Source organism: Nocardia sp. NPDC047038, from assembly GCF_040644075.1.
Lineage (GTDB): Bacteria > Actinomycetota > Actinomycetes > Mycobacteriales > Mycobacteriaceae > Nocardia > Nocardia sichangensis.
On the sequence record NZ_JBEYVQ010000002.1, the window covers coordinates 357,705 to 473,047 of the forward strand.

Below are 115,343 nucleotides of genomic sequence, written 5' to 3' on the forward strand. Positions count from 1 at the left end.
TTCCAGACCACTCGACAGACCCGCACCCGCGCTGCCCGCAGCGCCGAGACCGGTCGACAAGCCGGTCTCCAAGCCCGAACCAGCCGCACCCTCGATCCCCGTGGAGAGACCGGAAGCCGCGTGCGAACCGGCGCCGATACCGCTGTCCAGACTCGACCCGAGATGCGCTCCCGCGCTGGACGCGCCTTCCAGACCACTCGACAGACCCGCACCCGCGCTGCCCGCAGCGCCGAGACCGGTCGACAAGCCGGTCTCCAAGCCCGAACCAGCCGCACCCTCGAACCCGGTGGAAAGTCCGGAGCCGAGTCCCGCACCGGCTTCAGCGGCCGTGCCAAGTCCGGCCGACAAACCCGAAGCGAGTCCGGCACCCGCCTGAGCTCCCGCATCGAGCCCAGCCGAAAGCCCCGAACCCAGCGCCGCACCTGCCTGCGCACCGCCGTCGATGGCACCGGTCAGCCCGGCTCCAAGGCCGGTACCGGCGTGTGCCCCACCGCCCACGCCGGTGGACAGGGCCCCACCGAGGCCGGTGGACAAGCCCGTCTCCAGGCCGCTCGCCCCGTGGACTCCGGCGTCGAGTGCCCCGCCCAGGCCGGTCCCGAGGCCCGCACCGGCCTGCCCGCCGGTGTGCAGGGAGCTGTCCAGTCCGCCGCCGAGCTCCGTTCCGGTGTTCACGGCCGCGCCGAGACCCGTCGCGAGCCCGGTCTCCAGGCCAGCCGTCGCCTGCGTTCCGAGGCTGCCGGCACCACCGATGGCGGAGGAGAAGTTGCTTCCGAGTCCGGCGGCCAGGTTGCCGGAACCCTGCGCGGCGGTGTCGATTCCGCCGGTGAGCCCGGTCGTCGCCTGCCCGGTGGCATCGAGCGCGCCTCCAAGCCCGGTCTCCAGACCCGACCCGATCTGCGCACCCGCGTCGGCCGCCCCGTGCAACCCGGTGGACACCCCGGCGCCGAGACCGGCACCCGCCTGCGCACCGCTGCCGAGAGCCGCGTCCAAACCGGTGGTCACCCCACCGGCTCCGTTCACCGCGCCCTCCAGACCCGCACCCGCGGCGCCCCCGAGATTCGCACCAAGACCGTTCGACGCATCGACAGCACCGTTCAGACCCGCACCAAGACCCGTCGCGGCGCCAGCGGAACCATCCACAGCGCCTCCAAGATTCGCGCCCAAGCCGGTCGTCGCATCAACAGCACCGCCGAGACCCGCACCAAGCCCCGTGGCGGCACCCGCAGCACCCTCCAGACCCGCACCGACACCAGCGGTCAAATCCGTAGCAGCGCCGGCGGAACCACCCACAGCACCGCCGAGACCCGCACCAAGCCCCGTGGCGGCACCCGCAGCACCCTCCAGACCCGCACCGATACCGGCGGTCAAATCCGTAGCGGCACCGACCGAACCATCCACAGCACCTCCCAGGCTCGCGCCGAAGCCGGTTGTCGCGTCGAGAGCGCCCCCGAGACCCGCATCGAGATCCGTGGCGGCACCCGCAGCGCCCTCCAGACCCGCACCGAGCCCCGTCGTGGCATCGACCGCACCCCCAATGCCCGCACTGAGACCAGTCGTCGTATCAACGGCCCCTTCGAGGCCTGTACCCACGCCGGTACCGAGATCCGCCACCCCGCCGATCGCGCTCTCGAGGCCCGCGGTCAGATCGGTCGCCGCACCCGCAGCTCCGCCGATGCCCGCCCCCAGACCCGCGCTGACATCAGCCACACCACCCAAGCCCGCGCCGAGGCCGGTCGTCGCATCGACGGCACCGTTCAGCCCAGCGCCCAGACCTGCACCCGCCTCTGCGCCGGCACCCAGCGCCGCATCCACACCCGTAGCCAAGCCACCCGCCGCATCGACAGCTCCCCCCACACCCGCACCGAGACCGGTCGTCGCATCAACGGCACCCTCCAGGCCCGCGCCGACACCGGCACCGAGCCCCGTGGTCAGATCAGTCGCTGCACCCGCAGCTCCCTCGAGACCTGCGGCGACATCAGCCGCACCACCGACGGCGCCACCCAAGCCCGCGCCGAGACCGGTCGTCGCATCGACAGCTCCCCCGACACCCGCACCGAGCCCCGCGGTTACGTCGGTCGCCGCGCCCAGACCACCCTCCAGGCCCGCGCCCACACCGGCGGTGAGGTCCACCGCACCACCGACCGCGCTGTCCAGACCCGCGCCGAGGCCCGTCGTCGCGTCGACAGCACCCCCAAGACCGGCACCCAGGCCCGAGGTCACATCGGTCGCCGCGCCCAGACCACCTTCCAGGCCCGCGTTCAATCCCGCGGAGATGTCCGTGGCACCCTGCACAGCGCCTTCCAGACCGGCGCCGACACCCGTCGTGATGTCCGCCGCGCCACCGATGGCGGTTTCCAGGCCCGCGCCGAGCCCGGTCGTCGCGTCGACAGCACCCCCGATACCCGCACCGAGATCAGCACCCGTCTGCACACTGCCGCCGATACCCGCGGTCAGGCCGGTTGCCGCGTCCACCGCGCCTCCCAGGCCCGCGCCGAGCCCGGTCGTCAAACCGGTCGTCGCGTCGATCACACCGCCGAGGCCCGCGCCCGCCTGCGCACCCGTGCCCAAAGCGGCGTCCAGGCCCGTGGTCAGACCGGCTGCGGCGTCCACCGCGCCTTGCAGCCCCGCACCGAGTCCGGCACCCAGGTCCGCTGCCCCGTTCACCGCGCCTTCCAGCCCGGCGCCCAAGCCCACCGCCGCGTCCGCCGCGCCTTCCAGGCCCGCGCCGAGGCCGGCGCCCGCGTCGATGCCGGTGGAGAGGCCGGTCTCCAGTCCGGCGGCGATGTCGCCCAGCCCTTGGGCGTCGGCGTTCAGGTCGAGGCCCGAGCCGATACCGCTGATCACCTGAGCGCCCGCGCCGAGCAGGCCGCCCACGGCGGCGGACAGGTCGGCGCCCGCGTTCACCACGGTCTCGAGGCCCGCCGCCAGCCCCGCGCCCAGACCTGCGCCGAGCTCCAGGCCGGTTTCGATCGCGGTGTTCAGTCCGGCACCCACGTCCACGCCCGTACCGACACCGAGGTCGACGTCGAGCCCGCCCCCCGCACCGGCACCCAGATCCACGCCGAGATCGGTGCCGAGGTCGACTCCGGCATCCGCCACCGCCGCCACGCCCACGGTGCTCGCCGCACCGATCGCGGCGGCCGTGCCGGTCTGCGCGCCCGCGGCCACGATGGACTGCAACTGGGAACCGCCGGTGACCAGAGCCGACTCGGCGACCATCGGGGCGCAGAGGGCGATGTCCTCCGGCGTCACCGCGCTCAGGCCTGCGGCGGCCAGCGCCTGGGTCGGGTTGGCGCAGTAGGCGACCGCGGCCTCTTGGTTCCGCAGCAGACCGAGGATGAACTCCAGAATCGCGTTGGGTGTCATGAGAATCTTCTCCTGAGTCCCGGCGGACCTCGCTGATCCGCAGTCGTTGGAATGCAAATCACGCTAGGAGCGCATCGCGTTACGCCGAAACGGGGCGGACCCCTACGACCGGCCGGGGCCGCCGGATAGGGGTGGGAGCGGAATTAGGGGAATTTCCCTAAACGTCCCCCTAACGAAGTAACGGCGGATGGCCAGCAACCGACAGAACGGTTGCGTCGGCAACCACAACGCCCAGCGCACGATCTCGGACATGCAGCAGCGACACCGGAACAGACAGCTTCTCGAACGGGGTTCTCGAATGACACAGCGCCTGGCGCTCGGCATCACTGTCGGAGCGTCGAATTCGGTCGCCGTGGCGGCAACGGAGGATGGCGACGACGGCCTCGGCCGGTCCGGCGGCGGCTACCTACGCTCGCATCCGAGCGTGCTGCGGCTGTCGCCGGACATGGCGCCCACGCTCGGCGCGGGCGCCGGCTCCACCGGCCGCCATTCCAGCGACGTTCTGCTGGAGGGCTTCCTCGCCAGGGTCGGCGACCCGGTCGGCATCCTCGCCGAGGACGGCTCATCTTATTCCGCCCCCGACCTGGTGGCGACCTCGATCGGCTGCCTGGTCGACGAGATCGCCGCCGAGAGCGGCCCGAGCGGCGTTCAGGCGACGGTCGCCTGCCACCCGGCCTGGTGGTCGCGGCACACCGTCGACATCCAGCGCGACGCCCTCGAGCGGGCCGGGCTCGGCGAGGTGACGCTGGTGCCGGAGCCCACCGCCGCGATCCGCTGGCTCGACGCCGCGCACGGCAGGGCCGACGACGGCGCGGTGATCGTCTTCGATCTCGGCGCGACCGGCTCGACCGTCTCGGTGGTCCGTACCGGCGAGCACGCCAGCCTGCTCGGCACACCGTTGCGCAGCACCGACGTCGCCGGCGCGGAATTCGATCTGCTGACCATGCGCTATGTCCTGGCTAATGCGGTGCTCGCCGCGGATTTCGATCCGTTCGATCCAATGGTGGAACGCGGATTATCGGCATTGCGCGAGCACTGCAGGAAAGCGAAAGAAGAGCTTTCCATAAATACCGCGACCGTTGTTCCGGTGCGCGTTGACCCCGCGGACCCGCAGGGCAGCACCGTGCGTCTGGTGCGCGGTGAACTGGAAGACCTGCTGCGCGGACCGCTGCTGAGTGCGATGGACCTGATCCGCGACGCCGTGCACCGCGCCCGGCTCGATATCGGCGACGTCGGCCGCGTCCTGCTCACCGGAGGCGGAGGCGCCATACCGCTGGTCGCCGAACTCGTCTCCTCCGAGTTCGGATTGCCGGTCGTGGCGGCCCCGGATCCCGAGCACACCACGGCACGCGGCGCGGCGCTGCTGGCCGCCGACCTGCTCGCCGCCGAGACCGACCAACTCCCCATGGTCGATCCGGTGGTCGAGGACGAGACCGTGCCGCAGCCCCGAGCGCTGCCCTCGGCGGGACTGGCGGCGCTGCCCGAGGAGCCGCCTGCGCGCAGGCGCGCACTGATCAGCAGGCAGCGCATCGCGGTGGTAGCCGGTATCGCGGCCGCCATCGGCCTGCTGGCGACCGGCACGCTCGCGATCGGCACCAGCATCCAGTCCGGCCAGGACAACCCCGCCTCGACCGAGCAGTCCGGCACCGGCGCCGTCCAGGTCGCCGCGACGACGGGCGCGCAGACGGGCACGGAATCCGCATCTTCCGGTGTCGCCACCACGGACTCGGCGAGCGCCACCGGCCGACCGCGGGCAAGGAACGAGGCGCCGCAGGCCGGTTCGCCTTCGTCCGCAGCTCAGGGCACGACCGCGGCCGTGGTGAAGAGCGAACAGAATCCCGATCAACCTGCCCCCGCGCCCGCCGTGGACTCCCCGGCGCAGCAACCCGCGCCGCAGCCGCAATCCCAACAGCCGTCTCCTGCTCCCGCGCCCGCACCGGCGCCGACCATCCCACCCGCGCCGACCCAGCAACAGCCCCGGCCTACACCGCCGACCGCCCCGAGCCTGCCGACCGGCGGGCTGGGCGACACCCTCGGCACGGTGCTGCGCGCTCCCGGAGAGATCCTGGGAGGCTCCGGTGGCTGATACCGCCTTCGACACCCTCCCCTGCGCCCGCGACATCTTCCGCGATCTGGATTCCGCCGACGACCAACCGGTGGTCTACCTGATCCGCGGCCGGTCCCAGACCGGCAAGTCGACGCTGCTCGCGGAGATCCGGGCTCGTCTGCGCGCCCGCGGCGTCCCGTTGCAGGACGACATCGCCGCGCTCCAGCACGCGCATGCGCGCAACGGCGCGCACCCCGTGCACCACACGACGAGCACCGCGGGCGTGACGACCGACATAGCCCGCCCAGCGCTGATCATCGACAATGCCCACACGCTTGGCCGACTCGATCTCGAATACCTCTGCGCCGCAGTGGAATCCGGACATCGAACGATGGTGATCGCCGCGCAGCCGCGCCCGCACGACCCGCGGCTGCGGATGCTCGCCGACGCCGTCGCCCGGCGTGGTCGCGTGGTCGACCTGCGCCCGCTGGGCGTCGCGGACATGGCGCCGTTCGCCCGAGAACTGGGCATGATGGTGCCGCGTCAGGTCGCGCAGCACATTCATGTGCAGACCGCGGGTATCCGCGGCGGCGTGGTGGCCGCGCTGACAGCCGCCTGCTCGGCGCGTCTGGACGCGGGCATCACCGCCGTCGACACGGCCGTCGCCGCGTGGGCGCGCGGGTTGCTGGACAACCTCGCGCCCGACCTGCTGGAGACCCTGGTCGTCGCCACGACGGGCACCGGCCTGGATTCCAGCGAGCTCACCGAGGTGCTCGGCGTGGAGCAGGCCGTCGCGCAGGATCTCATCGACCGAGCCAGGGCCAGCGCCCTGGTGACCGACGCCGATCTGCTGTTGGAACCCGCCGTTGCCCCACTGCGCACGCTGCTCGGCGACCGCAGGTTCGTCGCGGTCGAGCGCCGGTTGCTCGGCGCCCGGCTGGAGGCGGGCCTGCTGCGCGACCGCACCGCCTTGCAATTGGCCGAGTCCGGCGTCCGCGATCCGCGGCTCGCCTCTTTCCTCGTCGACGCCGCCGAGCAAGCCGGTCGCGACGCGGTTCGCTATTACGCCGCGGCGGCGGCCGTGGGTGCGGAACTGGATCTGATCGCGCTGCGCTGGGCCGAGGCGGCCGCGAGGACCGGCGACGGCGAGACCGCCATGCGCCTGGCCGAGCCGATGCTGGCGCGGTCGGGCAGCACGGGCGCGGAACTCGCCACGGCGGTGCGGATCTGCGCGGCGGTGCTCACCCGCCGGGGCCTGGTCGGTCGCGCGGCGCAGCTGTACACCTGGCTCGGGGGGCACCGGGTCGGCCCGGACTGGGCCGTCGGCGCCACGGTGTTGTGCCTGGCGGGCGACGTGACAGGCGCGCGGGAGATGTCCTCCTCGGCGACGAAGTGGCCGCCTACCGAAGCGGGCGCGCACGCGCGGCTGATCGCGACCGCGCTCGCGGACACCATCGAACCGGGCAACAACACCGCCGCCGCGGTATCGGCGCTGGTCCAGGCCGCCCACGCGGACGCTGGCGTGGACCGCTTCCTGCCTTGCACGGCGGCCTCCATCGCCACGCTGCTCTCGCTCGGCACCGGCGAGCCTCGCCGCGCCCAGGACGCGTTGCGGCGAGCCACGGCGAGCGGCCTGCGCTGCCATCAACTCGACGTGCTCGCGGCTTGGACGGCGATGCTCGGCGGCGACGAGCGCGCCGCCGCGGCCACCGTGGCCGCGCTCGACCACGATCGGCTCGACGTCCGCGACCGCCTGCTCGCGCACGGCGTCGCGGTCGGTCTCGCCCGGCGCAGCGGCGACCACACCGCGCTGGCCCGTGCGTGGCAGGCGGCGTATCCGTTGTTCGACGACGTGCAGACCGACCTGCTGGCGCTGCTGCCGATCGGCGAACTATGGCTGGCCGCCATCCGGATGCGCGACGAACGACGGATCGCGCCCCTGGTGGACGCCGCGCTGGCGCTGCTGCGTCGCTTGGACGATCCGCCCGCGTGGTCCAACGCCTTCCACTGGTACGGCGTGCAGGCCGCGATCGCCCACGAGAGCCCCGAGGAGCTGCTGCCGCACGCGCGCGCGTTGAAAGCCGCGGCCGAGGCCGGTGACCGGCACGCCGCCGTACTCGCCGACGCGGGCCGTACCTGGGTGCTGGTGCTGCGCGGCCAGGTGGTCAGCGCGCCGGTCCACGCGGCGGTCGCCGCCCTCACCGAAATCGGCATGACCTGGGACGGCGCCCGGCTGGCCAGCGAGGCGGCGCTCGCGGCGCCCGACTCGGCGACGGCCACGGCGCTGCTCAAACTGGCCCGCACGGTTCGCGCCGACGCCCGTCCGCAGGAGCCGCAGGCTCGGCAGGCGGCCCCGGCCGCGCACAACGGCGACACCCCGCCGCCCGTGCCGCCGCAGGCCGCGATTCTCAGCGAACGAGAACGCGAAGTGGCCGAGCTGGTTCTGCTCGGGCTCACCTATCGGGAGATCGGTGCGCGCCTGTACATTTCGGCGAAGACGGTCGAGCACCACGTCGCGCGCATCCGACGCCGGGTCGGTGCCCGTTCCCGTTCGGAGTTATTGTCGATGCTCCGCGCCATGGGACACGGTTCGCTTCTGGTGTGACCGGGTGCGGTTCCGTCAGCGGGAACGCCGAAGCGAGGTAGGTGAGGATGGCCACTGGGGTTGGCCTGCGCGTCGCCGACGACGAGTGCACGGCGGTCATCGTCACCGACGGTGACGAGCAGCCGGAGTACATCGTCCGGGAGTCGGTACTGCACATGTCCGAGGACGGTGACGCCGAATTGGGCGGTCCCCCGCCCACGGAGGAGTCCCACTCGATCAGCGGCTTCGTGGCCGCCGTCGGCAACCCGGCGGGTATACCCGTCGACGACGGTGAGGCGTACCGCGCCGAAGACCTCGTCGCGACCGCCCTGTTCTGCCTGATCAACCTGGCCGCCGAACATCTCAGCGGAGCGGCCGAGTTCTACGCGACGCATCCGGCGGACTGGCCCGCCGAGCAGGTGCGTTCGCTGCGTGACGCGCTGGACTACCTCGGTCTGCGCTCGGTGCTGCTGGTCAGCGAGGGTGAATTGCCCAGCGCCCAAACCGGAGCCGACGGAAGATCGTTCGCCCACGACGCGGCCAGAGGGGCGCTGGCGGCGGTGCTCGCCACTCCGGCAGGGGCCACCCCGCCGGACCCGTCCACCGCGGAGAACTCGACGGTGGACACCATCGTCATCCCGGCCGTGCCCGCCGCCGACGCGCAGCCGCAGGCGTACTCGGCGGCCATGCCGATCGCCGAGCCGATCGCGGCCACCGAAACGAAGCAGGTCGAGCAACAACCACAGCCGGCGGTTCCAGCGCGGCAACCGAAACGCACGCCGCTGGTGATCGCGGGCGCCGCGGCGATCGGCCTGGTGCTCGGCGGCATCGTGGTGGCCATGCTGCTGCGCGACGGCAGCGAGACGCCGGTGCCGCCGCTGCCCGACGCCAAGTCCGAGCCGACGTCGGTGCTCCCGGCCCCGCCGCCGGTCGTGACCACCACGGCGACCACCACCACCGAGGCGCCCGAGCCACCGGTGGTGACCGAGACCACGACGCCGGAACCGACCACGACGCCGCCGGAACCGACGACCACGACGCCGCCCACCACCACGCCGACCACCGCCCCCACTCGGACTTCGACGACGCGGACCATCACGCCCACGACCAATCCGTTCGGTCAGCAGCTGCCGCAGATCCCGACCATCCCCGGAATGGGAATACCGGGTAGTCGGTGATTAGTAGCGTCCTTCTCGGGTTTGTGGCTTAGAGTGTTGCGCTGACCGGGTTGTCGGATGATTTTCCACACACCGGTCGATTGCTGGACGAAGACTGTGTGCCAACGGATTCTGCCCGTGGCCACGGATTTAGCTGGCACGTGCGTGCCGACGAAGGGACTTCATGCGCAAGTTGGTGGCGCGTCGCGCCGCGGTCAAAGCTGTCGCCATCGCATCGACCGTTCTCCTGACTCCCTTGTTCGGCACGACCACCGCCTCGGCGGTACCCGAAGCACCGGCGCAGCTGGCCACGGACAATCTCCCTCCGGAACTCGTGCAGGCCATCGCGCGGGATCTGAAGATGACCCCGACGGAATACCTGGACCGCGCCGCGCGCGCCCAGCAGCTGCGTGACTACGCGCGCGGATTCCGTTCGGAGCGGCCGGATTCCTACGCGGGCGCCTGGATCGGCGCCGACGGCAAGCCCGTCATGGCGGTCACCTCGCTGGACGCCGCCAAGATCGCCGCGGCCGACGGATACCAGACCCGGCTGGCCCCCGTGTCGGCGGACAGCCTGGAAGGCTCGCTGGTGCAGCTCAACCAGTGGATCACCGGCCTGCCGCGCGAGATCTCGCAGGCGATCAACTCCGTGGCCATCGACTTCCTGAACAGTCAGCTGGTGCTCAGCGTCGCCAACACGCCCGCGGGTCACATGCTCAACCTGCCGACGCTCCTGGCCAACATCAAGGTCATCCTGTCGCCGAACAGCGGCGGACCGGTCGAGCGCAGGCCGATGGGCGGCGACACCTACATCAGTGCACCCGGTTCGCTCCAGGACTCGTCGCTGCGCGCCGTCGACGTGTGCTCGTTCGGGTTCAACAGCGTCGACGCCTCCGGCAACGCGCTGAACATCAGTGCGGGCCACTGTGATCCGAACCTGGGCAAGGGTAACCAGGAGGCGGGCGTCTACCTGCCGAACGTCCGGGACATCCCGGCCAGCCCCGAACTGGGCACCTTCGTGCGCGCCTCGCTGGGCGGACAGTCCGCGCTGGACTATTCGGTGATCAAGCTGAACGAGCGCGCGGTGCGGGCGGGCATGGACCAGCCCTCGGTGCGCGGCGCCAACGGCACGACGCTGGCGATCACCGGCACCGCCGACCCGATCACCGGCGCCCCGGTCTGCAAGTCCGGTCAGTCGTCCACGTTCACCTGCGGCTTCGTCGTCGCCGACCGGGTGGAGACCCAGCTCTACACCGCCGAGGGAGAGAGCAAGACCGTGCGCGGCTTCGCCAGCTCGGCCTGCACGCTCGGCGGCGACAGCGGCGGCGCGATCGTGTCCGGCACGCTGGCGCTCGGCATCACCAGTGGCTCCAACGCCGCGGACGCGCCCAACTGCAACGAGGCCAACGTCGCGCTCGCGCAGTACGGCGGCACCGCGTCCCTCGGCATCCCGATCCGGGCGATCCTGGCCGACATCGACGCCTCCTCCGGCGGCGGAATCGGCAGCGGAATCAGCGTGCGCACCCGGCCGAACGCGAGCTGAGCGCGCACCCGCGTGGTGTGGCGATCGGCATACTCCCGGTCGGAGGGCTATGAGCGAGTCGGGAACCACAAGATGAGTAGGCATCCCGCGTCAAACCCCATATAGTCTGCTCATGCTCCTGCCACGTATAGGACCTCCCCGATCGACTGCGCGACAGACCGTAATCCGAAAGACAGTGATCGCCGCCTCGGCGGCGATACTGCTGTTCGGGCCCACGGCGGCAGTAGCGACGGCTCAACCCGACCATGCTCCCGGTCTGCCCGCCGAGCTGGTCGCCGCGGTGACCCGCGATCTGAAGATCTCGCCCGACGAGTACCTGCACCGCGCGGAGCTGGCGCAGCAGGTCGCCGCGTTCGCCACCACCGCCCAGCGGCAGTACCCGGCCGTGTTCGGCGGCTCCTGGCTGGATGACGCGGGCAAGGCGGTCGTGGCGCTGGCGCAGGGCCCCGGCGTCGACGAGGCGAAGAAGGCCGCGGAGTCGGCCGGTTTCGAGGTCCGCAACGTCGCCAAGAGCGAAGCGGCCCTGCGTGGCGAGAAGAGCGCGTTCGAGCGCTGGCTGGAGGGCCAGCCGGAGTCGGTGCGGTCGCTGGTGCGCGGCGCGGTGGTGGACACCGTGAACAACGCGATCGCCGTCCGCGTGGACCAGGTGGGTCTGCCGATGCCGAACTTCATCGACCCGGCGCGCGTCATCGTGATGGCTCCGCCGGTGGCGGGCGAGCAGGGCACTCTCCAGGCCGGCGACATCGCGGGCGACGCGCGCGGCGCGCTCGCGGGCGGCGACGGCTACGCCTCGGTCGCCGGACGCAGCTCGCTGCGCTGCTCGCTCGGCTTCAACGGCACCGACCGCAACGGCAACACGGTGAACATCACCGCGGGCCACTGCAATCCGGACATCCCGTCCGCGGGCAGCGGCAACGCCGCGGGCGTCTACGAGATGAACGGCGACCGCCTCGGCGCGCAGCTCGGCGTCTTCCAGAAGTCGGTGCTCGGCGAGCAGGACTACTCGATCATCCGGATCAACGACCAGGCCAAGGACCGCTTCGCCAACAACGGCGTTCGTGCGCCCGGCGCGGCTCCGATTCCGGTCGACGGCGTGGCGACCCCGGTGGTCGGCGCTCCGGTGTGCAAGTCCGGTGCGCGCACCGGCTTCAGCTGTGGCGTGGTCAACGCCGTCGACCAGACCGTGCAGGTCGGCGACCGGGAGCTCACCCAGAGCTTCTCGGCCAACATCTGCGCGCTGCCCGGCGACAGCGGCGGCCCGATCGTGACCGGCCGGTTGGCGCTCGGCATCTCCAGCGCGTCGTCGGTGGCCGACTACCCGATCTGCGAGATCCCGAACCTGATCGGCGCGCTCACCGGTAACGTGCCGCAGCTGTTCGCGCAGCCGGTGCACGTGGTGCTCTCCGACAACCCGGGACTGCGCGTCCGCACCAACTGACCGCGGGAACGCGCGAAAGGCCGGCAGCGTCGAGCTGTCGGCCTTTCGCCGTCTCAGGGGCTTTCCACTGCCCTTACGCGGCCCGCAGGGGGAAACGCCGCATGGCATGCGGTAGCGGTCCGGCATCCTGGACCGCATGTGTTTGGTGTTGATCGGCTGGCGCGCGCACCCGGAATACCGGTTGATCGTGGCCGCCAACCGGGACGAGTTCTATACCCGGCCGACCGAGTCCATGCGTTGGTGGCCGGAAGCGCCCGGTCTGCTCGCCGGACGCGACACCGGGGCGATCGGCCGGGCGGAGGGCGAACCGCCCGGCACCTGGCTCGGCCTGAGCACCCATCCGCACGCCGACAATCGCTTCGCGGCCGTCACGAACGTGCGAAATCCCGCCGATCAACGTCTCGATGCCCGTTCCCGTGGCGCGCTGCTGATGGATTTCCTGCGCGGCGCGTCCGACCGCGGTCCGGCGGGCGAGTTCCCCGGGCCGGAGAAGTACGTGCTCGACGTCGCCGCGGGACCCGACGACTACAACGGCTACAACTTGGTGGTCTCCGACCTGCGCACGCTGTGGTGGCACTCCAATCGCAGCGCCGCGGAACCGCGCGAACTCGCCGCGGGCTTCCACGGGCTCTCCAACGGCACATTCGTCACGTCGGCTGGTCCGAGCCCGGCGGAAACCGATCTGATCGCTCCACAGCCCATCTGGCCCAAGATCCGGGCGGGTGTGTGCGGACTGCGCGAGGTCGTGCGCACCGAGCCCGGTGCGGTGGACCGCTACTTCGAAGTGCTGGCCGACCGCACCGAAGCCGCTGACGACGAACTTCCGCGCACCGGCGTCCCGTATGAGATGGAGCGGGCGCTGTCGGCCAGGTTCGTCGCGCACACCGTGCACGGGACAAGGGCGAGCACGGTGCTGGTCGTCCGCGAGGACGGGACGTTCGAAATGGTGGAGCGCTCGTTCGGCACGCTGGGCGAGGAACTGGGCGAGAACGTCGTCCGCGGCCTGCTGGATCTGAGCGGGTAAACGACCGGCGGCCCGCCCTCCGAAGGAGAGCGGGCCGCCGAGAATCTGACGAGCGGGTGAGACCGAGGGCTTACTTCGGTTCGCTCGGCTTGTCCGCCCACTTGGTGGTGCCTTCCGGCGCCTGCAGCGTGTTGATCAGGTCGATACCCGCGACAGCGAGCATCGGTCCGCCGACCGCAACGGTGCCGAGGATGCCGCCGATGCCCGCGCCCGCGATCGCGGCCGGGATGCAGCCGACGCCGAGGAACGGCAGGCCGAGGATGCAGCCGATCACCGCACCGCCGATGACGCCGACGGCGGTGCCGAGGAAGCCACCGACGGCGGTCGCGATGCCGAACTGGCTGGCGAACTCGTTCTGCGCGCGCTGGTTCTCGATCGGCGAGGCGATCGGCTGCGCCACGACGTTGACCGCGTTGGCCGGCTTGTCCTTGGGCACGGTGACACCCTGCTCAGGCGTCAGCTCGAGCACCGTGTTGTCTTCCTTCACGATCGGCTTCACCGGGACGACGGTGTCGGCGACCTTGAAGGCGATCGGCAGTGTGAGGACTGCGTTGCCCTGCGAATCCTTGATCCGGTAGACGTCGTCTTCCTTGACGTCCTCGGACGACTTGGCCAGCTCGAATGTTCCCCCCTTGAGCGTCGTCACGACGGTCTTCTCCACCAGCTTGACCGAGTACCGGATCGGGTCGGGCGTAGCAGCGGCCGGCTCGGCATGGGCGGTCCCCAGTCCGATGGTCATCGCACCGATGACCATCGCGGCCGCCGCGGTGGTTCTGCGGAGTTTCAATTCAGTTTCCAATCCATCATCAGGTCGTGCGTTACCGCTGGTCTTCAGCACGCGAGAGCTCTGTACAGCAAATCCGGGTGGTCGGCTCCGGATCCTCCCCGAGCGGTGTGAAGACGGTCGTGGCAATCAGAACGTCGTGAGCCTAATAGAACGCCGCGTTTTAAGCGAGATCCCTTATCAGGCATGGGGACTAAGCCAATCCTTACCGACTGGACGGAATGCTTCGCCGTTTACGGTGGTGGTCGACCACTCGCCAGCGCGATCTGGGCAATTTACTGTGACATTCATCACAGGTAAATAGAGGGTCAAGCCCCAGCATATGGGGCTATAGCCCAAAAGCCCGATCGTACGATGGACATGGTTGTTACTGGCGGGTAACTTGCTGCCGGTTAGGATACGAGCCAACCGAGGCGGTAGCAGAACCAGCCGCGCTCGTTGTGCCTCTAAAGAAAGGTCGCACATGAATGCCCTGACAGTGACGCTGGGCACGATTGGGGCGGCGCTCAGCCTCCTGTGTTGGGCGTCGTTCATCGGCGGCGTCCGCAATATCGCGCGCGCCATCATGATCGGACAGCCCGCGCCGGACCGTTGGCGGCCCTTCTTTCCGCGCTTCAAGCAGATGCTCGTGGAGTTCATCGCGCACACGCGGATGAACAAATTCCGCACCGTCGGCTGGGCGCACTGGCTGGTGATGATCGGCTTCATCGGTGGAGCCATGCTGTGGTTCGAGGCCTACGGGCAGACGTTCGACCCCGCGTTCCACTGGCCGATCATCGGCAACCTGGCGATCTACCACCTGTGGGACGAGATCCTGGGTATCGGCACCGTAGTCGGCATCCTCACGCTGATCATCCTGCGGCAGCTCAACCACCCGCGTCTGCCGGAGCGCCTTTCCCGGTTCAGCGGTTCCAAGTTCGGCCCGGCCTACGTCATCGAGGCGATCGTGCTGCTCGAGGGCCTCGGCATGATCTTCGTGAAGGCGGGCAAGATCGCCGCCTACGGCCACTCCGACCCGGCCACCGACTTCTTCACCATGCAGGTGGCGAAGCTGCTGCCCGCGAACACCACGATGGTGGCGCTGTTCGCTTTCGTGAAGCTGATGTCCGGCATGGCGTTCCTGTACTACGTCGGCCGCAACGTCACCTGGGGCGTGGCCTGGCACCGGTTCTCCGCGTTCTTCAACATCTACTTCAAGCGTGAGGACGACGGCGGCGTCGCGCTCGGCGCGGCCAAGCCGATGATGTCGAAGGGCAAGCCGGTCGACATGGAGACCGCCGACCCCGACACCGACACCTTCGGCGCGGGCCGGATCGAGGACTTCTCCTGGAAGGGCTGGCTGGACTTCACCACCTGCACCGAGTGCGGTCGCTGCCAGTCGCAGTGCCCCGCCTGGAACACCGGCAAGCCGCTGTCGCCGAAGCTGCTGATCATGTCGCTGCGCGACCACGGGTACGCCAAGGCCCCCTACCTGCTGGCCGGTGGCCGCAAGGACATGGGTGGCGACGAGGTCGGCCTGGTCGACGCCGAGGGCAACCCGAACGAAGCGAAGCTCGCCAAGATCTCGGAGGCCGCCAAGGCCGAGGCCGAGCGGCCGCTGGTCGGCGGCGAGGACGTGGGCGGCATCATCGATCCCGAGGTGCTGTGGAGCTGCACCACCTGCGGCGCGTGCGTCGAGCAGTGCCCGGTGGACATCGAGCACGTCGACCACATCATCGACATGCGCCGCTACCAGGTGCTGATCGAGTCCGAGTTCCCGTCCGAGCTCGCGGGCCTGTTCAAGAACCTGGAGAACAAGGGCAACCCCTGGGGCCAGAACGCCAAGGACCGGCTCAACTGGATCAACGAGCTCGATTTCCAGATCCCGGTCTTCGGCCAGGACGCCGACAGCTTCGACGGCTACGAGTACCTGTTCTGGGTCGGCTGCGCGGGCGCCTACGAGGACCGCGCCAAGAAGACCACCAAGGCGGTCGCCGAACTGCTGGCCACCGCGGGCGTGAAATTCATGGTGCTCGGCGCGGAGGAGACCTGCACCGGCGACTCCGCTCGCCGCGCGGGTAACGAGTTCCTGTTCCAGCAGCTGGCCCAGCAGAACATCGAGCTGCTGAACTCGGTGTTCGAGGGCGTCGAGGATCGCAAGAAGAAGATCGTCGTCACCTGTGCGCACTGCTTCAACGCGCTGAACAACGAGTACCCGCAGGTCGGCGGCAACTACGAGGTCGTGCACCACACGCAGCTGCTCAACCGCCTGGTGCGGCAGAAGCAGCTGGTCCCGGTGGCCTCGGTGTCGCAGAACGTCACCTACCACGACCCTTGCTACCTGGGTCGGCACAACAAGATCTACAACGCGCCGCGTGAGCTGATGGCGGCGTCCGGCTCCAACCTGGTCGAGATGCCCCGGCACGGCGAGCGATCCATGTGCTGTGGCGCCGGTGGCGCCCGGATGTGGATGGAGGAGCAGCTCGGCAAGCGCGTCAACATCGACCGCGTGGACGAGGCGCTGACCACCTCGCCCGCGAAGATCGCGACCGGCTGCCCGTTCTGCCGCGTGATGCTGACCGACGGCGTCACCGCGCGCCAGGAGAAGGGTGAGGGCGAAGGCGTCGAGGTGGTGGACGTCGCCCAGCTGATGCTGGACGCCATCGAGCGCGTCGAGCCCGCGGTGCTGACCGAGAACCTGTCTGTCATCCAGGAGCCGAAGGCGCCCGAGGTGGAGCCCGAACCGGAGCCGGAGCCCGAACCCGCCCCGGCCGCCGAAGCTCCCGCCAAGGCCGCGCCGACCGGCGGCGGTCTGGCCATGAAGGGCCCGGCGAAAGCGCCCGGTGGCGGCGGTCTCGCCATGAAGGGCCCGGCCAAGGCACCCGGTGGCGGACTCGGCATGAAGGGTGCGGCCAAGGCGCCCGGCGCCAAGGCCCCCGCCGCGGAAACGGCGGAGGCCGAGGCCACGTCGGCGCCTGCCGCTCCGGTCAAGGGTCTGGCCATGAAGGGCCCCGCGAAGGCGCCCGGTGGTCTGGGGATGAAGGGCGGAGCCAAGGCACCCGGCGCCAAGGCCGCTGGGGCGCCCGCCGCCGAAGCCCCGGCCGACGCTCCCGCGACCGAAGCCCCCGCGGCCAAGCCGGCCAAGGGATTGGGCATGAAGGGCGGCGCCAAGGCGCCCGGTGGTGGTCTGGCCATGAAGGGCGCGGCCAAGGCTCCCGGCGCGAAGGCCCCGGCAGCCGAGGCAACGGCCGTCGAGACGGCTACGGAACCGGCCGAAGCCACGACCGCAGCCGCGCCGACCGAGACCAAGCCCACGGTGCCCGCCAAGGGTCTGGCCATGAAGTCGGGCTTCAAGCGGCCCGGCCCCAAGGCCCCCGGCAAGGCGACCCCGGCACCGGCCCCGAAGGATGCGGCTCCCACCGAGCCGGCTCCGGTGGAGCAGGCCCCCGCCGCGGAAGCCCCTGCGGCAAAGCCCGAACCCGCTGCCGAGCCGGAGCAGACCAACGGTGCGAGCGGCAACGGCGCACCCGAAGTCGCGCCGCCCAGCGCCAAGCCCGGCGGTCTCGGCTTCAAGGCCGGTGCGAAAGCGCCGGGCCGCAAGAGCTGAGCACCTAGGACAACTCGATAACGCACTCGGCCGGGTCCAGAAATGGACCCGGCCGAGTCATATCCGAGCCGCTTCTATCTTCCAGGTGGGCTCAGATGGTATCCGACAGCACAAATCCTCCGATATCATGATTGGTAAGCTTTTGATATCGGGAGGTTCAAGATGTCACGAACGCTGATCGACATCGATGACGACGCTCTCTCGCTTGCCGCCGAAGAACTGGGCACGAAAACCAAGGTTGCCACGGTCAACGCAGCGTTGCGAGAGGTCGCAAACAGACGCGCGGTCGCGAAGATGCTGCAACAGCTCCGCGCTAGCGAGACGGATCTTTCAGCGGAGGCGATGAAGGGGGCATGGCACTGAGAACGCTGTTCATGTTGGCGGACAAGTCGGCACTGGAATGGGTCCTTCGCGACGAGGTCGCCGCCGCCGACTTCGCCGAAGTGACCAGCGCACCGGGTGCGCTAGTAGCGGGTTGTCATCTAACCGCACTCGAGATCGGCTATTCGGCCCGATCTCATGCCGACTACATCGCCAAAACCACGGGGCAGAAGGCTTTGGTCTGGCTTCCAGTCACGGAAGAAGCGATGGACCGGGCGTTGGAGGTGCAGGGTCTTCTCGCTGCCCGAGGCGCGCATCGCCTGCCGATCCCCGATCTGATCCTCGCCGCAACCGCCGAGGTACACGGCGCAACTGTCCTGCATGTCGACAGTGATTATCGGACGATTGCGGAGATCACCAGTCAGCCGCATCGGCGACTCAAGACGAGCACGTAGTCGGGCGATGCAGCTACCGCGGACGAAAACAGCCCCAGAATGCGCCGAACGGGATCTGGCCGGGGACGCGTGTCCCGGCCAGATTTCGAAGAACTACGGCCTGGTCAGTGCCGCGTAACGAGCGAGATGTTCATCGGTGGAGCCGAATTCGTGCTCGATCACGGTGAGGCGCTTGAAGTAGTGGCCGATGGCCAGCTCTTCGGTCATGCCCATCGCGCCGTGCAGTTGCACGGCGTTCTGCCCGATGAACCGCGCCGCCCTGGCGACGGTGACCTTCGCCGCCGAGACGGCGCGGGCCCGGTCGCCTGCGGAGGCGCGCAGGGAATGGACGAGCAGGTGGACCGCCGCGATGGCCTGCTCGAGTTCGATGTACATGTCGACCATGCGATGTTGCAGCACCTGGAAGCTGCCGATCGGCTGGCCGAACTGCTCGCGCTGCTTGGCGTAGTCGATGGTGTCGGCGAGCACTTTGCGCATGCAGCCGACCGCCTCGGCGCAGATGGCCGCGGTCGCTTCCGCGATGGTCGGCTCGATGACCGTCCAGCCGTCGGACTCCGTGCCGAGCAGCGCGTCGGAGGGCAGACGCAAGCCGGTGAACACGAGATCGGCGGCGGTCCGGTCGTCGATGGTGCGGTAGGCGTGCACCTCGACTCCGGCGGGCGGAGCGCTCGCGTCGAATTCGAGCCGGAACAGCGAGATACCTGCCTTGTCGCGCCGTTCGCCGGATGTGCGCGCGGTGATCACCAGGTCGGTGGCCAGCGGTGCGCTGGTCACCACGGTCTTCGCGCCGTCGAGCACCCAGGTGTCGCCGTCGCGGCGGGCGGTGGTCGACACGTCGTGCAAAGCGTGGCCCGATGACGGTTCCAGCGCGGCGAACGCGATGCACGCGTCACCGGACACGATCCGGCGCAGCACGGCGTCGGCCTGCTCGCCACCGGAACGCTCGAGCAGACCGGCGCCGAGCACGACCGTGTCCACGAACGGCTCGACCACCAGTGCACGGCCGAGTTCCTCGGCGATCACCATGAGTTCGACGGGGCCGCCGCCGGTGCCGTCCACCCGCTCGGGCAGGGTCGCGCCGAGGATGCCGAGTTCGTCGGCGAATCCGCGCCAGATCGCGGGCTGCCAGCCCGTCTCCGATTTCGCCGCCGCGCGGCTCTTCTCCAGGTCGTAGCGGGCGCCGAGATATCCGGCGATCGCGGAGCGGAGCATTTCCTGCTCGTCGGTAAGCGTGAAGTCCATCAGAGTCCCAATGCTGCTTTGGCGAGGATGTTTCGCTGAATCTCGTTGCTGCCCGCGTAGATCGAGCCCGCTCGGTCGTTGAAGTACTTCAGCGGCGCGACGGCCTGCCAGTCCGCGCCGCTGCGGTAGCCGTCGGCGGGCGGCGTGAACTGGGCGATCGGGCCACCCGGCTTGGTGGCGTGCGGCTGGTAGACGCGACCGCGCGGGCCCGCGGCCTCCAGCGCCAGCTCGGTGAGCTTCTGGCTGAGTTCGGTGCCGAGGATCTTCAGGATGGAGGACGCCGGGCCCGGGTTCTTCCCCTGCGCCATCGCGGAAATCGTGCGGTATTCCAGGATTTCGAGCACCTCGGTGCGGATCCGCAAGTCCGCCAGCTTCGCCGCGAACGCGCGGTCGTCGATCAGCGGGTTGCCGTCCGGGCCGGGCTGCCGCGCCGCTTCGGCGGCGATGTCCTGGGCCATGACCTGCAGCCACGGCGCGGCCGCTCCGCCCCGCTCGTGCACCAGCAGGTACTTCGCGACGGTCCACCCGTCATCGATCCGGCCGAGCACATTGGTCTTCGGCACTCGCACGTTGTCGAAGAAGACCTGGTTCTGCACCTGCTCGCCCGAGGTCATCACCAGCGGCCGGATCTCGATGCCCGGCGCGGTCATGTCGATCAGCAGGAACGTGATGCCCTGTTGTTTCTTACCCGTGCGCGAGGTGCGCACGAGGCAGAAAATCCAGTTCGCCTCGGTGGCGTGGGTGGTCCAGATCTTGCTGCCGGTGCATACGAAGTCCTCGCCGTCGTCGACGGCGGCCATGGCCAGCGCGGCCAGGTCCGATCCGGCCTCGGGCTCGGAGTAGCCCTGGCAGAAGAAGACCTCGCCGGTGAGGATGCGCGGCAGATAGAACGCCTTCTGTTCCGGGGTGCCGAACGCGATGATGGCCGGGGCCACCATCCTGATGCCCATCGGCGACAGCGCGGGTGCGCCGGCCAGCGCCGATTCCCGCTGGAAGATGTAGTGCTGGGTCAGGCTCCAGTCGCATCCGCCGTGCTCGACCGGCCACGCGGGCGCCGCCCAGCCGCGCTCGTGCAGGATGCGCTGCCATTCCATGCTCGCCTCATGGTCGGGATACACGCTCGTCGCCAAGCGCCCGGCCCGCCGCAACTCCGGCGTCAGCTTCGCGTCGAGGAACGCGCGCACCTCGTCCCGAAACGCCAGATCCTCCGCTGACCAGTCGTAATCCATCTGCCCTCCCGGAGGGTGTGCACCGTTGCTTCCCTGGCGACCGTCCCGCCACCACGCGAGAGAATGTACGGCTGTCTCTTTCACCGAGTCAAACTGAAGTCATATGCCCGCACATACCCGGCCGACGACGACCGACCCCTCCGATCGCCGGACCCACAGCACCGGTCCGGCAACCGTTCCATCCGCCTCGATCGGTCGCCGCCGACCTCAGCCGCAGGAGTTGGGTTCGCCGATCTTGACCACCGACAGCACGGCCTCACCCTCGCCGATCAGCGTTCCCGGCGCGGGCGACTGCGCCACCACGATCCAGTTCCGGTCGATCACCTGCATCCGGCCCTTTCCGGTCGCATCTTTGGAGCGCGAGAAGAAGACACCGGCCGCCTGGATCGCGTCCTGCGCGTCTTGCAGGTTCATGCACACGACATGAGGCATAGAAGCGCGGGGAGCCGCCGGTTGCGATGCGGGCTCAGGCCGGGGAGTCACCGAAGCCGCGGGAGCGGCAGGCGCCGCGGGAGCAGGCGCCGCGGGAGCGGGCACCGCTGCGACGGAAGTAGTCGTGGCGGTTACAGCATTCCGGGCGGTCGACGTCGAGGAGGCCGACTTCGACGCCGAACTGTCTTTGGCCGTGCCTCCGACCGCGCTCCCGATCACACCCACTACCAATAGCCCGCCGAGGGCAACCGCCACCCATACCCACAGCGGCGGCCGGTTCTTAGGAGGCTGCCGCCCAGCAGGCGGACCGTACGGATTCGGTTGTGGCTGATAGGTCATCGGCAGTTTTCCCTTGCTCTCATCCGTATTCACGCACCGCGGGTCGATGCGCACGGGCATCAGATCGAGAGTTGGATCACATTTGTTACGCCGAATGAATGAATAGCCGCTGGCGGCGGAACCGTTCAGCAGTCCTCGAAGAAGGCCTTCAGGTAGCCCACCGATTGGTAGACGTAGTCGTAGGCCCAGCGGGGGATGGAGAGGGCGGGTTCGCTGTCGATGAAGAGGAGTTCTCCGTCCCAGCACCTTTGCAAGACGTAGCGGGCTCGAGAGATATGGGGGGTGAAGGTGACGACGATGACCCGGTGCCAATTGTGGTCGCGGGCGAGCCGGGCCAGTTCGCGGCCCTCGCCGCGGGTGGTGCGGGGAGACGGGTCGAAGCACTGCACCTCGAAGCTGTAGCCGCCGTGACAGATGCGGTTCAGCATGGCGCTGTTCTCATAGGGATTGGAGAACACCACCCGTGGCGCGAATCCCTCACGCGCCAAGCGCAGGCCCAGCTGTTCGCGTCCGTCGTGCGCACCGCCGAGCACGAGAACGGCGTCCGCCCGCGCGGGCGGATCGATCCGCGGACGCACGTAGACCGGCCACAGCGCCACCGCGGCGACCACTACCACCAGACCGGCACAGAGCCCGGTCCAGGCCAACCGACGACGTCGCACAGGCCGATGCTAGCCGGGTGCCGCGCGAGCATCACGCCAGGTCACGGCGTCCGGATCAGCGATGTCGCCGCATGTACATCTGCTGTTGCCCGGACCCTTGCCTCGCTGACGTGGCGTGGCCATCGGCGGGGCTTACCAATCGATCATGCGATGCACAGTCTTCGGAACCGGGTATCTCGGGGCCACGCACGCGGCGTGCATGGCCGAACTCGGGCACGACGTCATCGGAGTGGACGTGGACCCGGGCAAGGTCGCGAAGCTGTCCGACGGAGTGGTGCCGTTCTACGAACCGGGCCTGGAGGATGTGCTTCGTCGCAACCTCGATGCGGGCCGACTGCGGTTCACCACCTCCTACGCCGAGGCGGCCACGCACGCCGATGTGCATTTCCTCGGTGTGGGCACGCCGCAGAAGAAGGGTGAGTACGCCGCCGACTTGAAATACGTGCACGCGGTGGTGGATACCCTCGCCCCGCTGCTGGAACGTCCCTCGGTGATCATCGGCAAGTCGACGGTTCCGGTCGGCACGGCGGACGCGCTGGGAGCCCGCGCTCGCGCGCTGACTTCCACCGACGTCGAGGTGGCGTGGAATCCGGAATTCCTCCGAGAAGGCTTCGCGGTCAGGGACACCCTGCGGCCGGACCGATTGGTCCTCGGAGTCGACCGGGAGCGCGCCGCCGCCGGGTGGGTCGAGGATCTGGTGCGCGAGATCTACGCCGACCTCATCGCCGCCGAGGTCCCGTTCCTGCTCACCGACCTGGCCACAGCGGAATTGGTGAAGGTCTCGGCGAACGCCTTTCTGGCGACGAAGATCTCGTTCATCAACGCGGTGTCGGAGGTCTGCGAAGCGACCGGCGCCGACGTGACCATGCTGGCCGACGCCCTCGGCTACGACGCGCGCATCGGCCGTCGATTCCTCAACGCCGGACTGGGTTTCGGCGGCGGATGTCTGCCGAAGGACATCCGGGCGTTCATGGCCCGCTCCGGCGAACTCGGCGCCGACCACGCCGTCGCCTTCCTGCGCGAGGTGGACAACATCAATATGCGCCGCCGGACCAAGGTGGTCGACATGGCCGCCCGCGCCTGCGGCGGCTCACTGCTCGGGGCCAACGTGGCGGTACTCGGCGCGGCGTTCAAACCGGAATCCGACGACGTCCGCGACTCGCCCGCGTTGAACGTGGCGGGCATGATCCAGCTGCACGGTGCCGTGGTGACCGTCTACGATCCCAAGGCGCTGGAGAATTCGCGCCGGGTGTTCCCCACCCTGAACTACGCGACCTCGGTCACCGAGGCGTGCGAACGCGCCGACGTGGTGCTCGTGCTGACCGAGTGGGACGAATTCACCGCGCTGCGCCCGCAAGACCTGGACCGGGTGGTGCGTGCCCGCTCGATCATCGACGGCCGGAACTGTCTCAATCGTGCCACCTGGAGAGCAGCCGGATGGGTGTACGCGGGACTCGGTACACCGTAGAGTTGCGGAGCGAGGCGGGCTACTGCCAGACAGACGACCAGTCCTGCCTTAAGCACAGCTGATCGCCGACGGTAGGGTCCGTCCAGCGGGTCTCCGCCGACGGACGGCGCAGGCTCGCATGTCGTGAAGTGTGAAACGAGATGGGCAGCTGATGAGTTCGGTACTGGGAGTTTCGGTGGGGGCCGGCGCTGTCCGTATGGCGCGACCACACGCCGGAAACCCCCACGGGCATGTCTCCCCGCATTCCTTCGATCTGCAGACAATTCCGGTCGTCGACCAAAGCGTGGAAGAGTTGGCGGCAGAGGCCATCGGAGTCACCCTGGAGGCCACGCCGGGTATCGGCGCCACCGCCATCGCCTACCGCAGTGAGCAGCACGCCCGCGCCATTCGCGCCGCCATGGCGCGTCAGCAGCTGACCAATTACGAACTCGTGCCCGAGATCGCGGCCGCACTCGAGTTCGCCCAGGCCACCGGCGATATCCGGGGCATCTCCTCGCTGGTCGTCTACGACCTGGGCAGTTCGGGCCTGACGGTGAGCGTGGTCGACACGCAGACCCGTGAGGTCCGGCACAGCGAGCGCACCAGCGACATCAGCGGCGACTATCTCGACTCGTTGATCCGGGAGCAGCAGATCGCCTCGGGGCGGATCGCGCACCCGCCGAACGCCGCGGGCCTGGCCGCGCTGGACGCGCTGTGCCGCGAGGCCAAAGAGCAGCTCACCACCAACACCGCGGTGGCGTTGCCGAGCGAGCAGGGTTTGGTGCTGCTCGCGCAGGAGAACTTCGAATCGCTGATCATGCTGGCCATCGAGTCGTCGGCGCGCATGGCACGCGACGTGATCGTGCGCTCGGACCGCCCGGTGCACGGCGTGCTCGCCATCGGCGGTTGCGCTCGGATCCCGTTGGTGGCCAAGGTGCTCGAACGCTGGATGGGCGTGCCCGTCATCGTGCCGGACAGCCCGGAGACCGTGATGGCTCGCGGCGCCTCGCTGCTGGCCAGACCGGTCCGCAAGGAAACGCCGACGGCGGGCGCCACGCTGGACGACGAGCTGTCACCCGCATGGTTGTCGGCTCCCACCCAGCGCGGCAAGCGTGAGATCAGCGGTGCGGTGCTGACCGTCAGCGCGCTGGCCGTGGTCGCCGCGATCGGGCTCGGCCTCGGTTACGGACCGCAGGTGCTGGAACGGGATTCACACACCAGCGAAGGATCACCGTCGCTGTCGCCCACCACCACACCGCGCACGACCAGCTTGGACCCGCAGATCGCGGTCGCGCCGGGGACCACGGAATCGCCCGCGCACGAGTCGCTCGCCGCGCCGCCGCCGAACCGGAGGCAGACCACCAGCGAGGCGCCGCCGACACCCGGCCCGAACACCATCGTGGTGCCGGGCCTTCCGCCGATCGTGGTTCCCACGATCCCGCCGGAGGTCTTCCCTTTCCCTCCGCCACCGCAGCGCTGAGCCGGGCGGCCGCGCCGCACAACTCCTGACGAGACGGGAAACGGGGGAAGTTCAGACCCTCGCGTGCCGTGCGCGACGCGGGCGCGGCGCGGGGGTTGGTTCCTTGGTCGTGAACGGGCGGGCCAGCAGCACCGCGATGCCGGTGGTCAACGGCACCGAGAGCGCCAGCGCGATACCGCCGACCGCCGAGCGCGCGATCTCGATGGCAACGGCGTCACCGGTCAGCACGTCGCGGATGGACCGCCCCGCCACGCTGAACAGCAGCAACAGCGGCAGCGCCCCACCGGCGTAGGCGAGCACCAGCGTGTAGACGGTACTGGCGATGTGGTCGCGCCCCACGCGCATGGCGGCGGCGAAAACCTCGCGCCGGGAGGCCGACCGGTCGATGGCGGCCAGCTCGAACGCGGCCGACGCCTGGGTGATGGTGACGTCGTTGAGCACACCGAGCGAACCGATGATGAATCCGGCCAGCAGCAATCCGGTGATACTGACGTGCTCGATGTAGGTCGCGACGTTCGTGTTCTGTTCTTCGGAAAGGCCGGTGAGATGGGTCATCTCGATGGTGAGCCAGGACAACGCGGCGGCGAGCAGCATCGAGGTCAGCGTGCCGAGCAGCGCCGAACTGGTGCGCAGGTTCACCCCGTGGGCCAGATACAGCACCGCGTACAGGATCAGGGCGCCCGCGACCAAGGCGACCGGGATCGCCGGTTTGCCGTCCAGCAGGGCGGGCAGCAGGAACAGCACCAGGACGGCGAAGGCGAACACCAGGCCCAGCAGCGCGCGGACGCCACGCCAGCGCGCCACCGCGATGATCACCACGACGAAAGCCACCACGATCAGCGTGAGCGGCAGCCCGCGCGAGTAGTCCTCGAACGAGTACAGCGGCGTCCCGCTGGGATCGGTCTGGCGGACCAGCCGCAGTTCGTCACCGGCGTGCAGGTCGGGTTGCCCTGGGCCCGGTGCGATTTCCAGCAGCGTGCGGTTGCCCTTGTGCGGTCCGGATTCGATCGAGATCAGGCTGCGCTGGCAGGTGTAGGCGTTGTTGCGCGGCGGTTCGGGCTTGTCGACGAAGACCTTGCCCAGTGAAGAGCTGCCGCACGGCCCGATGTCCTGCAGCACTACGGTGCCCGCCTCGGTCTGTACCGCGCCGCCGCCCGCGTTCTGCATCGGCAGCGGGATATCGATGTGCTGCTTGCTCGGCCACAGCGCGATCGCGCCGATGACGACGACGATCCCGATGGCGGTGAGCAGCCCGACGACCACGCGCGCCGCGGTCGCGCCGATCGCGATCGGTCCCGAATGATCGTGGTGATGGTGGTGGTCGCTCACCGCGCTCCTCTGTCCGATGTGTTTGCGCCCGGAGCGAGCCTAAAGGATTTCATTTTCAAGACCGTCGCGGCGGTTACCTAACACAGCGGAGACGCGGTTGATGTGAACCGATCACGGGAAAAAGGAGTTAGAGGGGGGCGGCGGAGAGCAGGGGGATGTCTCCGCCGCCCGCAGGGCAGGCGGCCCAGGGGGGTAGGCGGCCTAACCCGAGGTCGGATATGCCCAGGGGGGGTAGGCAATCCGACCGGGCACTCTGAGTGCCGAGGACCACTGTACACAAAAGTACTTCTTTTGCGCTAGCTAGTCGCCAAATCCGACGGGTATCCGTACATCGAGTTTGTTTCCAGGCCAGAAGCGGGGCGATTATATTGTCCAGCTCCGGCCTTCCCGCTACTGGCGATAGCTGGACAGGAAGTTGCCGAAGCGTTCGATCGCGACCGCGAGATCCCGGGCCCAGGGCAGTGTGACGATCCGCAGGTGGTCGTGGTGCGGCCAGTTGAAGCCGGTGCCCTGCACCATCAGGATCTTCTCCTGCAGCAGCAGATCCAGGATCAGCTTGGAGTCGTCGTGGATCTCGTACACATTCGGATCCAGCTTCGGGAACGCGTAGAGCGCGCCCTTCGGCTTCACACATGACACGCCGGGGATCATGTTCAACCGCTCCCAGGCGACGTCGCGCTGTTCGAGCAGCCGCCCGCCGGGCAGGATCAGGTCCTCGATGCTCTGATGACCGCCGAGCGCGACCTGAATCGCGTGCTGCGCGGGCACGTTCGGACACAACCGCGAGGAGGCGAGCAGGTCGATGCCCTCCAGGAACCCGGCCGCGTGCTCCTTCGGGCCCGTGATCGCCAACCAACCCGACCGGTAACCCGCGACCCGGTAGGCCTTGGACAGCCCGTTGAAGGTCAGGCACAGCAGGTCGGGCGCCACGGTGGCCAGCGAGATGTGCTTGGCGTCGTCGTAGAGGATCTTGTCGTAGATCTCGTCGGCGAGCAGCAACAGCTGATGCTTGCGAGCCAGGTCGGCGATCTGCTGGAGCACTTCGGCGGAGTACACCGCGCCGGTGGGGTTGTTCGGGTTGATCACCAGCAGCGCTTTGGTCTTGTCGGTGATCTTCGATTCGATGTCGGCGATATCGGGCTGCCAGCCGTTGGCCTCGTCACACAGGTAGTGCACCGGCGTGCCGCCCGCCAGGCTGGTCATGGCGGTCCACAGCGGGTAGTCCGGCGCCGGGATCAGCACCTCGTCGCCGTTGTCCAGCAGGGCCTGCATGGTGATGGTGATCAGCTCGGATACGCCGTTGCCGAGGTAGACGCCGTCCACGTCCAGCTCGGGGAAGCCGGGCACGAGTTCGTAGCGGGTCACGATCGCGCGCCGCGCGGAGAGGATGCCTTTGGATTCGGAGTAGCCCTGGGCGTACGGCAGCGCCGCGATGATGTCGCGCATGATCACGTCGGGCGCCTCGAACCCGAACGGGGCGGGGTTGCCGATATTGAGTTTGAGGATGCGGTGGCCCTCGGCCTCCAGCCGTGCCGCGTGCGCGTGTACCGGTCCACGGATCTCGTAGACGACGTTCTGCAGCTTCGTGGACTGCTCCAGAACACGCGGGGGATGGTGCGGATGCTGAGGACTCACCCGTCCCATGGTGCCATCCGTCGCAACTGGATAAACCGCCTGTCCGAGCTCTCCACGGGCCGCCACGCCCACGACGGCGGCCGCGGCCCCGCCGGGTGTGACGCGTCACTCAATGGGCCGCGCCGGGCGGGATCCCCTTGGCCGCCGTCGAGCCGCAGAATTCCTCGATCCGCTCGTCCAGCCTGCGCGCCTCGACCGAGTCGCGGAAAGCCGGAGCCGCGATCCGCCTGCGCACACCGGTCAACCGCTCCTCGAGTTGCGCGATGCGCTTGGCCTCGTCGAGGCCGAGCACCGGCTGCAGCGCCTCGGCCGCGCCGTCCAGGCTGCCGTTGATCAGGTGGGCAGCCGCGCAGTCGACCCTGGCAAGCGCCTCCGCGCCGTAGGAACGCTGTTCGGACGGGCCGTTCGAATAGAGTTCGATGGCCCGCTGGGTGGCGCCGAGCGCGGGCTCCGCCTGACCGAGGTGGATGTAGGTGGCGCCCGCGTAGTAGTTGGCCTTGGCCTCGTTGAACCCGAAGACGCCGCCCACCTCGTCATGCAGCGTGTCGGTCGCGGCGATCTCGCGCGCGTCGTCGGCCGCCCGCACGCAGCGATCGGTGTCGGCGGCGCTGCCAAGCGCCGACCAGATGCGCGCCTCGATATTGAGCAGTCGCACCTGCGCGGTCGCGGATTCCGCGAACTCCTGCCCGCTCTGGGCGAGCTGGACCGCCCGGCGCGGCCGCTGCGACCAGTACTCGATCAGCGCGTGCATGCCGCGGGTCCAGGCCCGAAGCCCGTTGTGCCCGCACAACTCCGCGTAGGCCCATGCGGCCCGGACCTGCTCGCCCGCCGCGTCGTAGTAGCCGAGATCGGTGCTGGCGTTGGCGAGCAGGCCGGAGAGGGTGCCCGCCAAAAGATACAGATGACCGGTATCGGCGGGCCGCTGATGGCCTTCCAGCAACCGATACACCCGGCGCCGCACCCGCACCATTTCCACCATCATCGGCACCGGCGGAATGCGCACGTAGTCGTTCGCGATGCGCACGACATCCGCGTCGAGCTGGTCCAAAGTGCTCGCACCGACATTGGTGCTCTCGGCCTTGCCGGCGTGCTCGCTGGCCTCGTGGGCAGCCGCCATGATCAGATCCCTCTCCGAAATCGCTGCCAACGCAGCACCTCTCATCGCACCGGCGTCTATGAGAGCCAAAAGGTCCGCGTCGCTCGAATAATGAACGCGCGCCGAGGCGTCGGCACGCGCATCGAATCCCGGCGGGACGGTTCGATCGATCGCGGGCTTATCTATCAATGCCGCGAACCGCGCCCGCACCACATCGTCGGACCTGGCCAGTGAGGTATCCAGAGCGGCTTGGTTGATCGGTCGTGGATGAACCCGGACGCCCCCGGCTTCCCACTTCGACACCAAGCGTTCGTGCACACCCAAATGGGCGGCGAATTCCCTGATGCTCATCCGCTTGGCATCACGAAGGGCACGGGCCTCTTTGCCTGACCAATGCGTGACCACGGTGTCATCCCTTCCGAACGAACTCCTTCCAGAGTACGAGCGGTTTGTGAGCGCGGCCACAGGTGAAATACGGCCCGTATCAAAGGCAGCGGAAGGGCAGCGCAAGGCGGGTGAGCGGGCGATGCCGAATCGCGCGGCGGGCCGGGACCATTGAGTCGGAAGGCAAGGAGTTCGCCGTGAATGTCGAGAAACTCAGGACCGTGGACGATTGGGTGGCGTTCTATCGGCACGAGTTCGGACTGCCGGTCACCGAGCGGGGCGGTTTCGCCATGCTGCCGATCACCGGGCGCGTTTGCGTCGTCCACCTGCCGACCGCGCGTGCCGAGAAGGTGCGCGCCGCACTGGAACAGCAGGGAACGAGGGGTCCCATGTTGGCCAGGCAGATCCGATGGAGTTTCCTCGCCGAGCCCGACAGCCGACCGGGACCGCAGGTGCTCGAGGTGCTCAATCGGCTGGATATCGGCCTGCCCGCCGTCGGCAGCGCCGTGATGTTGCCGACCGGCCTCGGCCGCTGGACCCGGGAAGGGTGCTTCTGGGTCAGCCCGCCGAGCCGCGGTGACACGCTCCCACCGCTGTCCGTCATCCTCACAACGGCGCTCGCGGTGGGAGCGGGCGGCGGGGACTGATCACCTCCGCGGTCGGTTCCCCGCCGCCGTCCGCCGGGTCCGCTTCTCCCCCACAGTCGACGAAGCGGACTCGGCCCCGGTCAGCGTGCTTCGGCGGCGTCGATCGCGGCGGCCGGAATCGGAAAGTTCAGATAGGACCGCGACGGAGTCGGTCCGCGCTGGCCCTGGTACTTCGAGCCCGCCACGGCACTGCCGTACGGGTGCTCGGCCGGGCTGGTCAGCCTGAGCAGGCACAGCTGACCGATCTTCATGCCGGGCCACAGCGTGATCGGCAGATTCGCCACGTTGGACAGCTCCAGCGTGATGTGCCCGCTGAACCCGGGATCGATGAAGCCGGCGGTCGAGTGGGTCAGCAGACCCAATCGGCCCAGACTGGACTTGCCCTCCAAGCGTCCGGCCAGATCATCCGGCAGCGTGCACACCTCGAGGGTGGAGCCGAGCACGAATTCGCCGGGATGCAGCACGAACGGCTCGCCCTCGCCCGGCTCGACCAGGCTGGTGAGTTCGTCCTGCCGCTGCGCCGGATCGATGTGGGTGTAGCGGGTGTTGTTGAACACCCGGAACATCCGGTCCAGGCGCACGTCGATGCTCGACGGCTGGATCAGGTTCTCCAGCAACGGCTCGACGCCGAGACGCCCAGCGGCGATCTCCGCGCGGATGTCACGATCGGAAAGCAGCACGCGACGAGCGTAGCGCCTGCTCGCCGGGGCTCCTCAGCCGCACAGTGATATGGAGAGAACGATATCCTCGCATTCATTCGGGCGCCGCCCGCGATCGAAGGGATGAACCATGTCCGAGGGCTCGCTGTTCGACCTGACCGGCCACGTCGCCGTCGTCACCGGAGGCAACTCCGGCATCGGTCTCGGATTCGCCCGGGGTCTCGCGCGGGCCGGGGCCGATGTCTGCGTCGTCGGCCGCAACGCCGAACGCAACGAGGCGGCCGCCGCCGAATTACGCGCGTTCGGCGGGCGCGTGCTCGCCCTGAGCTGCGATGTAGGCGAGGAGCAGCAGGTGATCGACCCCATCGGCCACGCGGCCGCCGAAATCGGCCCCATTGACTCCTGCTTCGTGAATGCCGGTGTGAGCCAGGGGTTCATCCCGTTCGTGGAGACCGATCTCGCGGAATTCCGCCGGGTCACCTCGCTCAATCTCGACGCCGCGTTCGTGACGCTGCGTGAAGCGGCGAAGGCGATGCTCGCCCAGGGCGAAGGCGGCAGTCTGGTCGCCACCGCCAGCCTCGCCGCCCACCAGGGCGTTCCGCGCGGGCAGTCCTACGCGGCCAGCAAGGCGGGGTTGATCGCCATGGTCAACTCGATCGCGGTGGAGCTGGCCAAGCACGGCATCCGTGCGAACTCCGTGCTGCCAGGCTGGGTCGAGACGCCGATGACCGAAGGGGCCTTCGCGTGGGACCGTTTCCGCGAACGCGTCCACCCGAGGATCCCGGTCCGCCGCTGGGGCCTGCCGAGCGATTTCGAATGCGTCGCCGTCTACCTCGCCAGCCCTACCAGCGGGTACCACACCGGCGACACTCTGCTGATCGACGGCGGCTACAGCAAGTTCTGACGCGCTTCGGCCACGGCGGTGTCATTCCAGCTGGGAAGGAGCCGGTTACCTTCGAGCGTCGGAGGTGGCAACGTGGAGGAGTGACCTCCCCTCGCATTCGCGGCATCATCGGGGTGCTCACCGCGTTGCTGGTGGTGTGCGCCGCGGCTCTCACGGCGGGCGTGGTCGGGAATCACGGTCCCGGCGGGTTCGATCGCGGCGTCACCGATTGGGCCGTCACGCACCGCAACGGCACGCTGACACCGGTCGCGGTGACGATCAGCCTGCTGGGCGGCACGCTCGCCATGACCGCCCTGGCCACCGCCACCTGCTTGGTCCTGTCCTGGCGGCGGCGCTGGACGGCGGCAGCGCTCGTCGCGATCACCGGGCTCGGCGGCGGCCTACTGGTCCGAGGCGGCAAGAAACTCACCGACCGAGACCGCCCACCCCTCGAAGAACACCTGATCAGCGTGTCCAACCAGGCGTATCCGTCCGGGCACAGCATGGGCTCGTTCGTCGTGGTCGGCATCGTCCTCGCGGTCGCGCTCCCCGCCATACACGGTTCCACCCTGCGCCTCTGCGCCGCGACCGCCGCCGTCCTCTTCGTGACCGCGGTCGGCCTGTCCCGTATCTACCTCGGCGTCCACTGGGCCACCGACGTCCTCGGCGGCTGGTGCTTCGGGGCGCTCTGGCTCATCCTCTGCTTGACCGTGTACCGGTACTCGGTACCCACCGACCGGGACGAGGGCCGGAAACCACCTACCGAGAAGGCAGTCGGCCGTCGCCCACACCCGGCGAGTGGGACTCTTTCTTAGCTGGCCCGACGGGCTTGGTCAGCGTGTGGACGTCCGAGACGGAGTGCCGGCGCGTCCGCCCGTATATCCGCCATTTCGGCACTGTTCGACGGCATGGACGACGACACCAACCGGCAACTGCTCCAAGACCATTTCACGACTCTGAAAACCAGTGCCGACACCGTCAGCACCGCCGCGCAGAAAATGGCCGCACCCGTTGGCGACTACAAGAGCGCGACCATCGCCCTCGGTAACGACAACGCCAAAGCGATCAACGCGCTGGAACTGTCAATCAGCTTGATCGCGATAACCGCCGGTGTCGCTTTCCTGTTCAGCCTCGGCTCCTCCGCCGTCGCCGCAGCCGCCGCGATAGACGCCGACGTGGTCGCCACGATCAACGCGATCCAAACCTCCTACCGCGCCAGCCAAATGGTCCGAGTCATCGGTCTCACCAGTCTCGCCGCAGGGGCTGTCGGCACCATCGACGCCTTCCACGCTCTACCCGCCGTCGACCTCGACAAAGCCATCACCAACCTCGCCGCCATCATCGGCATGACGTCGACCATCGATGACGATCAGGCAGGTGATTCCGATGAACCGGACTTTCACCACAGCGAATACACTCGAGCCGAGATAGAAGAATTCATCAACGGACATACCGGCGACGGGAATCCGACGATGGACCGACCGACTCCCCAGCAGGTTCATGACGCCCTGACAAAAGGCACACCGGAACCGATGGGTGACGGACGCACATCGGAGCAGGCCGAGCAATTTGTATACAAGGGGGTCAAGGTTGTCGTGAACTACGAAATGCCATGGAAATCCACCGCCTGGAAACTGTGAGGAAAAGAATGTCAAACCCCGAAGATCGCGCGCATCGTCATTTTACCGAGGACGAGATCGTCGATATCAGGAGTCACCCGATCACACTGAAATCGGGAGAGGAACGCGATGCGATCCGCTTGGCGGATTCATGGGAAGCCCACGTCGAGAAGATCGATCGCGACAGAAGCCTGCCCTGGTCGGACCGCACCGTCTGGAACGAATACGATCTCAACGCCGCTTATACTGTACGGGATTACCTGGAAAGTGCCATTAATCAGTTGCCGACAATACTCGCTGCTAAGGTGAATAACTACGTCTCCGATGCGGACGATAGATTCACGTCTATCACTGTCGAGGACTCAGGAAAGCGCATGGCGGCAGTCGCGAACATCGACACAACCGGGCGTGGGTGGTGGTGGTTCCGCATACCCGACTCCGGTCCGATCGTTGAAGACCTTGCTCGCTGGAGCCGATTCGAGAGCGAATAGCCGGCGATGCCGGGCGCCCAGCCGCCTGCTGAAGGCTATCCATTACAGCCCGATCAGCTGTGCCCAGTGCGAACCCCAGATCAAGGGAGTTGACCTACATAGTGCCTGGTCTGATAGAGTCGCGGACGCGCACTGCGCAGTGCCGATGTAGTTCAATGGTAGAACTTCTGCTTCCCAAGCAGACAGCGCGGGTTCGATTCCCGTCATCGGCTCCACCGAAGGCCCTGCATCGGCACCCCGCCGATCCAGGGCCTTTCTGCTACCCGACCAACCGCCCCGCAGCGCACGTCGTCGAGTGGCACATGGTCGAGGCGAATCGCGAGTAGCCCCTCCGTCATGTGCCACTCAACGAAGTGCCGGGCGGTTACCGCCGCTGGGGGTGGTGTGGGTTACAGGCAGTAGTGGGCGCCGCTGGACAGGGCGTGCACGAGGCAGGCCAGAGACTGGGCGACGCTCGAGCCCGAGGAGACGCCGACAGGAGTCGCCTGAGTGCCGACGGGAGCCGGTTGCGGGCTCGGGATGGGCTTCAGAGGTAATCCGCTGGATGTAACCGTGGTGTTCGCCCAACTGCACCTGCTGCAAGAGAAATTGCGACGGCGGCAATGACTTTCAACGTCGTGCGGACCACCACATCACCGGCCTCTACGGTGGTGGTTGAGGATGGGGTGACGGCGCGATGCCTCGAGACACTAGAAGGCGTATCGGAGTATTCGGTTGGCTTGCCGAGACAGTCCTGAGCTGAGGGCTATGGCGCGGGTTACCGCGCGTAACGGTTGTGGGAAGAGGTCGACTTCGCCGGCGCGGGTGAGAAGTTGTTCTTCGATCAGTGTCAGGCGGGCGCCCCATGTTTCGGGTTCGTGGGCGTCGTCGAATCCTTGGGCGGCGCTGATGCCGATGGCTTTGATCGACGGGTGGTATTTCATGGCCCAGGCGGCGAAACGGGTGTAGCCGTTGAGGGCGAGTTCACCGGTCGGGAAGTGTGTGGTCGCCTCGCGGATCAGGGTGTGGAACGTGTCGCCGGGCAGGAAAGGCAGCAGGCCCTCGGCGACGATCATGGCTGGTCGATCGGCGGGCAGCTGCTGAGTCCAGCCCGGCTGGGTGAGATCGACGCCCAGCGGATGGGGGCTGTGCGGAAGCAACTGTCGGCGCAGTTCGATGACTTCGGGGTAATCGACGTCGTACCAGTCGACATCGGCGGGTGGATCGCATCGGAACATGCGGGTGTCCAGGCCGCAGCCGAGATCGAGTACCACCGCATTTCGGTGCATGGCGGTGAACGCGCGTACCGCGTCGTCGAGTTTTTTCGCGCGTAGCGCCGTTCCGCAGATGAGGCTGGGTTTCAGCTCGAGTTCGGTGAAGTCGTAGTCGATCCGGTCGGCCAGCTCCGCCTGGTGGGTGTCGCCCAGGATCGGGGTGCGCGTGGTCGCGTCCAGTGCTCGGGCTTGCAGGGTGAGGAGCAGGGTTTCCTGAATCGGGTCGAGGTCGGGTCGGATTCGGAGCACGATCGGTCCTTCAGGTGGTGGTGTCCGTGTGTCGGGCGGCGATGTCGCGCAGCCAGGTCAATGCCTGCTGAGCGGCCCGGATGCGTTCGGTGAGAGCGGGATCGGTGCCGCCGACCAAGGAGAGTCCGTCCTCGGCGATGTCGCCGAAGGCGCCCAGGCCGGCGATTTTGCGATGGATGACCTTCTCCCAGGCGTCGTCCTCGATGCGGTAGTAGGCGGTGCGGTCACCGGGGACCCGCACCTTGCGGACGAGGCCGATGGTGGTCAGCAGGCGCATGTTGGAGGTCAGCGAGGCGCGGCTGGCGTGGATCGCCTCGGCGATCTGGCCGGCGGATTGCTCCGGCGGATCGCAGATCATCAGTAGGCCGAGGATTCGTCCGGTGATGGGGGGCAGTGCCCATTCCTCGACGCAGAAGGTAGCGACTCGCTCCACCCACTCCAGCGTGGCGTGCTGTCGATCCGGTTCCGGCATGCTGTGTCCTCCTGCGCTGTACTCGGCTCGATTACTGTGGCATAGCGGTCACCGACTCCCGGGTCGGCTCCGGGGTGGGAGCGACGAGGCGGGTCCGGCGCAGGTGCCGGTCGAACCACTCGACGGCCAGAGCCATGGCCTCCTCCAGCCCGGGACCGGTGTAGAGACCGAGCACGTCGTAAGGCAGGATCTCGAGTCGTTTCGGCTCGCCGGCCTTGGCGAAGGCGCTCTGTGCCTCCTCGAGCATGTGGTATGGGTCCCAGCCGCCGTTGGCGATCATCAGCAGCGGGGTCGGCGCCAGGCGATGAATGAGGTCCTCCGGCGCAAAGGTCAGCAGATGTTCGGCGGAGTCGAGGGTCTTCTCGTTCCGGTAGTTCGGGAACATCTCGGCGGCGAGATCCGGTGCGCTCTCGACGTTTTCCCCCCGCAGCGTCAGGTGCGGCACCCGAGCACTGTCGTGGCCGGCATATCGGCGCTGCCAGTCCTCGTCCAACCGGTCCCGCAGCGCGGCTACGCCCTCCCTGCCGAGCAGCCGCTCCAGATACCGCCATCCGTTCCACACGCTCGGGCTCTGCACCACAACACATTTCACGCGCCGGTCCAATACCGCGGCCTGCGTCGCCACCGAGCCCCCGATGCTGACACCCCAGAGTCCGATCCGATTCGGGTCCACCTCCGGGCGGGTTTGCAGATACGACACCGCGCTACGAAAATCTTCCGTCTGTCGCTGCGGGTAGTCCTGGCCGCGAGGTTGCCCCGCGCTGGCCCCGACCGTGCGATAGTCGATCGCCAATACCGCGAACCCCGCCCGCACGAAATACGGTGCGAACACTCGCAATGCCTCTTTCACCATCACCCCGGAGTGCCCCAGCACCAGACCGGGGACCGGGCCGTCCGCCGCGGGCAAATACAGATCACCAGCACACGCGGTGCCAAGGCTGTTGAACGTCACTTGCTCGATATGGAGATCCATCAAAGCTCCCGTCGTTGCTAGTCATTTCAGTCTTCACTGAAACGACTAGCAATGTCAACATCGTCCCCGAAACCCGTTGCCGATACGATCAATACGCCGTGGACTGCTGCCAAACGAACGACCTATGAGGCGCGCTGTGGTATCCGACGCACCAGCGGATGCGTTGCGCCGATCACCGACTCCGTGGACCCGTCGGGATCCGGCGCCGCAGACCTCGACCACCGAGGCATCGTGTCGTCGCCCCTCCCTCGACCACCACCGAAAGTGAGCCGGAGCCGACTATCCGACGGTCCCGGATGACGGGGGTAACCACTCCGTGATGTGCCACTCAACGAGGTGCCAGGCGGTAGAGGGAAGTGGTTTCGCGTGTGCGGGCGTGGTGGAGTGGAGAGGTGGGGTTGTGGGCTCGGTGGTGGGTGGGGCGGGTCGTCAGTTGGGCGGTGATGTGGAGGCCTGCGGTTGTGATGCGGTCGAGGAGTTCGTCGTGGGGGCGCAGGCCTAAGTGTTCGGGGAGGTCGGAGAGGATCAGCCAGCCTTCGCCGCCGGGGCGCAAGTGGGCGCGGAGGCCGGAGAGGAAGGTGTACAGCATGGACGAGTTCTCGTCGTATACGCCGCTTTCCAGGGTCGAGGTAGGTGTGCCGGGGAGCCAGGGGGGATTGCACACCACCAGGTCGGCCTTGCCGTCCGGGAAGAGAGTCGGGCCTTGCACCGCGACGGATGACAGGCCCAGTCGGTCGAGGTTGGCGCGGGCACAGGTCAGCGCACGGGAACTCTTGTCGGTGGCTGTGATTCGAGTGCAACCGCGGCGGGCCAGAACGGCGGCGAGCACGCCGGTGCCCGTGCCGAGATCGAAGGCTGTCTCGGTCCGCGCGGGTAGCGGCGCGGTTGCGACCAGATCGATGTACTCGCCCCGGACCGGGGAGAACACACCGTAGTGCGGATGAATGCGGTCGCCGAGCGCGGGCACGTACACACCCTTCTCTCGCCACTGCGCCGCCCCCAGCACGCCGAGCAACTCGGTGAGCGCGACCACCGTACGCCTCCGCGCCGCGCCGTACGCTTCGGTGCAGGCGCGCCGCACATCGGGAGCGCGACGCAACGCCAGCGAATAGTCGTCTTCCAGCAGCACGAGCAACTTGCCGAGCACTTCCGCCCGCCGCCGACGAGACGCGCGATACCGGCGGAACGCCTCGGCCGGATCGTCGCCCAGCGAAACCTTCCGCTCGACCCGCCGACCCATCGCCCGCAGCAACTGCCGCGCATTGGGGAAATCACCGCGCCACAGCAGGCCGGTCCCCGCTCGCGCCATTCGGCAAGCCGCTTCGGCAGTCGTCCAGTCGTTCACCACCACGAGGGAATCGGGTGGTGGCGTGCCATTCTCGGAATGCCAACGGGCGCTCGGGCAGGTGTTGTCCTCGGTCCAGGAAACGGTGGACACCGCGTACTCCTCGTGTACGAACGTGCAAAGGGCACGAAGAGCACCTCGACGCGGAGACGCGAAATTGCCTGTGCTGCTATCGCACAGGGGCTATCAGGTCGCCTGTTTACGCCCGCGCCGAAGTGCGCGGGAAATCACCGAGAACCATCCCGAGCGACATAGCCGGACCTTTCCGTAGGAGACGCCTGAGTCTCCCACAGCGCCGCCGGTACAGCCCAACCATGGGCCGTGAGAGGTCGTCCGGTCGCTTCGACCGGCAACTTGCGTCACGCAGTTCGATGTCAGGTCTTGCAAGGACGCCGTCGCGTCCCCTGCACGACCGGACGAACCCCGCCGCGTTCTGGCGAGTGAACCAGCCCCTCAGGCCGCCCCGTTCGCCGATTCCGCGTGCAGTCGGCGGAACTTGCTGCCGTGGAAGACGAGCGGGTCCACGTCGGTGCGGGTGGCGATGCGGTGGATGCGGAGGATGACCACCGCGTGGTCGCCTGCCGGGACGTGCGCTTCCTGGACGCCCTCGATCCAGGCGGACGCCCCATCGATGAACACGGCGTCGCCGGAACCGCGGTGCAACTGGATGTCGCGGAAGCGGTCGCCGTCGCGGGTGCCCAGTGTGCGGGCGGCGGCCTGCTGGTCGGTGCCGAGCAGGCTGAGACCGAGGTGGCTCGCGGCGGCGAGCTTGGGCCAGGTGGCCGACGAGTTCTGCACGCAGAACGAGACCAGGGGCGGATCGAGCGAGACGGGCACGAACGTGCTCACCGCCAGACCGTGCGGGGTTCCGTCGATTTCGGCGCACACGGCGACGACGCCGCTGGGGAAGTTGGCGAACGCGCGACGCAGACCGGCTCCGTCGGCGGGGAATTCGAACAGGTCATACATGATTCGCAGCTTTCGAGCTGTGGGCCAGTGCCTGGGCGACCGAACGCCACCGACCACTGTACCGGTCGATGACGCCGTCCTCGGCGAATGTGCGATCGGACAGGTAGAGCCCGGGCAACGCGGCGGTGGCCCCGATTTCGACGAGCACGGGCTTGAGCAGCAGGTCGGGCGCGAGAGCGTGGGCCGGTCCCGCGCCGAGCATCACCGGGACCGCGAGCACGCCTTCCAGGCCGGTCCCGCCCTCGAACTGTTCGAGAAACAGCTTGAGCAGACCGGTGTAGGTCGCCTTGAAGGTGGGGCTGGCGAAGACGACGAGCTCCGAGCCCGCCACGGTGCGCACCGCCTCGGCTACGGCCGGGTCACCCCAGCTGAGCAGCGCGGGACCGAACTCGACCAGGTCGATCACGGTGGGCTCCACCTCAGGTCGCAGCCCCCTCGCGACCAGGGTGGCCGCGGTGAGCGTGCGTGAGGCGGGTTTCGGATTTCCGACGACGACAGTGACTGCCATTTCGTCTCCTTTCAGATCACACCGTGGAGCGGTGGCGCGGCGTCGTGCAGCAGGGCCCTGCCGATGTGCTGGTATTTCCAGCGCACCGGATCGTGCAGGGTGTGCGTGCGCGCGTTGCGCCAGAAGTGGTGCAGATTGAGATCCGCCCCCGCGCTGCGCGTTCCGCCGACCTCGAACAGTGCGGCGGACACGTCGTTGGCGGCGCGGTCGGCGAGTATCTTGGCGGTCGCTACGGCCAGCGACGACTGGGCGATGTTCGCGGCGCTCGGATCGATCCGGATAGCCGCGTCCAATGCCCATCCGGCCGACGAGAGCGTCGCCTCGGCGGCGGTCACCGCGACGGACAATTCACCGAAGCGCTGGATCAACAGCGGGTCGTCCACCGCGTTCGCCACCCCCGCCTCGAACCACGGACGACTCTTCGTGCGCACGAATTCCGTTGCCGCGGTGAGGGCGCCTCGGGCGATGCCGGTGTCGATGGCGGCGTGCAGCAACTGGGCGAACGCGCCATAGCCGGTGGGTGCCCGCACCGCGCCGGAGCGGGGAATCACCTGGTCACGATCGACGAGCACACCGTCGAACGACACCGTTCCGCTACCGGTGGTGCGCTGCCCGATCCCGTTCCAGTCGTCCACGACGCGCACGCCCGGAGTGTTGGCGGGCAGGTAGACGATGTACTCCCCGGGTTCGAGACCGCTGCGCCCCTCCGGGTCGTCCAGCCGGGTCAGCACCGCGAACAGATCGGCGAACAGCGAGCCGGTGCAGTAGTACTTCGCGCCGTCCACCCGGAATCGATCATCGACCGGCCGCAAGGTGGTTGCGATGTCGGCGACGGTCGCGCCGCCGCGCTCGGACTGCGCGTTGGCGATGCGCCCGCCGTCGAGCACCCGCCCGAAGTACCGCTCCTGCTGCTGGGCCGTACCCGCGAGCCGGAGCAGGTTCACATACACGAAGTGGCTGTGCGGGATCTGCGCGATATTGGGATCTGCCGTGGCGAGAATGCGCGTCACTTCCGCGACCGCGCTCGGCGGCAGATCCGCGCCGCCGTGCGCGGCGGGCACGGTGATCGCGAGCAGACCGCTGGCCGCCAGCCGGTCGACCTCCGCGTACGGCAGCGCGCGCTCCCGGTCGCGTTCGGCGGCTCCCGGCGCGAAGTCCGCCGCGAGCCGCTGTGCGACCGCGAACGCTTGTGCCGCCGACAGGATGCGATCGGCGGCGACCGCGGTCATCAGTTCACCGCCGCGACGGGCCGCTGCGCGGCTTCCAGCTCACGCACCAGCGGGAGCACCTTCGCGCCGAAGTACTCGATCTCCTCCTGGAAGTGCAGGAAGCCGCCGAGAATCAGGTCGACGCCGAGCTGCTTGTAGGCGACGATCCGCTCGGCCACCTGCTCCGGCGTGCCGATCAGCTGGGTGCGGAAACCGTCGTTGTACTGCACCAGGTCCTCGAACGTGGAATCGGCCCACATGCCCTTGCGGTCCTTGGTGGACGCGCCCGCCTGCTGCACCGCGTCGCGGAAGCCTTCCACCGCGGGCTTGTTCGCCTTCTCGACGATCTCGCGCAGGGTGTCGCGAGCTTCCCGCTCGGTATCACGGGCGATGATGAAGCCGTTGAGCCCGAATCTCACCTCGCGGTCGTGGGCGCGGGCGACGGCGCGCAGGTCGTCGAGTTGCTCGGTGACGCCGTCGAAGTCCTTGCCGTTGGAGAAGTACCAGTCGGCGTAGCGGCCGCCGTTGCGCCGTGCGGCGGTCGAGTTGCCGCCCTGGAAGAGTTCGGGATTCGGCCGCTCCGGGGTGTTCAGCGGCTTCGGCTTCAGCGTGAAGTCCCGGATGCGGTAGAAGTCGCCACCGTAGTTCACGTTGTCCTCGGTCCAGATCTTGCGGATCACGTCGAGGAATTCGGCGCTGCGCCGGTAGCGCTCGTCGTGCTCGAGCCACGGCTCGCCGAGCGCGGTGAACTCACCGGCGAACCAGCCGGACACGACGTTGATGGCGAACCGGCCATTCGACAGGTGGTCGGCGGTGGCGCCGAACTTGGCCAGTACCGCCGGATGCCACAGCCCGGGATGCACGGCCGCGATGACCTTCAGCCGCTCGGTCGCGCCGAGCAGCGCGAGACTGAAAGAGGTCGATTCGTGCTGGTACTCCGCGCCGTAGGAGGCGGTGTAGCGCACCTGGGACAGCGCGTAGTCGAAGCCGTTGTTCTCCGCTGTCTGGGCGAGCTTCTTGTTGTACTCGAAATCCCAGCTGGTGCGCTGTTCGATATCGCTGGTGACCAGTCCCCCGCTGACGTTGGGCACCCAGTAGGCGAACCGGATCTGCTCGGCGATCTGCTCCGTGGTCATAGCTGCTCCATGGTTATCGGGGGTAGCCGTCGGATCGGAGGCCGGACGCCACGCGTGCGTCCGGCGCTCCTTCCACTCCAGCACCGGCCCCCGGTCGGGACGAGATTTTGAATCTGTGCGATTCGGATCAGGCGCCGGCGAGCACGGGCGAGTAGCTCGACCTGGCGAACTTGCCCGCGGGCGCGAACCGGCCCAGTAGTGCGGCGGCGTCCTCGCCGGTGACCCGCGTGATGAACTCGTTGACCGCTTCCGGCGAGTCGACCGGCAGGAACGGCTGCGGCCGGTGCAGCAGGCCGACCAGCGCCGAAGCGAACGCCGGGTCGACGGCCGCCGCGGCGAAGAACGCGTTGCCGACCTCGGCCAGTTCGGGATCGCTGAGGAACAGCCTGGTCACCTTGTTCGCCGCATCTGCGCGCGCGGCGAGGAACGCGGCGTACTGCCGCGCGATCCACGCCTCGTCGAACGGTCCTTCGTGCACGGCGGCCGCCGCGACCAGCCGCTGCGCCTGGATCAGGCCGCTCTGCGCGCCCTGCCCAGCGATCGGATCGTAGGCGATGGCGGTGTCACCCAGCGCGGCGACCACGTGGCCCCCCGCGGTGCGCCCGACCCCCGACCGCACGACCGGGCGCACCGCGCCCTTCAGCCACGAGTGCGGATCCTCGGGAATGGTCTCGGTGGCCAGCACCTCCGGCAGGTCCCACTCGATGTAGTCGCGGTAGAGGTCCTGCACGATCCGGTGCGCCGACTCGGCGGAGTCGGCCCCGGCGAATCGCTTCTCCCAGTCACTGCCGGGCCGCGCCCAGCCGAGGAAGGCCCAGCTCGGCCCCGCGTCCTTGTGCAGGTACGGGCCCCACCAGCCCTCGCCCTGGTCGGCGAGGATGGAGAAGCCGCTGTGCGCGCCGCCCGCCACGCTGCGATGCGCGAAAACATTTTCGTCGTGGCCGATCCCGGTGACGACGACGGTGAGCAAGGACCGCTGCGGCGCGTCGTAGGGTGTGCGCTGCGCGTCGACGGGGAACAGGTCCGACAGCCCGCCGCGGCCGGTCGCGACCAGCGTGAGGTCGTTGGCGGCGGCGATACCGTCGAGCGTCTCCGGCGTCACTTGCTCGACCACGAACCGGCCGCCGCGCTCCAGGAACGCGGTGAGCCGCTCGTCGGCCTTGAGCCGGGTGTCCACCGCGACGCCGACGTATCCGTCGAAATGGCCGTCGAATTGGATCAATTCGGGACGATCGGGGCCAGGTCCGGCGATGCGTACGCTCAAGCCGGTGTGCCGGGGCGCCCGCCCGGTGTAGCTGTCCAATCCGAGCGCGGCCTCGGCCTGCTGGGTCTCACCGAATTCGAGCGCCGTGCCGGTGGCGGGCACGTCGTCGCGTAAGGCGCGCTGATCGCGCTCACTGTAAAGGGTGACGTCGAAACCGGCGTCGAGAAGTCCTAGCGCCGCAGTGACGCCGGTCTGTCCGGCGCCGATAACCGCGGCCGAACGAGTGGAACGGGATACGGGTTGCTGCGAAGTCATGCAGGGATGATGCGATGGACGCGCGGTGCTCGCAGAGTGTTGCGATCACCGAGAATCAATAAGCAGACAGCGAATTCGCAGCGCGTACCATTCGGGCCATGTCGTTTGTCGTCGCCGACCTGACCGGAGACCGCACCGAGCAGTACCGCCAGCTCGTCGCCCAAGCCGAAGCGCTGGTCGCGGGCGAGACCGACCGCATCGCCAACGCCGCCAATCTCGCCGCATTGGTATTCCACGCCCTACCCGAAGTGAATTGGGTGGGTTTCTATTTCTACGACGGTCGGGAACTGGTGGTCGGCCCGTTCCAGGGCAAACCCGCGTGTGTGCGCATCCCGCTGGGAAAAGGCGTCTGTGGCACGGCGGCGCAAACCAGAACCACTCAACTCGTGCCCGACGTGCACGCATTCGAGGGACACATCGCGTGCGACGCCGATACACGTTCGGAAATTGTCGTACCGCTGGTCCGGGACGATGCGCTGATCGGAGTATTCGATCTCGACAGTCCGCGGCCGGGGCGGTTCGACGACATCGATCGTGCGGGGCTGGAAGCGGTAGCCGAGATATTTCTGGCGGCGATCTGATTAGTCGGCCGTAGAGCCGGACGGCGCCGGGCCCCGAAGGCTCCGACTCCGAACCGCTTCCCTGGCGTTGTCCGCACACCGGAGCGAGCGGGACCTCGGCGGTCCACTGCGGGCCGCACACCCGGCCCACTCCGACCACTGCGGATTCCGGCTAATCGGAGTCGGGGAGTATGTCCAGGAAAACGCGCATATCGTCGGCCTCCGGGACGCCGAGATTCGCATACAGGCTCATCGCGGTACCGGCGTATTCGCGCGCTCGCCCGACGTCGCCGAGATCTCGATACGCGCGAGCCAGCCCGTCGTTGGCGCGCGCCCGCTCGGGTAGGTTCAGCACCTCGTCGGCCAACGTCAGTGCGGTGCCGTGCTGTTCGGTCGCCGTGCCCGGATCGCCTGCGGTGCGGTCTGTCTCGCCGAGGCCGTTGAGGGCGGACGCTTCGTCACCACGACTGCCCAGCATCCGATACAGGTCACGAGCCCGAGAGTGGTTGTGCCTGGCCTCGTCCAGCAGGTCGTTGCGGCGGCACAGCGACCCCAGGTAGTTCAGGACCAACGCCTCGCCACGCTTATTGCCCACCTCGCGGTGCAGTGCCAGCGCGCGGTCGAGATGTTCGCGGGCGTCGCGGTACTGATTGTTGTCGGCGCCGAGCAACATGCCGAGGTTGCCGAGCACGTGCGCCTCGCCGACTCGGTTGCCCAGGCGGTTGGCGAGATCGAGCGCGTCGCGCAGGTATCGCCCGGCCTGGTCGTACTCCCGTTTACGCCACGCCACATTCCCGAGCGTGTTCAGCGCTCTGGCCTCTTGATAGCGATCGCCGGAGAGGCGGGCGACCCGCAATGCCGCCCTCGAATGCGTCGTCGCCAGCTCGTAATCGCCTTGTCGCCAGCAGGCCCAGCCCAGGTCGGTCAACGCTCTGGCCTCGCCGATCGAATCGGCCAGCTCTCGACTCGCCAGCAGTGCCACCTGGTGCAAGCGTGCGGCGTCGGAGTGGCGGGAGTTGCCGTCGAGATAGGGACGCAGGGTTTCCGCCGTGTCTCTGGCGTGCGCGGGCGTTCCGTGTTCGGACGCATAGGCCGCAGTGGTGACGAGGTTTTCGCGTTCGGCGTCGAGCCACTCGGCCGCGGCCTCGGCGTCGTCCAGCGGCGTCACCCGGGCCACGGAGGGCGGCAGCGGTTGGCGGTGACCGGCGCTGTAGGGGAACAGCAGATCCACCGCCGTCCGCGCGGTATGCAGGTAGTGATCGAAAAGCCGTGACAGTGCGACGGCACGGGCATCGTCGGATTCGTCCACCGACACCATGGCGCGGGCATGCTGACGCAGCAAGTCGTGAAAGGTGTATCGGCCGGGCTCGTATTGAGCTATCACGTGGACGTCGAGGAGGCCTTCCAACAGCATTTCGGCGTCGTCCACCGAGGTACCGACGAGCGCCGCCGCGGCGACGGGATCGATATCCCGCCCGGGGTGCAGGCCGAGCAGCCGGAACATTCGCTGCCCGTCCGCGCGAAGCTGCCGATAGGAGAGGTTGAACGCGGCAACGACACCCCGCTCGGCCGTCGATAATTCGGCGAGTCTGCGCCGCTCGCCACGCAGCCGCCCCGCCAGATAGCCGACGGTCCACTGTGGGCGGTGCAGTAGTCGAGCGGCGGCGATCCGAACCGCCAGTGGCAGAAACCCGCACAGGTGCAGCACGTCCAGCACTGCGAGCGGTTCGGCGGTGGCGCGCTCGCCCACGATCCGCTCGAAGAGGTCGACAGCATCGCGTGCCGGCAGTGGCTCGACCGACAGCGCCCGAGCACCGTCCAGGTCGACCAGCCGCCGCCTGCTGGTTATCAGGACGAGACTGTCCGTCCCGCCGGGCAGCAACGGCCGGACTTGATCGGCATCCACAGCGTTGTCCAGCACCGCGACCACTCGCCGCCCAGTTAGTTCCGACCGCCACAGCGCACCGCGCTCGGCGGTGGTCTGCGGAATACGTTCGGCGGGGATTCCGATCTGGCGCAGCAGGATTTCGAGCGCCGTATCTGTCGCGACCGGTTGGCGGTCGATCGTGTGCGCTTGGAGGTCGATGAACAGCTGACCGTCGGGGAATCGGTCCGCTACCCGGTGCGCGGTGTGGACGGCGAGCGCGGTCTTGCCGATGCCCGCCATGCCGTCGATCGTGGCGATGGTTCCCGCGGTGCCGGCGAGTGGTGCGAGGAGATGCCCGAGTTCGGCGTCTCGGCCCGCGAAATCCGGGATGTCGTATGGCAAGAAGTTCGCACTACGCGGCACAGGCTCGGTACGTGCGGCCGGTGCCGTTACATGTGTGGCCGGTTCGACGTCGTCCCGCAATACCGCCTGTTCCAGCGCGACGAAGGCGCGTCCCGGATCCAGCCCCTGCGCCTGCGCGAGTGCCGTCCGGAACGATCGTGCGGCGGCGAGCGCATCGACCTGACGTCCCGCCCGATGCAGCGCGAGTATCAGTTGACCGGCCAGCTTCTCCCGCAGCGGGTTCGCGGACACCATAGCTGCCAACTCGTCGAGCACCGCCTCGTGCCTGCCCAGCCCGAGTTCTACCTCGGTCAACTGTTCGAACGCCGCCAACTGCTTCTCCTGCAGGCGGCGCCGCACGGACGCGACGTAGTCAGCGTTCAGATCGGCGAGCGCCTCGCCGTGCCACAGCGCCAGCGCCGCGCGCAGTTCCGCCACCGCGGCCTCGGGCTCGGAAGCGGCCAGCAATCGGCCTGCACCGATCCGGCTGTTGAATTCCGCGAGATCCAACTGCCCCGGCCCCGGCAGCGCAACGTATCCGGCGGGTCTGGTCTGCAGTACCTGGGCCGCGTTTGCTTCGCGCAACACCTTCCGGATCGCCGTCACCGCGGCGTGGATCTGCGAGCGCGCAGTGTCCGGGGGATCCGCACCCCAGATGGCCTCGATGATTCGGGCCGCGCTGCAGACTCTTCCGACATTGACCAGGAGATAGGCGAACACCGCACGATGTCTTGGCGCCACAGCCGACTCGCAGCCGTCGACCACGATTTTCATTGGTCCGAGGACCGTAAAACGCGCACCCATCTCGGCTCCATACAACACCCATCGTGAAGGCATCGCAAAAGTATCAACGGGCCGTAACACGCTGTTCCCATGCCGCAAATGCCCCCGATAGACCCGGAGAACGCGGGTGACGCTGCCGGGCACCTCTTCACTGTCAGCCAGCAGCTGTTCGGCGTCACACCGAACAACGTGAAGGTGATGGCGCAAAGCCCTGCCGCCCTGCGGGGGTATGTCGCCCTCACCGAAGCGCTGGGCGGCAGCGAGATGCCGGCGTTCGCACGTTCCGCCGTCGGGCTGCTGGTCGCCCAGGAGCACGGGTGTGACTACTGCCTTTCGGCGCACAGCTTCCTCGGCAGTCGTCTCGCGGGGATGACCGAGGGCGAGCTCAGCGACGCCCGATTCGGCTCGGCCGACGACCCGAAATACGCGGCGATCCTGGCCTTTGCGGCGGCGCTGATCCGCCGCCGCGGCGCAGTCACCGACGACGAACTCTGCACAGCCCAGGCGGAACTGGCGCCTACCGAACTCGTCGACGTCATCGCTCATGTGGCGCTGGCGATCTTCGACAACTACCTCGTCCTGGCCGGACGGGTGGACATCGACTGGCCGTTGGTCCGGCATACGGACCACGCCCACGACACAAAGGAAACGGAATGACTACGCAAGACAGCACAATCGCGGTAGCGGGCGCCACCGGACGGCTCGGCCGCCACATCGTCGACGTGCTCACCGAGTCAGGGCACAAGGTCGTGGCGATGTCGCGGTCGACCGGAGTGGATGTGGTCACCGGTGCCGGACTCGCCGAAGCGTTCCACGGCGTGACCGCGGTGATCGATGCATCGAGCACGCCGTCCTTCGAACAGCAGGCAGCCACCGACTTCTTCACCGCCTCGGCCCGCAACCTGCACGCGGCCGCGCAGGCGGCCGGAGTGCGGCGGATCGTGGCCGTGTCCATCATCGGCATCGACGGCTCCACCGCTGGATACAACGCCGCGAAGCTGGTGCACGAGCAGGCACTGCTGGCAGGCCCGGTGCCGACGCGAATTCTGCGAGCCGCGCAGTTCCACGAGCTCGTCGAACAGATGATGCATTGGGGCGCAAAAGGTTCGGTGATCTACATCCCGAAGATGCGTACCCAACTGGTCTCCGCACGCGCGGTCGCCGAACAGCTGGCCGAATTCGCGACCGGCGCATGGTCGGCGCGCCAAGGAGGCCCCTTCCCGGAGATTGCCGGACCGCGCGCCGAATACCTGGCCGAGATGGCCCGGCTGGTGACCGCGCGACGTGGGGACGACAGGTCGATCGAGGAGGTCAGCGATCCGGCCAACCCCGACCGCGACCTGTACGAGAGCGGCGCTCTGCTCCCCGGGCCGGATGCCGTCCTGTCCGGTCCGAGTTTCGCCGACTGGCTCGACCAGCAGGCGCGCAGCCACCACTGATTTTGGATTATCAACGTCCCGAGAGGAACACCTGACATGAATGCTCGCATGAAGAACCCCGCCATGGTCCTGCCTGACGCGATGAAGGGAATCAACACCCTCTACAAGGCCACTTACCAGGGCGGAGTCTCCGCCGAACTGCTGGAATTGGTTGCGCTGCGGGTCAGCCAGATCAATGGATGCAGCGCCTGTGTGCACTCACACCTGGCGGGCGGTCGTAAGGCGGGGGTCGGCGACGAGAAGCTGTTCGCCGTCGCCGCGTGGCGAGAATCGCCGGAGTTCGGTGCGGATGAGCGCGCGGCGCTGCTGCTGGCAGAGGTCGCCACCCGGATCGCCGACAAGTCCGAGGATGCCGTGCCGGACGCCGTGTGGGACGAGATCGCCGATCACTACGACGAAAACCAGCTCTCCGCAGTCATTCTCATGATTGCGCTGACCAACTTCTTCAATCGCCTCAACACCAGCATCAAGGAGCCCGCGGGCGCGAGCTGGGCCTGAGCGGAGTATGACGATGACTTCACAGAACTCGCGATCAGATGCGGTTTCCCGGATCCGGACCGCCGCGTATTGGGCGACGACCCTGCCGGTTGCCGCCGAGATGTTCAAAGGCGGCATGTGGGACCTGACCCGGGAGCCGTTCGCGGTCGAAACCTTCGATCAGTTGGGCTACCCCAGATATTTCTTGACGATTCAAGGCATCTGCAAACTGCCCATGGCCGCAGTGCTGGTGGCTCCGGGAATGCCGCGGCTCAAGGAGTGGGTCTACGCCGGGTCCCTCGCCGTCTATCTCGGCGGCGCGGCCTCGCACCTGGCGAACGGCAATCCACGCAAATTCGCCATGCCCGCAACGGTGCTCGCCGGGTTCGCGGCCGCTTCCTGGGCGCTGCGGCCGACGGCGCGCCGCGATCCGAGCCCCGACCCGATCCGGTCGACCTTGCGGATCGGGCGGGGCATCCTGCACGCCCTGCTCTCCGCACCGCCGCCGGAAGCGGCGCGTCCGTGAGCGCCGACCCCGTCGGCGCAACCGATCCATACCGTTCCACCAGGAGAAACCCATGACCCTCGACATGACGACGATGTACGCCATGCACAACGCGCTGCGGCGCGAACTCGAATACATCGCCGAAATCGCCGATCGGATCGACGACGATCCGCGCAAGATCCTCGCCACCGCCGCAGGTTGGCAAATGTTCACCAAATCCCTACTGGTGCATCACACCGCTGAGGACGACGCGCTGTGGCCGGTGATGCGGCAGACGCTCGCCGAGCGAACCGACGAGTTGGCACTACTGGACGCCATGGAGGCCGAGCACGCCGTCATCGATCCGCTGCTCGAGCAGATCGACGCGACCTTCGCCGATCCCGAGGGTGGGCCGGAACGCCTCGGCGGTCTGCTCGATGCCTTGGCGACCGGGTTGACCGGGCACCTGAAGCACGAGGAGGGCGAGGCGTTGCCGCTGATTCAGGCGGTCGTGACACCGGAGCAGTGGCAAGCGTTCGGTCAGTTGCACGGCAGCCGTATCGGTCCTGCGGCTCCGCAACTGATTCCGTGGCTGCTGGATGGTGCCGACGAGCAGACGGTCCAAGTGCTGCTCGCGCCGCTGCCGGAGCCGGTGCGTGCCGCGTACCGCGATCAGTGGCGGCCCGCGTATGCCGCGCTCGATCGGTGGAGTGCGAGCACGGCGACTTTGTGAAGGCCGCAAGCCGCCCTCGGACGGGTATCGAGACCGAGGGCGGTGCGCGTCGGCGGTTCGAGCTCACGGTGCCGACCCGGCAAGCTTCGATTAAAGTACCGGACGGTATTGAGATGAGGGCATAGGCGATCATGCCGGGTTCTGCCGGACCTGGCGGCGTCGACGGAAACCTGTGATCGTCGAGGAGAACCGTCGGATGCGCAGTCCTACCTATGACGAGGTCAAGGCGGCCGCCGAACGTATCGCCGGTGTCGTCCGGCCCTTGACCGTCGCGCCGATGGGTCGGCAATCGGAGGACGAGCAGGCACTCGGTTCCCTCCGGCCGTCGGCTGGGACGGGCGGCGCCGAAATCTTCCTGGGACTAGAATTCCTGCAGCACACCGGCTCTTTCAAGGCTCGCGGCGCGGCCAACCTGATGGCAGGACTGATCGAAACCGGGTCTATGCCGCCAGCCGGTATCGTCTCCGCCACCGGAGCTAATGCGGATATCGGGTTTGCTTGGGCCGCAGGAATTTTCGGCGTGCGGGCGACCGTTTTCCTTGCCGGTTCGACACCCCGGGCCAAGGTAGCCTGGCTGCGCGCGTTGGGCGCTGAGGTTCGGTTGGCAGGCGAAGCGCAGGACAACGCAAGGGAATCCGCCCACGAGTTCATGACGAGCACAGGTGCGATCGACGCCTACAGCTACGACGACAACCTGACCTCGGCCGGTGCGGGCACCATTCTGCTCGAATTCATGGACGCGGTAGCCGGGTTGGACACGATCGTCCTCGCGGTCGGCGCTGGCGGCATGTTTTCCGGAATCGCGGCGGTCGCCGACTATTTCGGCATCCGAGTGGTCGGCGCGGAACCAGATGGCAGCCGGGCGCTCAATGCCGCATTGGCCGCAGGCACGGTGCTCGACGTGAGCGTGGATTCCATCGCGGCCGATTCCCTCGGCGCGCCGAGGGTTTCCGCCGCCGCGCTGGCCTGGGCCGAATCCACAGACGTGCGCTCGGTGGTCGTCGACGACGATGCGATCGTACGGGCGCGTCGGCAGCTGTGGGACCGGCATCGAATCGTCGTCGAACACGGCTCGGCGACCGGCTTGGCGGCACTGGCTACCCGGGCATACCAGCCACGCGACGGTGAACGGATCGGTGTCGTGCTGTGCGGAGCCAATACAGATCCCAGCGACCTCGTCGACTGAGCGATCCCTCGCGGGTCCCGGCCCTGGTCCGAGCGCCCGCCTTCAAGTACGGGCGGGGCTGCCACATCGCCAGAACTGCGTCACCATCAAGAGCTCGCCTCGACCGTCACTCCCGGCCGAGAGACCGTATCCGGCAAAGCTGTCGATCCCAGGCCGCCCAGCCGGTAGCTCGCGCCGCGATGGTCGGTGGGCAATCGATCACCCGCGCCGAACAGTGCGTTGCGCAGCGTGCCCGGCGTGTATTCCGGTGTGTACGCGCCTCTGGCGGTCAATACCGGGACGACGTGCCGGACGATGTCTTCGAACGTTCCCGGTGTGATCGCGTAGGCCAGGTTGAAGCCGTCCAGGTCGGTTTCGGCGGCCCATTCCTGGAGCAGGTCGGCGACCGTCTCCCCGGAACCGACGAAGACCGGGCCCATGCCGCCGATGCCGGCCCACTTGCCGATGTCGCGGACGGTCCATTCCCGCCCGTCGTCGTCGAATTCCTGGAAGGCCGCCACCGCCGACTGGATCGCGTTGCTTTCGACTTGGCCTATCGGGTCGTCGAGGTCGTAGCGGGACAGATCGATGCCCATCCAGCCGGACATGAACACCAAGCCGCCCTCGACACTGGCGTAGGACAGGTACTCCTCGTGCTTGCGCCGCGCCGCCTCGTCGGTCGCGTCGGTGATGATCGTCGCGAGCGCGTAGATGCGCGCGGCGTCACGGGGGCGGCCTGCCGCCGCCAGCGCGTCCCTGATCCGGGAAACCGTCTGCGCGAGCACTCGTTTCGACGGACCGGCGATGAAGATGGCCTCGGCGTTCTCGGCCGCGAAACGCACCCCGCGCGGAGACGCGCCCGCCTGGTAGATCACCGGCGTGCGTTGCGGCGACGGCTCCGACAGGTGGATGCCCGGCACGGTGTAGTGCGTGCCGCGATGACCGATGTGGTGCACCTTGGCCGGGTCCACGTAGACGCCCGCGGTCGCGTCGCGGACCACCGCGTCGTCCTCCCACGAGCCTTCCCACAGCTTGTACAGCACCTCGAGGTATTCATCGGCCTGGTTGTAGCGCTCGTCGTGGTCGAGCTGGTCGGCCGCGCCGAAATTGCGTGCGGCCGAGGGCAGGTAGCCGGTCACCACATTCCAGCCCAGCCTGCCGTTGGTGAGATGGTCGAGCGTGGACAGCCGCCGCGCGAACGGGTACGGGTGCTCGAATCCGGTGCCGGTGGTGATGCCGAACCCGAGATGCTCGGTCACCGCCGCCATGGCGGAGACCAGCAGCAGCGGGTCGGCAACCGGGATCTGCGCGCCTTGGCGCAGCGCGGCGATATCGTTGCCGCCGTAGACGTCGTAGGTACCCAGGACGTCGGCGATGAAGATGCCGTCGAAGCGGCCGCGTTCGAGCAGCTTCGCCAGCTCCGTCCAGTAGCCCAGCTCCTTGTAGCGGTGCGACTGGTCGTCGGGATGCCGCCACAGCCCCGGGGACTGGTGGGCGACGCAGTTCATGTCGAATGCGTTGAACCGGATCCGGCGGGTCACTGCGCGGCTCCTCCGGCAGGTGTACGCTCGCCCGCGCTCCAGGCGAACGGCAGATCGGCGCCGTTGAGCAGGTGATCGCCGATCGCCCGCGCCTTCTGGATCGCCGGGTTGTGCACCGAGATGGTGCGGGCGTTACGCCAGTGCCGATCCAGCCGCAGCTGTTCGGAAACGACCGATGCGCCACCCACTTCGAACAGCAGCGACGTGGCGGGCAGCACCAGATCGATGACGGCGAGCTGGGCCCGGGCCGCCGCGAGTTCGGCGGCCACCACCGCGCTCTCGTCCTTCGCGCCGCCCGCCAGCACATGGTCGAGCACGTCGGCGACGGCGAGCACACTGGCCTCGGCGGCGAACGCGGCCGCCGACAGCCGCCCGATCACCTGTTGCACCAGCGGATCGTGCCGCGGCAGGTCGGCGGCGGAGTGTGTGTAGCCGCGGGTACGCGCCGCGACCCAGTCTCGGATATCGCGCTCGGCGCGCTTGGCGATGCCCGCCAGCACCGCGAGCTGGACCAGTTGCAGGTAGGAGGTCGCGTAGGTCGGTCCGGGCGCGCCGTAGCCGGGGCCGAGGATCCGGTCTTCGCTTACCGCCACATCGGTGAATTCCGTTGTTCCACTGGCCGTCAGCCGCTGGCCGAAGCCGTCCCAGTCGTCGTGCTGACGCACTCCCTCGGCGTTCGCGTCCACCAGCACCCCGACGCGCTCACCGTTCCGGTCGGCGGCGGCCAGAATGTAGTCCGCGTACAGCGATCCCGTGCTGTAGTACTTGACACCATTGAGCAGCCAGCGCCCGCCGTCCTCGGTCAGCGTGGTGCGGTAGCGGTCCACCGCGCCGACACCTGGTTCGGTGATCGCGTTGCCCACCAGCGTGCCTTCGGCCACCGCGCGCAGCCACCGCTCCCGCTCGGGCCCTTGCTCCGCAAGGAGTTGATCCTCGACGAACGAGAAGTGCACCCGCAGCGCTTGCGGCAGATTCGATTCCGCGGCGGCGAGTTCGATGAGCAAGCGGAACAGCTGCCGGACGGTGACGCCGTAGCCGCCGAACTCGACCGGAACGCGCAGCGCGCCGAATTTCGCCGCGCGCAGCAGTCCTACCTCGTCATAAGGAAGCGTGCGATCGATTTCTCGCGTCACGGCGCCCTGGGCGATCCGGTCGAAGATCGGGCCGAAGATCGCATCCAGTTCGGAATCGGTAGTGGATTTCGCCTCGGTGGTCGTCATCAGCCCACCATCGCGCACCCCGCGCGGTCGCTCACGGGTTGCGCGCAGCGCGATCGAAATGCTCGCCGAAGCGGGGAGATCGACCGCTCAGGTGCGCGAGGTCCCGGCCAGGTCGACTTGTCCGCGTGCGTTGGTCAGCGCGGTGACGACGCAGGTGCCGAGTCACATGCGCTGTCGCGGGCGACGCGGTGCCGCTGTCGGTGCCCGCCGCTACAGTCGCGACGTGGCTGGTTCGCGGTACTCGTTCACGGCGGAAGTGTGGGAACACCAGGGGAATGCCGCTTGGCATTTCGTGTCGCTGCCCGAAGACGTGGCCGACGAGATCGAGGAGCGGTACGCCCATCGTTCCGGCGGATTCGGCGCCGTGCGGGTGCATGTGGTCGTCGGCGGCTCCCGGTGGTCCACTTCGCTGTTTCCGGACAAGTCGCGCGCGACCTACGTCTTGCCGATGAAGAAAGCGGTGCGGGTCGCCGAGGGGCTCGAAGCCGGATCGGCCGCGCGAATCGAGCTCACTGTCGCGCTGTGATCAGCGGAGCTCCGGCGGGCGCTCAGTATTCGGCCGGGCGCCCCGCGAACCACCCCGCGGCGACCTTGCGCCTGCTCGCACTTCGCTTGACCGCCACCACCACGATCACGAGCACACCGAGCACCACGCCACCGAAACCGAGGGCGAGCGCACCGAACAGTGTGCCGACGAACGACGAGCCGAGACCCTGTCCGATGGCGACCGTCACCTCGGAACTACCCGCCGTGGTCACGCGATAGGCGCCCGGCTTCGCTGCCTCGAACGAGAACCCGGCCCGTCCCTCGTGGCTGCCGAAGGAATACGTGATGATCGCGTCGTACTTCTGCAACTCCAGGTGCTTGCCGTCCGGATCGAGCACCCGAAGGTTGACCGTGCCGGAGGGGCCCCGGGACGATGCCCCGGCGTACTCGAAGTACACGGTGTAGCCGCCGGACTCCGCCAAGTTCACCATGCCGGAGCCGGGCACCTTGACCCGCTGGAAGTCGTCGATCCGGCCCGAGGTCTGCAGGAAGCCGAGAGCGCCGAGGACGATCCCGCCGATGACGCCGAGGCCGATCAGCGCGCCACCCAGCGCGAACCAGCGACCGGATGGGCTGATCGGTTGCGCGGTAGGCGATCCCACCGGACTCGGCGATGTCGGAAAAGGCGGCTGTGACACGGTCGAATCCTCGGCTTCTGGTCGACACCCGCGTCGACGTAGCGACAGCGTACGGTCTGCTTCACCGCCTCGCTACGCGAATCGTCGACCGCCCCGGCGGGCCGGAACTCAGCGCGTCTGAGCCGCCGACATGCACTCGCTCGCGATGCGACCGCTGGCGGCGCGCGCCTTGTCCGCGTCCTCTTTGCTCATCCCCAGCGTTTCCTGGTTGGGAGACTTGGTGTCGTACTCGTCGCTGATCATGATCCGCAGTCCGGCCTGCGAAATGCCCTGGTCGACGAACACTTTCGCCGCGCATTCGGCCAGTTGCTTGTTCTTGAGGCCCTTGTCCTGCAACGACTTGGCGAGATCGGCCTGCGTCACCGTGGGCGCCGCCGTGTCCTTGTCGCTGCCGCATGCCGCGAGCACCGGCAGCGCGATCAGCGCCGCGGCGATCATGCAGATCCGCACCTGACTCCTCTTCCTCGACTGACCACTGTCGGTGGCGTGGCCACCATAATGCCGTCCGGCCTTCAGCGGTAGTCGTGCGCGGTCTTTGTCCAGGAGGCCTCAGAGGTCCATGGCCGCGCGCAACGCGGTGTCGAGCCGTTCCAGCGTGTCGGTGTCCACCACGTCCACCCGCTCGGCCAGCCAACCGCGGAAGATGCGCCCAATGTTCCCGGCATGCACCCAGCCGTGTTCCTCCACCGGAACCGCGAGGATGTCCTGCGGATCGTCCTCGAGCACCTCGGCCGCGATCAACCAGGGGCGCGGCGATTCGTTGATGCCGTCACTGCTGATGAGCACGACCGTTCGGCGGCGCGGCGAACCATGCGGGTTGTAGATCCACAGTTCACCCCGACGCACGCATCGCCTCCTCGGCGGCCGCCAGTTCGGCCGCGTCCGCGGCGGCCTCGGCGGTCACATCCGACACCGGACCGACCCCGGTGCGCACGGCCTCCCGTCGCGCGGCCTTCGAAATCCAAGCCGACGGCGACATTCCCGCGCGGGCGGCCGCCTGCTCGGCATACGACCAAGCGGCTTCGTCCAGCGAAAGGGTGACCTTACGCGTTGCCATACCAATTATCCTACCGATATTGCCCGGTCCGGCACCAGCCCTCGGCGACGACCGCGTCAGCGCGATCTGGGCGATTCCCAGCGCGCCACCGGAAGCGACCCGCACTGCTCGCTGCCGGTGAGCGCGTGGGCGGCCGCCACGGCGCTGCCGATATTCAGCGCAACGCGAGCGGCGTCTCGGACTCGACGCGGGTCAGCTTTTCCGGGTTGCCGACGAAGTAGAGGCCGGTGATGTGGTCGTCCTCGATGTGGAAGGTCATGATGCCGTCGAGCACGCCGTCCAGGCGCAGCGCCAGTGCCGGGTGTCCGTTGATCAGAATGATTTCGCAGCTGAGTTCGGCCTGGACCTTGCCGGTGCCGCCGGTGATGTAGCGGGCGACCTTCTCCGCACCGATGACGGGGTGCAGCGCGGCTCGCTTGATACCGCCGCCGTCGCTCATGAGGACGACATGCGGCGCGAGGACGTCGAGCAGGCCTTGTGGATCCCCTGATTCGAGCGCGCGCCCGAACGCCTCCACCGACGCGCGGGTCTGGCTGGGCGATACCACCGAACGCGGGCGGCGGGCCTCGACGTGGCGGCGGGCGCGGTGCGCGATCTGGCGGACGGTCGGCGGGTTCTTGCCGACCGCGGCCGCGATCTCCTCGTAGCCGAGGTCGAAGACCTCGCGCAACACGAAGACAGCACGTTCGGTGGGCGAGAGCGTCTCGAGGACGAGCATCATCGCCATCGAGATGTTCTCGGCGAGTTCGACATGCTCGGCGACGTCGGGTGCGGTGAGCATCGGCTCGGGCAGCCAGGGGCCGACGTATGCCTCTCTGCGGCGCTTCATCGTGCGTAGCCGGTTGAGTGACTGCCGGGTAGTGATCCGAACCAGATAGGCACGTTCGTCGTCCACCTGTTCGGTGTCGGCTTTCACCCAGCGCAGCCAGGTCTCCTGCAGCACGTCCTCGGCGTCGGCGGACGAGCCGAGCATCTCGTAGGCGACGGTGAACAACAGGTCGCGGTGGGCGACGAAAGCCTCGGTCGCGTGGTCGCTCATCTTCTCGACCCTTCTCCTCGGTGGTTGGCTGCGTTCGATCCGGGCCGTCAGCTCGTGAACGGTTCGAGGGCGAACCGGCCCCACGCGATGAACACCGCGACCGCGAGATATACCGAGTTCAGCACGACGAACTTGTACTGCCCGAGCCGGCCGTGGGTGATCATCGCGCCGACCATGAGCCCGACCCAGCACACCGCCGTGACCGGCACCAGCACCGGCGCGATGTCGAGCACGGCGGGCAGGATCAGACCGGCCGCCGCCAGGATCTGCAGGAGGCCCAGACCTTTGACGAAGCCGTCGCCGGCCGCCGCTGTCCATTCCCCGCCAGGTGACGCGGCGAGCTTCTCTCGCGGAACGAACGCCTTGGTGATGCCGCCGAAGAGGGCGAGCGCGGCCAACAGTGCCGTAGCGATCCACAGTGCGATGTTCATCGGAAACTCCTCCGTCTCTGATACGTCGGCATTCAGACACCGCGCGAGCGGGCACCGTGACATTCGGTGAGCTGAATCACACAGCGGGGGGTGGCGCATCGATCCCGCACCGTCGGAGATCGACGCGCCCGGCGACTATGACCTTGGGTGAACTGCCTGCGCGATACCAACTGATGACAGGTGACTGCTGTTAGGGTTGGCGCATGACGACGTTGCACCATCACCGCGTCGGCGCGGGCGAGCCGCTCGTGCTGGTACACGGGGTCGGGAGCCGGTGGCAGGTGTGGGAGCCGATCATCGACACACTGGCCGCGTCGTACGAAGTGATCGCCGTCGACCTGCCCGGCTTCGGCGGTTCGACGCACCCGCTCGCGCACAACACGGTGCCCAACCTCACCGACGCGCTCGCCGAATTCCTCGCCGCGCAGGGGATCGAACAACCGCATCTCGCGGGGAACTCGATGGGCGGGCTGATCACACTGGAATTGGGCGCTCGCGGGCTGGCTCGCTCGGTGACCGCCTACTCCCCGATCGGCTTCTGGGACACCGCCGGTCGCGTGTGGTGTCAGCAGTCGCTGGGCAAGTCACGGGCGTTGGCGCGCAAACTGCGGCCCGCCCTGCCGTCCGTCCTCGGCACCGCCGCGGGCCGGACCGTCTTCCTCTCCCTGGTCTTCGGCAAACCCTGGGCGCTGGATGCGAAGGTGGCGCTGGACACGGCCATCGGCGCTGCGGACGCGGCCGGATTCGACGAGGCGATCGCCTCGTTCACCGATGTCCGGCTGCCCGAAATCGACTCCCTCGCCGACATTCCGGTGACCATCGCATGGGGCAGCCGCGACATCCTGCTCACCTACGCGACCCAGAGCCGCAAGGCGCGCAGCGTGCTACCGGACGCCGAGCACGTCACGCTGCACGGCAGCGGGCACACGCCGTTCTTCGACGACCCGGCCGGATGCGCCCAGGTGCTGCTCGAGACGGTCACCCGCCAGCGCTAGACGCTGGTCCGTTCAGCCCGCGGGCGGGTCGAGCAACGTGTCAGCGGATGCCGTGCCGAGCAAGACGCGCACGGCATTACCCCACCGGTGCTGAAGAACCCGCTTGCGGGACACGTCCCCGGTGAGCAGCACCCGCAGGGCCGATCCGGTCATGATCTCGATGGTGAACTCGGTGATCGTAGGCACCCGGGGATCGTCGGGGAACTCGCGCCGGAAGCTGTCGCGAATGCTGGTGTGCATCAGTTCGAACAAGCGGACCTCGAGCGGCAGGAAGGCCGCCCGCAGTTCCGGGTCGGTTCGCGCGCCCACCCACATCTCAAGCGCCGCCCAGAACGACGGGCCGCTGAGCATCCGCATGGTCAGCTCGACGGCCGTCTCGAGCCGGTCCGCGTCGTCCGGGATCGCTTCGAACTCGCTTGACAGCTGGTCGAAACGGCGTCGCGCCACATGCTCGACGGCGCCGGCGAGCAGATCGGCCCTGGTGGGGAAGTAATGCTGCAACGTTCCCCGCGGCACACCCGCCCGCTTCTGCACCTCGAGCGTGGTCGTGCCCGCGTAACCGACCTCGACCAGGCTCTCCACCGCCGCGTCCAGCAGCCGCGTGCGCATGCGCTCCCTGCGCTGCGCCTGCGGCTGCCGGACGTGTCCCGGCCCGCCCGTCAGCGACCCTGCCACTGGGGCTCGCGCTTCTGCGCGAACGCCAGCGCGCCTTCGGCGGCGTCCTTGGAAATCAATGCGGGCAGCGCGATTTCGCCCTGCTTCGCGAATCCCTCCGCGACCGGCCAATCCGGCGACTCGTCGATGATGCGCTTGCTCGCGGCCACCGCGAGTGGTGCGGCGGCGACGATCTCGGCCGCGAGTTCGAGCGCCACCGACAGCGCCGCACCCGGCTCGGTGACCCGGTTGACCAGGCCGAGCTGGTAGAGCCGCTCGGCGCCGATCCGGCCTCCGGTGAGCGCGAGTTCGGCGGCGGTGCTGCGCGGCAGCCGCTGGGTCAGGCGCAGCACGCCACCGCCCGCCGCCACCAGACCGCGCTTGACCTCGGGAATGCCGAACTGCGCGTCGCGCGCGGCGACGATGAGGTCGCCCGCGAGCGCCAGCTCGAAACCACCGGCCAGCGCGAAACCCTCGACGGCGGAGATCATCGGTTTCGCCGGGGGTTTCGCCGTGATGCCGAGCGGGCCACGGCGCTGCGTCATCGGCATCTCGCCTTTCGACGCGGCCACGAGATCCATTCCGGCGCTGAACGTTCCGCCCGCACCGGTGAGCACGAGCACGCGCGCGGCGGAATCGGCTTCGAACTCGTCGACAGCGGCCTCGATGGCCTGCGCGGTGGCCAGGTTGATCGCGTTGCGCGCCTCGGGACGGTTGACCGTGAGCACGGTGATCGCGTCGCGCCGCTCGATCAGGACCGAGTCGTTCATCGGGCGCTCCTCTCGGTGAGCAGGGTGAACGTGTCCGCGGCGATCTCGGCGTCCGCGCCGAGCGGGTCGCCCGCGGTGAACGCCGCGAGGGTGTCGGCATCCGACGCCCGGACCAGTATGCGGGTCCCCGCCGGTGTCAGTGCGCTCACCACAACGGCTTCCGGCTCGTCGGCACGGTCCGGCGCGGGACCCTTGCGGTAGGCGACGGTGTACGCCTCGATCGTGGCCGGACCGGTGTACCCGGGCGCGGGTTCCCGCCGCGCCGCCGGCACCTCAGCCTCGATGGCACGGAACAGCCGCTCGGGCGGCTTCGCCGAGTACACCCCGACGCCGTGCTTGGTGCTGTACCAACCGAGCGCCGTCGCCAAGCCGTATGCGCCGGGGTCCGCGCGGAGAATGCCGGACAGCGTCGCGATCGAATGCGTCGTGTAGTTGTTGCCCGGGCCGCCCGCGAAGGTGAGACCACCGGTGACCGACAGTGGCCGGGCCGGATCGTCGATCGGCAGGCCGAGTTCCTCGGCCGCGATCTGCACCGCCACCGGGAAGCAGGAGTACAGGTCGACGTGGGCGACATCGTCTATCGCGATTCCCGCGGCGCCGAGCGCCGCCTTCCCCGCCGCGGCGATCGCGGGCGATCGAGACATGTCCGCTCGTTCGGAGACGAACCATTCGTCGGTCGCGGTGGCGCCTGCATGCGGGAAAACCCATCGGTCCCGCGGCACACCGGCGGCCTCGGCCGCCGCCGCGCTGCACAGGATGAGCCCGGCGCCCAGGTCCACGGTGAGGTTGGCGATCAGCAGCTTCGGATACGGCGTCGACACCATCCGGTTGGCGGGCGCCGGCGTCGCCAGCTCGGCGGCAGCCTGCGCGGCGGGCTGCCACGCGTACGGATTGCGTGCCGCGATCTCCGACAGCCGCGACCACAGTCCGCCGATCCGCTCGCGGTGCGCGGCTTCGCTCGACCCCAACCTGCGGCGCAGGGCCGTCTCCATGAGCGCGTAGAAGTACACCGGGCCCCACAGGCCCGCGGCGGTTTCCATGTCCGAGTTCGGACCACGATCGGAGCCGACGATCTCGTCCGGTGTTACGTCGTCCGGCTGCTCCGGCCAGTCCACCGCCGCGCCGGAGCGGGCGGCCGTGTTCCCGGAGTACACCGCTTCGGCTCCGGTGAGCAGGGCGACCTCCGAGCGGCCGTCGGCGATGGCCTGCGCGACGACGTTGAGCAGCCGCTGCGGCGCGTCACCGCCGAAACGCACCGACTGCACGGTCCTCCTCGGGCTGACGCCCAGTTCAGCCGCGACGAGCGCGCCCAGATCGCCGTAGGGGCGGCTGACCGGGGCGACGGCGGCGATCACATCGGCCGCACGCAGCAATCGGTCGCCGACGCCGCTGTCGGCGCCCGCGCGGCGCAAGGATTCGGCGGCGAGTTCGACCGGGCCGGGCAGACCCGGCGCACCCGGTCGGTGTACGACCTGCCCGGCGCCGACGAGCACCGGCGTCCTCGGGTCCATTCCGGCTGGCAGCATGCGACCTCCGCTCCATAACCGTCAACATTGACGGTAACTCGAGTCCGATTAGAACAGAGCCCTGGCACCGCGGCAACAGTGCGCGCCAGACAACTGACTCACGAGTAAGATTCGAGCATGGGCACCAACATCGCAGTGCGGTTCGACGACCACCGGGCGTACGTCACGCTGGACCGGCCGGACAAGCACAACGGCCTGACCATCGACATGCTCCGCGAGCTGGTTGCCAGCGCGAAGCTGGTGGCCCACCGCAGCGATGTGCGTGCGGTCATTCTGTCCGGAAACGGACCCAGCTTCAGCAGCGGGCTGGATATCTCCGCGGCAATCAGCGATCCATTGGCAATCGTTCGGAATTTCGTGCCGCTACCCTGGCGCGGCACCAATGCCTTCCAGGAGGCGTGCTGGGCTTGGCGCCGCCTGCCGGTGCCGGTGATAGCCGCCGTGCACGGGCGCTGCTACGGCGGCGGGCTCCAGCTCGCGCTCGCCGCCGACGTCCGTTTCGCCACCCCCGACGCGGAGTTCTCCGTCATGGAAGCCAAACACGGGCTGATCCCGGATATGACCGGCGCCGCAACACTATCCAGGCTGATCGGCATCGACAAAGCCCTCTTGCTCACGATGACCGCGGACGTAGTGGACGCGGACTACGCCGCGCGGATCGGCTTGGTCACCGAGCTGACGCCGGACCCCGTGGTGGAGGCGGAGAAACTCGCCGACCGCCTTGCGACGCGGTCGCCGCACGCGGTCGCCGCCGCCAAACGACTCTTCGAGAAGTCGTGGCAAGCATCCACCCGGCGAACCCTGGCCGTCGAGCGCGCGACCCAACTTCCTTTGATTCTCCGCAAGGCGCGCAGCCGCCCTACCAAGAATTAGCTACAAATTCGCTAGTCTGCTGGAGAACCCTCCCCGCGACTGGTTCCGCTGCTACCATTTGCACGATTTGCCAGCCAGTCGACTAGTGGTGCGCGGCACACTGCGAAGGGTCTGTGTATCGCGGGACGTCCGTGTTTCGCACCGCTCTCGGGAAGAAACCGGAGGGCTCACAGATCGTGATCAAGACCGCATCCTTCCTGCTCTCGGCGCTGGCGGGCGCCTCGGCCCTGCTCTTCACGGCGACCACCCCCGCCATCGCGAACCCGAACGCCATCAATCCCATCCCGGTGCTCAACGGCACGACCGGATTGCCGAATCTTCTCGGCCGCACCAAGGCGGTCTTCCAGGTGACCGGTATGGCCAGCCCGAACAACACTCAGACCTACAACGTCCTCGGCACCGATCTCGGCATCATGTGGGACAACGGGCACGGCGAAATGCTCACGGCGTTCGGCGACACCGCAGGCGTCGGTTTCCCGAATCTGCTCGCGGGCAGCATGTGGGCCTGGCGCAGCAATATCCTGCTGCGCAGCCACACCACCAATCCGGCCGAGGGCGTCTATTTCGACAGCGTGGTGCGCGACGTGTTCGGGCAGGCGCGCGATCTGATCGCCAGCCCGAAGATCCCGTTCCTGGAGATCAGCCACATCCCGACCGCGGGCATCGCCGTCGACGGCGTGCAGTACATGAGCCTGATGTCCGTGCGGACCTGGGACGACGTCGGCCAGTGGAGCACCAACTTCTCCGGTCTCGCCGTCTCCGGGGACAACGGCGAGACCTGGGCCGAACTGCCGGAAACACGGCGGAACAACGAGGGCGGGGACGCCAACTTCCAGATGAACGCCTTCCTCGCCGACGGCGGGTACATCTACGAATACGGCACGCGGTCCGGACGCAATCACACCGCGCACGTCGCCCGCGTGCGCGCGCACGACATCGGAAATCTCGCCGAATACGAATACTGGGACGGCCACGCCTGGCGGAAGAACGACGTGAACGCCGCCGCGCCCATCATGTTCGGCGTCGGCGAACTGTCGGTGATGTACAACGCCTATCTGGGGCAATACATTTCGCTGACCACCGATCGATTCAACTCCGTGGTGATGCGGCGCGCCCCCGATCCGGTCGGACCGTGGAGCGATCCCGAAGTACTGATCGACACCCGCGAATTGCCCACCGCCTACGCGCCTTCCATCTTTCCGTACCAGACCGGGCGCGATCTGTACTTCCTCACGACCGTGCACAGCCAGTACAACGTCCTGCTGATGCGCACGACGCTGTAACCGGGAACCCGGCGATCCGACGCGGCGCTTGACCTCAACGAAGGTTCATGTACGAGGCTGCACCGCGTTGGATCGTTCACGTTTCCGGGAGGCACCATGCTCAGCACCACCGTCGACATCCGCGCCTGGTTGCGCGACAACGCCATCGCGATCGACAGCACCGAGCCGGACTCGCCCGGTACCGAACTCGACGGCCTGATCGCGCGGCTCGCCACCGCCACGGTGGTCGGGCTCGGCGAGTCGACGCGGTTCTCCCGCCAGACTTTCGGTGTGCGCGAGCGGCTGCTGCGCGGGCTCGTCGAACGGCACGGCTTCCGCGCACTGGCCATCCAGGACAGCGCGCGTTCCGGCGAACGGTGGGACCGGTTCGTCACCGCGGGCGCGGGCGACCCCGAATCGGTGCTCGCCGGCGCCTGGCGTCCGTGGCGTACCGAGGAATCGGTGGCCACGCTGCGCTGGATCCGCGCGTACAACCTGGCGCATCCGGACGACCCGGTGCGGATCTTCGGCGTCGAACCGCCCCGTGCCGAACCGAGCGACTACGACACGGTACTCGACTACGTGCGCCGCGCGGCTCCCGACCGGCTCGCCGCGATCGAGGCGCATCTCGCGCCGATCCGCACCGCGCATCAAGTCGACGAACATGTCCAGCGCCATCAAGGCACCCACCCCGGCCGCCCGTTCGCCGAGCACGCCGAAGACGCCCTCGAGCTGCTCACGACATTGCCGGATACCGGCGAGCGCGCCTCGGCGCTCACCCACGCCCGCATGATCCGCGACTTCCACCGGCAGAGCGTCGCGAGCCAAGGGTTCGCCAGGGACGAACGGCCGTCGGCCGAGACGGTGCTGGAATGGCAGCGCTCGACCGGCGCGAAGATCGTCTACTGGGACGGCCTCGCGCACACCACCAGCCTTCCGATCGTCTTCGGTACGGCCGAATTCCGCGGCACCGGAAGTCATTTGCGCACTGAGCTGGGCGAACGATACGTGTCCGTCGGCATCGGCTTCCATCACGGCGACCTCGGCGCGGCCGTGGCGCCCAATCCGCAACCGGACCTGGTGGACGCCGCGCTGGGCGAAGTCGAGCTGCCCGCCTACTACGTCGACCTGCACGCCGCCGCGCCGGAACCGGTCCATGATTGGCTGATCGGCCCGGCGAAGCTGCGCACCATCAGCGGCGTCTACGACCCGGCCGCCGACGCCACGGCCAATATCCGGCTTTCGTCGCTCGCCGATGCGTTCGACGTGCTGATCCACGTACGCGAGACCACGCCGGTGCACTGGCTCTCGCAGGTATCGGACTGACTCGGGCAACCCCACGAAGCGCGGGTGGCCCGATCAATAGACTCGAAATATGGATGCGGCCGACTGGGACGAGCGCTACGCGCAAACGGAATTGGTCTGGGGCGCACCGCCGAACAACACCGTGGTGGAGCACGTCTACGGGTTGGAACGCCGTGCGCCCCTGCAAGCCGCCACACCCGAGGGCGATGCGCCGGAGTTCCCGCGCGCTCTCGATCTGGCGTGCGGCGAGGGCCGCAACGCCCTGTGGCTCGCCACGCACGGCTGGCAGGTGCACGCCGTCGACTACTCACAGGTCGGCATCGACAAAGGCCGCACGGTGGCGTCGCGGCTGTCCCGCTCGGTCCGCAATCGCATCACCTGGCAGTGCGCCGATGTCACCGATCTGGACGAAGCGGGGATCACCGGACCGTTCGAGCTGGTCTTGATGGTCTTCCTGCACCTGCCCGCCGAGCAGCGCCGCGCGTTGGTGCGCACGGCGGCGGGGCTGCTGGCTCCGGAAGGCACCCTGCTCGTACTCGGCCACGACACCACCAACATCACCGACGGCTGCGGCGGGCCGCAGGACCCGGCCATCCTGTTCACCCCTGACGACATCGTCGCCGACCTCGGCCCGCTCGCGGCGGCGAGCGAGGTGCGCGTCCGCATCGCCGACCGCGTCTACCGGCCCACCGAAACGGGCGACGCCATCGACGCGCTGGTCATCGCCACCCGACCGGCCGAATAGGACTCAGGACCAGCGCTCCAGCCACGGAGTCACGGTCTCGGCGATCAGGTCGAAGCCCGCGCGGAAGGCGTGCGGCTGTCCCGGGATGACGCGCACTTCGGCGGCGTCGGCGGGGTCGGGAATGCCGAACGGGTCGTTCGCCCCGTTGACGACGACCACCTCGATGTCTCCCGGCGCGAGCAGTTCATCCCGGCGCGAGTTCTCCGGCTTGCCCGGCGGATGCAGCGGGAACGAAAGCGCGAGAACGCCACGGACCCGTGCCGCGACGGCGGTACGACAAGCCACCCGCGCCCCGTTGCTGCGCCCACCCTGGATCACCGGGATGCGCTTGCGCCCGCGCAGCCGCGCGACGATCTCCAGCCAGGCCTCGTCCTGCTTGACCGCCGAACCCGGCGCCCGCCGCCCAGCCACCCGATACGGCTGCACCACCCGCGCGACCCCACCCCCAAGCCGCAACGCGACGTCACGCACCGCGAGCAGGTCCTTCGCCTCCACCCCACCCCCCGCACCATGCGTGAGCAGCAGCAGAAACGCGGGCCTGCGCGGCTGTTCGAGCTCGACCTCAGCCGGCCCCGCACTCGTCTCGATCAGCATTGTGCTCATTCTGCCGCGCCGGCCCCCCGAAGCCGCACCGTCGCTCCCCGCGTGATCGACCTGCGACTATCGGAGCAAGCGGCGGCCGTCGCGAGCCGCCGGGCTCACATCCGCCCCCGCCGCACACGCCACGGAGTCAACAGCGTCAGCCGCGGCGAGCCGCCAGCCACCACGAACCGCGCGCATCGGGTAGCGAGGTTCGACACCGACGCGCCCAGCACACCCCACAACCACGTCGTTCAAGCGAAGCGAGACCGACCATCCGCCGTTCGCGACCCGGCCCGCACTTGCGCGGCCACCACCTACACGACGAAGTCAACAGCGGCAGTCGTGGCGAGCCGCCAGCCACGACGAACCGCGCGCACCGGTAAGGACCATCGCTACCAACGCGCCCAGCCCACCCCGACCACGTCTTCCGAGCGAAGCGAGACCGAGCACGCGCCGTACGCGGCCCGACTACCACGTACGCGACGAAGTCGACGGCGGCAGTCGTGGCGAGCCGCCAGCCACGACGAACCGCGTACACCGGTAAGGACCATCGCTACCAACGCGCCCAGCCCACCCCGACCACGTCTTTCGAGCGAAGCGAGACCGAGCATCCGCCGTTCGCGGCCCGGCTCGCGTTTGCGCGGCCGCCGCGTACGCGACGAAGGAGCAAGCGGCGGTCGCGCAAACGCGAGCCAAGAGGGGGCCGCGAACACGCCGCGCGAAGGCGCGGCAAATCAAACACTGTAAAACGCGTCACATTGCCTGCTCAGCTCTTTGCGCAATCATTACCGGCCGGTAATATGTCTCATAAGTTACCCGCGAGTAGCATGCGGAAAACCGGCACGACTACCCGGTGGAGCGAACAACGGGCGGGAACGGCAACCATACCGACCGCACCAACTCAACGGAGAGTGAGTACTGACAATGGGTCACTACAAGAGCAACGTCCGCGACCTGGAGTTCAACCTCTTCGAGGTTCTCGGCCTCGGGTCGATCCTGGACAGCGGCGCCTACGGCGATCTCGACACCGACACGGTGAAGGAGATGCTCAACGAGGTGCGCCGCCTGGCCGAGGGTCCGCTCGGTGAGTCATTCGCCGACGCCGACCGTAACCCCCCGGTCTTCGACCCCGAGAACCACACGGTCACGCTGCCGGAGTCGTTCAAGAAGAGCTACCGCACCCTGCAGGACGGCGGCTGGGACAAGCTCGGCATCGCCGAGGAGCTCGGCGGCCTGCCGATCCCGCGCGCCGCGTACTGGGCCATCGCCGAACTGATCCTGGGCGCGCAGCCCGCCGCCTTCATGTACGCCGCGGGCCCCGGCTTCGCGAACATCTTCTACAACAACGCCACCGACGAGCAGAAGAAGTGGGCGGAGATCGCCGCCGAGCAGGGTTGGGGCGCCACGATGGTGCTGACCGAGCCCGACGCCGGTTCCGATGTCGGCGCCGGTCGCACCAAGGCGATCAAGCAGGAAGACGGCACCTGGCACATCGAGGGCGTGAAGCGGTTCATCACCTCCGCCGACTCCGACGACCTGTTCCCGAACATCATGCACCTGGTGCTGGCCCGCCCCGAGGGCGCGGGACCGGGCACCAAGGGCCTGTCGCTGTTCTTCGTACCGAAGTTCCACTTCGACCACGAGACCGGTGAGCTGGGCGAGCGCAACGGTGTGTTCGTCACCAACGTCGAGCACAAGATGGGCCTGAAGGTCTCGGCCACCTGTGAGGTCACCTTCGGCGGTCACGGCATCCCGGCCAAGGGCTGGCTGGTCGGCGAGGTGCACAACGGCATCGCGCAGATGTTCGACGTCATCGAGCACGCTCGCATGATGGTGGGCACCAAGGCCATCGCGACCCTGTCGACCGGTTACCTGAACGCGCGGGACTACGCCAAGGAGCGGGTCCAGGGCGCCGACCTGACCAAGATGACCGACAAGGCCGCGCCGCGCGTGACCATCACCCACCACCCGGATGTCCGTCGCTCGCTGGCCACCCAGAAGGCGTACGCCGAGGGCCTGCGCGCGGTGTACCTGTACACCGCCGCTCACCAGAACGCCGATGTCGCCCAGCATGTTTCCGGTGCGGACGCCGACCTGGCCGCGCGGGTCAACGACCTGCTGCTTCCGATCGTCAAGGGCGTCGGCTCGGAGCGGGCCTACCAGTACTTGACCGAGTCGCTGCAGACCCTGGGCGGTTCGGGCTTCCTGCAGGACTACCCGATCGAGCAGTACATCCGCGACGCGAAGATCGACTCGCTCTACGAGGGCACCACCGCGATCCAGGCGCAGGACTTCTTCTTCCGCAAGATCGCCCGTGACCGCGGCGTCGCGCTGGCCCACGTGGCCGGTCAGGTGCAGAAGTTCATCGACGCCGAGGCGGGCAACGGCCGCCTGAAGGGCGAGCGCAAGCTGCTGGCCACCGCGCTGGAGGACGTGCAGGCCATGGCCGCCACGCTCACCGGCCACCTGATGGGCGCCCAGGAGCAGCCGAGCGAGCTGTACAAGGTCGGCCTCGGTTCGGTGCGCTTCCTGCTCTCGGTCGGTGACCTGCTCATCGGCTGGCAGCTGCTGCGTCAGGCCGAGGTCGCCATCGCGGCCCTCGACAACGGCGCGACCGGCGCCGACGCGGCGTTCTACAACGGCAAGATCGCGGTCGCGCAGTTCTTCGCCCGCAACGTCCTGCCGGAGCTGACCGCCACCCGCGCGGTGCTGTCCAACCTGGACAACGACATCATGGAGCTGGACGAAGCCGCGTTCTGACCTTCGTTCCACCGCAAGGCACAACGGCCCGGAGATCCTCTCCGGGCCGTTGTCGTCTACATTTGTCGATTCGTGACGTTCGATCACCGCTCGACGCCGATTCTCTCCGGTAGATTGCGTGCTCCCGGGGAGCGACAAGAGCCTCCCGCTTCCCACAGTTCGGCACGAGAATTGTCGGCAGAGGTGCCCGAGGTGACGCGCAACGCAACTGGCATCGGCGCCTATCTGCGCGAACGACGCCTCGCCGCGGGGCTGACGCCCGCCCATCTCGCCGAGCGGGCCGAGCTCACCGAAGCGGTGCTCGACCAGATCGAGACAGGCGCGGTGGCGCCGAATCAGCCACTGCTGCAACAGTTGTTCGACGCGCTGGAGGTGCCGATCTGGTACCGCAAACACATCGTCGTGCTGTCCCTGCCGAATTTCTTCACGGCCGCCTACGGACCCGGCCCCGACGTGCCCACTCCTGACGACCAGGCCGACCTGCACAGCCTCCCCGACCCGGCCTGCTACCAGCGGATGCCGACGCAGGACCTGGTGGCAGCCAATTCCGCCTACGAACGCGCCTTTCCAGGTGCCCTCCCCCGAGGAAACGTGCTGGAGTGGATGTTCCTCGACGCGGCGGCCCGCCGGGTGATGGTGGACTGGGCCGTGGAAGCACACCTGCTCGTCGACGCCTTCCGTATCCTGTCTCCGCTCGCGCCGCGCGAGCGCGTCGAGGAGATCGCCGAACGTTGCCGCCGCTCCCCTGATTGGGATCGCATGTGGACCACCGAAGTGCGTCCCGCCGACCTCCCCCGGCGCCGATTGCAGGTGCGCGATCCAGCCTCGAGACGGGTCCGATCGATGAGCATGCGGGTATACAGCCCAGAACTACCCGAGCGCCCGTGGTGGCTTTACCGGCTGGTGACGATCGGCCGAACGCGCTGAGTCCACCCACCGAGGTAGGCGACATCGCGGCGGTGAACGGGCAGAATGACCGAGCAGACTGCGTCCCAGAGGAAGGGAATTGCCGGATGACTCGATCGCTGTCCGCACTCACCGGGGCCGGCGCGCTAGCCGCGGTCTTGGCGCTGGTCGCCGCCACGCCCGCCGGAGCCGACCCGAACAACGTCATTCCGATTCCGGCGATCAACGGCATTCACGGCCTGCCGGACCTGCCCGGGCCTGCCAGAGCGGTGTTCCAGGTGACCGGCATGGACAGCCCGAATCGGACCCAGAACGTCAACGTGCTCGGCACGGATCTCGGCATCATGTGGGACGACGGCAACGGCCGCATGATCACCGCCTTCGGCGACAGCGCGGGCATCGGGATCCCGAATCTCCTCGCGGGCAGCATCTGGGCTTGGACCAGCAATGTGCTGTTCCGCAGCTCCAGGCACGATCCGGCCGACGGCATCATCTTCGACGACGTGGTGCCGAATCCCATACCCAGCCCCAAGATTCCCGGCATCGAGATCAGCCTGATTCCCACCGCGGGCATCTCGGTGGGCGGCGTGCAGTACATGAGCTTGATGTCGGTGCGCGAATGGGGTGACCACGGGAAGTGGAACACCAACTTCTCGACCCTGGCCGCCTCCGGTGACGGCGGCACCACGTGGGCCCAGCTCACCCACACGCGTCGCGCGAACGTCGACGGCCACGAGAACTTCCAGCAGAACGCCTTCTTGAAGGCGAATGGCTACGTCTACCGCTACGGCACCCCAGCAGGGCGCAACAATCCCGGATTCGTCTCTCGCGCCAAGGAATCCGATATCGCGAATATCGATGCCTACGAATACTGGGACGGCAGAGAGTGGAAGCCCACCGACGCCAAGACGGCGGCTCCGATCGTCGGCGGCGTCGCGGAACTCTCGGTGATGTGGAACGACTATCTGGGCCAGTACGTCATGTTGACCACCGATCCGGCCAACAGCGTCGTCCTGCGCACCGCACCGGCTCCGGAAGGGCCGTGGAGCGAACCGCGCGTCCTCATCGACGCCCGCGCGCTTCCCACCGCGTACGCGCCGATGATCTATCCGTATCAAACCGGCCGCGATCTCTACTTCGTGGTCACCCAGCACACCCAGTACAACGTGTTGCTGATGCGAACTCCGTTGTGAAGATGACGAATCCGCCCCTCCGGTGCGTGGCGGGGCGGATTCGGGAACCGCGTGCTCGGGGCTATTCCCTCACTCGCACTTGACGATCGGAATCGGGTCGTACTTCACCGTGCGGGTCTTTCGAGACACTTCGCGGCCGGTTTTGTGGTCGGTGATGACGCGGGTGTCGGAGATGGTGAAGCCGGGGCCACCTTCGGAGGCGATGCAGTCCTTGCCCTTGGGCAAGGTGACCGTGTTGGGTTCGGTCGGTTTGGTCTTCTCGCCGGTGATGGACTCGACGTCGACCGTCTTCGTGCCCCACAGTCGCACGGTGATCTCGGTGGCGGTCGCCGAGGTTTCGATGTAGATGCCGGTCTGAGTGTTGTTGCGGAATTTCAGGTCGATCACGCCGTCGAAGACGGTGGCCTCGCGGGCGGCGGGGTAGCGGGAGATGTAGTAGCTGTGCTCGGTGTGACCCGCGTCCTCGAGACCCGCGAAATACGCCGCGTTGTAGAGCGTGGTGGCGAACTGGCTGATGCCGCCGCCGACGGCGGTGCTGGGACGACCGTGGTCGATGATGCCGGACTCGACGTATCCCTCCGCCGTGCCGCGCGGACCGGTGAAGTCGTTGAGCGAGAACGTGTCTCCCGGCTTCACGATCGCGCCGTCGACCTTCTTGGCCACGGTGCGGATGTTGACCCCGGAGGGGCCGCTGAAACCGCCGGTAGTGAACGATCCGACGGGTTCGACCACGCCGAGCCCCTGTGCGGCCTCGGTGGTCAGCTTCGGTTCGACCCGTTCGTAGACCACCTGCGCGGTCCGCTCGCCCGGCGCGGTCAGCAACGCGGTGAGCTGTTCGAAGGTCTTGGGCCAGTTGATCTTGTCGCCGATCACGGCGGGGACGACGGACGCCTTGCCACCCGCCACCGCGAACGTCGCGTCTTTCGGTTCGACCTCCGTGGTGGCCAGTTGCGGCCCGAGTAGACCGGTCGCGGCGTCCTGATTCACCGACGCGGCGAGACCGCCTTGCCCGTCCGGCGCGAAGGCCAGCACGGACGCGATCTGCTCCGGATCGAGCCTGCCCGAGGCGCCCTTGCCCGCGAACGCGATCGGCGAGCGCACCGCGGGCTGGGCGATCTCGCGCAGGGCCTTGTCCACGGCCTCCGGACGCACCTGCAGCGGCGCGGGGACGACGGGAAGGTCCACTGTGGCGCCGGCGACCCACTGCTCGGCCAATTCCGTACGCGCGGCGGCGACATCGAGCACCCGGCCCGGAACCGGAGCCACCGCGACGGGTTCGGCGTTGCGGAAGGTGATGGTGCCCTCGACCGACGGCCGGTCGTGCACCCGCAGTTCGGTGAGTTGGCGATCCAGGGCCGGTTCGTCGATCGCACTGACGATCGACACTTCGCGGGTGGTGAAGAAGGAGGCGAGCCGGGTGAACGGGTTGAGCGGCTGGGAGCCGATCCGCGACCAGGTGGCATCCCAGTCGACGGCCAGTCCGGCGGCGCTCGGCACGATGCGGGTCTGCACGTCGCCGATGCGCAGCGGCAGTTCGCGGCCCGCCCTGGGATCCAGTTCGGCGCGCAGCTTCGCATCGGCCGCGGCTTTGTCCATGCCGCCGATGTCGACACCGGCGACGACGGTGCCACGCGCGACCTCGCCCGAGGACATCACCCAGTCCACCACGTAGCCGAGACCGGCGACCGCCAGCACCGCGCCCACCGCTATACCCACCCGGCGCACGACGGCGCTGTCCAGGCGTTTCGGCGGCGGGGGCGAGATCGGGCGACGCGCGGGCGCACGGCGGGGTGCGGGTGGCGGGGGCCGCCTCCGGGTAGTTTGCAGAGGCTGGGTGAGCTGTTCGTCGCCGGTCCAAGCGACCGACCGGTCCGCCGCCTGGGGCCGCTCCGCCCCGAGAAGCTGGCGCCATCCGACTTCGCCACCAGCCTGTGGGCCGCGTCCTCCGGTGCTCGGCTGGCTCGTCACGAACCGTCCTCCCCGTTCGATTGAATTGTGGACCCGCACCGCTGCGCGTCCCTGCCAACGATAGTGGTCCACACCGACAGTGCTCGCCACAGCTCGGGCATAGCGCACATTCCGCGCGAAGAACCGGGTACACCACACAAAGAGGCCCGCGCAGTTGCCGGGTCGGGGGTCAGGCAACTGCGCGGTGCCGATCTGTTTATCGGGCTGTAGCGGGCGGCGTTACACCCGCGAACCGAACCGTGATCGATCCCACGCGGAAGAATCGAGAGGACCCCGCCGCAAGACTTGGCTACACGAGGGAGATGGATGGCATGCAGCTGGGAATGATCGGCCTCGGCCGGATGGGCGCCAACATCGTGCGCCGCATCGTCGAGGACGGACACACCGCCGTCGGATACGAACGTCGCTCCGCGCACATCGACGAACTGCGCGCCGAGCTCGGGGACGGCTTCCGGGGCAGCACCGACCTCACCGAGTTCGTCGGCATGCTGGAGACGCCGCGCGTGGTGTGGGTGATGATCCCCGCCGGGGCCACCGGTGCGGTGATCGAGCAGGTCGCCGAGCTGCTCGAACCGGGCGACATCGTCATCGACGGCGGCAACAGCCGCTACCACGAGGACCTCGTGCGCGCCGAGCGCTTGCGGCCCAAGGGCATCCACTACGTGGACATCGGCACTTCGGGCGGGGTTTTCGGGCGGACTCGCGGCTTCTGCCTGATGATCGGCGGCGAATCCGAGCCGGTGAAGCACCTGGACCCACTGCTGAAATCCATCGCGCCGGGCCTCGGGGCGGCGGAGCGGACGCCGGGACGCGGCGGCGAGCCGTCCACGGCCGAGCTGGGTTATCTGCACTGCGGACCGGTAGGGGCGGGCCACTTCGTGAAAATGGTGCACAACGGCATCGAGTACGGGGCGATGGCCGCCTACGCCGAAGGGCTGAACGTCCTGCGCCGGGCCAACTACGGCGCCGAGCACACGGGCGAGTTCTCCGCGGAGGAGACGCCCCTGGAACATCCCGAGTACTACCGGTACGACCTGGACATCCCCGAGATCACCGAGGTGTGGCGGCGGGGGTCGGTGGTCGCGTCCTGGCTGCTGGACCTCACCGCGGCCGCGCTGCACGCGGACCCGAGCCTGGATTCCTACAGCGGCCGGGTATCCGATTCCGGCGAGGGTCGCTGGACGGTCGATGCCGCCATCGACACCGGCGTGCCCGTCCCAGTGCTGGCTTCGGCTTTGTTCGCGCGATTCTCCTCGCGGGGCGAAGCGGTGTACGCGGACAAAGTGCTCTCGGCGATGCGCAAAGCGTTCGGCGGGCACCTCGAGCTGCCCGGCGAGTAGGGCGCAGGTGGTCCGACCGGAATTCCGGTCGGACCACCTCGCGGTGTGCGATCGGTCAGCGCTCGAGGATCGCCACGACGCCCTGGCCACCCGCGGCGCAGATGGAGATCAGCGCGCGGCCGGAGCCCTTCTCGGCCAGCTGCTTCGCGGTGGCGGCGACGATACGGCCGCCGGTCGCGGCGAACGGGTGACCCGCGGCCAGCGACGATCCGTTGACGTTCAGCTTGCTGCGATCGATCGAGCCCAGCGCGCCGTCGAGGCCGAGGCGCTCCTTGCAGTAGGCGTCGGACTCCCACGCGGTCAGGGTGGCCAGCACCACCGAGGCGAACGCCTCGTGGATCTCGTAGTAGTCGAAGTCCTGCAGGGTCAAACCGTTGCGGGCGAGCAGGCGCGGCACCGCGTAGGTCGGGGCCATCAGCAGGCCGTCGGGGCCGTGGATGTAGTCGACCGCGGCGACCTCGCTGTCCACCAGGTGCGCCAGTACGGGCAGCTTGCGCTCGGCGGCCCACTCCTCGCTGGACAGCAGCACCGCGGAGGCGCCGTCGGTGAGCGGGGTGGAGTTGCCCGCGGTCATGGTCGCGTCACCGGCTTTGACGCCGAAGACCGGCTTCAGCGTCGCCAGCTTCTCGATCGAGGAATTCGGCCGCAGGTTGTCGTCGCGGGTCAGGCCGAGGAACGGCGTGATCAGGTCGTCGAAGAAACCGCGGTCGTAGGCGGCCGCCATGTTCTTGTGCGACAGATAGGCCAGCTCGTCCTGCGCCTCGCGCGGGATGCCGAATTCCTTGGCGGTGATGGCGGCGTGCTCGCCCATGGACAGCCCGGTGCGCGGCTCGGCGTTGCGCGGGATCTCGATGCCGAGCATGCTCGGGCGCAGCTGGCCGACCAGCTTGAGGCGGTCTTTGTTGGTCTTGGCGCGGTTGGCGTCGAGCATCCACTCGCGCATGCCCTCGCTGACGCCGATCGGGGCGTCGGAGGTGGTATCGGTACCGCCGCCGACGCCTGCTTCGATCCGGCCCGCGGCGATCGCGTCGCCGACGGTGACGATCGCCTGCAGGCCGGTGCCGCAGGCCAGCTGCAGGTCGTGCGCCGGGGTGTAGGGGCTGAGCTTGCTGCCGAGCACGCTCTCCCGGATCAGGCCGTGCTCGCCGACCCGCTTGAGCACGGCGCCGCCGACGACCATGCCGAGCCGCTCGCCCTGCAGGCCGAAACGGCTGACCAGCCCGTCCAGCGCGGCGGTGAACATGTCCTGATTGGAGGCGTGCGCGTACGCCTTGTCGGAGCGAGCGAACGGAATCCGGTTGCCACCGACGATCGCGACCGGGCGGGTGGTCCTACCGGTCTTGGCGGCACTCTTCGCCGAACGGGCTTTGCTAGTCACTCGAGTCTCCAAGGTCTCGTGGATGGGTGTCCCGGCGGCCCGGTGGAGCACGGACATCTCCGCGCTGCTCGGCGCCCCGTCGCGGTTGTTTACATTAAACTTACTCTGGAGTAAGTTTAATGTCGACACATACCCCCGCAAAAGTGCGCCAGCAGACCACGCCGGGGCGATACCCCAGACCCGAGAGCCAGAACTCAGAAAAGGTAGGAATAGTGGCAGCCAGCAAGAGCAAGGGTGCTCCCAACCTCTATGGATCGTTCGTACACTCCGCGCCTGGCGCGTTCCTGGCCGGCAAGCTCGGCCTTCCGAAGCCGGAGAAGCTGCGCCGCTACGTCAAGGGCGAGCCGCCGCTGTCCGGGCCGGTGCTGATCGGCGGCAAGGGCCGCGTCGCCGAGCCGGTGCGCGCCCTGCTGTCGGACTACACCTTCGCCGACGCGCTGAGCCAGGGCACCAAGTACGGCGCCCTGGTATTCGACGCCACCGGCGTCGGCACCATCGAGGACCTCTCGCAACTGTTCGAGTTCTTCCAGCCCGCCCTGCGCAGCCTCACCTCCTCCGGACGCATCGTGGTCATCGGCACCACTCCCGAGCTGGCTTCCGGCATCGACGAGCAGATCGCGCAGCGCGCACTGGAGGGCTTCACCCGCTCGGTGGCCAAGGAACTGCTGCGCGGCTCGACCGCCCAGCTGGTCTATTTGCACCCGGAGGCGTCCGCGGCGGCGACCGGCCTGGAGTCGACCCTGCGCTTCCTGCTCTCGGCCAAGTCGGCGTTCGTCGACGGCCAGGTCATCCGGGTCGGCAAGGACGACGCGAGCGCGCCCGCCGACTGGGACCGCCCGCTGGACGGCAAGGTCGCGGTGGTGACCGGCGCCGCGCGTGGCATCGGCGCCACCATCGCCGAGGTGTTCGCCCGCGACGGGGCCCAGGTGATCGTGGCCGACATCCCGGCGGCGGGCGAGGCGCTGTCGCAGACCGCGAACAAGGTGGGCGGCACCGCGCTCGCGCTCGACGTCACCGCGCCCGACGCGGCAGAGAAGCTGGCCGAGTTCGCCACCGAACGTTTCGGCGGCATCGATATCGTCGTGCACAACGCGGGCATCACCCGGGACAAGCTGCTGGCGAACATGGACGAGGGCCGCTGGAACGCGGTCATCAACGTCAACCTGGCCGCTCCGCACCGGATCACCGAGGGGCTGGTGGCCAAGGGCGCGCTGAAGGAGGGCGGTCGCGTGATCGACGTGTCCTCGATCGCGGGCATCGCGGGTAACCGCGGGCAGACCAACTACGGCGCGTCCAAGGCGGGCGTCATCGGCATGGTGAACGCGGAGGCGCCGAAGCTGGCGGAGAAGAACATCACCATCAACGCCGTCGCGCCGGGTTTCATCGAGACCGCGATGACCGCCGCCATCCCGCTGGCCACCAGGGAAGCGGGCCGGCTGATGAGTTCGCTGCTGCAGGGCGGCCAGACCGTCGACGTCGCCGAGACCATCGCCTACTTCGCGAGCCCGGCGTCGAGCGCGGTGACCGGCAACGTCGTGCGGGTCTGCGGACAGAGCCTGATCGGAGCATGATGGCCCAGGCTCCGGCAGGCAAGGAGAAGACCCAGGTGATCGCCCTCACCGAACCGCCGAAGAACAACCGCCTGTTCGTCAAGGCGGCGCTCGGCGCGGTGCCGCTGCTGTCGGCGCGCAAGCCGACGCTGCCGGACCGGGCCGTCCGGCTCGACGGGCTGCGGGTGGACCCGGATCATCTGGCCGCCTACTGCCGCGCGACCGGGCTGCGGTTCGGCGACGCGCTGCCGCTGACCTACCCGTTCATCCTCACCTTCCCGCTGGCGATGCAACTGGTGGTGGCGCGGGACTTCCCGTTCGTGGCGGTGGGCGCGGTGCACGCGCAGAACGTCATCGAGCGCACCCGCGAGATCTCGGTGAGCGAGCCGCTGGACATCCGCACCCACATCGAGAACCTGCGCGAGCACCCGAAGGGCCTGCTCGTGGACGCGATCAGCGATGTGAAGGTGGGCCGGGAGCAGGTGTGGCACCAGGTCACCACGTTCCTGCACCAGCAGCGCACCTCGCTGTCGGGCGGGCCGAAACCGGAGCCCAAACCGGAGGAGGTTCCGCCGCCGCCGCTGCGCACGCTGCGGGTGGATCAGAAGACGATCACCCGGTACGCGGCCGCGTCCGGTGACCACAATCCGATCCACACTTCGGCATTGGGCGCCAAGGCGTTCGGCTTCTCGCGATCGATCGCCCACGGCATGTGGTCGGCGGCGACGATTCTCGGGGCGGTCGAGGGACGCATTCCGGAGCAGACCACGTACTCGGTCAAGTTCGGCAAGCCGATCCTGCTGCCCTCCGCCGTCAACCTGTATGCCGATCAGGTCGAAGGCGGTTGGGATCTGGCGCTGCTCCACCCGAAGAAGGGGTACCCGCACCTGACGGCGACCCTGCGCTGAACGTTCCGCGAAGCCGCATCCCGATTCCCACGAATCAGGATGCGGCTTCGCGCTTTTCAGCGAGGTCGGCCGTGCCTTTCGCACGGTGAGCGGCCGGCTCGCCGCTCCAGCACGGATCAGCAGTCGCAACCGCAGTCGCAGCAATTGCAATCCCCGCAATCGCAACAACTGCAATCACACCCGCCGCAATCTCCGCAATCTCCGCAGTCGCAGTTCTTGATCCACGCGTCCTTGCGTTCGCCCGTACACGGTTGCGTGTGGTCGGCGCAGCACGCGTAGCCGGTGCAGTAAGCGCCCAGGATGAGCGCGAGAGATTCACCGATGCCAGGGCGGCGGGTCGGCGGGCGGTGGCGGGTTCCGTGCGCGTGGGCGCGGATGTCGGCCCCTTCGGGCGATACCGAGCAAGTGTGGGCGGCGAACGCGCCGAGCCCGCCGCCGAGCCGCCGCAGCACCGCGGTCAGCGGGTCGAGCAGCATCCAGCGTACGGTGGGAACCCGGCTGAGTTCGGCCGCCGCGACGGCCGCGCGCAGGCGCGAATTCGACTGCCGCATCAGGTCGTAGGCCTCGGGCAGGCTGGTTCCAGTAGCCGCGAGAGGGTTGAAGCGGTCGTGGGCGGCGTCATCGTCATAGTCGGTTACGGCGTCGGCTAGATGCGCGATCCGGCCGAACTGCCATCCCGCCTCCCGCAGCGCGTCGACGTTGTCCGTGCGGTCGGCCAAGACAGCCGTGTGGGCGAAGAACTCCGACGCGCACAGCTGAGTGGGTGCGGTCAACCGGTCGATCGGGTCGGCCGACGGCGACATCGCGGAACGCCAATGCGAGGAATGGGCAAGGGATTCCGGCGCGAAACCAGCCCCGCCCACGGCGACCAGCTCCTTCGCCTCCTGCTCCAAACGCACCTGCGCGGCGAGCGCCGCGACGAGCGGTTCGACGTCCAGACCGATCCGGTCCGCGCCCGCGCGAGCCTCGCGGTGCCATCGCGTCGCGGCTTTCGCCAGCGGCCCGCGCGCGAGCGCGACCACCTCACCGTCGTCCACGTGATCGCGAATCTTGGCCGCCGCCAACAACAACGACGCGGTGGTGGCGAGCTGGACGCCGGGCGCGCCCGCGGCGACCACCGACGCGCGGCGCATTCCGCGCAGCGGGCACGGCGCCGCGGTGGTGCGTGCCGCCGGTCCGGACTGGGCCTCGGTGAGCATGCTCAGCACCAGCGCGTCCTTGTTGGTGGTGGCGCGGGCGAGCTGACCGTGCCCGTCGCGCAAGCCGAGACACAAACCGCACAGATGCGCCCGCCATTCGGCCGCATCGATTCCATACTTCTGAGCGCCGTGCGCACACGGCCTGAGCAACCCGAACAATTCCGCCCCGTTTCTCCCCGGCTCTTCGGACGAGCCGGTCCGCGCTGTGCGAACTCACGCACTTTGGCAGGGGGGCGGCGCGGAAGCAACCGATCCGGGCGATGGGCGGGCTACTCGGTTTTCTTCCGGCCGGCGAGACCGCGCCAGGCCAGATCGTCGAGCAGGTCGACGGCCTCGGCGACCTCGATCCGGCCGCTGGCCAGCCGGTCGGCGATGGCCTCGCCCGCGCCGATCACGGCGACCGCGACGACGTCGAAGTTCGTCCCCGGCTCGGCGTGCTTGGCGCTGGACTCCAGCAGTTTTGCGGTCAGCTCGATGACGCGTTCGCGCGCGTTCTCGATCTCCGAGGCGAACGCCTGCTGGCCGATGGCCTGCCGGTAGAGCACCTGCCAGGAGCGCCGGTTGCGGTCGACGAAGCCGAGGAAGCCCTCCAGCGCGGTGCGCACCTGCTCGTGCGGCGTGAGCAGCGGGTTGCCCGCGGGCGCGACGGATTCGATGAACCGCAGCCCCTCGCGCTGGATGCAGGCGCGGAACAGTTCGTCCTTGGAGCCGTAGTACAGATACAGCATCGGCTTCGAGATCTTCGCCTCGGCGGCGATCGCGTCCATCGACGTGTCGTGGAAGCCTTTACGCGAGAAGACCTCCACGGCGGCGTCGAGCATCTGCTGCTCGCGTACCGCCCGCGGAAGCCGCTTCGTACCGCCCGCCATCCACACTCCTACCACAGGTGAATCTCATATATTACTCCAAGGTAAGTTCCGGCGGTCCGATTTGCTCACCAGTCGCCCGACCCGACCGTGCGGCGCGCCTCAGCAGCGCGGCAACGCACCTTTGTACGCGGCCAACCGCAACACCGAAGCATCCACCTGGGCCATCGGCAGTCGCCCACTCGAAACCGCCTGCTCCAGCCGGTCGAGCACCTGGGGCACCGCGTCGGTGGTGATCCACAAGGCGCTGTCCGCGCCGGCGACCAATGCGGCCTCGACGGCGTCCTCGATCGACATCCGGCTGGTGATCGCGGCCATGCCACCGAGATCGTCGGTGAAGATCGGTCCCTGGAACGGCGCGGCTCCGTAGCCGGTGCCCTCGCGCAGCAAACGCATCGCTTCCGGGCTGATGCTGGCCGGGACGTTGGGTGTGGTCAATCCGGGCACGTCGAGATGACCGACCATGACGGCCGCGCCCGAGCCGATCAGGTTGCGGAACGGCACCAGGTCCGTGTTCTGCATCTGGTCCAGCGGCGGAGTGCGCACCGCGCCGGTGTGCGAGTCGCCCGAACCGGATCCGTGACCGGGGAAGTGCTTCATCACCGTGCCGACGCCGACCTCGCGCATGGCGCGGATGTAGGCGTCCGCGTAGCGGGTGACCACGTCCGGGTCGTCGGAGAAGGAGCGGTCGCCGATGACGGAGTCGTCCGGCTGGGAACTGACGTCGACGTCGGGAGCGAAATCCACCGTGACACCGAGATTCTTCAGCGCGCGACCCCTGGTCAGCGTCGCACTGTAAAACTCATCGGGGCTCATGGTCTGCGCCGTCTGCCGCGCCGAGGGCGCCGCGCCGATCAGGTCGCGCACCCGCGAGACCCGGCCGCCCTCCTCATCGATGGTCACTATCAGCGGCACCTTGGCAGCCTGCTTCACCTGCTCGATCTGGCCGGAGGCGAGCAGCGCCTGGTCGGTCCAGCCGCCCACGAAGATGCCGCCGATCTGCTCGTTGCGCACCACGTTCGTGGCGTCGGCCGCACCGGTGACGCCGACCGTCAGCAACTGGGCGAGCTTCTGGCGGGTGGTGAACTGCGCGAGGTATCCCGCGTTGCAGTCCGGCGGCGCCGAGCTGGTGACGGGGACCGCGGCGGTGGTCGCGTCCGTGGTGGTGGTTGTGCTCGATGGGGCCGACTCGGTGGAGCCACCGTTCGAGCAGGCGGTCGCGACCGCGGCGAGTACGGCGAGGACGAGCAGAGGCGTCTTCCGCATAGAGGTCAACCGTACTCGCCGCGACGTGCGCGACCGCAGTCGCTACGTCCCTACCGAGCAGGCAACTCGGGTGCGGCCGCGAACCCGCAGGTAGACCCCCGAAAACAAGCGCTTGACGCGGGCCTCCAGGGGTAATCTCGAGGTGTCGCCGTGCGTCCTTTCCAGGAGGTCATCGTGCCCTGCGATCTGATGCTCATCGCCTACGACGGCTCCGAGAACGCCAAGCGCGCTGTCGAATACGCCGGGCGATTCCTCACCGCCGACCGGGCCATCGTGCTCACCGCCTGGGAGCCCATGGTGCGGCAAGCGGCTCGCCTGTCCGGGCTGTCGGGAGTGATGCAACCGGAATGGGTGCCGGACGACGAGATCGAGGACATCGCCTACGTCGACGCGCGCGCCATCAACGCCGAGGGCGTGCGGCTGGCCGAACTGGTGGGTCTCAACGCCGAGGCGCGCACCGCCGAATGCGCCACCACCGTCTGGAACGCCATCGTCAACTGCGCCGACGAACTGGACGTCGACATCATCGTGGCAGGCACCCGTGGCGCCACCGGCATCCGCGCGCTGCTGCACAGCAGCGTCGCGGACGCCGTCCTCAAGCATTGCCACCGCCCGGTCCTGCTCGTCCCGCCCGGCAAGAACTCGTGATCGCACTCGCGTGAGATATGGATCGCTCCACCGCTGTGGGGCGCGGCGACGGGGTTACGTTGGGGGCATGGATGGGTTCCTGCTTGCCCGGGCCGACGGGGTTGTTCGTGGTCACGGGACCCGGGTCTGCTTCGACGACGCGCGACGAGCGCGGGCGGCGCTGCTGGACGGCAGTGCGCGGCTGGTCGTCGGCGCGCTGCCCTTCGATCCACGGGAGCCTGCCGCGCTGAGCGTGCCGGAGCGCGCCGTGCACACCGCTGGTCCATGGCGGCCCGCCGCGTTGCCCGAGCTGCCGCCGGTGCGCGTGCTGACGGAGGTCCCGAGCCCGGCCGAACATGTGGCGCGGGTGACCAAGTTGGTCGAGCAGCTCAACGATCCCGCGCAACCGCTGCGCAAGGTGGTCGCGGCGCGGTCGGTGCTGGCCGAGGCGCAGTCCGCGCTCGACCCGGAAGTCGTCGCGGGACACCTGCTGACCCGGCATCCGCACGCGAATGTCTTCGCGGTCGATCTCACCCCCGCCGGACGCCCCGGTGCGACGCTGGTCGGCGCGACGCCCGAAGTGCTGATCGCCCGGCAGGGCGACACGGTGACGCTGCGCCCACTGGCGGGCACCGCGCCACGGCGAGCCGATCCGGAAGCCGACGCCGCTCAGGCCGGGGAACTGCTGGCGAGCACCAAGAATCGGGACGAGCACGCCTTCGTGATCGACTGGATCCGCGAGCGGCTCGCGCCAATCTGCGCCGAGCTGTCGATTCCGGAGAGCCCGGAACTGATCAGCACCCATGAGGTGTGGCATCTGGCGACACCCGTCACCGGGCGGCTGCGCGACAGCACGATCACGGCATTGGACCTGGCGCTGCTGCTGCACCCAACGCCCGCGGTCTGCGGCACCCCCACCGACCTGGCGCTGGACACCATCACGCACCTCGAGGACGACCGCGGCTTCTACGGCGGCGCCGTCGGCTGGTGCGACGCCGACGGCGACGGCGCCTGGGTGGTCGCGATCCGCTGCGCGGAACTCTCGGCCGACGGTCGCGCGGTGCGGGCGTACGCGGGCGGCGGCATCGTCGCGGCCTCCGACCCGCAGGCGGAACTCGACGAGACCACCGCGAAACTGCGCACCCTGCTCGGCGCGCTGCACTGCGCTCTCCCCGCCCGCTGACGCGGCCGCTTTCCGGGCAGTCCGTCGGGCGCTCCAGCGTCGGCCGGGGCGCGTTCAGCGGAGATTCGGCGGCCTGAACGCATACAAATACCGGACGCCCTGCTAGGTTGGCCGGGAACGTGCCTGCATCGACGTATTGGAGTACCGCGATGAAGTTTGCTGTCCCGGGTGTTGCGAGTGCCGTCGCGGGCGCCGTGCTGGGCGTGCTCAGCGTCTTCCTCATCACCATGGCGGTCCAGCAGAACTCGCGGCCGGAGATCGATCGCAGCGGCGACAAGGACTCCTCGCTGCTGAACAACGTTGAGTACGGCAGCCGCTGACCCGCTGACCTCCGCTTCACCCGCCGACTCGCTCGGATCGTCCGCGGCGCCGGGGCAGCACAGCACCGCGCCGCTGGGCAGACGTTGGTTCGCCGCGACCGTCGTCGTGGCGTTCCTGCTGACCTTCGTGCAGGCGCCCGGACTCACGGTCGCCGACACGAAATACGACCTGGCGCAGAATCCGCTCGGCTTCCTGGAACGCGCGAGCCATCTGTGGAGCAGCCAGGCGCCGATGGGTCAGGTGCAGAACCAGGCCTATGGCTACTTCTTCCCGCACGGCGCGTTCTTCTCGCTCGGCCATCTGCTGGGCGTGCCCGCCTGGGTGACGCAGCGGATCTGGTGGGCGCTGCTGCTGCTCGCCGGATTCTGGGGGATCGTGCGCCTGTGCGAGGCGCTCGGCATCGGCACGCGCGGCTCACGCGTCGTCGCCGCGCTCGCCTTCGCGTTGTCGCCGCGGGTGCTGACCACCGTCGGGTCGATCTCCTCGGAGACGCTGCCGATGATGCTGGCGCCGTGGGTGCTGCTCGCGCCCGCCGCGCTCGGCGTCGCCGGGCGCGAGCGGCGGCGGGGCGGGGCCGAGTCCGCCGCGGGCAGTGCGCTGGCGCTGGCTCTGATGGGCTCGGTCAACGCGGTCGCGACCGTGGCCGCCTTTTTGCCTGCGCTGCTGTGGTGGGCGGCTGCTTCGCCTGCGACCGGCCGTGGACGGACTGCGTCCGACGGCGCCCGAGCGGGCTTCTCTCGCTACAACCAGCGTTGGTGGCGCTTCACCGCCGCCTGGATCCCGCTGCTGGTGCTGGCCACCTTCTGGTGGGCGGTGCCGTTGCTGCTGCTCGGCAAGGTAAGTCCGCCGTTCCTGGACTACATCGAGTCCTCGGGCGTGACCACGCAGTGGGCCTCGCTCGGCGAGGTGCTGCGCGGCACCGACAGCTGGACGCCGTTCGTCTCGCCGGAACGGATCGCGGGCGCGGTGCTGGTCACCCAGCCCGCGGCGGTGCTGGCCACCGGGCTGGTCGCGGCGGCGGGCATGGCGGGGCTGGCCCTGCGGTCCATGCCGTATCGCGGCAGGCTCGTCCTGATCCTGTGTGTCGGGCTGGTCGGCATCAGCGCCGGGTTCGTCGGTGAACTGAGCGGACCGTTCGCGGAGTCGGTGCGCGTCTTCCTGGACTCCGGCGGCGCCCCGCTGCGCAACGTGCACAAGCTGGAGCCGCTGATCCGCATCCCGCTCGTGCTGGGGCTGGCGCAGCTGCTCGCCCGGGTTCCGCTGCCCGCCTCGGTACCGCTGAAGTCTTGGCGGAGCGCTTTCGCGCACCCGGAGCGGGACCGCGCGGTCGCGATCGCGGCGCTGATCCTCACCGCGCTGGCCCTGTCCACCTCGCTGGCCTGGACCGGCAAACTCGCCCCGCGCGGCGCCTACGACCGGGTACCCGCGTACTGGCAGCAGACCGCGGACTGGCTCGAGCACAACGCCGCCGATACGCGCGCCCTGGTGGTGCCAGGCGCGCCCTTCGGCAGTCAGGTCTGGGGACTCACGCGCGACGAACCACTGCAAGCGCTGGCCCGAACGCCGTGGGCGATCCGCGACGCGGTGCCGCTGAACCCGCCCGGCACCATCCGCGCGATGGATTCGGTGCAGCGGCTCATCGCCGACGGCAGGCCATCGGCCGGACTGGCCGCGACGCTGAGCGCCCAAGGGATCGGCGTCGTCGTCCTGCGCAACGACCTCGATCCGGAGACCTCCCGCTCGACCCGGCCGATGCTGGCCCATCAGGCGCTCGACGGGTCGCCCGGGCTGCACAAGGTGGCCGAGTTCGGCAACCCCATCGAATCGGTGGTGATCGCCGACGACCTGGTGGCCGACGGTGACCTGCGCCCGCCGTACCCGGCGATCGAGATCTACCGGGTGGACGCGCCGGGCCACGGGACACCCGCGGAAGTGCGTAGCGGCACCGGCGCGCCCGAGGCGTTCCCCGGCGCGTACACCGTCCCGCTCGGAGACTTCCCGGTCATCCAGGGCGGCCCCGAAGTGCTCGAGCGGATGCGCCGCGATCCCGGCCTCGCCCGGACACCCGCCTTGCTCGCCGCCGACGCGACCGAGGCCGGGTTGCCGCTCGGCCCGGTGACGGTCACGGATACGCCGATGGATCGCGAAGCCGATTTCGGCCGGGTGGACAACCACAACTCCGCGTTGCGCGCACCCGACGACGCGCGCCGCACCTTCAACCTGGTCCCCGACTATCCGGTGCCAGGCACCGAATTGGTGCGCGGCGAGTGGTCGGGCGCCACCGTCACCGCGTCGAGCTCGGCGGCCGACGCCACCCAGCTCGGCGGCGCGGCCCCGGGAAGTTCCACCGCGGCCGTCGTCGACGGCGATCCGTCCACCGCATGGATCAGCAACGGCACCGAGCACGCCCTCGGCCAATGGCTCCGGCTCGATCTCGACCACCCGATCAAGGCCGGGCAACTGAACCTGACCACCAGTTCGGCCGCCATCGGCGACCCGGTCAAATGGATCGAGGTGCGCACCGCGAACGGCACCGTTTCGGTGCGGGTGCCCGAACCCGGTGCGCCGGTCTCGGTTTCGCTCCCCGCAGGCCGCACCGAGTGGCTGAAGATCACCGCGATTCGCACCGAGAACGGTTCCTCGGGAGGGCAATTCGGGATCAGCGAACTCACGCTGGACGATTACTCGACGCGCAACGCGCCCGTCCGCGTCGACATCAGGCATCGCACCGTGGTGCCGTCGGCTCCCGCGGGCGCACCGGTGCGGGGATGGGATCTCGGTCAGGAATTCCCCGGCCGCAGTGCCTGTTTCGACGCGCCCGACCGGGTGCGTTGCAGTAAAGGTCTCGCCTTGGCCCCGGAGGAACCGGGGGCGTTCCAGCGCACGCTGACCGTCCCGGAACCGATGTCGGTCGCCCCGGAACTGACCGTCCGAACCCGGCAAGGTCCGGCACTGGAGGCGCTGCTCACCGACCACGCCAGGCCGGTGGCCCGGGGCAAGGCCGACGTCGGCGACCTGCGCGGGGCCGCATTCGCCGCGACCGACGGCGATCCGCGCACGAGCTGGACCGCACCGGAGGACTCGGTCCGCGAGCCGACCGCGGGCAGGCCGACGCTCACCCTCGAGTTGCCCGAGCCCACGCTGGTGACCGGCCTCGAACTGACTCCCTCGCTCGGCGGTCTGCCCGCCGCACCCACCTCGGTGACGGTCAACCTCGGCGACGGCCCGCAGGTGCGCGAGCTGGACGACGACGGCCGGGGCGCGCCGACGCGGATCTCCCTGCATCCCACGGTGACCGACCGCATCGAGTTGAGCATGCGGACCTGGCGGCCGGTGCTGGACAAGACCGCGCTGGGTTTCGTCCAGACCCAGCCGCCCGGACTGGCCGAGGTGACGGTCATCGGACCGGACTACCCGGAGGCCGCCGCGCTGGACCGCGAGATCACCGTCCCGTGCGCACTCAGCCCGACGATCGACGCGGGCGGCCGGACGCTGCGCACCACGGTCACCGCCACCGTCGGCGAATTGCGGTCCGGTGCGCCGGTTCCCGCCCGGGTGTGTACGGACGAAGCGGACACACCGGAGCTCGCGTTGCCGCAAGGCCGGGCCGACGTGGCGGTCGGTCCGACCGACCTCTTCTTCGTGGATCGCCTGCGCCTGAACCGAACCGGGGCGGAAGCCGCCGCCGCACCGCCGACGAACGCGGGCGACCGCCTGCTCGTGCTGCCGCTGAGCACCAATGTCGGATGGCGTGCGACCAGCGCGGACGGGCGCGTGCTCGAACCCGTGGTGGTCGACGGCTGGCAGCAAGCCTGGCTGCTGCCTGCCGATGCCACCGGCCCGGTGAGGATCACCTTCCCGGTCGACCGGTGGTACCGCCTCGCCATCTTCGGCGGATTGCTGCTGCTCCTTCCGCTCGCGGTGCTGGCCGTTCCCCGCCGCGCGCGGCCTGCCGCGGGTATGCCTACCGACCAGGCGAATTCGAGCACCGAAGTGCCCGGCACCTGGGGCCGTCGCTGGATGGGCGCGATCGGGCTCACCGGCGCGGCCACCGTGATCGCAGGTCCGGTGGGTGGTGCCGCCACGGTGATCGCCTTGGCCGCAACGCGTTTCACGCGATTTGTCACACCGCGCGCGCTCGTCGTCCTCGCGGGCATGGGCACCATGCTGTCCGCTGCCGCGCTGTCCACGGGCCCGTGGCGTTCGCCCGACCGTTATATGGGCGGCTCCGTGCTGGTGCAGCTGCCCGCGGTGCTCGCGATCATCGCGGTGGGCATCGCGGCGCTGCCTCGGCCGAAACACGCCGATCGGCCCGGCGCCATCCGGCCGGACGAAACCGATCCGCCGACCGGAGAACACTGACCCTCGGCCCGCGCGCCGGCCGGCGACCTCGGCCCGCGCGAACGCGCGGCGGCGCCGCTGGACAAGACGCCCATTCGCCGTGCGCCGCAACGGCACCCGTTGCTAACGTGACCACGCGTGAACACCTGTGCCGAATGCGGTTTCGTCTACGACTTGGCTTCGGCGGCCGACGTGCCGTCGCTGGCGCGGGAGCACGCCGTGGAATACGCCGACCTGCTCGGCACCGACAGCGTCAAGTTGCGCGAGCGCGGCAAGCCCGATGTGTGGTCGCCGCTGGAGTACGCCTGTCACGTCCGGGATGTGCTGCTGGCCCAGCGCGAACGCGTGCTGGCCGCTCGCCGTTCGGACAACCCGCCCATCACCGCGATGGGCCGGGACGAACGAGTCGAGCACGACGGCTACGCCCAGCAGAACCCCGCCGACGTGGCCCGCCAGATCCGTGACGCCGCCCTGCTGTTCGCCAACGTGCTGGAACGACTCGGCGACGACGATTGGGAACGCACCCTCGGCTTCCCCTACCCCGAACCCGCGGATCGCTCCCTGCGCTGGCTGGCGGTGCACACCCTGCACGAGCTGCGCCACCACCTGATGGACATCCACCGGCAACTCGACGGCTGACTTCGAGCGGGACCGCCGATCAGGGCGCGGGCTCGGGTTCGGAGCTCCGTCGCACCCGGTCCCGGCGGCGAGCCCAGCGCCGCACCGGCTCCTCCACCAGCGCATAGCTGGCCGCGGCGACCGGAAGGGTGATGGCGACCGTGAGAACAAGGACGTAACCGAAGTCGCCCTGGAAGGGCAGGATGCCGAACACAGGGAAGACGATCGACAGCACCGCGAGGTGCCAGATGAAGATGCCGTAGGACCAGCGTCCGAGCGTCGCGGCCACCGGCGACTCCAGCCAGCGGTGCCCGCGCGCGTCCGGGTCCCGCAGCACCAGCGGCGCGAGCAGCGCGAAGCCGATGATCGCGCCCAGCCCCATCTTCACCGCGTACTGCCATGGTTCGGCCCGGGTCAGACCCGCCGGACCGGCCAGATCGGTAGCCGCGAGCAGGAAGGCCACCGCCGCGACGGCCCACATGAGGGGCTGATTCCCGCCGAATTTCCACCAGCGTGATAGCCGAACGCTATGTTCGGCGAGCTCCGCGAGGAGCATGCCCGCGGCGAACCAGGGCAGATATCCGGGCAGCCAGTTGTCCGCGTGGATCGCGTCGGGTGTCGGGACCGGAATGAAATTCCAGCCGAGACTGATGAGGGCGACGGCGACCAGCACCGGCACCCGCCACCGCGCCGCCGGTCCGCGCAGGCGCACCAGCGCGAACGCCAGCAACGGCAGCACCAGATAGAAGGCCACCTCCACCGAGAGGCTCCACATCTGCGTAAGGCCGTCGGTGAGCGTCAGCGGCACGAATACCTGCAACAGCGCCAGGTTCGACACCCAGACCCGAAGGCCCGCGGTTCCGGCGGCGCTTGGCAGCAGCACCAGGACCGCGCACACCACCACCCAGTACGCGGGCAGGATGCGGGCGGCACGATGCCGCAGGTAGTAGCCCACGGGCGGAGCGCTGTCGAGTCCGCGCGCCGCCGCCGCGTGCGGACGCCAGAGCAGGAAGCCGGACAGTGCGAAGAACACCGCCACCGCCATGTCGAACCGGCCCCACACCCGTCCGACGACCGGCGTGCCCGCTGCGCCGGTCTGGAAGGCGACATGGGTCAGCAGCACACCGAGCGCGGCCATACCGCGCATGCCTTCCAAGGCGGGCACGAACGCGCGGGGGCGCACCCGTTCGGTCGCGGGCGCGGTGCTGGGCAGGGTTGCGGTCATCGGGCTCCAGTCTGCCTCGGCGGGTCCACAGTTGATAACCCGACGTTTCAGATTTCGCGCTAGACTCGGGCGATTTCTCGGCCGTTTCCGGCCTCGACGCCGCATGGTACGACATCGGACTGTTAGTGTCGGGGCTCACGAGTGCCGCGGCGTGCCCGCAGTACTCGCCGGAGCGACCTGTGTTCTACGACGAGGAGAGTTTGCATGGCACTGAGTGCCGGTACCAGAAGGACGGTGGCCTGCCTGCTCGTGGGTCTCGGCGCGTTGCTGATCGTCGCCGCAATCATGATCCCGACCTACACCGTCGACAAACTGGCGAAAACTCCCCTCGACTTGGAGATCACCACTATCGCGACGAACCAGCAGAATGAGGACAGCCTGGTACTCGACTCCAAGTCGCTGACCGCTCCGGAAGGCTCGGCGAAGGTCGACACCAACGTCCCGCTGGTCTCGCAGCGCTTCCTCACCGTCGAGGACCCGGCCGACGCCCACCAGATGACGGTGCAGGCGGGCCAGACGCTGCGGCGCATCGACAAGCAGGGCGACACCGGCCTGCTCACCGCGACCGTCGACCGGGTGACCATCGACCGGGTGACCGGTGAGCCCGTCAGCACCCAGCCGAACGGTTCGATCGCGGTGACCGCGAACCTGGAGGGCCAGAGCATCGCGGAGCCGGTGCAGCACACCGGTCTGCAGTACCGATTCCCGATCGGCACCGAGAAGAAGACCTACCCGTACTTCGATCTCAACGTTCGCAAGACCTTCGACGCGAACTTCATCGAAGAGACCGAGATCAACAACACGAAGGTCTACCACTTCCAGATGTCGGTGCCCGCCACCAGCCTCTGGGACGTCGTGCAGGCGCCGACCAACCGGCTGAGCCTGCCCGCCGCCAAGTGGGGCGTCGAGGGCGGCGATGCCCCGGTGACCATGACCCGCTACTACACCAACACCCGTGACCTGTGGGTGGAGCCGCAGACCGGCACGGTCGTCAAGGGCGGCGAGGCGCTGCACCTCTACTACTCGCGCACCGCGGACAAGCCGGAGGTCACCGCGCTGAAGTCGCACCTGGTGTTCGACGAGAACACGATCGAGTCGCAGCTGTCGGTGGCCAAGGAGAACATCGACAAGCTGTCGCTGTACGGCCGGATCCTGCCGATCATCCTGGGCGTCCTCGGTGTGATCGCGCTGATCGTCGGTGTGGTTCTCGGCATTCGCGGCGGCTCGGCTCCGACGCCCGCGCGGGCGGGCGGGGCCCCGTTCCAGCGTCCGGGCGGTTCGGCTCCGACCAGCCCGGCCCCGCGCGTCAACCGCGGCGCCGACGACGCGCCGACCGAACAGATTCGGATCGATAAGCAGCCCTGACCGGCTGAGCGTTCCTGAATTCGGCTCCCCCGCCCTCCGGCGGGGGAGCCGAATTCGTTTCGGTCAGCCGACCGGGCGCAGCGGTTCGGGGCGCGCCGTGTGGTCGGCCGCGCGCAGGACCATGACGGCGACCACGACGGTGGTGGTGGCCGCGACCGATACCGCCATGGTGATCAGCGCCGGAATCGAGCGGGCCAGCGACAGCATCAGGGTGACTTCGACGACCAGGCCGAGCCAGGTGACCAGTGCGAGGGAAGTGCGGTCGACGGCGATGGCCGAGAGCACCGCGCCTTGCAGCACGGCCAGCAGCGCGCCGTGCAACGCGAACAACCACAGCAGGCCCTGGATCGGGGCGTAGTCCTCACCCGCGAGCAGCGGGGCGAGCGGCGCGGCCAGCGCGGCCCCGAGCACGGCGACGAGACCGATGCCGCTGAGCACCGCAAGCGCGGCCCGGATCGCGCTCGCCGAGTGCGTCGGCTGCGCCATTCGCGGATAGAGCACGACACCGACCGCCTGCGGCAGCCAGAAGGCGATCTTCGTGGCGATGGTGCCAAGGGCGTAACGGCTGGCGTCCACGTCGTCGAGCACGATCCGGACCACGATCAGGTCCGCCGACGAGAGAGCCATCATCGCCGCCTGCACTTGGGCGGCCCGCAGGACCGGCAGCACTCCGGGCGCGGAGACCTCGCCGGGTTCGTTTCGGGCGCGCTCGGACGGCGCACCTGCGACGATCCTGGCCAGCACTGCCGCCGTCGCGATGCCGCATGCGGCGGCCCACAGCGCGATCGTCGCGCCGCCGCCCAGCGCGAGGATTATCAGCGCGGGCGCGACCCGGGCGACCCCGGCGGCGCCGAGCACGACTCCCAGCGCCCGAAACCGCTTGCTGCCCTGCAGCACGCCCTGCTCGCCGGACAACAGCACCAGCGCGGGCGCCGCGCCCAGTGCCGCCGCGGTGGCGGCCACTCCGGCGTGCAACGTGACGGCGACCAGCGGCACCAGCACCGCGGCCACCAGGGCGACGATCACCGCGCAGCGCCACTGCAGCCCGCGCAGCGCCGCCGTTCCCGCGCCGCGAACGAGTTCCCTGGCCACCACGTTCTGCAACGCCAGCGCGGGCACCGCGCACAGCAGCTGGACGGCGAGCAGACTCGCGAACTCGCTGTACCCGGTGACGCCCAACCACCGCCCGGCCAGCAGTTGCAGCAGATACCCGGCGACGTTCGCGGTCATCGCACCGGCCGTCACCCACGTCAGATCCGCCACCACAGGAAACCGACGGACAGCAGACACGACGCCCATCGTCCCACTCGCACGGACCACCGCCCGTCGCGCCCCGCCGGACCATGGGACAGGCAATGCGCTCGCCGGCGTCCCGACAGTCTTCGGCCTCGACAGGCTCGCGACCACACAGCACGCACCCTGGTCCTCGTCATCCTCGCGGCAGCACATCACCCCAGATCAGACGGTGCGCCCGCCAGCTGATACCGGAGTACGGCCCGGCTGCGACGGCGCTGGTACACAGCACCCCCGCGGTCCCCCCGGGTTCAGCCGTGACATTTCCGCGCCGACGCCGCTGGATCGGCGGCGGTGGTGGCCGGGACGTACAGTGCTCAGGCGTGAGCGGGAGCGGTCGGACTCGAGCGGTGGTCGCGGCGTACAGCGCGGCCGTGGCGTTGCTCGTCGCCGGGCCGTTGCTCGCGCCGGGGTATCTGCTGTTGCGGGATGCGGTGAGCACGCCGCGCAGCTATCCGACCGACGCGGCGCTCGGTCTCGGCGATGCCGCGCCGCGGGCGGTGCCGCAGGACGCTCTGCTCGCCGCGTTGTCGTCGTTCGGGGACGGCGGGCTGGTGGTCAAGGCGATCCTGCTCTGTGCGCTCTGGGCTGCGGGGTACGGAGCTGCTGCGCTCGCGCGCGAACTGCTGCGCGCGTCGCTCGGCCCGCAGCTGATCGCCGCGACAGTCGCGTTGTGGAATCCGTACGTGGCCGAACGCCTGCTCCAGGGGCACTGGAGCCTGCTCGCTGGCTACGCGGCGTTGCCGTGGACAGCGCTGACCGCCTACCACCTCCGATCAGCGGCCACCGTGAAGCGACGCCGACGCCGACGCGGCGGCACAGCGGCACGGCGCGCGATCATCCGAACGGCATCCGCGTGGGCGGCCCTCGCCGGATCGCTCGCCGCGGCCGGGCTCACCCCGACCGGCGCGCTGCTCGCGGGCGCAACCGCGATCGCGCTGGTGCATCGACGCCAACTGCCAGGGACGCTCGTGCTCTGGCTCGCCGCTTCCGCGCCGTGGCTGGTCGCGACCGTGCTGTCCGGTGCCGGTGCGGAACCCTCCGATCCCGCGGGCATCGCCGCGTTCGCCGCGCGGGCCGAACCCGGCCTCGGCACGCTCGGGAGCCTGGCCGGTCTCGGCGGGATCTGGAACGCCGATGCGGTGCCGGACTCACGCACCACGCCGCTGGCCGCGATCGCCACCCTGGTGCTGCTGGCGATCGTCGCGCTGGGCCTTCGCTCCGTGGCGACCGGCGGGGCCGACCCCGACAACCGCCACGTCCGCCGGGCATTGCTGTTGCTCGCGGCCATCGCGATCCTGTTCCCCGCGCTCGGCGCGACCGCGTGGGGCATGCACACCATGGAGTGGCTGGTCGCCCACGTGCCCGGCGCGGGTCTGCTGCGTGACACCCAGAAGTACGCGGCCCTGGCCATGCCCGCTTTCGCTCTGTGCGCGGCGGCTGGTTGCGCGGCGACGGCCCGGCGTCTGCTCCGCGCGGACACGGACTCGGCAATGGAGCGGCCCGCGATTACGTACCCGACAACGTCGGACCTGACAACGGCCCGACCCGAGACGACGTACCCGACAACGCGACCCGCGAGGACGTCCCCAGCCACGATGGCAGCCGTCACAGCGGTGTTCGCGGCGCTGATCGTTTTGCCGCTCTACGACCTCGCCTGGGGTGTCGGCGGGGCCGTGCGTCCGGTGCACTATCCCCCGGGTTGGCAACAGGTCGCCGAACGAATGGACGGTCCGGGCGACGTCGCGGTGCTGCCGGGCGGCATGTTCCGCAAGTTCCGCTACAGCGGCGCGTCCCCCGTACTCGACCCCGCCCCGCGCATGCTGCCCAACGACGTCTTGCAGACCGGCGAGTTGCCGGTGCGCGGACGTACGGTCTCCGGTGAGGGCGCCCGCGCCAGAGAAGTGGAGAAACTGCTGCTCCACGGTGGCGCACCTGCCGACCTGGCCCGCCTCGGCGTGGGCTGGATTCTCGTCGAACGGACCACTCCGGGCCCGCTCGGCGCATCGGCGTCCACTCTCGCCCAGGTCGAACAGGTCTACGAGGACACCGCCCTCGCGCTGTATCGCGTGCCCGATGTCATCGAGCGCGGTGCATCGACAACCACGCAACGCTCCATCGCCATCGCGGCCCACGTGCTCTGGGCCGCATTGCTCATCGCAGGCCCACTGATCGCCCTCGGCACACGAGTCCGATCCCGGAGGAGACCGCGGAACTGATCACGGCGCTCGCCGTCACGCGCTCCGCAGCGCGTCCAGCCTGCGCCGCGTCGCCTCCAGCGCCGTCTGCTGCGCGGTGAGTCGCGCGGCGATGCGGTCGAGCTCGTCCCGCAGGCCGGGGCACATGTCGACGCTGAGGCCGTGCTCGCCGTCGCGCACACAGTCCAGGTACCGCCGGATGGCAGCGGCGTTCAGCCCCGCTCCGAGCATGACCCGAATCTGCGCGACCACGGCGACGGCGGACTCGGCGTAATGCCGGTATCCGTTCGCGTCACGCTCGGGCACCAGCAGCTCTTTCTCCTCGTAGTGCCGCAGGGCGCGCGCACTCACCCCGGTGCGTTCCGCGAGTTCCCCGATGAGCACTCGTCCTCCTCAGCTTGACCTTCACGCCGACGTGAACTCCTACCATCGGGCACCGTGACCTCACGACCAACACCCACCCGCACCGTTGTCATCCACGGCTACCACGCGACGCCCGGCGACCACTGGTTCCCTTGGCTCGCCGACCGCCTCGCAGCCGTGGGCATCCCGGCACACGTCCCCGCCATGCCCGACCCCGGTGATCCCGATCCGGACGCGTGGCTCGCCGCCACCGCGAGGGCCGTCGGCACTCCCGACGAGGGCACCACCGTGATCGCACACAGCCTCGGCTGCCTGACCGTCCTGCGCTACCTCGCGGCGCTTCCCGGCCGGTGGCGGCTCGGCCACCTGGTACTGGTCGCGGGCTTCCTCGACCCGCTACCCGCGCTGCCCGACCTCGACGGCTACATCGCATCCGGCTGCGACGTGAGGGCGATCCCCGCGCATGTGACCCGGCTGACCGTTTTCCGCTCCGACGCGGACGAGTGCGTCCCCACCGCGCACACCGACCGCCTCGCCGCCCTCCTCGGTGTCAGCGCGCGAACGATCCCCGGTGCGGGCCACTTCCTCGCCGACGACGGCGTCACCGAACTCCCCGAAGTGCTCGACGTACTTCGGACAGCGCACCCCTGGCCCAACGCGCTGTGGGCTTCTCCGGCATGAACCGGCTACCGTGCCGCCTCGTCCCCGCCCGGCGGCGACAACTCAGTCCACCGTCCGCGGCGCGATCAACCCGCTCGTGTGCTCGCCGCGGGCGGCCGCCGCCAATACTTCGTAGACTCCGTTTCCGGTTTGCTCCCAAGAGAATTCGCGCGCGCGGGCGCGGGCCTTCTCCCCCATGACCGTGCGTGCGCCGGGATCGTCCAGCAGGTCGCCGACGGCGTCGGCCAACTGGGCGACGTCGTCGACCAGGATTCCGGTGGCGCCGTCCACGATGGAATCGGTGAGCCCGCGCGAGCTGCGATAGCCGACCGTCGGAACACCGTGCTGGGCCGCCTCGATCACCGCGAGCCCCCACCCCTCCTTCCGGGAAGGCAGCACGTGCACCCAGGCGCGCGCGAGGAGTTCGTGCTTGCGGCGCTCGTCCACGTGCCCGTGGAAGGTGACGGCGTCGGCGATACCGAGTTCGCGGGCGTTGTCCCGCAAGTTGTCCGCCCACCAGCCGCCGCCGATCACGTCGAGGCGCAGACCCGGGATGCGGTCACGCAGCCGGGCCACGGCCGCGAGCGCGTCCTCGATCTGCTTGTGCGGCACCAGCCGGGACAGCACCACGACAGTTGGTGTGGGAGTGCGGGTTTCCGCGGCGCCGGTGGGTGCGTCCACTGGAACAGGTTCGGCCCCGTTGCGAACCACCGCGATTCGGGAACGGTCCACACCGAGGGTGGCCAGCTCTTCCGCCGACGGCAGGGAAACGGTCAGGTATTGATTGCGGCGGTGCACGCGGGGCGACAGCCACGACTCGATCCACCAGCCGACGCGGCCGACCAGCCGGCCCGCGACCGGCCACTGTTCCCGGTGACCGTGGTGCACCAGCACCACCGACGGGGCCGCGGTGACGGCGGTGGCGAAGAACGGTATGCCGTTCTGGGTGTCGATCACCGCGTCCGGCCGCACGCCGCGCAACGGGCCGAGACCGATCCTGCCGAGCAGGAGCGCGGCCAGCGCTCGCGGGTACACCGTGTAGCGTCCGCCCGCCCTGCTGATGGTGATGCCGTCGACGCGTTCGCGCCGCGGCGCCCCCGGATAGCGGGCGGTACGGAGGGTGACTCGAACCCCGCGCGCCGCGAGCTGCGCGCCGACCTGCTCGAGGTACCGCTCGCTGCCGCCGCCCTGTGGGTGCCCGGTGTCGCGCCAGCAGAGCAGGAGGACTTCGCGCACGGTGGAGCTTCTCTCGGTCAGTAGGTCCCGGTGGGAATGTCGGACGTCGCGCTACACCCTATCCCGAGCACCCGCCCGAGCAGGCCGGCATCCGGGTTGTGCGAGACTCGGCGCCGTGCTCAAAGCCGCGAAGACGCCGACACGCAGGAGTTCGCCTCGGTTCGCCCGCCGGGCGACCCTGCGCCGGTCGCTGCGACTGCTCGGCAGTTTCCGGTTCGAGCAGACCGACCCGGCCCTGTTCTACGGAAATCTGGCCGCCGACAGCGCGGCGCTGATCGCCGACTTCTACGCCGATCTCACCGGCCGGTCGCTGGACGGGGCGACGATACTCGACGTCGGCGGCGGTCCGGGCTACTTCGCGGACGAGTTCGCCCGTACGGGGGCTCGCTACATTCCGGTGGAGCCCGACCCGACGGAGATGCACGCCGCGGGCCTTTCCGTGGCGGGCGCGGTCCGCGGGTCCGGGATGGCGCTGCCGTTCCGCGACGACGCGGTCGACATCTGTTTCTCGTCGAACGTCGCCGAACATGTCTCGAAGCCGTGGGTGATGGCCGACGAGATGGTGCGGGTGACCAGGCCGGGCGGGCTGATGGTGCTCTCCTACACGGTGTGGCACGGCCCGTTCGGCGGCCACGAGACCGGGCCGTGGCACTACCTCGGTGGCGAGTACGCCGCCCGGCGGTATCGGCGCAAGCACGGGCGCGAACCCAAGAACAGGTTCGGCACGTCGCTGTTCGCGGTGCGGGCCGCTGACGGATTGCGCTGGGCGGCACGTACTCCGGCGGAGGTTCACACGGTCTTCCCGCGCTACCACCCCCGCTGGGCGTGGTGGTTGATCCGGGTGCCGATGGTGCGCGAGTTACTTGTGAGCAATCTGGTCGTGGTGGCAACCAAAAGTTAGCCGAAGTACGGCTCCAGCCATCCGCGACGCCAGTGCCGCTTCCCACAGGGAGCGTGCACGGGCTCGCTCCACGGCGATTCGCGCATAGCCAACCCGACGGTCTCGAGCGTGGTGAGCCCGACCAGGTCGGCCAGCATCCCTACGGCGGCGACCGCCTCCGCGGCCTGCATAGCCGCCGTCGCCTGCTCGATTGTCAGGGTGCGTCCGGGTAGGAACGAGACCACCCACCCGCCGCTGCCGACACTCTTAGCCTGATGCTCGGTTTGATCACTGGTCATCAGCGACCGGCCGATCACTTGCACCGCCATGACTCGGACTCCCCAGTTTGCGGTAACGATTCGGTAATGGAGCGAGCTGATATGTCGATACAGCATCCCCCTTCCAGCAACAGAACGCAATAGTGCGTTCTGCGAAAAGCGAACCGAGAGGTCGGGATTCACACCGGCCAGGGCGTCGCCGCGCCGGAAAACTGGAACAGGTTACAGACAATGCGGGGGCAAAACTGTAACGTGTTCTCATGCACTACGACAGCTTGTTCATCGGCGGCCGCTGGACCGCGCCAGCCACCGCCGAGCGCATCCAGGTCATCTCGCCGGCCACGGTCGAGCCGGTGGGCAGCGTCCCCGCGGTGAGCCGGGCGGATGTCGACGCCGCGGTCGCCGCGGCCAGGCACGCCTTCGATCACGGACCGTGGCCCGCCACGCCCCCGAAGGAGCGAGCCGAGGTACTCACCCGCGCCGCCCGGCTGATCGAACAGCGTTCCGCCGATCTGCTCGCCGCGCTGACCGCCGAGGTCGGCGCGCCGCAAATGATCGCGATGACGCTGAACCAGCTGCCCGCGGTCGCCGCACTGGACGCCTACGCGGCCCTGGCGGAGTCCTTCCCGTGGTCGGAGACCCGGGTGGGCGGGTTCGGCACCACTCGGGTCACCCGCGAGCCGCGCGGTGTCGTCGCGGCGGTGACCGCGTGGAACGTCCCTCTGTTCCTCGCGGTCAACAAGCTCGCGCCCGCCCTGCTGGCCGGTTGCACCATCGTGCTCAAGCCCGCCCCGCTGACTCCGCTCACGGCGAACCTGGTCGCCGACATCTTCACCGAGGCGGGCCTGCCCGAAGGCGTGCTCTCGGTGCTGCCCGCCGAGCCCGACGCGGCCGAGTACCTCGTCTCGCACCCCGGCGTGGACAAGGTGACCTTCACCGGAAGCACCGCGGTCGGCCGCAAGATCGGCGCCATCGCCACCGGTCAGCTCAAGAGCGTCTCGCTCGAACTCGGCGGCAAGTCGGCGGCGATCCTGCTGCCCGACATGGACGTCGCGGCCAATATCCCGGTGCTCGCGTTCTCCGGCCTGATGAACAGCGGGCAGGGCTGTGTCGCGCAGACCCGCATCCTCGCCCCGCGCAGCCGGTACGACGAGATTCTCGACGCGCTGGTCGAACACGTGAAGACGATGAAGGTGGGCGACCCGAACGACCCGAGCGTGCAGCTGGGTCCGCTGATCTCCGAACGCCAGCGCGATCGGGTCGAGGGCTACATCGCCAAGGGCAAGGCCGAGGGAGCGCGACTCGTGCTCGGCGGCGGTCGCCCGGAGGGGCTGGACCGGGGCTGGTTCGTCGAGCCGACGATCTTCGCCGACGTGGACAACAAGTCGACCATCGCCCAAGAGGAGATCTTCGGACCGGTGCTTTCGGTCATCCCGTACGAGACCGAGGACGAGGCCGTGGCCATCGCCAACGACTCGGTCTACGGTCTCGCGGGCTCGGTGTGGACGACCGATATCGAACACGGCGCCGAGATCGCGGCGCGGGTGCGCACCGGCACCTTCGCGATCAATTGGTACGCGTTCGATCCGAGTTCGCCGTTCGGCGGTTACAAAGCCTCCGGACTCGGCCGCGAGAACGGCCCGGAGGGTCTCGATTCGTTCTGCGAGCAGAAGTCCCTGCTCATGCCGCTCGGCTGGACCGGCTGATCACTCCGGTGGCATGACCACACGCAGCAGCGGAGCACGGTTGCCGTAACGCCGGGGTGGTGCGTCGACGATCTCGACGCGCCACCCGGGCGGCAGCACCGCGCGCAGCCGTCCCGCGGCCCGGCGCAGCGGGGTGCTCACGGTCTCGAACTCGAATTCGGCCACCATCGGGGCAACCGACATCGTCATCTCCGGATCGGCCATGCTCCATCCACCTCTCGCGTCGATCTCGCCGTGCGCCGCGGCATCGCGGGTCCGATATCGGTAGGGAAGTCGTTCAGTCGATCAGTTAACCGCCAGTAATCCGACTGGGTGATGCGGAAGGAAGAACACGCCAAGCATAGGTTACGAATACACGAAATCTCTCGACAAGATCATTACCCCCTTTCCCATCCGGCTAAACCGATCGGTCCGTGGGAATTTCGCGAACTAGAGTGTGACGCGGGACACCGATCCGACCGCCCGACTCCCGAGCGCCGAGGTCGGCACAACCGAAACATCTCCCCCGCAAGGTTATTCGCCGTACCAGGCACTTCACCCCGGTGCGTTCACCGGCCCAGCGACCGGCGATACGCGGCCGGTGTCGCGCCCGTCGCCGCACGCAGGTGCGCCCGGAGCGCGGTGACGCTGCCGAACCCGGCCTTTACCGCGACGACTTCCACTGGCAAACGCGTGGTTTCCAGAAGCTCGCGCGCCCGTGCGGTGCGCTGGGCATCCAGCCACCGCCGCGGCGTGGTGCCGACTTGCGCCTTGAAACGGCGGATGAAGGTCCGCTCGCTCATCAGCGCGTGCGCGGCCAGCGCCGAAACATCGACCGCCGCAACTGGTTCCGCCACCGCCCAGGCCAGCGTCGCGGCGAGACCGCCATCGGTACGCGCGGCGGGTGCGTCCGGAATGTATTGCGCCTGACCGCCTTCCCGGTGCGGCGCGGTGACGTTCCACCTGGCCAGCTCCGCCGCCGCGTGCGCGCCCAGCTCGCGGCGGACGATGTGCAGGCACAGATCGAGACCCGCCGACAGCCCGGCCGAGGTCAGCACTTCACCGTCATCGACGTAGAGGGCCGTCGGGTCCAAACGCACCGCCGGATACAGCTCGGCGAACTCGTCGCAATAGGCCCAGTGCGTAGTCACGCGTCGTCCGTCCAGCAGCCCGGCCTCGGCCAGGACGAACGCGCCGACGCAGATGCTCACCATGGTCGCGCCCCGCGCGGCCGCGCCGCGCAATGCGACGAGCGCCTCCCGTGGGGTGGGCAGCGTCGGGATACCGATGCCGGGCACGACGACGACATCGGCTTCCGCCAACGCTTCCAGCCCGTGCTCCACGCGCAATTCGAAGCCGTTGGGTGTCCACACCGGACCGGGACGCACCCCACAGGTCCGCATCTCGAACCCGGACGGCTCGCCGGTCTTGCCCGGCCCGTGCCGGAACGCCTGAACAGCACAGGCCAGGTCGAAGGCCATCACCCCGTCCAGCGCGAGCGCCACGACTTGCTTCATCGTCCCCAGTTTGGCACGAATCCGAGCAATACTGTCATTTCCGCCACTCGCCGCGGATCCGGACACACGCTTGACTTCAGTGCACACCGAGTTCCGACCAGAAGGAGGAATCGTGGCCGCACCGACGGGCCTCGACTGGGCATGGGCCACCCGCACCGGGGGCGCTCTGTCGAAAGAGCAACGCCGCGCGTTGGCCGTCGCGACCGCCCGCACGCTGCCCGCCATGGCGCCCAACCGGCTCCGGCTGGCACTGGGCAGGCGGGGACGCGGGCGGCTGGAGTTCGCCGGCCTGCGGTTACCCGACTCCCAGCTCGCCGTCGCGGCGGAGACCGAGGCGCGGGAGTCGCTGTCGCCGCACGTGCTGAACCATTCGCTGCGGACCTACTACTTCGGACGGGTCCTGGCGGATCTCGACGGCGCCGCCTACGACGACGAGCTCGTCTACGTCTCCTGCCTACTGCACGACCTGCAACTCGAACATCCCACGCCCGGACGGTGTTTCGCCGTGGTCGGCGGCGAACGGGCGGCCGCCGTCGCACTGGGCGCGGGCGCGCCGCCGGAACGGGCCGAAGCGATCGGCGCGGCCATCGCCGCCCACATCACGCCCGGGGTCGCCGACGATCTCGGCGACCCCGGCGGCTTCGTCTCCGCGGGAGCCTCGGTGGACGTACTCGGGACGCGACTGGCTGAACTGGACCGCGAGTGGGTCGCCGAACTGCTGCGGCGGCACCCGCGACTGGAGTTCGCACGGCATGTCGTCGCCGCCTTCCGAGCGGAAGCGAAGGCGATGCCGAAAGGCCGGATTCATTGGCTCAACAGGGCGGGTTTCCTGGCCATGATCCGGATGTCCCCGTTCGCCGAATAACCAAGCCGCCCCGTCAGACCGATCGGTATGCTCAACGTTATGAACGGTGTCACCGGCATCGCAAGCGCACGGCACAAGCTTGCTCGCGCGGGACACCACATCAATGACCTCGAACGCATGATCTCGGAATACCAGAACGCGAACCAGGTCGAAGTCCGAGTCGACCTTTCCCCGAGCCAGGAATACGAGAACGAGATCGATTGCCAGGTAGCCGCGGTGAGCGTATCCGAGGTGCCCGACGAGTGGGGACTGATCACCGGTGACGCGCTCACCAACTCGAGGGCCGCACTCGACCACGCCGTCTACCCGCACGCGGAGCATTTCCCGATCTTGCTGAGCAGCACGGACAGCAGGGGTGAGGAGATATGCGTTCAGGAGATATTCGACGCCACAACCACAGCCATAATTCTCCGCCATCAGCCATATAACGATCCGCAGCCGACACATCACCCACTCGGACTTCTCCGCGAACTCGCCGACCGTGACGCGCACCGCCGAGTGCTCGTCACCAACTCGTTCAGGACCGAGCTGATTTTCGCACCATCGGATGACTACGAAGTCGTGGATATTCCAGGACTGGCAGTCCACGAACTCGTGCCGGGAGCTGTTTTCAAGCATTTCCGTTTGAAGCTTCGCCCTGGGTTCACACAATCTCAGCTCACATACAACAACCGACTCGTGGCGACTGTCGTCGTCAATGTTCCCGATACCGATGACGATGTGCCGCTCGTCGCCTGTATGAGATCGATTCACACACGAGTGTCGGAAATTTTGGATCAGCTCGAAGCCCTCGGGATTCTATAACCGCCACGGTGTCGCCGTTTCCGGCAGCCACGATCCGCGATCTCCGCGCGGTAGAGCGACGACCGCGCTGGACGACAAGCCATGGTTCGTGGAGTGCGGACCGCGCGGAGTGGTCCGGCGAGCTCCACGGCCGACCGCGATGCTCGAAGGGCGCTTCCGGACCGCGCTGAACACGGAAACGTTTGTCTCGCAGAACAAATCGCCCGCACCATCTGCCGAATGGTGCGGGCGAATGCTACTTTGGGTGGAGTGTCAGCCCAGACGCTGCTTGAGCGCCTCGAACTCGTCACGCACGCCGGAAGGCAGCTTGTCGCCGACGAACTCGAACCACTCTTCGATCAGCGGGATCTCCTTGCGCCACTCGTCGGCGTTCACGACGAGCGCCTCGTCGACGTCCTTGGGGTCGACATCCAGCCCCTCCAGGTCGAGCTGCGCGGCGGTCGGCACGTTGCCGATCGCGGTCGCCTCGGCGTGGGCGGAACCCTCGATCCGGCCGATGATCCACTCCAGCACGCGGGAGTTCTCACCGAAGCCCGGCCACAGGAAGCGGCCGTCGCCGCCGCGGCGGAACCAGTTCACGTAGAAGATCTTCGGCAGCTTGCCCGCGTCGGCGTTCTTGCCGACGTTGATCCAATGGCCCAGGTAGTCCCCGACGTGGTAGCCGAGGAACGGCAACATGGCCATCGGGTCGCGGCGGACGGTGCCGACCTTGCCCTCGGCGGCCGCGGTCTGCTCGGAGGACAGCGTCGCGCCCATGAACACACCGTGCTGCCAGTCGAAGGACTCGGTGACCAGCGGGACGGTGGTCTTGCGGCGGCCGCCGAACAGGATCGCCGAGATCGGCACGCCCTGCGGGTCGTCCCACTCGGGCGCCAGGATCGGGCACTGCGCCATCGGCGTGCAGTAGCGGGAGTTCGGGTGCGCGGCCAGCGTCTCGGTCTCGCGCTGGTACCAGTCGTTGCCCTTCCAGTCGATCAGGTGATCGGGCTCGCCTTCCAGGCCCTCCCACCACACATCGCCGTCATCGGTCAGCGCGACGTTGGTGTAGACGGTATTGCCCGCCTCCACGGTCGCCATGGCGTTCGGGTTGGAGCTGCGGTTGGTGCCCGGCGCGACGCCGAAGAAGCCGAACTCGGGGTTCACCGCGTAGAGACGGCCGTCCTTGCCGAAGCGCATCCAGGCGATGTCGTCGCCCAAGGTCTCCGCGCGCCAGCCCGGCACCGTCGGCTGGATCATCGCGAGGTTGGTCTTGCCGCAGGCGCTGGGGAACGCGGCGGCGATGTAGTAGGCCTTGTTCTCCGGGGAGATCAGTTTCAGGATCAGCATGTGCTCCGCCAGCCAGCCCTCGTCGTGGGCCATCGCCGAGGCGATCCGCAGCGAGTAGCACTTCTTGCCGAGCAGCGCGTTGCCGCCGTAGCCGGAGCCGTAGCTCCAGATCTCCCGATCCTCGGGGAAGTGGGTGATGTACTTGGTGTCGTTGCACGGCCACGGCACGTCGGCCTGGCCGTCGGCCAGCGGCGCGCCCACGGAGTGCAGCGCCTTCACGAACGGGCGGTCGGCGCCCAGCTTCTCCAGGGCGGCGGCGCCCATGCGGGTCATCACGCGCATCGACACGACGACGTACTCGGAGTCGGTGATCTCGACGCCCAGCTTCGGGTCCTCGGCGCCCAGCGGGCCCATGCAGAACGGCACCACGTACATGGTGCGGCCCTTCATCGACCCGCGGTACAGCTCGGTCATCGTGGCGCGCATCTCGGTCGGGTCGACCCAGTTGTTGGTCGGGCCCGCGTCGGCCTCGGTCTTCGAACAGATGTAGGTGCGCGACTCCACCCGGGCCACGTCGGAGGGATCGGAGAGGGCGAGGAAGGAGTTCGGCTTCTTCTTCTCGTCCAGCCGCTTGAACGTCCCCGCCGCGACGAGCTGCTCGGTGAGCCGCTCCCATTCCTCGTCGGAGCCGTCTGCCCACACCACTCGATCCGGCTGGGTGAGTTCGGCGACTTCTTGTACCCAGGCGAGTAGTTCGCTGTGCTCGGTCGGCGCCTTGCCGTCGGATCCACGAAGACCAGGAATGGTCGCTGACGTCATGAAAACTCTCCTGAGATGGGCGGCTGTTCGATGCTCCGCCGCCTGGCCCTAGGCCCATGACCAGCGCGAATGCACCGAGCGCCACCGTTGGCGGGAAGGCGCCCGCTCCGACCGGTCGAACGCGCACCCCAGGAGGGCGGCAGATCAGGACTTAGCGGACGCCCAAGTTCCTGAATAGAGGTTAACGCGATGTGACGGCCGGTACGGTATCGGGTTCCTCACTGTGTACCCAATTGGTCGTTCGTTTCAACAGGCGCGATCCAGCGATCGAGGATCCGGACGTCGCGCTCGCATGCGGCGAGCTGCCCCGGCTGCTCGGCCGCCATCCGGCGCAATTCGGCCTCCAGCCGGGCCACCCTGCGATCCGTCTCGACCATTCGCGCGGTGCTTGCCTGGACCACGTGATCGGCCAAAGTGGTCTCCGCTTCCACGAGTGCGGTCACCACGCGCTGCTCGAGCTGCGCTTTTACGTTGACCAACGCGTCGGCGACCCATTGCCGGATGTGCGCTCGATCGGCCAGCTGGCGGCGTGCTCGGACCACCCACGCCGCCGCACCGCCGCCGAGCAGCAACGTTACCGGCACACTCGCGACGTCTAGGGCCGATACCAGGGAGAACGGAGCAACCAGCAAGCGACCCAGACCGACACCGGCCGACGCGCCGAGCGCGATCATAAGGTGATCTTCGACACCCCGATGGCGTGGCTCGGGATCCGGGCCGACCCGAGGGGCCTGGTCGCGCCGCCGCGTAGGCGAACCCCGATCCGTGCTCTCGATCCGGGCGCTCAGTTCGGCGATGCGCTGGTCGATGACGTGGTCGAGGGCGCCGGTCAGTTCGGTGACGGACTGCTGCAGCCGAGTGGGGTAGCCGCCGAGCTCGGCGGGCCGCAGCCGGTCCAGCTCGGCGCGCACGGCGGTGTGCAGCGCCCGGATGCTCGCGCCGATCTCGGTCATCAGGTCCACCCGGGCCAGGTGCAGCTGCCCGCGCAGGGTGGACATCGCGGTGGCGCGCCCCCCGTCGCGACCGGCCAACAGAAGGGCGCGCTCCTCGCGCAGCCGGGCCGCTTCGGCGCCGGAGCGCAGGACCGCCACCTGTTCGGCCACCCGTCGGCGCGTGTCGGCGAGGACCCGGCCGGTCACCGCGCCCGGCCGGTCACCGCCCGCGGCGGCTGCCGCGGTGAGCCGCGCGTGCAATGCGCCGACACCGGAGCGATCGAGCAGTCCGGCGTCGCCCGCGGCGCGTGCGGCGGCCGCGAGCCGCGCCGAGACCGGCACGATGTCCAGATCGCCCGCGCCCGACGCGGCGAGCAACTCCAGGTCGCGCTCCCGCACGGCGTGCCAGTCCCGGTGGGCGTGGACGCCGTTCATGGCGAGCAGCAGGCGGGCGCCGTCCGCGCGCAACCGATCGACCACCCCGAGCGTGTCCGCGCCGATGATGGTGCCCGCGTCGAGCAGGATCAACGCCACCGCGGGCGGGGTGGACTCCGATACGGCGTCGGCGCGGGGTTCCGACAGCGTGAGGCGCGGTTCGAACCGGGCCAACTCGGTGCGCAACAAGGTCGTGTTGACGTCGGCGGGGCCGATCACCGTGACCGCACGAGCGCCACCGGAGTCGTGCACCGCGCGCAGCAGCGCCATACCTTGCGGATTCCATCGCTCCACCACGGCCGCGAGCTCGGGGACGAGCGCGGCGGGGCGCTCGGCTTCGCCGTCGGCGGAGTCGCCCGCCGTATGAGAAGGCGGATCCACCGCGGCAGCCGCACCAGGCGACGCCGATTCCGGCGGCTCAGAGACCGGCACTGCTCATCCGTTCCCATAGTCGGAGGTACCCGTTGTGCACCCGCAACGCGGCGCGGCGGGCGGCCGGGGGCATATCGCTGGTGACTACCGCGTGCCAGCGCGTGGCGCGGGCAAGCGCATCGTCGGCGTCGGAAGGAGCGGGCGCGGAATACCCCGCGGCGAGATGGGCCACTTCGGGCCCCGCCAAGCCCGCGCAGAGCCCGAGCCAGACGGCGTCGTCGCTGTACAGATAGGACTCCAGGAGGTCGCGCGCCCGGCCGCCCTCCTCCGGGACCGCGCGGGCGGCGAGCCGGGCCAGCTCGTCGAGCAGCTCGCCGCCGCGCAGCGCGGACACTTGTTCGTAGCGGCGGTGCAGCAACTGGTGGAGCGCGTCGATGCCGCTGGCCGCGTGCAAGATCTGCAGCAGCGCCTGCGGAGCGAGATCCGGATCGTGCCGTAGGGCCGTGCACGCGCAGGCCACGCCGTACAGATCCCAGCGGCGCAGCAGTTCCTCGCGCTCGGCGGCATCCGGCCCCGGTGCGACGAACAGGTCCGGCGCGAGGAGCAACGCGGGGTCGGCTTGGGTGGCGAGTTTGCGCAGCAGGTCCAGCTCCGCGCCGGTCAGCGCGCCCGCCCTGGTGCGCATCGCGAGCGAGGCGACCACCGGAACCACCGGAAGCCGCAGCTGACTGCCGTACTGCTGGGCCGAGGCCACGGCATCGCCCCAGCGAGAGCCGATCGCGTCGGCTTTGTTCAGCACCGCGATCGTGCGCTGCGGCGGCAGCGTGGCCAGCACCCTCCGATCGGCCGGCGTCGGCGCGGCCGACAGCACGTAGACGACGATGTCGGCGTCGAGGTCGGGGTCGGGCGCATCCGGCCGGTCCACCGGATCGGTCTCCACCGCAGACATGAGCGCGAGCGCGTGCAGCACCGTTGTCCGCCCCGCGTGCGCGCGCCCGGTCACCTGGATGCGCGGCGGCTTGCGCCACGCGCTGACGGCCGCCGCCGCAGCGTACCCGATCTGCGGATCCCGCCCGGTGCCGAAGCGCAGTTCGGCGAGCAGCTTGTCGAGCTGATCGTGCGCGGACGTCGGCACGCCACGCTCCCGCAGCGGCCCATCGGAATCAGTGGCTGTCGGCATGCTGCACCCACCCCCTTTTACGGTGCGCAATTGTGTCAGAAGTCGGCTCGCCGGGCAGGTTCGACGGGCTCAGCTGCCACTGAAGTATTTGTTCGCGGTGCGCACCATCCAGTTCGGCGCGTATTTCCCCACCGTCGCGAGCACCTTCGCCTGCGCGCCGATCTCGTAGTGCACCTTCGGCAGCCGGGCGCGCTTGCGGGTGGCCTCCCAGATCCCGGCCGCGACGTCGTCGGCGGTCAGTCGTACACCCAGCGATTTCGTCGTCCCGGTCGTCACGCCGTCCACCATGGCCGTGGCCACGAACAGCGGCCAGATCGCGAGCACGCGGATGTCGTGGCGCTCCCATTCCAGGTCGAGCGCCTCGGTGAAGCTCTTGACGGCGGACTTGGTCGCACCGTAGCTCGCGAGTTCGGCCTGGCCGTAGATCGCCGAAGCCGAGCACAGGTTGACCACCTGCGCGCCCGGCGTGTCGCGCAGGTAGCGGAACGCACTGTGTGTCCCGGTGAGCACGCCCACCACGTTGACCTCCACGATCGCCCGATGGGCGGCGATGTCGATCTCCTCGAACGGCCCCGCGCGCAGGATCCCGGCGTTGTTGACCAGGATGTCCAGTCGTCCCGTCGCGGCGTGGAACTCCGCGAGCCGCTCCGCCCACTGCGTGGCGTTCGTCACATCGAGCACTCCTGTGTTAACTACGCCACCCTTGGCTGTGATATCACCGGAAAGCCTGGTCAGCCCGACTTCATCGATGTCGTAAGCCCCGACTTGGTATCCCTGCGCAGCGAAAAGCAAGGCCGTGGCCCGCCCGATGCCCGCCGCCGCGCCGGTGATGAATACTGTCGGTCTGCTCATGCCGGGGAGTCTAGTGCCGGGAATGCCGTGTATCGCGGGGTTCCCAGACGCCCGGTCGGTCACTTACCCTGCAGAAGTGGTCGGCACCATAACCGGTGCGCAGCTTGAACTTTCGCATGCGGCAACCGACCTCGAAGATGAGGAGGTTGCGATGACCGCGAATGTCATCGGCGCTGTCGACCGGGAGCCCGCCTGTCCCGCGGACCGCAAGCCCTTGCTGCCCAGCACGGACCCGTTCCATCGACCGCCGAAAGGGTTCGCGGCCAAGGCGCCGGGCACCATTCTGCGCAGCAGGAAGATCGAAGTGGCGCTGTTCGGAATTGTCCCGCAACAGGTCTCGGCCTGGCAGTTACTCTACCGCAGCTGTGATCTGCACGGGGCACCGGAAGCGGCGATCACCACCGTCCTGCTTCCGATCGGCGCGGAACCGGACCAGGATCGCCCGCTGCTGGCCTTCCAGACCGCGATGGACGCGGTGACCGAGAAATGCTCGCCGTCCTACGCGCTGCGTCACGGCTCGCGGGCGCTCGGTTCGATCACCCAGTTCGAATGGCTCCTGGTCGCGAACGCGCTGCGACGCGGCTGGGCCGTGAGCATCGCCGACCACGAGGGACCGCACGGTAACTTCGGCGCGCCGCGCGAGCCCGGCTACCGCGCGCTCGACGGCATCCGCGCCGCCCTGCGCTTCGACCCCCTCGGGCTCGGCCCGGAAACCCGCGTCGCGGTGTGGGGCTACTCCGGCGGCGGCATGGCCAGCTCGTGGACGGTGGAGATGGCGCCGACCTACGCCCCCGAACTCGACATCGTCGGCGCGGTGCTCGGCGCCCCGGTCGGCGACCCGCGCCAGGTCTTCGACCGGCTCAACGGCACGCCCTTCGCGGGTCTGCCCGCCATCGTCATCGCCGCCCTGCGCAGGCTGTATCCCGCGTTGAGCTCGCTGATCGACAACGAGCTCAGCCCGGACGGCCACCGGTTCGTCGTCCGCGCCGAGAACGCGACGCCGGTCGGCGCGATCCTCGGGCTTGCGGGCAAGAAGGTGGACGACTTCCTCGACCGCCCGCTCGCCGAGGTGCTCGACACCCCGGAGCTGCGGGCGATGTTCGACGATCTGCGGCTCGGCAATACGACGCCGGCCTGCCCGCTGCTGGTGGTGCAACCCATCCACGACCAGGTCATCCACATCGAGGGCATCGACGGCCAGGTGGCCCGCTACCGTCGCGGCGGCGCCGCGGTGACCTACGTTCGCGACCGGCTCAGCGAGCACTTCTCGCTGCTGCCGCTGTCCACGCCGATCAGCCTGGACTGGCTGGCAGACCGGTTCGCCGGGCAACCGGTGAGCGACGCGGGCGACAGCACTGTCTGGTCGGTCGCGGCCTCACCCTCGGGCGTGCGCGGACTGCTGGAGATGGCGGTGACCGCGGCCAAGGTCGCGCTCGGAAGACCGCTGCGTCAGCAACGGCCGACCGAGCCGAGGATCGCGCCCGCGCGCGCCGCCTGACCTCCTGCTCAGCGGCCCGTGCACAACCGCTTGCCGCACTGATCGCCGGATGCTGGACAATGGACGCCGTGAACGACGCCGCGAACCATACTGCCGAGTCAGTTCCGGGCCCGCCGTCCACAGCTTCGGCTCCGGCCGAGGGCGGGCCCAGGCACAAGACCGGCTCCCGCCTGTACCCACGAGTCACCAGCTTCCGGTCGCGCAGGGGCGCGCTGACCGCCACCCAGCAGCAATCCTGGGACCGGATGTGGCCCTCGATCGGCCGCGAGGTCGCCGACGAGCCGCTGGACGCCGCCGCCTGGTTCGGTCGCGACGCTCCGCTGGTCATCGAGATCGGCTGTGGCACGGGCACCGCGACGGCCGTCATGGCGCAGGCCGAACCGCACCTGAACCTGATCGGCATCGAGGTGTATCAGCCCGGCCTGGCGCAGTTGGTGCAGCGCATCGAGCGCGAAGGGATCGAGAACATCCGCCTGCTGCGCGGCGACGCGGTCGACGTACTGGAAAACATGATTGCCGAGGAGTCGCTGACCGGCGTCCGGGTGTTCTTCCCCGACCCGTGGCCGAAGGCGCGCCATCACAAGCGGCGGCTGCTGCAACCCGCGACGGTCGCGCTGATCGCCAACCGCCTGAAGCCGGGCGGTGTGCTGCACGTCGCCACCGACCACGCGGGCTATGCCGAGCACATCCACGCGGTCGGCATGGCGGAGCCCCTGCTCTCGGGTCTCAACGAGGCGACGGGCGGTGTCAGCGCGGAGCATCGCGCCACCGCGCCGATCGGTTTCGAGCGGCCCGTCACGAAATTCGAGGGCAAGGCACATCGCGCCGGTAGCGCCATCACGGAGCTCATATGGGGGAAGATCGACCGATGAGCGTCAGTGAAATGGCCCACGAAGTGGTCGATGTTGCCGGGGAGGTGCACGGCGGCGGAGCGGAAGGTCTGGGCAGCTCGGGGCCGGACGTGCGCCGCGTCCTGTTGGTGTGGGACGCCCCGAACCTCGACATGGGCCTCGGCGCCATTCTGGGCGGTCGTCCGACCGCCGCCTACCGCCCGCGGTTCGACGCGCTCGGCCGCTGGCTGCTGGCCCGGACCGCGGAACTGTCGGTGGGCGCGGTGCATCGGGTGGAACCCGAGGCCACCGTTTTCACCAACATCGCGCCCGGCACCGCCGACGTCGTGCGGCCCTGGGTGGAGGCGCTGCGCAACGTCGGCTACGCGGTCTTCGCCAAACCGAAGATCGACGAGGACTCCGACGTCGACGCCGACATGCTGGCGCACATCGCCTTACGCAGCCGCGGCGCGGGCTTGGCGGGCATCATGGTCGCCTCCGCCGACGGCCAGGCGTTCCGCGAACCGCTGGAGGCGCTCGCCGCCAAAGGAGTGCCGGTTCAGGTGCTCGGCTTCCGCGAGCACGCGAGTTGGGCCGTCACATCCGATACTCTCGAATTCATCGACCTCGAGGACATTCCGGGCGTGTTCCGTGAACCGCTGCCCCGGGTGAGCCTCGACTCGCTGCCCGACGAGGGTGCCTGGCTGCAGCCGTTCCGGCCGCTGTCGGCACTGCTCACCTCTCGCCCCGCCCAAGGAGTCGCTTAGTGTTCACACGCTGGGGCGATCTGGTATACCGGCTGCGATTCGCCGTCATCGGCGTGGTCGTGGCCGGTCTTCTGGCTCTCGGTGGCTACGGCCTCGGGTTGGAGGACCACCTCAGCTCCAGCGGGTGGGATGATCCGACCTCGGAGTCGGCGCGCGCGGCGAGGATCAAAGACGGTGCCTTCGCACGGGATCACAACTCCGACGTCATCGTGTTGTACACGGCGCCGGAGGGCAAGACTATCGATGACCCGGAATTCAGCGGCAAGATCCTCGACAATCTAGGGAGTCTGCCCCGCGATCATCCCGACGAGATCACCAAGATCAACGGTGTCTACTGGCGGAACAGCGCGAACATTCCAGTCCAGGCCTCCGTTTTCGGCTCCAAGGACAAGAAGTACGCCTTCGCCTCCATCGCCATCAAGGGCGACAACGACACCGAGATGGTGCGCAACTACCGGAAGGTGAAGAACGTTTTCTTCATCCCCGGGGTGGATGTGCAGGTGACGGGTCTGCAGGCCGTGGCGGGCACGCTGAACGACACCATGGCCGACGACCAGAAGCGCATGGAGATCCTCGCCATTCCGGCGGTGGCCGTCCTGCTGTTCTTCGTCTTCGGCGGCATCGTCGCCGCCGGATTGCCGCTGATCGTCGGTGGTCTCACCGTGATCGGCGCATGGGGCATCGTGCGGTTCATCACCGAGTTCACCGAGGTGAATTCGTTCGTCTCGCCGGTCGTCTCGATGATCGGCTTGGGCCTGGCCATCGACTACGGCTTGTTCATAGTGAGTCGTTTCCGCGAGGAACTCGCCGAGGGATACGACACCAGGACCGCCGTCCGCCGAACGGTGATGACCTCGGGCCGCACCGTGGTGTTCTCCGCCACGATGATCGTCGCCAGCCTCGGCGGCATGCTGCTGTTTCCGCAGGGCTTCCTGAAATCGGTGGCCTACGGCGCCATCGCGACGGTCACACTCGCGGCGCTGACCTCGATCACCGTGTTGCCCGCCATGCTGTCGGTGCTGGGCAAGCGGGTCGATCTGCTCGGCCTCAAGCGGTTTCGCCAGACCAAGACCGCCGATGAGGTGGAGAACGGTATCTGGGGGCGCTCCACCCGCTGGGTGATGAAGCATCCGCTCAAGATCGCGATCCCGCTCTGCATCCTCTTGCTGCTGCTGATCATCCCGGTCAAGAATCTGAGCTTCGGCGGTATCAACGAGCGGTATCTGCCGCCGGACAATCCGACCCGCTTGGCGCAGAAAGAGTTCGACACGATCTTTCCGCTGCGCAAATCGGATCCGATCGAACTGGTTTTCGTAGTCGACGATCCCAGCCTCGCTCCCCAGGTAGCCAAGGTGGTGAAGGAGGCGAGCAAAGCGCCCGGGCTGGCCGGCGAATTCGCTTATCCGCCCAGCACGGCTCCCAACGACAAGACCATCTACAACACGTCCGTCACGCTGACCAATTCGCAGGACGCCGATCCGACCATCGATTACCTCCGCTCGCTGCCGTTGCCCGACGGCGTCACCATGCTCGTGGGCGGTCAGCCGACGATCCAGAAGGACAGCATCAACGCGCTGCTGGGTCGGATGCCTTTGATGATCGCGCTCGTCTTGTTCGTGACGACGCTGCTGATGTTCCTGACCTTCGGCTCGCTGGTGTTGCCGATCAAGGCCGCGCTGATGAGCGCCCTCGGTCTCGGATCCACGCTCGGCATCCTCACCTGGATCTTCATCGACGGCCACGGCGCGGGACTGTTGAATTTCACTCCGCAACCGATCATGTCGCCCGTGCTGGTGCTGATCATCGCGATCATCTACGGCCTGTCGACCGACTACGAAGTCTTCCTGATGTCGCGCATGGTCGAGGCGCGCGCCCAAGGCGCGAGCACCACCGAGGCGGTGCGGATCGGTACCGCGCAGACCGGCCGGATCATCACCGCGGCCGCGCTGATCCTGCTCGTCGTCACCGGTGCGTTCGCCTTCTCCGACCTGGTGATGATGCAGTACATCGCCTACGGCATGATCGCCGCGCTGTTCATCGACGCGACCGTGCTGCGCATGCTGCTCGTCCCGGCCACCATGAAGCTCCTTGGCGACGACTGCTGGTGGGCGCCTGCCTGGATGAAGAAGGTGCAGGAGAAGGTCGGGCTCGGTGAGCCGATCCTCGATGACGAGCGCGTCGGCGGTAGCGATGTCGTCGACCTGGTGAAGACCACGCCGATCACCGATCCGGTGACCATGCAGATCCCCGCCGTCACCGCCGCCAACAAGGTGCCGCGCAGGCGCAAGCCGCGCACGGTCGCCGAGATCGAGGCCGAGGCGCCGACCAGGCGGCTGGACCGGGTACCGCCGTCGCCCGCACCGCATCCGACCCCCGCGCCGCCGCCGCTCGATCCGGCCAGGCCACGCACGGAACCACCACGGAATCCCACACCCCCGCAGGGTGAACCGATTCGCCCGCGGCGGATTTCGCAGGTTCCGAACGATCCTCGCTCGCCCGGCCAAGCGGAGCAACGGCCGCCGGCACCGCCCGTGCACCCGCCGCGACCGGCGCCGCCCACCGGCCTGCCGCAGGACCCGAACGCATCGCACGCCGGTGTGCCGTCGGTGACCCTGCCTGAGCACAGCCCGCGACCCGCCGTCTCACCGATCACGCCACCCGCCCCGCGCCCGACCCACGCACCGGAACCACGCCCGCTGTCGGGCATCTCGCAGGAACACACCGTCGATCTCGCACAACAGCGACCCGACGCGCCCGGTCCGGCGCACCACCTGCCGCCCGATGCTCCGGCCGCTCCCGACGGCCCCGCGCACCGCGCACCCGAACCCGAGATCCCCGCGGAGCCGTACAACGGACCGGACACCACCAACCGCAGCAGCATCGAGAGCTGGATGGCCGAACTGCGCTCCTCCCGCCGCCACATCGGCCGGGCCCCCGAGGAGGGCAGGCACCACGGCGGCGACGGCCGCACGGTGAGCGTGAACGAACTACTGC

At 68.8% G+C, this 115,343-nt stretch carries 99 protein-coding genes and 1 tRNA gene (1 of these 100 only partly in view); 52 read left to right on the forward strand and 48 right to left on the reverse strand.

The features are described 5' to 3' along the window. Nucleotides 1-3,366: IniB N-terminal domain-containing protein (locus ABZ824_RS09900; RefSeq protein ID WP_356962867.1), on the reverse strand; the 3,366-nt coding region annotated here is incomplete at its 3' end. Nucleotides 3,367-3,664: 298 nt separating this feature from the next. On the opposite strand from ABZ824_RS09900, the gene ABZ824_RS09905 reads away from it, so the two are divergent. The 6 genes from ABZ824_RS09905 (at nt 3,665) to ABZ824_RS09930 (ending at nt 13,159) form a co-directional block, all read left to right on the forward strand. After that, entirely contained in the window at nt 3,665-5,452 is a 1,788-nt protein-coding gene (locus ABZ824_RS09905; protein ID WP_356962869.1) for an Hsp70 family protein, read from the forward strand. Next, nucleotides 5,445-8,018 carry a LuxR C-terminal-related transcriptional regulator gene (locus ABZ824_RS09910; RefSeq protein ID WP_356962870.1) on the forward strand — a complete coding sequence of 858 codons (2,574 nt, stop codon included), beginning with the start codon at nt 5,445-5,447 and terminating at the stop codon, nt 8,016-8,018. Before ABZ824_RS09905 ends, ABZ824_RS09910 begins: the two co-directional genes overlap by 8 nt. A 47-nt stretch (nt 8,019-8,065) precedes the next feature. Then, complete coding sequence (locus tag ABZ824_RS09915) at nt 8,066-9,175, forward strand: hypothetical protein (RefSeq protein WP_356962872.1); 1,110 nt, start codon at nt 8,066-8,068, stop codon at nt 9,173-9,175. 163 nt (nt 9,176-9,338) lie between these two features. Further along, complete coding sequence (locus ABZ824_RS09920) at nt 9,339-10,697, forward strand: S1 family peptidase (protein WP_356962873.1); 1,359 nt, start codon at nt 9,339-9,341, stop codon at nt 10,695-10,697. Between the two features lie 175 nt (nt 10,698-10,872). Further along, nucleotides 10,873-12,135, forward strand: coding sequence for a S1 family peptidase (locus tag ABZ824_RS09925; RefSeq protein ID WP_356962874.1), 1,263 nt, complete (start codon nt 10,873-10,875; stop codon nt 12,133-12,135). Between the two features lie 136 nt (nt 12,136-12,271). Next, the gene (locus ABZ824_RS09930; RefSeq protein WP_356962876.1) at nt 12,272-13,159 is read left to right on the forward strand and encodes an NRDE family protein; all 888 of its coding nucleotides are present in this window, start codon (nt 12,272-12,274) and stop codon (nt 13,157-13,159) included. A gap of 70 nt (nt 13,160-13,229) precedes the next feature. On the opposite strand, the gene ABZ824_RS09935 is transcribed toward ABZ824_RS09930, so the two are convergent. Next, nucleotides 13,230-13,946: a hypothetical protein gene (locus ABZ824_RS09935; protein ID WP_355071465.1), complete on the reverse strand. Its 717-nt coding sequence runs from the start codon at nt 13,944-13,946 to the stop codon at nt 13,230-13,232. Between the two features lie 460 nt (nt 13,947-14,406). On the opposite strand from ABZ824_RS09935, the gene ABZ824_RS09940 reads away from it, so the two are divergent. The 3 genes from ABZ824_RS09940 to ABZ824_RS09950 all read left to right on the forward strand — a co-directional run bounded on the left by ABZ824_RS09940 (nt 14,407) and on the right by ABZ824_RS09950 (nt 18,305). Further along, nucleotides 14,407-17,529, forward strand: coding sequence for a (Fe-S)-binding protein (locus ABZ824_RS09940; RefSeq protein WP_356962879.1), 3,123 nt, complete (start codon nt 14,407-14,409; stop codon nt 17,527-17,529). Between the two features lie 162 nt (nt 17,530-17,691). Then, nucleotides 17,692-17,892, forward strand: coding sequence for a type II toxin-antitoxin system VapB family antitoxin (locus ABZ824_RS09945; RefSeq protein WP_356962881.1), 201 nt, complete (start codon nt 17,692-17,694; stop codon nt 17,890-17,892). Between the two features lie 11 nt (nt 17,893-17,903). Beyond that, the gene (locus ABZ824_RS09950) at nt 17,904-18,305 is read left to right on the forward strand and encodes a PIN domain nuclease (RefSeq protein WP_356962882.1); all 402 of its coding nucleotides are present in this window, start codon (nt 17,904-17,906) and stop codon (nt 18,303-18,305) included. A 93-nt stretch (nt 18,306-18,398) separates the two neighbouring features. Here the strand turns inward: ABZ824_RS09950 and ABZ824_RS09955 are convergent, their stop codons facing one another. The 4 genes from ABZ824_RS09955 to ABZ824_RS09970 form a co-directional block, all read right to left on the reverse strand. Next, nucleotides 18,399-19,547 carry an acyl-CoA dehydrogenase family protein gene (locus ABZ824_RS09955; protein WP_356962884.1) on the reverse strand — a complete coding sequence of 383 codons (1,149 nt, stop codon included), beginning with the start codon at nt 19,545-19,547 and terminating at the stop codon, nt 18,399-18,401. After that, on the reverse strand, nt 19,547-20,776 hold the full coding sequence (locus tag ABZ824_RS09960) for an acyl-CoA dehydrogenase family protein (protein WP_356962885.1): 1,230 nt from the start codon (nt 20,774-20,776) through the stop codon (nt 19,547-19,549). Before ABZ824_RS09960 ends, ABZ824_RS09955 begins: the two co-directional genes overlap by 1 nt. Before the next feature lie 207 nt (nt 20,777-20,983). After that, nucleotides 20,984-21,190: a PASTA domain-containing protein gene (locus ABZ824_RS09965; protein WP_356962886.1), complete on the reverse strand. Its 207-nt coding sequence runs from the start codon at nt 21,188-21,190 to the stop codon at nt 20,984-20,986. 482 nt (nt 21,191-21,672) lie between these two features. Further along, on the reverse strand, nt 21,673-22,209 hold the full coding sequence (locus ABZ824_RS09970; RefSeq protein ID WP_356962887.1) for a YdcF family protein: 537 nt from the start codon (nt 22,207-22,209) through the stop codon (nt 21,673-21,675). 145 nt (nt 22,210-22,354) lie between these two features. Between ABZ824_RS09970 and ABZ824_RS09975 the strand changes: the two genes are divergently transcribed. Both ABZ824_RS09975 and ABZ824_RS09980 read left to right on the forward strand, forming a co-directional pair. Further along, nucleotides 22,355-23,677 carry a UDP-glucose/GDP-mannose dehydrogenase family protein gene (locus tag ABZ824_RS09975; protein ID WP_356962888.1) on the forward strand — a complete coding sequence of 441 codons (1,323 nt, stop codon included), beginning with the start codon at nt 22,355-22,357 and terminating at the stop codon, nt 23,675-23,677. Between the two features lie 196 nt (nt 23,678-23,873). Beyond that, a complete protein-coding gene (locus tag ABZ824_RS09980; protein ID WP_356962889.1) occupies nt 23,874-25,136 on the forward strand; it encodes an Hsp70 family protein in 1,263 nt (420 codons plus the stop codon). A 51-nt stretch (nt 25,137-25,187) separates the two neighbouring features. Here ABZ824_RS09980 and ABZ824_RS09985 read toward each other — a convergent pair whose 3' ends face one another. The 3 genes from ABZ824_RS09985 to ABZ824_RS09995 form a co-directional block, all read right to left on the reverse strand. Then, nucleotides 25,188-26,465, reverse strand: a complete 1,278-nt coding sequence (locus ABZ824_RS09985; protein WP_356962891.1) for a YibE/F family protein — start codon at nt 26,463-26,465, stop codon at nt 25,188-25,190. 390 nt (nt 26,466-26,855) lie between these two features. Continuing rightward, on the reverse strand, nt 26,856-28,109 hold the full coding sequence (locus ABZ824_RS09990; RefSeq protein WP_356962893.1) for a pyridoxal phosphate-dependent aminotransferase: 1,254 nt from the start codon (nt 28,107-28,109) through the stop codon (nt 26,856-26,858). Between the two features lie 100 nt (nt 28,110-28,209). Next, nucleotides 28,210-29,217 (reverse strand): XRE family transcriptional regulator, encoded by a 1,008-nt coding sequence (locus tag ABZ824_RS09995; protein ID WP_355071447.1) that lies wholly within the window; start codon nt 29,215-29,217, stop codon nt 28,210-28,212. Nucleotides 29,218-29,777: 560 nt separating this feature from the next. On the opposite strand from ABZ824_RS09995, the gene ABZ824_RS10000 reads away from it, so the two are divergent. Next, nucleotides 29,778-30,227, forward strand: coding sequence for a hypothetical protein (locus tag ABZ824_RS10000; protein WP_063016495.1), 450 nt, complete (start codon nt 29,778-29,780; stop codon nt 30,225-30,227). Between the two features lie 80 nt (nt 30,228-30,307). Here the strand turns inward: ABZ824_RS10000 and dcd are convergent, their stop codons facing one another. Beyond that, a complete protein-coding gene (dcd, locus tag ABZ824_RS10005; protein ID WP_355071445.1) occupies nt 30,308-30,907 on the reverse strand; it encodes a dCTP deaminase in 600 nt (199 codons plus the stop codon). 109 nt (nt 30,908-31,016) lie between these two features. On the opposite strand from dcd, the gene ABZ824_RS10010 reads away from it, so the two are divergent. The 5 genes from ABZ824_RS10010 to ABZ824_RS10030 all read left to right on the forward strand — a co-directional run bounded on the left by ABZ824_RS10010 (nt 31,017) and on the right by ABZ824_RS10030 (nt 34,094). Further along, nucleotides 31,017-31,790 carry an SDR family oxidoreductase gene (locus tag ABZ824_RS10010; RefSeq protein WP_356962896.1) on the forward strand — a complete coding sequence of 258 codons (774 nt, stop codon included), beginning with the start codon at nt 31,017-31,019 and terminating at the stop codon, nt 31,788-31,790. 80 nt (nt 31,791-31,870) lie between these two features. Further along, on the forward strand, nt 31,871-32,584 hold the full coding sequence (locus ABZ824_RS10015) for a phosphatase PAP2 family protein (protein ID WP_356962898.1): 714 nt from the start codon (nt 31,871-31,873) through the stop codon (nt 32,582-32,584). Nucleotides 32,585-32,677: 93 nt separating this feature from the next. Further along, nucleotides 32,678-33,409 (forward strand): hypothetical protein, encoded by a 732-nt coding sequence (locus tag ABZ824_RS10020; protein ID WP_356962900.1) that lies wholly within the window; start codon nt 32,678-32,680, stop codon nt 33,407-33,409. An 8-nt stretch (nt 33,410-33,417) separates the two neighbouring features. Then, on the forward strand, nt 33,418-33,879 hold the full coding sequence (locus tag ABZ824_RS10025; protein ID WP_356962901.1) for a hypothetical protein: 462 nt from the start codon (nt 33,418-33,420) through the stop codon (nt 33,877-33,879). Nucleotides 33,880-34,020: 141 nt separating this feature from the next. After that, a tRNA-Gly gene (locus ABZ824_RS10030) sits at nt 34,021-34,094 on the forward strand. 474 nt (nt 34,095-34,568) lie between these two features. On the opposite strand, the gene ABZ824_RS10035 is transcribed toward ABZ824_RS10030, so the two are convergent. The 9 genes from ABZ824_RS10035 to ABZ824_RS10075 all read right to left on the reverse strand — a co-directional run bounded on the left by ABZ824_RS10035 (nt 34,569) and on the right by ABZ824_RS10075 (nt 43,511). Further along, a complete protein-coding gene (locus tag ABZ824_RS10035; RefSeq protein WP_356962903.1) occupies nt 34,569-35,381 on the reverse strand; it encodes a class I SAM-dependent methyltransferase in 813 nt (270 codons plus the stop codon). Nucleotides 35,382-35,391: 10 nt separating this feature from the next. After that, nucleotides 35,392-35,853, reverse strand: a complete 462-nt coding sequence (locus ABZ824_RS10040; protein WP_356962905.1) for a hypothetical protein — start codon at nt 35,851-35,853, stop codon at nt 35,392-35,394. Nucleotides 35,854-35,884: 31 nt separating this feature from the next. Continuing rightward, entirely contained in the window at nt 35,885-36,826 is a 942-nt protein-coding gene (locus tag ABZ824_RS10045) for an alpha/beta fold hydrolase (RefSeq protein ID WP_356962907.1), read from the reverse strand. A 328-nt stretch (nt 36,827-37,154) separates the two neighbouring features. Then, the gene (locus ABZ824_RS10050; protein WP_356962909.1) at nt 37,155-38,264 is read right to left on the reverse strand and encodes a class I SAM-dependent methyltransferase; all 1,110 of its coding nucleotides are present in this window, start codon (nt 38,262-38,264) and stop codon (nt 37,155-37,157) included. A gap of 360 nt (nt 38,265-38,624) precedes the next feature. Continuing rightward, on the reverse strand, nt 38,625-39,140 hold the full coding sequence (locus ABZ824_RS10055; RefSeq protein ID WP_356962911.1) for a flavin reductase family protein: 516 nt from the start codon (nt 39,138-39,140) through the stop codon (nt 38,625-38,627). Next, entirely contained in the window at nt 39,133-39,648 is a 516-nt protein-coding gene (locus ABZ824_RS10060) for an NAD(P)H-dependent oxidoreductase (protein ID WP_356962913.1), read from the reverse strand. Before ABZ824_RS10060 ends, ABZ824_RS10055 begins: the two co-directional genes overlap by 8 nt. Nucleotides 39,649-39,659: 11 nt before the next feature. Continuing rightward, nucleotides 39,660-40,877 (reverse strand): SfnB family sulfur acquisition oxidoreductase, encoded by a 1,218-nt coding sequence (locus tag ABZ824_RS10065; RefSeq protein WP_356962914.1) that lies wholly within the window; start codon nt 40,875-40,877, stop codon nt 39,660-39,662. Further along, a complete protein-coding gene (gene sfnG, locus ABZ824_RS10070) occupies nt 40,877-41,992 on the reverse strand; it encodes a dimethylsulfone monooxygenase SfnG (protein WP_356962916.1) in 1,116 nt (371 codons plus the stop codon). The genes ABZ824_RS10065 and sfnG overlap by 1 nt, the downstream gene beginning before the upstream one ends. A gap of 127 nt (nt 41,993-42,119) precedes the next feature. Beyond that, nucleotides 42,120-43,511 (reverse strand): styrene monooxygenase/indole monooxygenase family protein, encoded by a 1,392-nt coding sequence (locus ABZ824_RS10075; protein ID WP_356962918.1) that lies wholly within the window; start codon nt 43,509-43,511, stop codon nt 42,120-42,122. Nucleotides 43,512-43,609: 98 nt separating this feature from the next. Between ABZ824_RS10075 and ABZ824_RS10080 the strand changes: the two genes are divergently transcribed. Then, nucleotides 43,610-44,092: a GAF domain-containing protein gene (locus ABZ824_RS10080; RefSeq protein WP_356962919.1), complete on the forward strand. Its 483-nt coding sequence runs from the start codon at nt 43,610-43,612 to the stop codon at nt 44,090-44,092. A gap of 151 nt (nt 44,093-44,243) precedes the next feature. Here the strand turns inward: ABZ824_RS10080 and ABZ824_RS10085 are convergent, their stop codons facing one another. After that, nucleotides 44,244-47,114 (reverse strand): BTAD domain-containing putative transcriptional regulator, encoded by a 2,871-nt coding sequence (locus ABZ824_RS10085; protein WP_356962921.1) that lies wholly within the window; start codon nt 47,112-47,114, stop codon nt 44,244-44,246. A gap of 99 nt (nt 47,115-47,213) precedes the next feature. On the opposite strand from ABZ824_RS10085, the gene ABZ824_RS10090 reads away from it, so the two are divergent. From ABZ824_RS10090 to ABZ824_RS10115, 6 genes are all read left to right on the forward strand, one after another. After that, complete coding sequence (locus ABZ824_RS10090) at nt 47,214-47,780, forward strand: carboxymuconolactone decarboxylase family protein (RefSeq protein WP_356962923.1); 567 nt, start codon at nt 47,214-47,216, stop codon at nt 47,778-47,780. Continuing rightward, nucleotides 47,777-48,562: an NAD(P)H-binding protein gene (locus ABZ824_RS10095; RefSeq protein ID WP_356962925.1), complete on the forward strand. Its 786-nt coding sequence runs from the start codon at nt 47,777-47,779 to the stop codon at nt 48,560-48,562. The genes ABZ824_RS10090 and ABZ824_RS10095 overlap by 4 nt, the downstream gene beginning before the upstream one ends. A gap of 36 nt (nt 48,563-48,598) precedes the next feature. After that, on the forward strand, nt 48,599-49,060 hold the full coding sequence (locus ABZ824_RS10100) for a carboxymuconolactone decarboxylase family protein (RefSeq protein ID WP_356962926.1): 462 nt from the start codon (nt 48,599-48,601) through the stop codon (nt 49,058-49,060). 13 nt (nt 49,061-49,073) lie between these two features. After that, nucleotides 49,074-49,565, forward strand: a complete 492-nt coding sequence (locus ABZ824_RS10105) for a DoxX family protein (RefSeq protein WP_356962927.1) — start codon at nt 49,074-49,076, stop codon at nt 49,563-49,565. Nucleotides 49,566-49,617: 52 nt separating this feature from the next. Then, entirely contained in the window at nt 49,618-50,256 is a 639-nt protein-coding gene (locus ABZ824_RS10110; protein ID WP_356962929.1) for a hemerythrin domain-containing protein, read from the forward strand. A gap of 196 nt (nt 50,257-50,452) precedes the next feature. After that, the gene (locus ABZ824_RS10115) at nt 50,453-51,442 is read left to right on the forward strand and encodes a pyridoxal-phosphate dependent enzyme (RefSeq protein WP_356962931.1); all 990 of its coding nucleotides are present in this window, start codon (nt 50,453-50,455) and stop codon (nt 51,440-51,442) included. Between the two features lie 86 nt (nt 51,443-51,528). Here the strand turns inward: ABZ824_RS10115 and ABZ824_RS10120 are convergent, their stop codons facing one another. After that, a complete protein-coding gene (locus tag ABZ824_RS10120) occupies nt 51,529-52,962 on the reverse strand; it encodes an LLM class flavin-dependent oxidoreductase (protein ID WP_356962933.1) in 1,434 nt (477 codons plus the stop codon). Continuing rightward, on the reverse strand, nt 52,959-54,182 hold the full coding sequence (locus ABZ824_RS10125) for an acyl-CoA dehydrogenase family protein (RefSeq protein WP_356962935.1): 1,224 nt from the start codon (nt 54,180-54,182) through the stop codon (nt 52,959-52,961). The genes ABZ824_RS10120 and ABZ824_RS10125 overlap by 4 nt, the downstream gene beginning before the upstream one ends. A 223-nt stretch (nt 54,183-54,405) precedes the next feature. Here ABZ824_RS10125 and ABZ824_RS10130 point away from each other — a divergent pair, with 223 nt between their 5' ends. Beyond that, nucleotides 54,406-54,708: a DUF1905 domain-containing protein gene (locus ABZ824_RS10130; RefSeq protein WP_356962937.1), complete on the forward strand. Its 303-nt coding sequence runs from the start codon at nt 54,406-54,408 to the stop codon at nt 54,706-54,708. A gap of 22 nt (nt 54,709-54,730) precedes the next feature. Here ABZ824_RS10130 and ABZ824_RS10135 read toward each other — a convergent pair whose 3' ends face one another. The 6 genes from ABZ824_RS10135 to ABZ824_RS10160 all read right to left on the reverse strand — a co-directional run bounded on the left by ABZ824_RS10135 (nt 54,731) and on the right by ABZ824_RS10160 (nt 57,893). Then, nucleotides 54,731-55,366, reverse strand: a complete 636-nt coding sequence (locus ABZ824_RS10135; protein WP_356962938.1) for a hypothetical protein — start codon at nt 55,364-55,366, stop codon at nt 54,731-54,733. Between the two features lie 108 nt (nt 55,367-55,474). Further along, a complete protein-coding gene (locus tag ABZ824_RS10140) occupies nt 55,475-55,804 on the reverse strand; it encodes a hypothetical protein (protein ID WP_245562771.1) in 330 nt (109 codons plus the stop codon). 111 nt (nt 55,805-55,915) lie between these two features. Next, on the reverse strand, nt 55,916-56,212 hold the full coding sequence (locus ABZ824_RS10145) for a hypothetical protein (protein WP_355071396.1): 297 nt from the start codon (nt 56,210-56,212) through the stop codon (nt 55,916-55,918). Beyond that, nucleotides 56,199-56,423, reverse strand: coding sequence for a hypothetical protein (locus ABZ824_RS10150; RefSeq protein WP_063016531.1), 225 nt, complete (start codon nt 56,421-56,423; stop codon nt 56,199-56,201). The genes ABZ824_RS10145 and ABZ824_RS10150 overlap by 14 nt, the downstream gene beginning before the upstream one ends. Before the next feature lie 154 nt (nt 56,424-56,577). After that, nucleotides 56,578-57,462, reverse strand: a complete 885-nt coding sequence (locus ABZ824_RS10155; RefSeq protein WP_356962940.1) for an RNA polymerase sigma-70 factor — start codon at nt 57,460-57,462, stop codon at nt 56,578-56,580. A gap of 47 nt (nt 57,463-57,509) precedes the next feature. Continuing rightward, the gene (locus ABZ824_RS10160; RefSeq protein ID WP_356962941.1) at nt 57,510-57,893 is read right to left on the reverse strand and encodes a DoxX family protein; all 384 of its coding nucleotides are present in this window, start codon (nt 57,891-57,893) and stop codon (nt 57,510-57,512) included. A 203-nt stretch (nt 57,894-58,096) separates the two neighbouring features. On the opposite strand from ABZ824_RS10160, the gene ABZ824_RS10165 reads away from it, so the two are divergent. After that, a complete protein-coding gene (locus tag ABZ824_RS10165; RefSeq protein WP_356962942.1) occupies nt 58,097-58,888 on the forward strand; it encodes an alpha/beta hydrolase in 792 nt (263 codons plus the stop codon). A gap of 12 nt (nt 58,889-58,900) precedes the next feature. Here ABZ824_RS10165 and ABZ824_RS10170 read toward each other — a convergent pair whose 3' ends face one another. From ABZ824_RS10170 to ABZ824_RS10180, 3 genes are read right to left on the reverse strand one after another with little or no spacing between them, the layout of a single operon-like run. Continuing rightward, nucleotides 58,901-59,563 carry a TetR/AcrR family transcriptional regulator gene (locus ABZ824_RS10170; RefSeq protein ID WP_356962944.1) on the reverse strand — a complete coding sequence of 221 codons (663 nt, stop codon included), beginning with the start codon at nt 59,561-59,563 and terminating at the stop codon, nt 58,901-58,903. Beyond that, the gene (locus tag ABZ824_RS10175) at nt 59,548-60,312 is read right to left on the reverse strand and encodes a crotonase/enoyl-CoA hydratase family protein (protein ID WP_356962945.1); all 765 of its coding nucleotides are present in this window, start codon (nt 60,310-60,312) and stop codon (nt 59,548-59,550) included. The genes ABZ824_RS10170 and ABZ824_RS10175 overlap by 16 nt, the downstream gene beginning before the upstream one ends. Continuing rightward, entirely contained in the window at nt 60,309-61,838 is a 1,530-nt protein-coding gene (locus ABZ824_RS10180; protein WP_356962947.1) for an acetyl-CoA acetyltransferase, read from the reverse strand. Before ABZ824_RS10180 ends, ABZ824_RS10175 begins: the two co-directional genes overlap by 4 nt. Before the next feature lie 117 nt (nt 61,839-61,955). Here ABZ824_RS10180 and ABZ824_RS10185 point away from each other — a divergent pair, with 117 nt between their 5' ends. The 4 genes from ABZ824_RS10185 (at nt 61,956) to ABZ824_RS10200 (ending at nt 66,023) form a co-directional block, all read left to right on the forward strand. Beyond that, on the forward strand, nt 61,956-62,711 hold the full coding sequence (locus ABZ824_RS10185) for a crotonase/enoyl-CoA hydratase family protein (protein WP_356962948.1): 756 nt from the start codon (nt 61,956-61,958) through the stop codon (nt 62,709-62,711). A 176-nt stretch (nt 62,712-62,887) separates the two neighbouring features. Beyond that, entirely contained in the window at nt 62,888-63,994 is a 1,107-nt protein-coding gene (locus ABZ824_RS10190) for a DUF4185 domain-containing protein (protein ID WP_356962950.1), read from the forward strand. 96 nt (nt 63,995-64,090) lie between these two features. Next, complete coding sequence (locus ABZ824_RS10195; protein WP_356962951.1) at nt 64,091-65,299, forward strand: erythromycin esterase family protein; 1,209 nt, start codon at nt 64,091-64,093, stop codon at nt 65,297-65,299. A gap of 49 nt (nt 65,300-65,348) precedes the next feature. Next, on the forward strand, nt 65,349-66,023 hold the full coding sequence (locus ABZ824_RS10200; RefSeq protein WP_355071379.1) for a class I SAM-dependent methyltransferase: 675 nt from the start codon (nt 65,349-65,351) through the stop codon (nt 66,021-66,023). 3 nt (nt 66,024-66,026) lie between these two features. On the opposite strand, the gene ABZ824_RS10205 is transcribed toward ABZ824_RS10200, so the two are convergent. Further along, nucleotides 66,027-66,617 carry an alpha/beta family hydrolase gene (locus ABZ824_RS10205; RefSeq protein WP_355071377.1) on the reverse strand — a complete coding sequence of 197 codons (591 nt, stop codon included), beginning with the start codon at nt 66,615-66,617 and terminating at the stop codon, nt 66,027-66,029. Between the two features lie 912 nt (nt 66,618-67,529). Between ABZ824_RS10205 and ABZ824_RS10210 the strand changes: the two genes are divergently transcribed. From ABZ824_RS10210 to ABZ824_RS10220, 3 genes are all read left to right on the forward strand, one after another. Then, on the forward strand, nt 67,530-69,365 hold the full coding sequence (locus ABZ824_RS10210) for an acyl-CoA dehydrogenase (RefSeq protein WP_355071375.1): 1,836 nt from the start codon (nt 67,530-67,532) through the stop codon (nt 69,363-69,365). Between the two features lie 192 nt (nt 69,366-69,557). Continuing rightward, nucleotides 69,558-70,292 carry a helix-turn-helix domain-containing protein gene (locus tag ABZ824_RS10215; protein WP_356962954.1) on the forward strand — a complete coding sequence of 245 codons (735 nt, stop codon included), beginning with the start codon at nt 69,558-69,560 and terminating at the stop codon, nt 70,290-70,292. 86 nt (nt 70,293-70,378) lie between these two features. Beyond that, nucleotides 70,379-71,464, forward strand: coding sequence for a DUF4185 domain-containing protein (locus ABZ824_RS10220; protein ID WP_356962956.1), 1,086 nt, complete (start codon nt 70,379-70,381; stop codon nt 71,462-71,464). A gap of 69 nt (nt 71,465-71,533) precedes the next feature. Here ABZ824_RS10220 and ABZ824_RS10225 read toward each other — a convergent pair whose 3' ends face one another. Next, nucleotides 71,534-73,432, reverse strand: a complete 1,899-nt coding sequence (locus tag ABZ824_RS10225; RefSeq protein WP_356962958.1) for a VanW family protein — start codon at nt 73,430-73,432, stop codon at nt 71,534-71,536. 311 nt (nt 73,433-73,743) lie between these two features. Here ABZ824_RS10225 and gnd point away from each other — a divergent pair, with 311 nt between their 5' ends. Next, nucleotides 73,744-74,772, forward strand: coding sequence for a phosphogluconate dehydrogenase (NAD(+)-dependent, decarboxylating) (gene gnd / locus ABZ824_RS10230; RefSeq protein WP_356962959.1), 1,029 nt, complete (start codon nt 73,744-73,746; stop codon nt 74,770-74,772). Nucleotides 74,773-74,827: 55 nt separating this feature from the next. Here gnd and ABZ824_RS10235 read toward each other — a convergent pair whose 3' ends face one another. Continuing rightward, nucleotides 74,828-76,150, reverse strand: coding sequence for an acetyl-CoA C-acetyltransferase (locus ABZ824_RS10235; protein WP_355071367.1), 1,323 nt, complete (start codon nt 76,148-76,150; stop codon nt 74,828-74,830). A gap of 212 nt (nt 76,151-76,362) precedes the next feature. On the opposite strand from ABZ824_RS10235, the gene ABZ824_RS10240 reads away from it, so the two are divergent. Beyond that, the gene (locus ABZ824_RS10240) at nt 76,363-77,721 is read left to right on the forward strand and encodes a 3-oxoacyl-ACP reductase (protein ID WP_355071365.1); all 1,359 of its coding nucleotides are present in this window, start codon (nt 76,363-76,365) and stop codon (nt 77,719-77,721) included. After that, nucleotides 77,718-78,608 (forward strand): MaoC/PaaZ C-terminal domain-containing protein, encoded by an 891-nt coding sequence (locus tag ABZ824_RS10245; RefSeq protein WP_355071364.1) that lies wholly within the window; start codon nt 77,718-77,720, stop codon nt 78,606-78,608. The genes ABZ824_RS10240 and ABZ824_RS10245 overlap by 4 nt, the downstream gene beginning before the upstream one ends. A gap of 116 nt (nt 78,609-78,724) precedes the next feature. Here ABZ824_RS10245 and ABZ824_RS10250 read toward each other — a convergent pair whose 3' ends face one another. The 3 genes from ABZ824_RS10250 to ABZ824_RS10260 form a co-directional block, all read right to left on the reverse strand. Then, entirely contained in the window at nt 78,725-79,966 is a 1,242-nt protein-coding gene (locus tag ABZ824_RS10250) for a DUF5685 family protein (protein ID WP_356962961.1), read from the reverse strand. A gap of 110 nt (nt 79,967-80,076) precedes the next feature. Next, a complete protein-coding gene (locus ABZ824_RS10255; RefSeq protein WP_040870930.1) occupies nt 80,077-80,676 on the reverse strand; it encodes a TetR/AcrR family transcriptional regulator in 600 nt (199 codons plus the stop codon). Nucleotides 80,677-80,775: 99 nt separating this feature from the next. After that, nucleotides 80,776-81,939 (reverse strand): glycoside hydrolase family 3 N-terminal domain-containing protein, encoded by a 1,164-nt coding sequence (locus tag ABZ824_RS10260; RefSeq protein WP_355071361.1) that lies wholly within the window; start codon nt 81,937-81,939, stop codon nt 80,776-80,778. Nucleotides 81,940-82,113: 174 nt separating this feature from the next. Here ABZ824_RS10260 and ABZ824_RS10265 point away from each other — a divergent pair, with 174 nt between their 5' ends. From ABZ824_RS10265 to ABZ824_RS10285, 5 genes are all read left to right on the forward strand, one after another. Then, nucleotides 82,114-82,587, forward strand: coding sequence for a universal stress protein (locus ABZ824_RS10265; protein WP_356963479.1), 474 nt, complete (start codon nt 82,114-82,116; stop codon nt 82,585-82,587). A 67-nt stretch (nt 82,588-82,654) separates the two neighbouring features. Beyond that, a complete protein-coding gene (locus ABZ824_RS10270) occupies nt 82,655-83,749 on the forward strand; it encodes an isochorismate synthase (RefSeq protein WP_356962964.1) in 1,095 nt (364 codons plus the stop codon). A gap of 149 nt (nt 83,750-83,898) precedes the next feature. Next, nucleotides 83,899-84,069 carry a DUF2613 domain-containing protein gene (locus ABZ824_RS10275; RefSeq protein WP_083880942.1) on the forward strand — a complete coding sequence of 57 codons (171 nt, stop codon included), beginning with the start codon at nt 83,899-83,901 and terminating at the stop codon, nt 84,067-84,069. Between the two features lie 73 nt (nt 84,070-84,142). Then, nucleotides 84,143-88,432, forward strand: a complete 4,290-nt coding sequence (locus ABZ824_RS10280; RefSeq protein WP_356963480.1) for an alpha-(1->3)-arabinofuranosyltransferase — start codon at nt 84,143-84,145, stop codon at nt 88,430-88,432. Nucleotides 88,433-88,603: 171 nt separating this feature from the next. Next, the gene (locus tag ABZ824_RS10285; RefSeq protein ID WP_356963481.1) at nt 88,604-89,050 is read left to right on the forward strand and encodes a DinB family protein; all 447 of its coding nucleotides are present in this window, start codon (nt 88,604-88,606) and stop codon (nt 89,048-89,050) included. A gap of 19 nt (nt 89,051-89,069) precedes the next feature. Here the strand turns inward: ABZ824_RS10285 and ABZ824_RS10290 are convergent, their stop codons facing one another. Next, nucleotides 89,070-90,254 (reverse strand): acyltransferase, encoded by a 1,185-nt coding sequence (locus tag ABZ824_RS10290; protein ID WP_356962966.1) that lies wholly within the window; start codon nt 90,252-90,254, stop codon nt 89,070-89,072. A gap of 204 nt (nt 90,255-90,458) precedes the next feature. Between ABZ824_RS10290 and ABZ824_RS10295 the strand changes: the two genes are divergently transcribed. After that, nucleotides 90,459-91,619 carry a DUF3068 domain-containing protein gene (locus ABZ824_RS10295; RefSeq protein ID WP_355071356.1) on the forward strand — a complete coding sequence of 387 codons (1,161 nt, stop codon included), beginning with the start codon at nt 90,459-90,461 and terminating at the stop codon, nt 91,617-91,619. 63 nt (nt 91,620-91,682) lie between these two features. Here ABZ824_RS10295 and ABZ824_RS10300 read toward each other — a convergent pair whose 3' ends face one another. Beyond that, the gene (locus ABZ824_RS10300; protein WP_356962968.1) at nt 91,683-92,918 is read right to left on the reverse strand and encodes a polysaccharide biosynthesis protein; all 1,236 of its coding nucleotides are present in this window, start codon (nt 92,916-92,918) and stop codon (nt 91,683-91,685) included. A gap of 317 nt (nt 92,919-93,235) precedes the next feature. On the opposite strand from ABZ824_RS10300, the gene ABZ824_RS10305 reads away from it, so the two are divergent. After that, nucleotides 93,236-95,131: a hypothetical protein gene (locus ABZ824_RS10305; RefSeq protein ID WP_356962970.1), complete on the forward strand. Its 1,896-nt coding sequence runs from the start codon at nt 93,236-93,238 to the stop codon at nt 95,129-95,131. Nucleotides 95,132-95,146: 15 nt separating this feature from the next. Here ABZ824_RS10305 and ABZ824_RS10310 read toward each other — a convergent pair whose 3' ends face one another. After that, complete coding sequence (locus tag ABZ824_RS10310; protein ID WP_356962971.1) at nt 95,147-95,494, reverse strand: MerR family transcriptional regulator; 348 nt, start codon at nt 95,492-95,494, stop codon at nt 95,147-95,149. Between the two features lie 54 nt (nt 95,495-95,548). Here ABZ824_RS10310 and ABZ824_RS10315 point away from each other — a divergent pair, with 54 nt between their 5' ends. Continuing rightward, nucleotides 95,549-96,154 (forward strand): alpha/beta hydrolase, encoded by a 606-nt coding sequence (locus ABZ824_RS10315; protein ID WP_356962973.1) that lies wholly within the window; start codon nt 95,549-95,551, stop codon nt 96,152-96,154. A 42-nt stretch (nt 96,155-96,196) separates the two neighbouring features. On the opposite strand, the gene ABZ824_RS10320 is transcribed toward ABZ824_RS10315, so the two are convergent. Continuing rightward, the gene (locus ABZ824_RS10320) at nt 96,197-97,369 is read right to left on the reverse strand and encodes a glycosyltransferase family 4 protein (RefSeq protein WP_356962975.1); all 1,173 of its coding nucleotides are present in this window, start codon (nt 97,367-97,369) and stop codon (nt 96,197-96,199) included. Between the two features lie 115 nt (nt 97,370-97,484). Between ABZ824_RS10320 and ABZ824_RS10325 the strand changes: the two genes are divergently transcribed. Beyond that, nucleotides 97,485-98,270 (forward strand): class I SAM-dependent methyltransferase, encoded by a 786-nt coding sequence (locus tag ABZ824_RS10325; protein WP_356962976.1) that lies wholly within the window; start codon nt 97,485-97,487, stop codon nt 98,268-98,270. Here ABZ824_RS10325 and ABZ824_RS10330 read toward each other — a convergent pair. Beyond that, nucleotides 98,267-98,578 (reverse strand): hypothetical protein, encoded by a 312-nt coding sequence (locus ABZ824_RS10330; RefSeq protein ID WP_355071348.1) that lies wholly within the window; start codon nt 98,576-98,578, stop codon nt 98,267-98,269. The two genes, ABZ824_RS10325 and ABZ824_RS10330, sit on opposite strands and share 4 nt — an antisense overlap. A 209-nt stretch (nt 98,579-98,787) precedes the next feature. Between ABZ824_RS10330 and ABZ824_RS10335 the strand changes: the two genes are divergently transcribed. Next, nucleotides 98,788-100,233 carry an aldehyde dehydrogenase gene (locus ABZ824_RS10335; protein WP_356962978.1) on the forward strand — a complete coding sequence of 482 codons (1,446 nt, stop codon included), beginning with the start codon at nt 98,788-98,790 and terminating at the stop codon, nt 100,231-100,233. Here ABZ824_RS10335 and ABZ824_RS10340 read toward each other — a convergent pair whose 3' ends face one another. Together ABZ824_RS10340 and ABZ824_RS10345 are read right to left on the reverse strand one after the other, a co-directional pair. After that, the gene (locus ABZ824_RS10340) at nt 100,234-100,437 is read right to left on the reverse strand and encodes a hypothetical protein (RefSeq protein ID WP_356962979.1); all 204 of its coding nucleotides are present in this window, start codon (nt 100,435-100,437) and stop codon (nt 100,234-100,236) included. It lies immediately after the preceding gene. Between the two features lie 344 nt (nt 100,438-100,781). Then, nucleotides 100,782-101,738: a helix-turn-helix domain-containing protein gene (locus tag ABZ824_RS10345; RefSeq protein WP_356963482.1), complete on the reverse strand. Its 957-nt coding sequence runs from the start codon at nt 101,736-101,738 to the stop codon at nt 100,782-100,784. A gap of 103 nt (nt 101,739-101,841) precedes the next feature. Between ABZ824_RS10345 and ABZ824_RS10350 the strand changes: the two genes are divergently transcribed. Together ABZ824_RS10350 and ABZ824_RS10355 are read left to right on the forward strand one after the other, a co-directional pair. Beyond that, a complete protein-coding gene (locus ABZ824_RS10350) occupies nt 101,842-102,594 on the forward strand; it encodes a phosphohydrolase (RefSeq protein WP_356962981.1) in 753 nt (250 codons plus the stop codon). Between the two features lie 39 nt (nt 102,595-102,633). Further along, nucleotides 102,634-103,398: a hypothetical protein gene (locus tag ABZ824_RS10355; RefSeq protein WP_356962982.1), complete on the forward strand. Its 765-nt coding sequence runs from the start codon at nt 102,634-102,636 to the stop codon at nt 103,396-103,398. 252 nt (nt 103,399-103,650) lie between these two features. Here the strand turns inward: ABZ824_RS10355 and ABZ824_RS10360 are convergent, their stop codons facing one another. The 4 genes from ABZ824_RS10360 to ABZ824_RS10375 form a co-directional block, all read right to left on the reverse strand. Continuing rightward, a complete protein-coding gene (locus tag ABZ824_RS10360; RefSeq protein WP_355071338.1) occupies nt 103,651-105,483 on the reverse strand; it encodes a phosphoenolpyruvate carboxykinase (GTP) in 1,833 nt (610 codons plus the stop codon). Between the two features lie 218 nt (nt 105,484-105,701). Next, nucleotides 105,702-107,231 carry a hypothetical protein gene (locus ABZ824_RS10365; RefSeq protein ID WP_356962984.1) on the reverse strand — a complete coding sequence of 510 codons (1,530 nt, stop codon included), beginning with the start codon at nt 107,229-107,231 and terminating at the stop codon, nt 105,702-105,704. Between the two features lie 37 nt (nt 107,232-107,268). After that, nucleotides 107,269-108,402, reverse strand: coding sequence for a hypothetical protein (locus ABZ824_RS10370; protein WP_356962985.1), 1,134 nt, complete (start codon nt 108,400-108,402; stop codon nt 107,269-107,271). A gap of 69 nt (nt 108,403-108,471) precedes the next feature. Beyond that, complete coding sequence (locus ABZ824_RS10375; protein ID WP_355071333.1) at nt 108,472-109,254, reverse strand: SDR family oxidoreductase; 783 nt, start codon at nt 109,252-109,254, stop codon at nt 108,472-108,474. A gap of 151 nt (nt 109,255-109,405) precedes the next feature. Here ABZ824_RS10375 and ABZ824_RS10380 point away from each other — a divergent pair, with 151 nt between their 5' ends. The 4 genes in view from ABZ824_RS10380 to ABZ824_RS10395 are tightly spaced (at most 59 nt apart) and all read left to right on the forward strand, a layout consistent with a single transcriptional unit that may run on beyond the window. Continuing rightward, nucleotides 109,406-110,752, forward strand: coding sequence for a lipase family protein (locus ABZ824_RS10380; protein WP_356962987.1), 1,347 nt, complete (start codon nt 109,406-109,408; stop codon nt 110,750-110,752). A gap of 59 nt (nt 110,753-110,811) precedes the next feature. Then, the gene (trmB, locus tag ABZ824_RS10385; RefSeq protein ID WP_356962988.1) at nt 110,812-111,624 is read left to right on the forward strand and encodes a tRNA (guanosine(46)-N7)-methyltransferase TrmB; all 813 of its coding nucleotides are present in this window, start codon (nt 110,812-110,814) and stop codon (nt 111,622-111,624) included. Beyond that, the gene (locus ABZ824_RS10390; RefSeq protein WP_195044044.1) at nt 111,621-112,349 is read left to right on the forward strand and encodes an NYN domain-containing protein; all 729 of its coding nucleotides are present in this window, start codon (nt 111,621-111,623) and stop codon (nt 112,347-112,349) included. Before trmB ends, ABZ824_RS10390 begins: the two co-directional genes overlap by 4 nt. Further along, nucleotides 112,349-115,343 carry the 5' portion of an MMPL family transporter gene (locus ABZ824_RS10395; protein WP_356962990.1) on the forward strand. 20 nt of this gene lie beyond the right edge of the window, so only the first 2,995 of its 3,015 coding nucleotides appear in the window; its start codon is at nt 112,349-112,351; the stop codon falls past the right edge of the window. The genes ABZ824_RS10390 and ABZ824_RS10395 overlap by 1 nt, the downstream gene beginning before the upstream one ends.

Coding starts and splice junctions, on each gene's coding strand:
- ABZ824_RS09905 (WP_356962869.1), top strand. CDS start 3,665: ATGACACAGCGCCTGGCGCTCGGCATCACTGTCGGAGCGTCGAATTCG.
- ABZ824_RS09915 (WP_356962872.1), top strand. CDS start 8,066: ATGGCCACTGGGGTTGGCCTGCGCGTCGCCGACGACGAGTGCACGGCG.
- ABZ824_RS09920 (WP_356962873.1), top strand. CDS start 9,339: ATGCGCAAGTTGGTGGCGCGTCGCGCCGCGGTCAAAGCTGTCGCCATC.
- ABZ824_RS09930 (WP_356962876.1), top strand. CDS start 12,272: ATGTGTTTGGTGTTGATCGGCTGGCGCGCGCACCCGGAATACCGGTTG.
- ABZ824_RS09940 (WP_356962879.1), top strand. CDS start 14,407: ATGAATGCCCTGACAGTGACGCTGGGCACGATTGGGGCGGCGCTCAGC.
- ABZ824_RS09945 (WP_356962881.1), top strand. CDS start 17,692: ATGTCACGAACGCTGATCGACATCGATGACGACGCTCTCTCGCTTGCC.
- ABZ824_RS09950 (WP_356962882.1), top strand. CDS start 17,904: ATGTTGGCGGACAAGTCGGCACTGGAATGGGTCCTTCGCGACGAGGTC.
- ABZ824_RS09955 (WP_356962884.1), bottom strand. CDS start 19,547: ATGGACTTCACGCTTACCGACGAGCAGGAAATGCTCCGCTCCGCGATC.
- ABZ824_RS09960 (WP_356962885.1), bottom strand. CDS start 20,776: ATGGATTACGACTGGTCAGCGGAGGATCTGGCGTTTCGGGACGAGGTG.
- ABZ824_RS09965 (WP_356962886.1), bottom strand. CDS start 21,190: ATGAACCTGCAAGACGCGCAGGACGCGATCCAGGCGGCCGGTGTCTTC.
- ABZ824_RS09975 (WP_356962888.1), top strand. CDS start 22,355: ATGCGATGCACAGTCTTCGGAACCGGGTATCTCGGGGCCACGCACGCG.
- ABZ824_RS09980 (WP_356962889.1), top strand. CDS start 23,874: ATGGCGCGACCACACGCCGGAAACCCCCACGGGCATGTCTCCCCGCAT.
- ABZ824_RS09990 (WP_356962893.1), bottom strand. CDS start 28,109: ATGGGACGGGTGAGTCCTCAGCATCCGCACCATCCCCCGCGTGTTCTG.
- ABZ824_RS09995 (WP_355071447.1), bottom strand. CDS start 29,217: ATGGCGGCTGCCCACGAGGCCAGCGAGCACGCCGGCAAGGCCGAGAGC.
- ABZ824_RS10010 (WP_356962896.1), top strand. CDS start 31,017: ATGTCCGAGGGCTCGCTGTTCGACCTGACCGGCCACGTCGCCGTCGTC.
- ABZ824_RS10020 (WP_356962900.1), top strand. CDS start 32,678: ATGGACGACGACACCAACCGGCAACTGCTCCAAGACCATTTCACGACT.
- ABZ824_RS10025 (WP_356962901.1), top strand. CDS start 33,418: ATGTCAAACCCCGAAGATCGCGCGCATCGTCATTTTACCGAGGACGAG.
- ABZ824_RS10040 (WP_356962905.1), bottom strand. CDS start 35,853: ATGCCGGAACCGGATCGACAGCACGCCACGCTGGAGTGGGTGGAGCGA.
- ABZ824_RS10045 (WP_356962907.1), bottom strand. CDS start 36,826: ATGGATCTCCATATCGAGCAAGTGACGTTCAACAGCCTTGGCACCGCG.
- ABZ824_RS10055 (WP_356962911.1), bottom strand. CDS start 39,140: ATGTATGACCTGTTCGAATTCCCCGCCGACGGAGCCGGTCTGCGTCGC.
- ABZ824_RS10060 (WP_356962913.1), bottom strand. CDS start 39,648: ATGGCAGTCACTGTCGTCGTCGGAAATCCGAAACCCGCCTCACGCACG.
- ABZ824_RS10065 (WP_356962914.1), bottom strand. CDS start 40,877: ATGACCGCGGTCGCCGCCGATCGCATCCTGTCGGCGGCACAAGCGTTC.
- sfnG (WP_356962916.1), bottom strand. CDS start 41,992: ATGACCACGGAGCAGATCGCCGAGCAGATCCGGTTCGCCTACTGGGTG.
- ABZ824_RS10075 (WP_356962918.1), bottom strand. CDS start 43,511: ATGACTTCGCAGCAACCCGTATCCCGTTCCACTCGTTCGGCCGCGGTT.
- ABZ824_RS10080 (WP_356962919.1), top strand. CDS start 43,610: ATGTCGTTTGTCGTCGCCGACCTGACCGGAGACCGCACCGAGCAGTAC.
- ABZ824_RS10085 (WP_356962921.1), bottom strand. CDS start 47,114: ATGAAAATCGTGGTCGACGGCTGCGAGTCGGCTGTGGCGCCAAGACAT.
- ABZ824_RS10090 (WP_356962923.1), top strand. CDS start 47,214: ATGCCGCAAATGCCCCCGATAGACCCGGAGAACGCGGGTGACGCTGCC.
- ABZ824_RS10095 (WP_356962925.1), top strand. CDS start 47,777: ATGACTACGCAAGACAGCACAATCGCGGTAGCGGGCGCCACCGGACGG.
- ABZ824_RS10100 (WP_356962926.1), top strand. CDS start 48,599: ATGAATGCTCGCATGAAGAACCCCGCCATGGTCCTGCCTGACGCGATG.
- ABZ824_RS10105 (WP_356962927.1), top strand. CDS start 49,074: ATGACTTCACAGAACTCGCGATCAGATGCGGTTTCCCGGATCCGGACC.
- ABZ824_RS10110 (WP_356962929.1), top strand. CDS start 49,618: ATGACCCTCGACATGACGACGATGTACGCCATGCACAACGCGCTGCGG.
- ABZ824_RS10115 (WP_356962931.1), top strand. CDS start 50,453: ATGCGCAGTCCTACCTATGACGAGGTCAAGGCGGCCGCCGAACGTATC.
- ABZ824_RS10125 (WP_356962935.1), bottom strand. CDS start 54,182: ATGACGACCACCGAGGCGAAATCCACTACCGATTCCGAACTGGATGCG.
- ABZ824_RS10140 (WP_245562771.1), bottom strand. CDS start 55,804: ATGATCGCCGCGGCGCTGATCGCGCTGCCGGTGCTCGCGGCATGCGGC.
- ABZ824_RS10150 (WP_063016531.1), bottom strand. CDS start 56,423: ATGGCAACGCGTAAGGTCACCCTTTCGCTGGACGAAGCCGCTTGGTCG.
- ABZ824_RS10155 (WP_356962940.1), bottom strand. CDS start 57,462: ATGAGCGACCACGCGACCGAGGCTTTCGTCGCCCACCGCGACCTGTTG.
- ABZ824_RS10160 (WP_356962941.1), bottom strand. CDS start 57,893: ATGAACATCGCACTGTGGATCGCTACGGCACTGTTGGCCGCGCTCGCC.
- ABZ824_RS10165 (WP_356962942.1), top strand. CDS start 58,097: ATGACGACGTTGCACCATCACCGCGTCGGCGCGGGCGAGCCGCTCGTG.
- ABZ824_RS10175 (WP_356962945.1), bottom strand. CDS start 60,312: ATGAACGACTCGGTCCTGATCGAGCGGCGCGACGCGATCACCGTGCTC.
- ABZ824_RS10180 (WP_356962947.1), bottom strand. CDS start 61,838: ATGCTGCCAGCCGGAATGGACCCGAGGACGCCGGTGCTCGTCGGCGCC.
- ABZ824_RS10185 (WP_356962948.1), top strand. CDS start 61,956: ATGGGCACCAACATCGCAGTGCGGTTCGACGACCACCGGGCGTACGTC.
- ABZ824_RS10195 (WP_356962951.1), top strand. CDS start 64,091: ATGCTCAGCACCACCGTCGACATCCGCGCCTGGTTGCGCGACAACGCC.
- ABZ824_RS10200 (WP_355071379.1), top strand. CDS start 65,349: ATGGATGCGGCCGACTGGGACGAGCGCTACGCGCAAACGGAATTGGTC.
- ABZ824_RS10205 (WP_355071377.1), bottom strand. CDS start 66,617: ATGCTGATCGAGACGAGTGCGGGGCCGGCTGAGGTCGAGCTCGAACAG.
- ABZ824_RS10210 (WP_355071375.1), top strand. CDS start 67,530: ATGGGTCACTACAAGAGCAACGTCCGCGACCTGGAGTTCAACCTCTTC.
- ABZ824_RS10220 (WP_356962956.1), top strand. CDS start 70,379: ATGACTCGATCGCTGTCCGCACTCACCGGGGCCGGCGCGCTAGCCGCG.
- gnd (WP_356962959.1), top strand. CDS start 73,744: ATGCAGCTGGGAATGATCGGCCTCGGCCGGATGGGCGCCAACATCGTG.
- ABZ824_RS10245 (WP_355071364.1), top strand. CDS start 77,718: ATGATGGCCCAGGCTCCGGCAGGCAAGGAGAAGACCCAGGTGATCGCC.
- ABZ824_RS10255 (WP_040870930.1), bottom strand. CDS start 80,676: ATGGCGGGCGGTACGAAGCGGCTTCCGCGGGCGGTACGCGAGCAGCAG.
- ABZ824_RS10260 (WP_355071361.1), bottom strand. CDS start 81,939: ATGCGGAAGACGCCTCTGCTCGTCCTCGCCGTACTCGCCGCGGTCGCG.
- ABZ824_RS10270 (WP_356962964.1), top strand. CDS start 82,655: ATGGATGGGTTCCTGCTTGCCCGGGCCGACGGGGTTGTTCGTGGTCAC.
- ABZ824_RS10275 (WP_083880942.1), top strand. CDS start 83,899: ATGAAGTTTGCTGTCCCGGGTGTTGCGAGTGCCGTCGCGGGCGCCGTG.
- ABZ824_RS10290 (WP_356962966.1), bottom strand. CDS start 90,254: ATGACCGCAACCCTGCCCAGCACCGCGCCCGCGACCGAACGGGTGCGC.
- ABZ824_RS10295 (WP_355071356.1), top strand. CDS start 90,459: ATGGCACTGAGTGCCGGTACCAGAAGGACGGTGGCCTGCCTGCTCGTG.
- ABZ824_RS10300 (WP_356962968.1), bottom strand. CDS start 92,918: ATGGGCGTCGTGTCTGCTGTCCGTCGGTTTCCTGTGGTGGCGGATCTG.
- ABZ824_RS10330 (WP_355071348.1), bottom strand. CDS start 98,578: ATGGCGGTGCAAGTGATCGGCCGGTCGCTGATGACCAGTGATCAAACC.
- ABZ824_RS10335 (WP_356962978.1), top strand. CDS start 98,788: ATGCACTACGACAGCTTGTTCATCGGCGGCCGCTGGACCGCGCCAGCC.
- ABZ824_RS10340 (WP_356962979.1), bottom strand. CDS start 100,437: ATGGCCGATCCGGAGATGACGATGTCGGTTGCCCCGATGGTGGCCGAA.
- ABZ824_RS10355 (WP_356962982.1), top strand. CDS start 102,634: ATGAACGGTGTCACCGGCATCGCAAGCGCACGGCACAAGCTTGCTCGC.
- ABZ824_RS10360 (WP_355071338.1), bottom strand. CDS start 105,483: ATGACGTCAGCGACCATTCCTGGTCTTCGTGGATCCGACGGCAAGGCG.
- ABZ824_RS10370 (WP_356962985.1), bottom strand. CDS start 108,402: ATGCCGACAGCCACTGATTCCGATGGGCCGCTGCGGGAGCGTGGCGTG.
- ABZ824_RS10375 (WP_355071333.1), bottom strand. CDS start 109,254: ATGAGCAGACCGACAGTATTCATCACCGGCGCGGCGGCGGGCATCGGG.
- ABZ824_RS10380 (WP_356962987.1), top strand. CDS start 109,406: ATGACCGCGAATGTCATCGGCGCTGTCGACCGGGAGCCCGCCTGTCCC.
- trmB (WP_356962988.1), top strand. CDS start 110,812: ATGGACGCCGTGAACGACGCCGCGAACCATACTGCCGAGTCAGTTCCG.
- ABZ824_RS10390 (WP_195044044.1), top strand. CDS start 111,621: ATGAGCGTCAGTGAAATGGCCCACGAAGTGGTCGATGTTGCCGGGGAG.